Annotated in this window: 111 protein-coding genes and 1 pseudogene (2 of these 112 running past the window's edge); 56 read left to right on the top strand and 56 right to left on the bottom strand. The window is 71.6% G+C overall.

Annotated elements, in window-relative coordinates; translation table 11 throughout:
* On the bottom strand, positions 1-152 hold the 5' end (the start) of the coding sequence (locus BLT97_RS15830) for a helix-turn-helix domain-containing protein (protein WP_093610516.1). The gene continues 688 nt to the left of window position 1, outside the view; only the first 152 of its 840 coding nucleotides appear in the window; its start codon is at positions 150-152; its stop codon lies beyond the left edge, outside the window.
* A gap of 72 nt (positions 153-224) precedes the next feature.
* Here BLT97_RS15830 and BLT97_RS15825 point away from each other — a divergent pair, with 72 nt between their 5' ends.
* Entirely contained in the window at positions 225-806 is a 582-nt protein-coding gene (locus tag BLT97_RS15825) for a TIGR03086 family metal-binding protein (protein WP_093610514.1), read from the top strand.
* Between the two features lie 84 nt (positions 807-890).
* On the opposite strand, the gene BLT97_RS15820 is transcribed toward BLT97_RS15825, so the two are convergent.
* The 5 genes from BLT97_RS15820 to bioB all read right to left on the bottom strand — a co-directional run bounded on the left by BLT97_RS15820 (position 891) and on the right by bioB (position 5,286).
* Positions 891-1,553 carry a class I SAM-dependent methyltransferase gene (locus BLT97_RS15820; protein WP_093610512.1) on the bottom strand — a complete coding sequence of 221 codons (663 nt, stop codon included), beginning with the start codon at positions 1,551-1,553 and terminating at the stop codon, positions 891-893.
* 118 nt (positions 1,554-1,671) lie between these two features.
* The gene (locus BLT97_RS15815; RefSeq protein ID WP_093610510.1) at positions 1,672-2,016 is read right to left on the bottom strand and encodes a VOC family protein; all 345 of its coding nucleotides are present in this window, start codon (positions 2,014-2,016) and stop codon (positions 1,672-1,674) included.
* Positions 2,017-2,039: 23 nt separating this feature from the next.
* A complete protein-coding gene (gene bioD / locus BLT97_RS15810) occupies positions 2,040-2,741 on the bottom strand; it encodes a dethiobiotin synthase (protein WP_093610508.1) in 702 nt (233 codons plus the stop codon).
* Between the two features lie 48 nt (positions 2,742-2,789).
* Entirely contained in the window at positions 2,790-4,076 is a 1,287-nt protein-coding gene (locus BLT97_RS15805) for an adenosylmethionine--8-amino-7-oxononanoate transaminase (RefSeq protein ID WP_093610506.1), read from the bottom strand.
* Complete coding sequence (gene bioB / locus BLT97_RS15800; protein WP_093610504.1) at positions 4,069-5,286, bottom strand: biotin synthase BioB; 1,218 nt, start codon at positions 5,284-5,286, stop codon at positions 4,069-4,071. Before bioB ends, BLT97_RS15805 begins: the two co-directional genes overlap by 8 nt.
* 169 nt (positions 5,287-5,455) lie before the next feature.
* Between bioB and BLT97_RS15795 the strand changes: the two genes are divergently transcribed.
* Entirely contained in the window at positions 5,456-6,670 is a 1,215-nt protein-coding gene (locus BLT97_RS15795; RefSeq protein WP_093610502.1) for an 8-amino-7-oxononanoate synthase, read from the top strand.
* Between the two features lie 21 nt (positions 6,671-6,691).
* Here BLT97_RS15795 and BLT97_RS15790 read toward each other — a convergent pair whose 3' ends face one another.
* A complete protein-coding gene (locus BLT97_RS15790; protein ID WP_093610500.1) occupies positions 6,692-6,940 on the bottom strand; it encodes a DUF397 domain-containing protein in 249 nt (82 codons plus the stop codon).
* 9 nt (positions 6,941-6,949) lie between these two features.
* Positions 6,950-7,813, bottom strand: a complete 864-nt coding sequence (locus BLT97_RS15785) for a helix-turn-helix domain-containing protein (protein ID WP_093610498.1) — start codon at positions 7,811-7,813, stop codon at positions 6,950-6,952.
* 284 nt (positions 7,814-8,097) lie between these two features.
* On the opposite strand from BLT97_RS15785, the gene BLT97_RS15780 reads away from it, so the two are divergent.
* Positions 8,098-8,529, top strand: a complete 432-nt coding sequence (locus tag BLT97_RS15780; RefSeq protein ID WP_093610496.1) for an ATP-binding protein — start codon at positions 8,098-8,100, stop codon at positions 8,527-8,529.
* A 44-nt stretch (positions 8,530-8,573) separates the two neighbouring features.
* Here BLT97_RS15780 and BLT97_RS15775 read toward each other — a convergent pair whose 3' ends face one another.
* Positions 8,574-9,236 (bottom strand): response regulator, encoded by a 663-nt coding sequence (locus BLT97_RS15775; RefSeq protein ID WP_093610494.1) that lies wholly within the window; start codon positions 9,234-9,236, stop codon positions 8,574-8,576.
* Positions 9,233-10,378, bottom strand: coding sequence for a sensor histidine kinase (locus BLT97_RS15770; RefSeq protein ID WP_093610492.1), 1,146 nt, complete (start codon positions 10,376-10,378; stop codon positions 9,233-9,235). The genes BLT97_RS15775 and BLT97_RS15770 overlap by 4 nt, the downstream gene beginning before the upstream one ends.
* A gap of 246 nt (positions 10,379-10,624) precedes the next feature.
* Between BLT97_RS15770 and BLT97_RS15765 the strand changes: the two genes are divergently transcribed.
* A complete protein-coding gene (locus BLT97_RS15765) occupies positions 10,625-10,981 on the top strand; it encodes a DUF6223 family protein (RefSeq protein WP_093610490.1) in 357 nt (118 codons plus the stop codon).
* A gap of 25 nt (positions 10,982-11,006) precedes the next feature.
* On the opposite strand, the gene BLT97_RS15760 is transcribed toward BLT97_RS15765, so the two are convergent.
* Positions 11,007-11,933 (bottom strand): LysR family transcriptional regulator, encoded by a 927-nt coding sequence (locus BLT97_RS15760; RefSeq protein ID WP_093610488.1) that lies wholly within the window; start codon positions 11,931-11,933, stop codon positions 11,007-11,009.
* Positions 11,934-12,017: 84 nt separating this feature from the next.
* Between BLT97_RS15760 and BLT97_RS15755 the strand changes: the two genes are divergently transcribed.
* Positions 12,018-12,650 carry a LysE family translocator gene (locus BLT97_RS15755; protein ID WP_093610486.1) on the top strand — a complete coding sequence of 211 codons (633 nt, stop codon included), beginning with the start codon at positions 12,018-12,020 and terminating at the stop codon, positions 12,648-12,650.
* 122 nt (positions 12,651-12,772) lie between these two features.
* On the opposite strand, the gene BLT97_RS15750 is transcribed toward BLT97_RS15755, so the two are convergent.
* The 3 genes from BLT97_RS15750 to BLT97_RS15740 all read right to left on the bottom strand — a co-directional run bounded on the left by BLT97_RS15750 (position 12,773) and on the right by BLT97_RS15740 (position 14,748).
* Complete coding sequence (locus BLT97_RS15750) at positions 12,773-13,246, bottom strand: C40 family peptidase (RefSeq protein WP_093610484.1); 474 nt, start codon at positions 13,244-13,246, stop codon at positions 12,773-12,775.
* Between the two features lie 541 nt (positions 13,247-13,787).
* Positions 13,788-14,117, bottom strand: coding sequence for a hypothetical protein (locus BLT97_RS15745; RefSeq protein WP_093610482.1), 330 nt, complete (start codon positions 14,115-14,117; stop codon positions 13,788-13,790).
* A gap of 7 nt (positions 14,118-14,124) precedes the next feature.
* On the bottom strand, positions 14,125-14,748 hold the full coding sequence (locus BLT97_RS15740) for an ATP-dependent Clp protease proteolytic subunit (protein ID WP_093610480.1): 624 nt from the start codon (positions 14,746-14,748) through the stop codon (positions 14,125-14,127).
* A 93-nt stretch (positions 14,749-14,841) separates the two neighbouring features.
* Between BLT97_RS15740 and BLT97_RS15735 the strand changes: the two genes are divergently transcribed.
* Positions 14,842-15,120: a type II toxin-antitoxin system Phd/YefM family antitoxin gene (locus BLT97_RS15735; RefSeq protein ID WP_093610478.1), complete on the top strand. Its 279-nt coding sequence runs from the start codon at positions 14,842-14,844 to the stop codon at positions 15,118-15,120.
* Between the two features lie 130 nt (positions 15,121-15,250).
* Here the strand turns inward: BLT97_RS15735 and BLT97_RS15730 are convergent, their stop codons facing one another.
* Entirely contained in the window at positions 15,251-16,279 is a 1,029-nt protein-coding gene (locus BLT97_RS15730; RefSeq protein WP_093610476.1) for an ABC transporter permease, read from the bottom strand.
* Between the two features lie 143 nt (positions 16,280-16,422).
* Here BLT97_RS15730 and BLT97_RS15725 point away from each other — a divergent pair, with 143 nt between their 5' ends.
* The 7 genes from BLT97_RS15725 to BLT97_RS15695 all read left to right on the top strand — a co-directional run bounded on the left by BLT97_RS15725 (position 16,423) and on the right by BLT97_RS15695 (position 21,855).
* Positions 16,423-17,040: a TetR/AcrR family transcriptional regulator gene (locus BLT97_RS15725; RefSeq protein WP_093610474.1), complete on the top strand. Its 618-nt coding sequence runs from the start codon at positions 16,423-16,425 to the stop codon at positions 17,038-17,040.
* Positions 17,041-17,244: 204 nt separating this feature from the next.
* Positions 17,245-17,547: an urease subunit gamma gene (locus tag BLT97_RS15720; RefSeq protein ID WP_093610472.1), complete on the top strand. Its 303-nt coding sequence runs from the start codon at positions 17,245-17,247 to the stop codon at positions 17,545-17,547.
* 14 nt (positions 17,548-17,561) lie between these two features.
* Positions 17,562-17,873: an urease subunit beta gene (locus BLT97_RS15715; RefSeq protein ID WP_093610470.1), complete on the top strand. Its 312-nt coding sequence runs from the start codon at positions 17,562-17,564 to the stop codon at positions 17,871-17,873.
* Entirely contained in the window at positions 17,866-19,587 is a 1,722-nt protein-coding gene (locus BLT97_RS15710; RefSeq protein WP_093610468.1) for an urease subunit alpha, read from the top strand. Before BLT97_RS15715 ends, BLT97_RS15710 begins: the two co-directional genes overlap by 8 nt.
* 38 nt (positions 19,588-19,625) lie before the next feature.
* A complete protein-coding gene (locus BLT97_RS15705) occupies positions 19,626-20,300 on the top strand; it encodes an urease accessory protein UreF (protein ID WP_093610466.1) in 675 nt (224 codons plus the stop codon).
* A 35-nt stretch (positions 20,301-20,335) separates the two neighbouring features.
* Positions 20,336-21,022, top strand: coding sequence for an urease accessory protein UreG (gene ureG, locus BLT97_RS15700; protein ID WP_093610464.1), 687 nt, complete (start codon positions 20,336-20,338; stop codon positions 21,020-21,022).
* Complete coding sequence (locus tag BLT97_RS15695; protein WP_245769347.1) at positions 21,019-21,855, top strand: urease accessory protein UreD; 837 nt, start codon at positions 21,019-21,021, stop codon at positions 21,853-21,855. The genes ureG and BLT97_RS15695 overlap by 4 nt, the downstream gene beginning before the upstream one ends.
* Positions 21,856-21,907: 52 nt before the next feature.
* Here the strand turns inward: BLT97_RS15695 and BLT97_RS15690 are convergent, their stop codons facing one another.
* Both BLT97_RS15690 and BLT97_RS15685 read right to left on the bottom strand, forming a co-directional pair.
* A complete protein-coding gene (locus BLT97_RS15690; protein ID WP_093610902.1) occupies positions 21,908-22,393 on the bottom strand; it encodes a YbaK/EbsC family protein in 486 nt (161 codons plus the stop codon).
* 83 nt (positions 22,394-22,476) lie between these two features.
* Entirely contained in the window at positions 22,477-23,205 is a 729-nt protein-coding gene (locus tag BLT97_RS15685; RefSeq protein ID WP_093610462.1) for a lysophospholipid acyltransferase family protein, read from the bottom strand.
* Between the two features lie 176 nt (positions 23,206-23,381).
* Here BLT97_RS15685 and BLT97_RS15680 point away from each other — a divergent pair, with 176 nt between their 5' ends.
* The gene (locus tag BLT97_RS15680) at positions 23,382-23,708 is read left to right on the top strand and encodes a plasmid stabilization protein (RefSeq protein WP_093610460.1); all 327 of its coding nucleotides are present in this window, start codon (positions 23,382-23,384) and stop codon (positions 23,706-23,708) included.
* Between the two features lie 72 nt (positions 23,709-23,780).
* Here BLT97_RS15680 and BLT97_RS15675 read toward each other — a convergent pair whose 3' ends face one another.
* Positions 23,781-24,335, bottom strand: a complete 555-nt coding sequence (locus tag BLT97_RS15675; RefSeq protein WP_176953777.1) for a cytochrome b — start codon at positions 24,333-24,335, stop codon at positions 23,781-23,783.
* Between the two features lie 230 nt (positions 24,336-24,565).
* Here BLT97_RS15675 and BLT97_RS15670 point away from each other — a divergent pair, with 230 nt between their 5' ends.
* Positions 24,566-24,976 (top strand): SSI family serine proteinase inhibitor, encoded by a 411-nt coding sequence (locus BLT97_RS15670; RefSeq protein WP_245769346.1) that lies wholly within the window; start codon positions 24,566-24,568, stop codon positions 24,974-24,976.
* A 137-nt stretch (positions 24,977-25,113) separates the two neighbouring features.
* Here BLT97_RS15670 and BLT97_RS15665 read toward each other — a convergent pair whose 3' ends face one another.
* The 7 genes from BLT97_RS15665 to BLT97_RS15640 form a co-directional block, all read right to left on the bottom strand.
* Positions 25,114-27,501, bottom strand: coding sequence for an ATP-binding cassette domain-containing protein (locus BLT97_RS15665; protein WP_093610456.1), 2,388 nt, complete (start codon positions 27,499-27,501; stop codon positions 25,114-25,116).
* 75 nt (positions 27,502-27,576) lie between these two features.
* Complete coding sequence (locus tag BLT97_RS15660; RefSeq protein ID WP_093610454.1) at positions 27,577-27,921, bottom strand: VOC family protein; 345 nt, start codon at positions 27,919-27,921, stop codon at positions 27,577-27,579.
* Between the two features lie 66 nt (positions 27,922-27,987).
* Positions 27,988-28,146 carry a hypothetical protein gene (locus BLT97_RS37290; RefSeq protein WP_107407020.1) on the bottom strand — a complete coding sequence of 53 codons (159 nt, stop codon included), beginning with the start codon at positions 28,144-28,146 and terminating at the stop codon, positions 27,988-27,990.
* Between the two features lie 230 nt (positions 28,147-28,376).
* Positions 28,377-29,327 (bottom strand): cytochrome c oxidase assembly protein, encoded by a 951-nt coding sequence (locus BLT97_RS15655; RefSeq protein WP_093610452.1) that lies wholly within the window; start codon positions 29,325-29,327, stop codon positions 28,377-28,379.
* Positions 29,328-29,426: 99 nt separating this feature from the next.
* Complete coding sequence (locus BLT97_RS15650; RefSeq protein ID WP_093610450.1) at positions 29,427-30,452, bottom strand: 6-phosphofructokinase; 1,026 nt, start codon at positions 30,450-30,452, stop codon at positions 29,427-29,429.
* A gap of 166 nt (positions 30,453-30,618) precedes the next feature.
* Positions 30,619-31,347 carry a type 1 glutamine amidotransferase gene (locus BLT97_RS15645; protein WP_093610448.1) on the bottom strand — a complete coding sequence of 243 codons (729 nt, stop codon included), beginning with the start codon at positions 31,345-31,347 and terminating at the stop codon, positions 30,619-30,621.
* Between the two features lie 39 nt (positions 31,348-31,386).
* Complete coding sequence (locus tag BLT97_RS15640) at positions 31,387-32,643, bottom strand: Mur ligase family protein (RefSeq protein ID WP_093610446.1); 1,257 nt, start codon at positions 32,641-32,643, stop codon at positions 31,387-31,389.
* A gap of 157 nt (positions 32,644-32,800) precedes the next feature.
* On the opposite strand from BLT97_RS15640, the gene def reads away from it, so the two are divergent.
* Entirely contained in the window at positions 32,801-33,373 is a 573-nt protein-coding gene (gene def / locus BLT97_RS15635) for a peptide deformylase (RefSeq protein WP_093610444.1), read from the top strand.
* Positions 33,374-33,524: 151 nt separating this feature from the next.
* Here the strand turns inward: def and BLT97_RS15630 are convergent, their stop codons facing one another.
* Positions 33,525-34,169, bottom strand: a complete 645-nt coding sequence (locus BLT97_RS15630) for a TetR/AcrR family transcriptional regulator (RefSeq protein ID WP_093610442.1) — start codon at positions 34,167-34,169, stop codon at positions 33,525-33,527.
* 171 nt (positions 34,170-34,340) lie between these two features.
* On the opposite strand from BLT97_RS15630, the gene BLT97_RS15625 reads away from it, so the two are divergent.
* Together BLT97_RS15625 and BLT97_RS15620 are read left to right on the top strand one after the other, a co-directional pair.
* Positions 34,341-35,567, top strand: coding sequence for an acyl-CoA dehydrogenase family protein (locus BLT97_RS15625; RefSeq protein WP_093610440.1), 1,227 nt, complete (start codon positions 34,341-34,343; stop codon positions 35,565-35,567).
* 98 nt (positions 35,568-35,665) lie between these two features.
* A complete protein-coding gene (locus BLT97_RS15620; RefSeq protein ID WP_093610438.1) occupies positions 35,666-36,361 on the top strand; it encodes a class I SAM-dependent methyltransferase in 696 nt (231 codons plus the stop codon).
* On the opposite strand, the gene BLT97_RS15615 is transcribed toward BLT97_RS15620, so the two are convergent.
* A complete protein-coding gene (locus BLT97_RS15615; RefSeq protein WP_093610436.1) occupies positions 36,345-36,887 on the bottom strand; it encodes a helix-hairpin-helix domain-containing protein in 543 nt (180 codons plus the stop codon). The two genes, BLT97_RS15620 and BLT97_RS15615, sit on opposite strands and share 17 nt — an antisense overlap.
* 110 nt (positions 36,888-36,997) lie before the next feature.
* On the opposite strand from BLT97_RS15615, the gene BLT97_RS15610 reads away from it, so the two are divergent.
* Positions 36,998-37,189, top strand: a complete 192-nt coding sequence (locus BLT97_RS15610; protein WP_093610434.1) for a DUF4177 domain-containing protein — start codon at positions 36,998-37,000, stop codon at positions 37,187-37,189.
* A 141-nt stretch (positions 37,190-37,330) separates the two neighbouring features.
* Here BLT97_RS15610 and BLT97_RS39105 read toward each other — a convergent pair whose 3' ends face one another.
* The 3 genes from BLT97_RS39105 to BLT97_RS15600 form a co-directional block, all read right to left on the bottom strand.
* Positions 37,331-37,603: a sigma factor-like helix-turn-helix DNA-binding protein gene (locus BLT97_RS39105; RefSeq protein WP_425442715.1), complete on the bottom strand. Its 273-nt coding sequence runs from the start codon at positions 37,601-37,603 to the stop codon at positions 37,331-37,333.
* Between the two features lie 499 nt (positions 37,604-38,102).
* A complete protein-coding gene (locus BLT97_RS15605) occupies positions 38,103-38,636 on the bottom strand; it encodes a hypothetical protein (RefSeq protein ID WP_093610432.1) in 534 nt (177 codons plus the stop codon).
* Positions 38,637-38,737: 101 nt separating this feature from the next.
* Positions 38,738-39,031, bottom strand: a complete 294-nt coding sequence (locus tag BLT97_RS15600) for an HU family DNA-binding protein (RefSeq protein WP_093610430.1) — start codon at positions 39,029-39,031, stop codon at positions 38,738-38,740.
* 183 nt (positions 39,032-39,214) lie between these two features.
* On the opposite strand from BLT97_RS15600, the gene BLT97_RS15595 reads away from it, so the two are divergent.
* Positions 39,215-39,526, top strand: coding sequence for a hypothetical protein (locus BLT97_RS15595; protein WP_143041336.1), 312 nt, complete (start codon positions 39,215-39,217; stop codon positions 39,524-39,526).
* 134 nt (positions 39,527-39,660) lie between these two features.
* Positions 39,661-40,083: a hypothetical protein gene (locus tag BLT97_RS15590; RefSeq protein ID WP_093610426.1), complete on the top strand. Its 423-nt coding sequence runs from the start codon at positions 39,661-39,663 to the stop codon at positions 40,081-40,083.
* 187 nt (positions 40,084-40,270) lie between these two features.
* Here the strand turns inward: BLT97_RS15590 and BLT97_RS15585 are convergent, their stop codons facing one another.
* The gene (locus tag BLT97_RS15585; RefSeq protein WP_093610424.1) at positions 40,271-40,759 is read right to left on the bottom strand and encodes a glutathione peroxidase; all 489 of its coding nucleotides are present in this window, start codon (positions 40,757-40,759) and stop codon (positions 40,271-40,273) included.
* 153 nt (positions 40,760-40,912) lie between these two features.
* Between BLT97_RS15585 and BLT97_RS15580 the strand changes: the two genes are divergently transcribed.
* Positions 40,913-42,091: an acyl-CoA dehydrogenase family protein gene (locus BLT97_RS15580; RefSeq protein ID WP_093610422.1), complete on the top strand. Its 1,179-nt coding sequence runs from the start codon at positions 40,913-40,915 to the stop codon at positions 42,089-42,091.
* Positions 42,092-42,240: 149 nt separating this feature from the next.
* On the top strand, positions 42,241-43,968 hold the full coding sequence (locus tag BLT97_RS15575) for a sensor histidine kinase (RefSeq protein ID WP_093610420.1): 1,728 nt from the start codon (positions 42,241-42,243) through the stop codon (positions 43,966-43,968).
* 52 nt (positions 43,969-44,020) lie between these two features.
* Here BLT97_RS15575 and BLT97_RS15570 read toward each other — a convergent pair whose 3' ends face one another.
* The 7 genes from BLT97_RS15570 to BLT97_RS15540 form a co-directional block, all read right to left on the bottom strand.
* Entirely contained in the window at positions 44,021-44,716 is a 696-nt protein-coding gene (locus BLT97_RS15570) for a response regulator (RefSeq protein WP_093610418.1), read from the bottom strand.
* A gap of 118 nt (positions 44,717-44,834) precedes the next feature.
* Positions 44,835-45,473, bottom strand: a complete 639-nt coding sequence (locus BLT97_RS15565) for a CBS domain-containing protein (RefSeq protein WP_093610416.1) — start codon at positions 45,471-45,473, stop codon at positions 44,835-44,837.
* Positions 45,466-46,176, bottom strand: coding sequence for a ferredoxin reductase domain-containing protein (locus tag BLT97_RS15560; RefSeq protein WP_093610414.1), 711 nt, complete (start codon positions 46,174-46,176; stop codon positions 45,466-45,468). The genes BLT97_RS15565 and BLT97_RS15560 overlap by 8 nt, the downstream gene beginning before the upstream one ends.
* On the bottom strand, positions 46,173-46,640 hold the full coding sequence (locus BLT97_RS15555; protein ID WP_093610412.1) for a Crp/Fnr family transcriptional regulator: 468 nt from the start codon (positions 46,638-46,640) through the stop codon (positions 46,173-46,175). The genes BLT97_RS15560 and BLT97_RS15555 overlap by 4 nt, the downstream gene beginning before the upstream one ends.
* 161 nt (positions 46,641-46,801) lie before the next feature.
* Positions 46,802-47,305, bottom strand: coding sequence for a flavodoxin domain-containing protein (locus BLT97_RS15550; protein ID WP_093610410.1), 504 nt, complete (start codon positions 47,303-47,305; stop codon positions 46,802-46,804).
* 16 nt (positions 47,306-47,321) lie between these two features.
* The gene (locus tag BLT97_RS15545) at positions 47,322-48,053 is read right to left on the bottom strand and encodes a CBS domain-containing protein (RefSeq protein ID WP_093610408.1); all 732 of its coding nucleotides are present in this window, start codon (positions 48,051-48,053) and stop codon (positions 47,322-47,324) included.
* A 40-nt stretch (positions 48,054-48,093) separates the two neighbouring features.
* The gene (locus BLT97_RS15540) at positions 48,094-50,925 is read right to left on the bottom strand and encodes a bifunctional acetate--CoA ligase family protein/GNAT family N-acetyltransferase (RefSeq protein ID WP_093610406.1); all 2,832 of its coding nucleotides are present in this window, start codon (positions 50,923-50,925) and stop codon (positions 48,094-48,096) included.
* A gap of 1,106 nt (positions 50,926-52,031) precedes the next feature.
* On the opposite strand from BLT97_RS15540, the gene BLT97_RS15535 reads away from it, so the two are divergent.
* From BLT97_RS15535 to BLT97_RS15475, 14 genes and pseudogenes are all read left to right on the top strand, one after another.
* A complete protein-coding gene (locus BLT97_RS15535) occupies positions 52,032-52,901 on the top strand; it encodes a universal stress protein (RefSeq protein ID WP_093610404.1) in 870 nt (289 codons plus the stop codon).
* A 119-nt stretch (positions 52,902-53,020) separates the two neighbouring features.
* Positions 53,021-55,366, top strand: coding sequence for a phosphoketolase family protein (locus tag BLT97_RS15530; RefSeq protein WP_093610401.1), 2,346 nt, complete (start codon positions 53,021-53,023; stop codon positions 55,364-55,366).
* Positions 55,367-55,384: 18 nt separating this feature from the next.
* Positions 55,385-56,278 carry a universal stress protein gene (locus tag BLT97_RS15525; RefSeq protein ID WP_093610399.1) on the top strand — a complete coding sequence of 298 codons (894 nt, stop codon included), beginning with the start codon at positions 55,385-55,387 and terminating at the stop codon, positions 56,276-56,278.
* 51 nt (positions 56,279-56,329) lie between these two features.
* A complete protein-coding gene (locus BLT97_RS15520) occupies positions 56,330-56,878 on the top strand; it encodes a universal stress protein (RefSeq protein ID WP_093610397.1) in 549 nt (182 codons plus the stop codon).
* A gap of 45 nt (positions 56,879-56,923) precedes the next feature.
* Positions 56,924-57,553, top strand: coding sequence for a DoxX family protein (locus tag BLT97_RS15515; protein WP_093610395.1), 630 nt, complete (start codon positions 56,924-56,926; stop codon positions 57,551-57,553).
* Positions 57,554-57,723: 170 nt separating this feature from the next.
* Positions 57,724-58,007 (top strand): annotated as a pseudogene (locus BLT97_RS38505) (alcohol dehydrogenase); the annotation flags it as partial.
* A 169-nt stretch (positions 58,008-58,176) separates the two neighbouring features.
* On the top strand, positions 58,177-59,340 hold the full coding sequence (locus BLT97_RS15510; protein ID WP_093610393.1) for an alpha-hydroxy-acid oxidizing protein: 1,164 nt from the start codon (positions 58,177-58,179) through the stop codon (positions 59,338-59,340).
* 233 nt (positions 59,341-59,573) lie between these two features.
* Entirely contained in the window at positions 59,574-61,061 is a 1,488-nt protein-coding gene (locus BLT97_RS15505; RefSeq protein WP_093610391.1) for a M20/M25/M40 family metallo-hydrolase, read from the top strand.
* Positions 61,058-62,581 (top strand): YfcC family protein, encoded by a 1,524-nt coding sequence (locus tag BLT97_RS15500; protein WP_093610389.1) that lies wholly within the window; start codon positions 61,058-61,060, stop codon positions 62,579-62,581. The genes BLT97_RS15505 and BLT97_RS15500 overlap by 4 nt, the downstream gene beginning before the upstream one ends.
* Before the next feature lie 102 nt (positions 62,582-62,683).
* The gene (locus BLT97_RS15495; protein WP_093610387.1) at positions 62,684-63,121 is read left to right on the top strand and encodes a hypothetical protein; all 438 of its coding nucleotides are present in this window, start codon (positions 62,684-62,686) and stop codon (positions 63,119-63,121) included.
* Between the two features lie 87 nt (positions 63,122-63,208).
* Complete coding sequence (locus tag BLT97_RS15490; protein WP_093610385.1) at positions 63,209-63,685, top strand: hypothetical protein; 477 nt, start codon at positions 63,209-63,211, stop codon at positions 63,683-63,685.
* A gap of 94 nt (positions 63,686-63,779) precedes the next feature.
* Positions 63,780-64,715: an oxygenase MpaB family protein gene (locus BLT97_RS15485; protein ID WP_093610383.1), complete on the top strand. Its 936-nt coding sequence runs from the start codon at positions 63,780-63,782 to the stop codon at positions 64,713-64,715.
* Positions 64,688-66,946 carry a serine/threonine-protein kinase gene (locus BLT97_RS15480; protein WP_093610381.1) on the top strand — a complete coding sequence of 753 codons (2,259 nt, stop codon included), beginning with the start codon at positions 64,688-64,690 and terminating at the stop codon, positions 66,944-66,946. Before BLT97_RS15485 ends, BLT97_RS15480 begins: the two co-directional genes overlap by 28 nt.
* Positions 66,947-67,127: 181 nt before the next feature.
* Complete coding sequence (locus BLT97_RS15475; RefSeq protein WP_093610379.1) at positions 67,128-68,693, top strand: phytoene desaturase family protein; 1,566 nt, start codon at positions 67,128-67,130, stop codon at positions 68,691-68,693.
* A 33-nt stretch (positions 68,694-68,726) separates the two neighbouring features.
* Here BLT97_RS15475 and BLT97_RS15470 read toward each other — a convergent pair whose 3' ends face one another.
* From BLT97_RS15470 to BLT97_RS15460, 3 genes are all read right to left on the bottom strand, one after another.
* Positions 68,727-69,890 (bottom strand): winged helix DNA-binding domain-containing protein, encoded by a 1,164-nt coding sequence (locus BLT97_RS15470; protein ID WP_093610377.1) that lies wholly within the window; start codon positions 69,888-69,890, stop codon positions 68,727-68,729.
* A 196-nt stretch (positions 69,891-70,086) separates the two neighbouring features.
* Entirely contained in the window at positions 70,087-73,065 is a 2,979-nt protein-coding gene (locus tag BLT97_RS15465) for a helix-turn-helix transcriptional regulator (RefSeq protein WP_093610375.1), read from the bottom strand.
* 60 nt (positions 73,066-73,125) lie between these two features.
* Entirely contained in the window at positions 73,126-73,650 is a 525-nt protein-coding gene (locus BLT97_RS15460; RefSeq protein WP_093610373.1) for a VOC family protein, read from the bottom strand.
* A gap of 197 nt (positions 73,651-73,847) precedes the next feature.
* On the opposite strand from BLT97_RS15460, the gene BLT97_RS15455 reads away from it, so the two are divergent.
* On the top strand, positions 73,848-74,645 hold the full coding sequence (locus BLT97_RS15455) for a hypothetical protein (RefSeq protein WP_093610371.1): 798 nt from the start codon (positions 73,848-73,850) through the stop codon (positions 74,643-74,645).
* Positions 74,646-74,663: 18 nt separating this feature from the next.
* Here BLT97_RS15455 and BLT97_RS15450 read toward each other — a convergent pair whose 3' ends face one another.
* Positions 74,664-76,460: a serine hydrolase domain-containing protein gene (locus BLT97_RS15450; protein WP_093610369.1), complete on the bottom strand. Its 1,797-nt coding sequence runs from the start codon at positions 76,458-76,460 to the stop codon at positions 74,664-74,666.
* A 243-nt stretch (positions 76,461-76,703) separates the two neighbouring features.
* On the opposite strand from BLT97_RS15450, the gene BLT97_RS15445 reads away from it, so the two are divergent.
* The 3 genes from BLT97_RS15445 to BLT97_RS15435 all read left to right on the top strand — a co-directional run bounded on the left by BLT97_RS15445 (position 76,704) and on the right by BLT97_RS15435 (position 80,565).
* Positions 76,704-77,807, top strand: coding sequence for an NAD(P)H-dependent flavin oxidoreductase (locus BLT97_RS15445; protein WP_093610367.1), 1,104 nt, complete (start codon positions 76,704-76,706; stop codon positions 77,805-77,807).
* Positions 77,808-77,840: 33 nt separating this feature from the next.
* Complete coding sequence (locus tag BLT97_RS15440) at positions 77,841-79,391, top strand: acyl-CoA synthetase (RefSeq protein ID WP_093610365.1); 1,551 nt, start codon at positions 77,841-77,843, stop codon at positions 79,389-79,391.
* 70 nt (positions 79,392-79,461) lie between these two features.
* Entirely contained in the window at positions 79,462-80,565 is a 1,104-nt protein-coding gene (locus BLT97_RS15435) for a calcium:cation antiporter (RefSeq protein WP_093610363.1), read from the top strand.
* Between the two features lie 140 nt (positions 80,566-80,705).
* Here the strand turns inward: BLT97_RS15435 and BLT97_RS15430 are convergent, their stop codons facing one another.
* Complete coding sequence (locus tag BLT97_RS15430; protein WP_093610361.1) at positions 80,706-83,129, bottom strand: penicillin acylase family protein; 2,424 nt, start codon at positions 83,127-83,129, stop codon at positions 80,706-80,708.
* Between the two features lie 238 nt (positions 83,130-83,367).
* Between BLT97_RS15430 and BLT97_RS15425 the strand changes: the two genes are divergently transcribed.
* Positions 83,368-83,766: an SAV_915 family protein gene (locus tag BLT97_RS15425; RefSeq protein ID WP_245769345.1), complete on the top strand. Its 399-nt coding sequence runs from the start codon at positions 83,368-83,370 to the stop codon at positions 83,764-83,766.
* Here BLT97_RS15425 and BLT97_RS15420 read toward each other — a convergent pair.
* The gene (locus tag BLT97_RS15420; protein WP_176953776.1) at positions 83,763-85,019 is read right to left on the bottom strand and encodes an MFS transporter; all 1,257 of its coding nucleotides are present in this window, start codon (positions 85,017-85,019) and stop codon (positions 83,763-83,765) included. The two genes, BLT97_RS15425 and BLT97_RS15420, sit on opposite strands and share 4 nt — an antisense overlap.
* Before the next feature lie 179 nt (positions 85,020-85,198).
* Here BLT97_RS15420 and BLT97_RS15415 point away from each other — a divergent pair, with 179 nt between their 5' ends.
* Positions 85,199-86,185 (top strand): ArsR/SmtB family transcription factor, encoded by a 987-nt coding sequence (locus BLT97_RS15415; protein ID WP_093610359.1) that lies wholly within the window; start codon positions 85,199-85,201, stop codon positions 86,183-86,185.
* A 499-nt stretch (positions 86,186-86,684) separates the two neighbouring features.
* Here the strand turns inward: BLT97_RS15415 and BLT97_RS15410 are convergent, their stop codons facing one another.
* Together BLT97_RS15410 and BLT97_RS15405 are read right to left on the bottom strand one after the other, a co-directional pair.
* Complete coding sequence (locus BLT97_RS15410) at positions 86,685-88,322, bottom strand: amidohydrolase (RefSeq protein ID WP_093610357.1); 1,638 nt, start codon at positions 88,320-88,322, stop codon at positions 86,685-86,687.
* Positions 88,323-88,388: 66 nt separating this feature from the next.
* Positions 88,389-89,876, bottom strand: a complete 1,488-nt coding sequence (locus tag BLT97_RS15405) for an APC family permease (protein WP_093610355.1) — start codon at positions 89,874-89,876, stop codon at positions 88,389-88,391.
* A 161-nt stretch (positions 89,877-90,037) separates the two neighbouring features.
* On the opposite strand from BLT97_RS15405, the gene BLT97_RS15400 reads away from it, so the two are divergent.
* Positions 90,038-90,739: a TetR/AcrR family transcriptional regulator gene (locus BLT97_RS15400; protein ID WP_093610353.1), complete on the top strand. Its 702-nt coding sequence runs from the start codon at positions 90,038-90,040 to the stop codon at positions 90,737-90,739.
* A 20-nt stretch (positions 90,740-90,759) separates the two neighbouring features.
* Here the strand turns inward: BLT97_RS15400 and BLT97_RS15395 are convergent, their stop codons facing one another.
* The 4 genes from BLT97_RS15395 to BLT97_RS15380 form a co-directional block, all read right to left on the bottom strand.
* Positions 90,760-91,875 (bottom strand): hypothetical protein, encoded by a 1,116-nt coding sequence (locus tag BLT97_RS15395; protein ID WP_093610351.1) that lies wholly within the window; start codon positions 91,873-91,875, stop codon positions 90,760-90,762.
* A gap of 83 nt (positions 91,876-91,958) precedes the next feature.
* Positions 91,959-93,242: a phenylacetate--CoA ligase PaaK gene (gene paaK, locus BLT97_RS15390; protein WP_093610349.1), complete on the bottom strand. Its 1,284-nt coding sequence runs from the start codon at positions 93,240-93,242 to the stop codon at positions 91,959-91,961.
* Between the two features lie 185 nt (positions 93,243-93,427).
* The gene (locus BLT97_RS15385) at positions 93,428-94,144 is read right to left on the bottom strand and encodes an aspartate/glutamate racemase family protein (RefSeq protein ID WP_093610347.1); all 717 of its coding nucleotides are present in this window, start codon (positions 94,142-94,144) and stop codon (positions 93,428-93,430) included.
* Positions 94,145-94,148: 4 nt separating this feature from the next.
* The gene (locus BLT97_RS15380; RefSeq protein ID WP_093610345.1) at positions 94,149-95,630 is read right to left on the bottom strand and encodes an NCS1 family nucleobase:cation symporter-1; all 1,482 of its coding nucleotides are present in this window, start codon (positions 95,628-95,630) and stop codon (positions 94,149-94,151) included.
* Positions 95,631-95,910: 280 nt separating this feature from the next.
* Between BLT97_RS15380 and BLT97_RS15375 the strand changes: the two genes are divergently transcribed.
* On the top strand, positions 95,911-96,579 hold the full coding sequence (locus BLT97_RS15375) for a GntR family transcriptional regulator (protein ID WP_245769344.1): 669 nt from the start codon (positions 95,911-95,913) through the stop codon (positions 96,577-96,579).
* On the opposite strand, the gene BLT97_RS15370 is transcribed toward BLT97_RS15375, so the two are convergent.
* Positions 96,576-96,953: a hypothetical protein gene (locus BLT97_RS15370; RefSeq protein WP_093610341.1), complete on the bottom strand. Its 378-nt coding sequence runs from the start codon at positions 96,951-96,953 to the stop codon at positions 96,576-96,578. The two genes, BLT97_RS15375 and BLT97_RS15370, sit on opposite strands and share 4 nt — an antisense overlap.
* Positions 96,950-97,318, bottom strand: coding sequence for a GNAT family N-acetyltransferase (locus BLT97_RS15365; RefSeq protein ID WP_093610898.1), 369 nt, complete (start codon positions 97,316-97,318; stop codon positions 96,950-96,952). The genes BLT97_RS15370 and BLT97_RS15365 overlap by 4 nt, the downstream gene beginning before the upstream one ends.
* Before the next feature lie 236 nt (positions 97,319-97,554).
* Between BLT97_RS15365 and BLT97_RS15360 the strand changes: the two genes are divergently transcribed.
* Positions 97,555-99,066, top strand: a complete 1,512-nt coding sequence (locus BLT97_RS15360) for an alpha/beta fold hydrolase (RefSeq protein ID WP_093610339.1) — start codon at positions 97,555-97,557, stop codon at positions 99,064-99,066.
* Between the two features lie 83 nt (positions 99,067-99,149).
* On the opposite strand, the gene BLT97_RS15355 is transcribed toward BLT97_RS15360, so the two are convergent.
* Positions 99,150-100,772, bottom strand: coding sequence for an acyl-CoA synthetase (locus tag BLT97_RS15355; protein ID WP_093610337.1), 1,623 nt, complete (start codon positions 100,770-100,772; stop codon positions 99,150-99,152).
* A gap of 200 nt (positions 100,773-100,972) precedes the next feature.
* Between BLT97_RS15355 and BLT97_RS15350 the strand changes: the two genes are divergently transcribed.
* From BLT97_RS15350 to BLT97_RS15325, 6 genes are all read left to right on the top strand, one after another.
* Positions 100,973-101,773, top strand: a complete 801-nt coding sequence (locus BLT97_RS15350; RefSeq protein WP_093610335.1) for a crotonase/enoyl-CoA hydratase family protein — start codon at positions 100,973-100,975, stop codon at positions 101,771-101,773.
* Between the two features lie 38 nt (positions 101,774-101,811).
* Positions 101,812-102,756 (top strand): Zn-ribbon domain-containing OB-fold protein, encoded by a 945-nt coding sequence (locus BLT97_RS38900; protein WP_093610333.1) that lies wholly within the window; start codon positions 101,812-101,814, stop codon positions 102,754-102,756.
* Positions 102,757-103,803, top strand: coding sequence for a thiolase domain-containing protein (locus tag BLT97_RS15340; RefSeq protein WP_093610331.1), 1,047 nt, complete (start codon positions 102,757-102,759; stop codon positions 103,801-103,803).
* Positions 103,800-104,972, top strand: a complete 1,173-nt coding sequence (locus tag BLT97_RS15335; RefSeq protein WP_093610329.1) for a thiolase domain-containing protein — start codon at positions 103,800-103,802, stop codon at positions 104,970-104,972. The genes BLT97_RS15340 and BLT97_RS15335 overlap by 4 nt, the downstream gene beginning before the upstream one ends.
* A 102-nt stretch (positions 104,973-105,074) precedes the next feature.
* The gene (locus BLT97_RS15330; RefSeq protein ID WP_093610327.1) at positions 105,075-105,323 is read left to right on the top strand and encodes a DUF397 domain-containing protein; all 249 of its coding nucleotides are present in this window, start codon (positions 105,075-105,077) and stop codon (positions 105,321-105,323) included.
* A 202-nt stretch (positions 105,324-105,525) separates the two neighbouring features.
* Complete coding sequence (locus BLT97_RS15325; protein ID WP_093610325.1) at positions 105,526-106,278, top strand: class I SAM-dependent methyltransferase; 753 nt, start codon at positions 105,526-105,528, stop codon at positions 106,276-106,278.
* A gap of 82 nt (positions 106,279-106,360) precedes the next feature.
* Here the strand turns inward: BLT97_RS15325 and BLT97_RS15320 are convergent, their stop codons facing one another.
* Together BLT97_RS15320 and BLT97_RS15315 are read right to left on the bottom strand one after the other, a co-directional pair.
* Entirely contained in the window at positions 106,361-107,065 is a 705-nt protein-coding gene (locus tag BLT97_RS15320; RefSeq protein WP_093610896.1) for a leucine-rich repeat domain-containing protein, read from the bottom strand.
* A gap of 83 nt (positions 107,066-107,148) precedes the next feature.
* Positions 107,149-107,808 (bottom strand): pyridoxine/pyridoxamine 5'-phosphate oxidase, encoded by a 660-nt coding sequence (locus BLT97_RS15315; RefSeq protein WP_093610323.1) that lies wholly within the window; start codon positions 107,806-107,808, stop codon positions 107,149-107,151.
* A 58-nt stretch (positions 107,809-107,866) separates the two neighbouring features.
* On the opposite strand from BLT97_RS15315, the gene BLT97_RS15310 reads away from it, so the two are divergent.
* The 4 genes from BLT97_RS15310 to BLT97_RS15295 all read left to right on the top strand — a co-directional run bounded on the left by BLT97_RS15310 (position 107,867) and on the right by BLT97_RS15295 (position 110,408).
* Positions 107,867-108,448 (top strand): CGNR zinc finger domain-containing protein, encoded by a 582-nt coding sequence (locus tag BLT97_RS15310; RefSeq protein WP_093610321.1) that lies wholly within the window; start codon positions 107,867-107,869, stop codon positions 108,446-108,448.
* On the top strand, positions 108,445-108,798 hold the full coding sequence (locus BLT97_RS15305; protein WP_093610319.1) for a hypothetical protein: 354 nt from the start codon (positions 108,445-108,447) through the stop codon (positions 108,796-108,798). Before BLT97_RS15310 ends, BLT97_RS15305 begins: the two co-directional genes overlap by 4 nt.
* 56 nt (positions 108,799-108,854) lie before the next feature.
* Entirely contained in the window at positions 108,855-109,685 is an 831-nt protein-coding gene (locus BLT97_RS15300; RefSeq protein WP_093610317.1) for a metalloregulator ArsR/SmtB family transcription factor, read from the top strand.
* Between the two features lie 123 nt (positions 109,686-109,808).
* The gene (locus BLT97_RS15295) at positions 109,809-110,408 is read left to right on the top strand and encodes a dihydrofolate reductase family protein (RefSeq protein ID WP_093610315.1); all 600 of its coding nucleotides are present in this window, start codon (positions 109,809-109,811) and stop codon (positions 110,406-110,408) included.
* A 13-nt stretch (positions 110,409-110,421) separates the two neighbouring features.
* On the opposite strand, the gene BLT97_RS15290 is transcribed toward BLT97_RS15295, so the two are convergent.
* On the bottom strand, positions 110,422-110,428 hold the final stretch of the coding sequence (locus tag BLT97_RS15290) for a TetR/AcrR family transcriptional regulator (RefSeq protein ID WP_093610313.1). The gene runs 626 nt beyond the window's last position; 7 of the gene's 633 nt are visible here — the last part of the coding sequence; the start codon falls outside the window, past its right edge; the stop codon is at positions 110,422-110,424.

Below are 110,428 nucleotides of genomic sequence, written 5' to 3'. Positions count from 1 at the left end.
TACGGCTGAGGCAGATCCCAGTCGATCAGCCAGTAGTGCTCCAGATACGGGCGCAGCGCGGGCGCCGCCGGTTCGTGGCGGCGGAACCGCACCCGGGACAGCAGCTCGGCGGCATCGACGATGCCACGGGTGTCCCTGCGCGGAGCGGCCATGGTCAGGAGTCTAGGAACAGCCGTGACGCGTTTCTACAAGAACCCCGGCCGGGCGCGGCCTACGGTCGCGGTATGAGCAAGGACATCAACGCACTGTTCACAACGGCCGCCGAGCGGGCCGGGGCCGTCCTGGACGGGATCGACGACAGCAGGCTCGGCGCCCCCACGCCGTGCGCGGAGTACGACGTGCGGGGCCTGGTGAACCATCTCCTGCACGTCGTCGTCCAGTTCCAGGCGCTCGCCGCCAAGCAGCCGTCGGACTTCTCCACGACACCCGACTACGTGGCCGACGACCCGGACTGGCGGGGCCGGTTCGCCAAGGAGGCCGCACGCCTCGCGGACGCCTGGTCCGCACCCGGCGCGCTCGAGGGCACGACCGGCCTGATGGACATGCCGGCGACCACCGTCTCGCGCATGGCGCTCGGCGACCTCGTCGTGCACGCCTGGGACCTGGCGCGGGCCACCGGCCAGAGCTACGAACCCGACCCCGAGGTGCTCGCCGACATCACCCCCGTCTGGGCCGAACTGGTCCCGGGCGGACGGAAGATGGGCGCGTTCGGCGACCCGGTCGACGTGCCCGCGGACGCCTCACCGCTCGACGCACTCCTCGCGATGTGCGGCCGTGATCCGCGGTGGAGCCCGCCGCGGGACTGACCCGCCGCGATCCGAGGTGGGCCCGCCGCGGTCTTACCGCGGTGGAGCCCGCCGCGGGGCTGAGCCCCGGACAGGGTGCGGTGTTCAGTCCTGCCGGCGGGCCGTCCCGATCACGCAGTACGAGGTCGGCAGCCGCAGGCCCGACGGCGGGATGAGGAACTCGCGCGACTCCGCGACCTCGAAGCCCGCGTCGCGCAACGACACGACCGGTTCGCGCCCCACATGGCAGCCGCCGAAGAGCCGCGGCCACACGGTCGCGTCCAGACCGCGCTGGAACGCGACCATCGCCCGGCCCTTCGGCGCCCGGCCGTGTTCGAAGAACCGCAGGTCCCCGCCCGGGCGCAGCACCCTGCGGGCCTCGGACAGTGCCCGCGGCACATCGCGCACGCTGCACAGGACGAGCGAGAACACCGCCGCATCGAACGCCTCGCTCTTGACCGGCAATGCCTCCGCCGCCCCCGGCACCACGTCCACCGGCACCTCGGCGCGCAGCGCCGCCTCGACGGCCAACTGCCGCAGATGGCGCTCCGGTTCGATGGCCACGACCTCGGAGACCGTCGCGGGGTAGTGGGCGAAGTTCAGTCCGTTGCCCGCGCCGATCTCGATGACCCGACCGCTGAGACCCGCCAGGAGTTCCCTGCGGTAGGCCGCGATGAGCTTCTCGGCCGCGACGCTCTGTTTCTCGTAGAAGCGCGCGAAGATCGGGTGGTGCACGGCGTCCTTGGGCGCGGGTCCGGAGCGCGGCATGGTGCCTCCTCGGCCGACGGGTGCGTCGCCTACGATTCTCACCCCGTATCCGCGGATTCCGCCCCGGCGGGAGCGGGCCGGGGGAGATTCCCGCCGCTCCGCCGGACCGCCGCGTCCGCTACCCGCTCACGAAGCAGAACTCGTTGCCCTCGGGGTCCCGCAGCACCTGGAAGTCCCCATAGGCGTCGGTGACGACCTCGCCGACGCGCCGCGCGCCCAGCGCCTCCGCCTCGGCGGTCGCGGCGGCGACGTCACCCCCGTTGAGGTCCAGATGCAGCCGGTTCTTGGCGGCCTTGCCCTCCGGGACCCGCTGGAAGGCGATCCGGGCGAACCCCGGCGGATCGATGTACGACCAGTCGGGCGAGCGGTCCACGGGCTCGGCGTCGAGCAACGCGGCCCAGAAGCGGACCAGTCGGGCGGGGTCGGAGCAGTCGAAGACGATTTCCTCGATTCGTGCGCGCATGGGCGCAAGCGTAAGGGCGCGGCTCAGCGGAACTCGGGTGCCGCCCACGTGCCGCCGAGTCGCGGCGCCAGCCACGACGCGGCCCGCGCGCGGAAGAGGGCGGGATCGAGCGCCCCCGCCCCCTCGGGCACCGCCCCGAGCAGCGGGGCCTCGGCCGCGACCGGCAGATCCGCGATGTTGCACCGCTCGGCGAGACCGGGCCGCGCCGGCATGCTGCCGACCACCACGCCCTCCTGGGTGAGGCCGCGTGCCCGCAGCGCCTCGCCGGTCAGGGCCGTCGAGTTGAGCGTGCCGAGCCCGGCCGGAGCCACCACGAGCACCGGCGCGCCGAGCAGCCGGGCCGCGTCGGCGAGCGTCGTGCCGGAATCGTCGAACCGGACGAGCAGCCCGCCCGCGCCTTCGACCAGGACGAGGTCGTGCTCGGCGGCCAGCTTCTCCGCGGCCCGGGCGATATCCGCGGGCGCGACCGGTGCCATGCCCGCGCGCCGGGCCGCGGTCGCGGGCGCCAACGGCTCCGGATAGCGGGCGAGTTCGAGCCCGGTGACGGCGCCCGCGAGCCGGGCGACCTCGGCCACGTCACCCGCCTCACCGGGCGCGACACCCGTCTGCGCCGGCTTGAGCACGGCGACCGAGCGCCCGGCGGCGAGGGCCACCGCGGCGAGCGCAGCCGTGGTGACCGTCTTGCCGATCTCGGTCCCGGTGCCTGTGACGATCAGTACCGGCATCTCAACTCTCCTTCGTACCCGAGCAGTTCACGGTCCGCCCCGCAGGGCTCAGCCTTCGCGCGCGGCCGCGACCACCGCACGGCAGATCCGGGCGACATCCGCGTCCCCGGTGACGTACGGCGGCATCGTGTAGACGAGGTCGCGGAAGGGCCGCAGCCACACGCCCTCGCGGACCGCCGCCCGGGTCGCCGCCGCCATGTCGACCTCGTGGTCCAGCTGGACGACCCCGATGGCGCCGAGGACGCGTACGTCCACGACCCCCGGCAGCGCGGAGGCCGGCGCGAGGCCTTCGGCCAGCCCGTACTCGATACGCTTGACCTCGCTCTGCCAGTCCTGGCCGAGCAGCAGCTCGATCGAGGCGCAGGCCACCGAGGCGGCCAGCGGGTTTCCCATGAACGTGGGGCCGTGCGCGAGCACCGGCACCTCGCCGCGCGAGATGCCCTCGGCCACGCGCGCGGTGCACAGCGTCGCCGCCAGCGTGAGATAGCCGCCGGTCAGCGCCTTGCCCACACACATCACATCGGGCGTCACGCCCGCGTGCCCGGCCGCGAACAGCTCTCCCGTACGCCCGAAGCCCGTGGCGATCTCGTCGAACACAAGGAGGACGTCGTGCGCGTCGCAGGCCTCGCGCAGCACGCGCAGATACGCAGGGGAGTGGAAGCGCATCCCGCCCGCACCCTGCACCACCGGCTCCACGATCACCGCGGCCGTCTCCTCGGCGTGCTCGGCGATCGTCGCGCGCAGCAGCTCGGCGTACGCCTCGTCGAACGCGGCCGGGGGAGCGGGCGCGAACACCTGGCGCGGCAGCGCACCCGACCACAGCTCGTGCATACCGCCGTCGGGGTCGCACACCGACATCGGGTGCCACGTGTCCCCGTGGTAGCCGCCGCGCCAGGTGATGAGCCGCTGCTTGCCCGGCCGGCCGAGCGAGCGCCAGTACTGCAGGCACATCTTCTGGGCCACCTCGACCGACACCGAACCGGAGTCCGCGAGGAAGACGTGCTCCAGGCCTTCCGGCGTGATGTCGACCAGCAGTTTGCTCAGACGTACGGCGGGCTCATGGGTCAGCCCGCCGAACATGACGTGGCTCATCCGGTCCAGCTGGCCGCGCGCGGCCTCGTTGAGGACCGGGTGGTTGTAGCCGTGGATCGCCGACCACCAGGACGACATCCCGTCGACCAGCTCCTCGCCGCCCGCCAGGCGCAGTCCGACCCCGTTCGCCGACTCGACGACCAGGGGCTCCTGGCGGCCGGGCATCGGACCGTACGGGTGCCAGACGTGGCGCCGGTCGAGGTCGAGGAGCTCGGTCACGGACAGGCCGGACGGCTCAGGCATTGGGCGCCAGGTCCGTTCCGGCGCCGCGGCGGCGTACCGACACGAGATCCGTACGGGCCTCGGGGACGGTCGCGGCCTCGGGCTCGGAGACACCCGAGCCGCACGGCCCGCAGCCGGCCGACCCGTGCGACCCGCACCCGGCCTCCTCGTGCGACCCGCACCCGGAGGCCCCGGCGTGCGACCCGCACCCGCCCGCCGCCGCGTCCGCCCGGTGCTCGGGCAGCGTGGTGGTGCCCGCGCCCTCCACCTCGAACCCGGCGTCCGCGATCATCTCCAGGTCGGCCTTGCCGGCCTGGCCCTCACTGGTCAAGTAGTCGCCCAGGAAAATGGAGTTGGCCAGGTGCAGCGCGAGCGGCTGGAGCGTGCGCAGATGCACCTCGCGGCCGCCCGCGAGCCGGACCTCGACGTCGGGGCAGACGAACCGCACCATCGCGAGGATGCGCAGCGCGCGCTGCGGCGTCAGATTCCACTCCTTGGCGAGCGGGGTGCCTTCGAAGGGGATCAGGAAGTTCACCGGCACCGAGTCCGGGTCGAGCTCGCGCAGCGAGAAGACCACGTCGACGAGGTCCTCGTCGCTCTCGCCCATGCCCGCGATCAGACCCGAGCAGGCCGACAGGCCCGCGGCCTGCGCCTGCTGCACGGTGTCCACGCGGTCCTGGTACGTGTGCGTCGTGGTGATCTCGCCGTACGTGCCCTCGGAGGTGTTGAGGTTGTGGTTGTACGCGTCGGCGCCGGCCTCGCGCAGCCGGTCGGCCTGGCCCGCGGAGAGCAGCCCGAGGCAGGCGCAGACCTCGACGCCCTCGTTCTGCTCCTTGATCGCCTCGATGGTCTTGGAGACCCGGTCCACGTCCCGGTCCGTCGGACCGCGCCCGCTCGCCACCAGGCAGACCCGCTTGGCGCCGCCCGCGACACCGGCCGCGGCCGCCTTCGAGGCGTCCTCCGGCTTCAGCCACGTGTACTTGAGGATCTCGGCCTTGGAGCCGAGCCGCTGCGAGCAGTAGGAGCAGTCCTCGGGGCACAGGCCGGACTTGAGGTTCACCAGGTAGTTGAGCTTCACGCGGCGCCCGAACCACTTGCGGCGCACCTTGCCCGCGGCGGCGACCACGTCGAGCAGGTCGTCGTCGGAGGTGGCGAGCACGGCGAGCGCCTCTTCGCGGGTCGGCAGCTCGCGCCGAAGCCCCTTGTCCACGAGCGTGTTCAGCAGGTCCATGAGTGCAGATCCTCGCCTACGGCAGCACGCCCGGCCAAGTAGGAACCGCACAACAGTGGCCCGCCGAGGTGTGGGTATTGCCACACGCTGACCTCGGGCAAGTGCGGCTAGTGTCTGTTGACTGCCGACAAAGACGAGCGGCACTCCCCGAGCACCCGAGGACGCCCGGATGGCCACGCCAGCGCACCCGCACGCCGACCCCGCGCACGACCGTGCCGGCGACCCGTCCGCAGCCCACTCCGCAGCCCCGTCCGGTGATCCCTTCGGCTGGCTCGACGAGCAGGCCGAGCTGCGCCGCGGCGCCGGACTCGTACGGACCCTGCGGCCCCGGCCCGCCGACTCGCCGCTGCTCGACCTGGCGAGCAACGACTACCTGGGCCTGACCCGCCACCCCGAGGTCGTCGAGGGCGCTGCACTGGCGGCCCGTACGTGGGGATCGGGGGCGACGGGCTCGCGCCTCGTCACCGGCACCACGGAGCTGCACGCCCAACTGGAGCGCGAACTGGCCGAGTTCTGCGGCTTCGAGGCAGCCCTCGTGCTGTCCTCCGGCTACGCGGCCAACCTCGCCGCCGTCACCGCGCTCGCCCCGCACGGCACCCTCGTCGTCTCGGACGCGGGCAACCACGCCTCGCTGATCGACGGCTGCCGCCTGGCCCGCGGCACCACCGCCGTCGCCGCGCACAACGACCCCGAGGCGGTCCGCAAGGCGCTCGACACCCACCGGGGCCCGGCGCTCGCGGTCACCGACTCGGTGTTCTCGGTCGACGGCGACCGCGCGCCGCTGGCCGAACTCGCCGCCGTATGCCGCCGGTTCGGCGCCGGACTGATCCTCGACGACGCGCACGGACTCGGCGTGCTCGGCGCGGGCGGACGTGGCGCCGCGCAGGCCGCGGGCCTCGCGGGCGCACCCGACGTGGTCGCCACGCTCACCCTCTCGAAGTCGCTCGGCAGCCAGGGCGGCGCGGTGCTCGGACCCGCCAAGGTGATCCAGCACCTGGTGAACACGGCCCGCACCTTCATCTTCGACACCGGCCTCGCGCCCGCCGCCGCCGGGGGAGCGCTCGCGGCCCTGCGGCTGCTGCGCCGCGAGCCCGCACGGGCCGCGCGCGCCCGTGCGGTGGCCACGGCCCTGCACGCCGGGCTGACGGGCGCCGGTCTTCAGGCGGTACGGCCCGACGCGGCCGTGGTCTCCGTCCGCGCCCCTTCGCCGGACGAGGCGGTCGCCTGGGCCGCGGCCTGCCGAGCGGCGGGGCTGCTGGTCGGCTGCTTCCGTCCGCCGTCCGTTCCGGACGGCATCTCGCGGCTGCGGCTCACGGCCCGGGCCGACCTCACCGACGCCGAAATCGAAGACGCGGTACGGACCATCGTCCGCACCGCGCCGTAGCACTGTTCCTATGAACCCGCTCTAGAGTTCCTCGCCTCGGACGGCGTCGAGGAAGGCGCTCCATGCGGCGGGTGCGAAGACCAGAGCCGGGCCTGCCGTGTCCTTGGAATCGCGGACGGCGAGCAGACCCGACAGCGACCCCTGGCTGAGTGCCGCTGTCTCCACGCAGTTGTTCATCCCGGTGCTTCGGCTGCTGCGCCGCCACCGGAGGGGATGTTCGACTCTGTTCAGAGAGGTACTGGAGAGAACGTACCGAGGCAGTGCAGTCATCGTGCCTCCTTACGCGCCATCACCGATCCCGGCGATGTATTCCAGGCTGTCCTCGGCCGAAAGGGCCTGTTCCTGAAGGGAGTTGAAGGCCTCGGTGTAGGCCTTGAGGTCTTCTTTCCGCTCCAGGTAGAGGCTACTCGTCAAATGGTCGAGAACAACCACATCCAGATCAGCAATGTTCGGGAACGAAAAAATAAGAAAGGGTCCCGTGAGGCCCACGTGGCCTCCCGCGGCAAAGGGAAGCACTTGGAGTGACACATGGGGCAGTTGTGCCACTTCCACCAGGCGTCGCAACTGCCGCCCCATGACGCCGTATCCGCCCACCGGCCTGCGCAGCACCGCCTCGTCGAGCACCGCGCTCAGCTCCAGCGGAGGGTCGCCGCGCAGCACGTCCTGACGGGCCAGGCGCACCTGCACCAGCTCGTCCACCTGCCCCTCCGGCAGCCCGTCGAGCGCCGCCCGCGTGACGGCCCGGGCGTACTCCGGTGTCTGCAGGAGTCCGGGTACCACGGCGGTCTCCAACGTACGCACCCGGCAGGCCTGCGACTCCAGGGAGATGAAGTCGCGGTACTCGGGCGGAAGCAGTCCCTTGTACGCGTGCCACCACTGATGGCGGGCCGCTCCGTCCCCGTCCGCGCCCGCCAACGCCTCGAACAGCGCCCGCCGTTGGGGATCGCGGACCTCGTAGGCATCGAGGAGCACGCCCACGTCCGCGGGCTTGGCGCTGCTCGCCCCGGTCTCTATGCGGCTCACCTTCGACTGATGCCAGCCGACGAGCTGCGCCACCTCTCCACTGGTGAGTCCCGCACGGTCGCGCAGCGCACGCAGCTCGGCACCGAGTTTGCGGCGCCGTACCGCGGGCCCGTATTTCATGCCCTGCTCCTTCCGGTCGGCGTGGGCGGAGGCCTTCCATCGGCGGGGGCGGCGGCCCGTGCAGCCGATGGGTCAGTGTCGCTCCCAAATACGGTCTTCCGTAGCAGAGTTCACCGCTTCGAGCGACAGATATATGCATATCTTGGGGGATCGGCACGTGTTGGCGCTTGGGTAGTGGCAGTCTGGCGCGAAGCACCAGTCCGGGGCACTCCGTGATTCAGGTGATTCGCATTCCGGCCAGCCCTGCGCCGGATCGGCCCCGGTGGGAAAGGGACAGCGTCGCCATGGCAGACCACCAGGAAGCATCCGTCACGCTGCCGAGCGATCCCGCCTCGGTGTCCGCGGCACGGAACTACGTGATCAACGTGCTTTCGGAGTGGGGGCTGCCCGGCGACGCCGAAGTGGCCGACACCGTCCGGCTGATCGTCTCCGAACTGGCCACCAACGCCGTACAGCACACCTTCGGCCAGTCGCCCACCTTCACGGTGGACGTGGAGCTGGAGCGCGACGAGCAGCTGCGCATCGGGGTGACCGACAGCCACCCCCGCTTCCCCAAGCGGCTGCCCGCCGCGGTCCAGCAGGACAACGGGCGCGGCATGGTGATCATCCGCTGGCTCACCGCCGAGTGCGGCGGCCGCCTGTCGGTGAACGCCACGGCGGAGGGCGGCAAGACGGTGTGGATCGCGTTGCCTTGGACGGCGCCGGTCCAGAGCTGAGGCCGGTCGGCGGCGGCACCGATCCAGCGCCGAGCCCGCGCCGTTCAGGGGGTACGCGGCGTCACGAGCCCCGACTCGTAGGCCAGGACGACCAGTTGGGCGCGATCGCGCACGTGCAGCTTCGTCATCGCCCGGTTGATGTGCGTCTTCGCCGTCAGCGGGCTGATCACCATGTGGTCGGCGATCTCGTCGTTGGAGAGCCCCTGCGCGGCCAGCGCCACGGCCTCCCGCTCCCGTCCGGTGAGCTCGTCAAGACCCGTGCCCGTGACGGCGGCCTGCGGCTGGGCGACGAAGCGGTGGATGAGCCTGCGCGTGATCGACGGGGCGAGCAGGGCGTCGCCGCGGGCCGCCACCCGGACCGAGTGCAGCAGGTCCTCCGGCAGGATGTCCTTGACGAGGAAGCCGGCCGCACCGGCCCGCAGCGCGTCGAGCACGTACTCGTCCATGCCGTAGTTCGTCAGGATCACCACGTGCACGGCGGACAGGGACGGGTCCGCGGCGATCCGCCGGGTGGTCTCGATGCCGTCGAGCACGGGCATCTGGATGTCGGCCAGGACGACGTCGGGTACGTGCTGCCGTACGAGCGCCAGACCCGCCTCGCCGTCGGCGGCCTCGGCCACGACGTCGATGTCCTCCTCGAGGTCGAGCAGCGCACGGAACCCGCTGCGGATCAGCGGCTGGTCGTCGATCAGCAGGACTCGGATCATCGGGCACGCTCCACAGGCAGTTCCGCGCGGACGGTGAACCCTCCGACGGCCCGCGGCGCGGCCCGCAGCCGGCCGCCGAGCACGGTGACGCGTTCGCGCATCCCGAGCAGACCGAGGCCCGGCTCCGGCGGGGCGTCCGCGGTGGCCCGGCCGTCGTCCTCGACCTGGACGGTCAGGGTGCCGGGCCGGTGGTCGATCAGGACGCGGGCGTGCGCGGCGTGCGCGTGCCGGGCGACGTTGGTGAGTGCTTCCTGCACGATCCGGTACGCGGTGCGCCCCACCGCCGCCGGGACGTCCGCTTCCTGACCCTCGACGGTGAGCTGCACCGTGAGCCCGCCGCGGCAGGCTCGCCGGACCAGCTCCTCGATGTCCTCGATCCCGCGGGGCGGCGCGGTGTCGTCGTCGCGCAGCGCCTCCAGTGTCGCCCGCAGCTCCCGGGTGGCCTCGCGGCCCGCCTCCTGGATCGCGAGCAGCGCTTCGGGAACCTGTTCGCCGCGCCGCCGCGCCACATGCACCGCGACCTCGGACTGCACCTTGATGATCGAGATCTGGTGGGTGAGGGAGTCGTGCAACTCCCGTGCGATGTGCAGCCGTTCCTCGTCCGCGCGCCGCCGGGCCGTCTCCTCGCGGCTGCGCTCCGCCTCCCGCGCGCGCCGCTCCGCCTGGCGCAGCGCCTCGCCCGCCGCGAACGCCGCGATCAGCCAGGCGACTTCGAGCGTGCCGCGGGCCTGGGCGAGTGCCTCGCGCGCCGGACCGTCGTAGAAGAGGAGTGCGGAGACATGGAGGAGGACGAAGAGCGCCACGGAGGTCAGCACCGTGACGAGATGGCGGCCGGCCCGGACCGCGCCGTACACCGCGACCAGATAGGCCACGGACAGCACCTCGAACCCGGCCGTCTGGTAGCCGAGCGCACACAGCCCGGTGAAGGCGAGCACGGCGACCGGCGCCCTGCCCCGCGCCGCCAGCGCGAGCCCGCCCGCCGCGAGCAGCACGCACCCGGCAAGTTCCGCACCCCCGCCGGGTCCCGGTCCGGCGAGCCCGCTGCCGAGCAGGAGCGCCGCCACGGCCACGGCGACCAGCCAGTCCGTGGCCCGGGCCGGTACGCGCGCACGCCCGGCGGCGAGGGCCGCACCTATGTCCATGACCGCACCCTAGCCGCGGCCCCGGCGCGGCGAGTCGTGCCGGTGGACGATCAGCCGGCTACTACGGGCGCGGTAGGCGGGGGAGTGCTGCCACATCCGCGGTAGCCGCGTGCGGCGCCCGCAGCAGCGCGAAGTGTCTGCGTCCGGCGGACGACCCGGACCTGCGCCGACGGCAGTCTCGAAGCAGTACGACAGACCCCTCGATCCACCGGGAGAGCCCGCTGGATCCCCGACCGAGGAGCACGCATGAACGCGACACAGATCCTGCTGTCCGCCGCCGAGGGCGGAGTCATCGGCGACGGCCGCACCGGCGCCAACCTGGCTCTGGGAACCGGCCTGTTGGGCCTGGCGCTCGGCTGGCTGGCGCTCGCCGCGACGAAGGGCCGCGTCCGCGTCGTCGGCGCACGGACCGGCGCCCTGTCCGCCCTCGCGGTCGGCCTGGCCGGCACCTTCCTCGCGATCCTGCACCTGGCCACCTCCGACGGCGGCCCGGGCACCGGCAACGGGCAGGTCGGCGCGGTGATCGCCATCCCGCTCGGCCTCGCGGCCATGGCACTCGGCGCCCGGGTGCTGAGCCGCTCGGGCAGCAGGCGCAGTGCCTGACCTGAGGCTTTTGGGAGCCTCCACGTCACACCGCCCCGACCCCGCCTCCCGTCCGCCCGAACGCTCCGCGCAGCAAGGCGCGGAGCGTTCCCGCGGCGGCATCGGTCTCCTCCGCCCGGTGCACCACTGAGATCGTCCGGCGCAGCGTCGAGGGCTCAAGTCGCCGTACCCCCACGGGAGTCGAGGCCATCCGCGCCACCATCTCCGGCACCACCGCGACCCCGAGCCCGGCGCTCGCCAGCGCGCACACGACCGCGTACCCCGGCGTCTCCATCACGACCGCGGGCGCCGCCCCGGCCGCCGCGAGCGCCGCCTCGACCCCGCGGCGCCGCGGGTGGTGCGGCGCCATCGAGATCAGCGGCTGCCCCGCGAGGCCGGTCAGCGGCAGCCGGTCCGTGCCCGCCGAGAGTGCGTGCCCGGGCGCCGTCACCAGGACCAACTCCTCGACCAGGAGCACCTCCGCGCGTACGGAGCGCGGCAGCGGCTCCGGATCGGCCGGCTCGTAGGTGTGCGTGAGGGCCAGGTCGACCGCACCGTCGGCCACCGCCGACACCCCGGCCGGCGGCTCGAACTCCGCCACCGACAGCTCCACATCGGGATGCGCCCGCCGGAACGCGCTGAGCGCAGGCGGCAGCAGATGGATGCCCGCCGAGGGGAACGTCCCGATCCGCAGCCGTCCACCGGACAGGCCCGACAACTGCGCGAGTTCGTGCCGCGCCCGGTCCAGCTCGTCGAGCACCCGCCGCGCCCGCGCGACCAGGAGCTCACCGGCCGCCGTGAGGCGCGCGCCACGATGATGCCGTACGAGCAGCACCGTGCCCGCCTCCCGCTCCAGCTTGGCCAGCTGCTGCGACAGCGCCGGAGCTGTGTATCCCAGCCGCTCGGCGGCCCGGGTGATCGAACCTGCTTCGGACACGGCGACGAGCGCGGCGAGACGGGTCGGGTCGTACATGGGAGCCAGCCTAAAGCAGCGCTTAAGGCAGACCTTCAAGATTGCAAGTACCTGCTGAAGGCTGTACGGCGGCAGGCTGGGGCCATGGACGCCACGCTGCTCGCCTTCACGCTGCTCGCCGCAGGTCTTGTCGCCCTGCCCGGTGCCGACTTCGCCGTGGTGGTGCGCGGCGCCCTCGTCTCGCGCAGAGCAGGTCTCGCCAGCGCCTTCGGGATCGCCGCCGGCCTGCTGCTGCACACCGTGCTTGCCGTGGCGGGCGTCGCGGCGGTCCTGGCCGCCCTGCCCACGCTCTTCCGCGCCCTGCAGCTGATCGGCGCCGCGTACGTGCTCCACCTCGGCGTCCAGGCGCTGCTGGCGCTGCGCCGCCCCCGTACGGAGACGGCCGAGGCGCCGGAGGCCGTACCCCGGCTCACCGCCGCGGCCGCGCTGCGCCAGGGCTTCCTCACCAACGCCCTCAACCCCAAGGCGTCGATCACGTTCCTGAGCATCCTGCCGCAGTTCGTCCCCGACCAGGGGTCCGCGCTGCCCCGCACGCTGCTGCTCGCGACGATCGTCGTCGTGCTCGCCCTGCTGTGGTTCCCGGCGGTCGCGCTCCTGGTGGACCGCCTCGGCCGGCTCCTGCGCCGGCCGCGCGCCGCCCGCACCGTGGAGGCCGCCACCGGGATCGCCCTCACGGCGCTGGGACTCGGTCTGCTGATCGCCCCGTTGACGGGCTGACAGCCCGGACGGCACCGGCTGCCGGCCGCCCGGTCCACCGCGCCCCTGGCACGCCGTCCCGCCTCCGCGTCGTCAGGAGGCGGGACGGCGTGCCGCTCAACTCACTTGGGCAGGGCGCCCGTTCAGCGGACGCGCCCGTACCACACGCTCTTCGTCCAGATCTTCTCCAGACGCACCTTCGAACCGGGCTTCGGGGAGTGCCAGATGCGGCCCTTCCCGGCGTATATGCCCACGTGGTACACGTTCCGGCCGGAGTGGAAGAACACCAGGTCCCCGTGCTTGCGCTGGCTCGCCCGGATGTGCCGGGTCTTGTTGTACTGGGCCGCCGCCGTACGCGGCAGCTTCTTGCCGGCGCGCTTGTACGAGTAGAGCGTCAGCCCCGAGCAGTCGAACCTGCGTGGTCCGGTGGCCCCGTACTTGTACGGCGACCCCTTCTTCGACGCGGCGATCTGAACGGCCTTGGTGGCCGCGGTCGCGGCCTCGGCGTCGTGTGCTGCTCCTGGTACGAGAACGGTGCCGCCGACTACCGCGAGCGTGAGCGCCGAAGCGCTCCCGGCCCGCGTGATCAGAGACGGAACACGATGACGCGCAGTCATGCGCAACCCTTCGTCAGCCGCCTGTGAAGGATGACCTGTCGGATTCGGGCAACGAAGAATGCCCGGCCGCCATCCCGCCACGGCTCGACTGCCGCGCCGGTCCGGCGACTTCACCCCAAGGGGCCGGAACCTGCCGTTTCGACAGACTCCTGAGCCCCGTACTGCTCGGGTCCTCCACTCCTGCCGGTCCACCGATGTCGACCTGGCATCCGAGCGGCGGCAGGACTCGGCGTCCACCCGGACCGCCCCGCCGCTGCGGCGGGGGCTTGTCGTCGGAAGGGATCTTCACGCACCGCCGGGCCGATTTCCGAGCAGAAACGACCGTTTGTGAGGCTCCTCACGGCTGACCCGTTCGGGTGGACAAGGGTTGGTTACGCGCAGAGATCGGCGCCGCGACGACCCGCGTACCAGCGGCGGAATGAATCATTCCGGCTGGCGCGTGCAGGCCTTGCGCAACATTTCTCGTACGTTCGTCTGCCCCATGATTACGCCATCAGGGGGAGCGCGTTCGGGCTACCAGAAGGCGCATGCAGACGCCTCTTCAGCCGTCCACCTCGTCGACTGGGGTGCCCGCGACGGGCGGCAGGGCGACCCGCCCGCTGCGCCGCTCCCCGTCGAGCACCCGCAGCGCACGGGCGAGGGTCGCCGCGTGCACCTCGCTCTCACCGCGGTGATGCATGGCGTCCAGCGCGTCCCGCAGCTCCACGGCCTTCGCGACCAGGGCCTGGGCGGCGCGCAGACCGCTGTAGGTGTCGCGGCCGCGTGCGGGATTGATCCGGCCGAGGAGGTCGACCACTTCGAGATACCGGTCGATCAACTCGCCCTCGGCGCGCGTGAGTGCGGGCAGCGGTGGCGGCTGCGGTGGCCACATTCCCCGATCACCGGCCTTCCGCGGCGAGCGCCCTGCGGCTGGGCACGATCCGGTCGACGAGTCCGTACGCCACGGCCGCGGACGCGTCGAAGATCTTGTCCCGCTCGATGTCCGCGGACACGGTCTCCTGTGCCTGCCCGGTGTGCCGCGCGAGCATCTCCTCGAACAGGGCGCGCGTGCGCAGCAGTTCGTCCGCCTGGATGGCCAGATCGCTGGTCTGCCCCTCGACCGGCTCGGCGATCCGGGGCTGATGCAGCACCACCCGGGCTCCCGGCAGCGCCGACCGCTTGCCCGGCGTCCCGGCCGCGAGCAGCATCGCGGCCGAGGTCACGGCCTGCCCCAGACAGACCGTCTCCACGTCGCAGGAGACGAAGCGCATCGTGTCGTAGATCGCGGTCATCGCGCTGAACGAGCCGCCCGGGGAGTTGATGTACAGCGAGATGTCCCGCTCGGGCGCTGCGTGCTCCAGGTACATGAACTGCGCCATCACGTCGTTGGCCGCCGTGTCGTCCACGGCCGTTCCGAGGAACACGATCCGCTCCTCCAGGAGCTTCGCGTACGGGTCCTGGGTGCGCACCCCCTGACTGGTGCGCTCGGTGAACTCCGGCAGCACGTAACGGTTCCAGGCCATGGCAAACCTCCGCTCAGGGGTTGGCGCGGGTCGGCCACCCGCACGCCGTTCTGTAAAAAATGTACAGGACGTACGTGACGTTAGAATGGGGTCATGGCCTACGAGATTCCGGTGACGCAAGCCCGGGCAGAGCTCGCCGACCTCATCAACCGCGTGGTGTACGGCGGCGAGCGCGTCGTCGTGACCCGGCACGGCAAGCCGCTCGTCGCCCTGGTCTCGGCCGAGGACCTGGCGAAGCTGGAAGCGGGTGCCGCGCCCGATGCGGAGCCGGTGATCAGCGCGGTGTCCCAGGTGGCACCGGCCGCGCCGGCGACCGGCGAGCAGCAGCGCTTCGGGATCGCCGCCGAGCACCGGGGGACCGGGGCCTCCTAGTTCCGGAACGCGCAAAAGACCGTGCACCCTCGTCCGCTACGTCGAGGGTGCACGGCCGTTCTCGGGGGAGTGGAAGCGTTCGTCGGGCGCCGGGCTGCCGGCCGACGGGCGCTGGTCGGGCGCCGGACGGTCAGCCGACGGGCGCCGGCTGCGGCGAGTTCGCCGGTGCCGCGTCCGCCTCGGCCGGAGCCGGCCGCCTGCGCGTGCCGATGAGCACGAGGGCCAGGCCCGCCAGGGCCCAGATGCCCAGCGTGATCGCCGGTCCCGCCGCGCCCGCGCCGTCGAAGAACGACACCGAGCGGAGCAGCGAACCGCCGGCGCCGGGCGGGAGTAACTGGCCGAGCAGACCGGCCGGTTGGGGCAGCAGTTCGGGTGCGGAGGCCACGCCGGAGAAGGGGTTGCCGATCAGGACCACGAGCAGGGCGCCGAGTCCGATGCCCGATGTGCCGATCAGGGCCCCGAGGCCCGCGACGGCAGCGCTCACGGCGAGGGCCGACAGGGCGAGCACGCCCGCCTCGGTCCACCAGCTGCCGGTCAGTGCGCCGAGCCAGCTGTGTGCGAGAGCGGCCGCGACGATGCCGACCAGGGTGGCCGCGCCGACCAGCGCGACCACGGCCCGCCCGCCGCGCAGCCCCATCACCGTGACCAGAGCGCCGGCCGCGACGCCGGCGATCGCGAGCGGCAGCACGCTGGCGTTCAGGACGCCCCCGCGGGGGTCGTCGGCGGGTGCGGCCACGACGTCGTCCACCGGAAGTTCCGTGCCTTCCGGCGCTCCGGCAGTCGCCGCCTGCTGGAGGAGCTGAGCCACCAGCGGGCTCGCCGCGGTCGCGGTCAGCAGCTTCGGCCCCTGCTGCGTCACGACGATCGCGCCGTATACGGCCCGGTCCTCGATCGCCTCGCGTGCGGCCGCCTCGTCCTCGTAGCGGTGGATCTCGAAGGCGCCGTCGCGCTGGGCGAGTTGCTGCTCGACCTGGGTGACCGCGGACGCGGGTCCCGCGACGCCGAGGGGCAGGTCGCGCGGCGCCGTGCGGGAGGCGGGCCAGGCGAACGCCCACAGGGCGAGCGCCATGATGACCGGGACGAGCACGATGACGGCGATGAGCTTGCGCGGGTGCGTGCCGACCGGCGGCGCGGAGGCTGCGGAGGTAGCGGATGACATGGCGTGCTCCTCGTCTGGAGTCGGGAGGGGCGCCTCGGCAGGCGCCGATTTAAAAAGAAGGATCGTTCGTTTTTCGTTGTGGCATCACTGTCCCGCTGCCCCCGCCGCTTGTCAAGAAGGAATGTTCGTTCTACGTTGAGGCCATGGCCCGCGTATCCCAGGAACACCTCGACGCCCGCCGCCGCCAGATCATGGTCGGTGCGCGCCGCTGCTTCGCCCGTAACGGCTTCCACGCCACGTCGATGCAAGACGTCCTGAAGGAGGTCGGCCTGTCCGCCGGTGCCGTGTACCGGTACTTCAGCGGCAAGGAAGCGCTGATCGATGCGATCGTCGAGGAGGCCTTCGGAGTCATCAGGGGAGCCTTCGACGAGGCGGCCGGCCAGAATCCGCCGCCGCTGCCCGATGAGCTCCTCGCCTTCGTGCTGCGCAGGTGCTTCGCCGGTACGGGGTTCGAGACGGAGCAGGAGTTCGGCCGGCTCGTGCTCCAGGTCTGGGGCGAGGCCACGCGCAACGAGGAGTTGCGCCCCAAGATCTGGGAAGCGGTCTCGGCGATGCGTGCGGGCTGGACCAGAGTGGTCAAGGAGTACCAGCGGCAGGGCATCCTGCCCGACGACGCCGAGCCCGAGTTCGTGGCGCGCACGCTGATGGGCTGCGCCATGGGCTTCATCGCCCAGCAGGCCCTCTTCGGCGACTTGCGGATCGAGCAGCTTCAGGAAGGGCTCGCGGCCGTGATGCGTATGGAGGTTCCCAACGCCAGTTAACGCGGAGGAAAAACTTCGGCATTAGCGTGCAATCTCTTCCCGCGGAGCGGAAAAGCCCAGGTCAACAAAGTGTTGAAGGCGGCTAGGGTCCGGAGCGTCCGGCTTCGGTGATCTTGGCGCGCGTCAACTCGCCGTACCGGCCCGGCGTTTCCGGCTGCCGCCCACCCCCGCCAGGGCGGACGACGAGGACAGTGAGGTGCACGCGTGCAACTGACCCCGCACGAACAGGAACGGCTGCTCATCCATGTGGCCGCCGACGTGGCGGCCAGGCGCCGCGAGCGCGGTGTGAAGCTGAACCACCCCGAGAGCGTCGCCCTCATCACCTCGCATGTCCTGGAGGGCGCCCGTGACGGCAAGTCGGTGGCGGAGCTGATGCGTTCGGGCCGCAAGGTCCTCACGCGGGACGACGTCATGGAAGGCGTCCCGGAGATGATCCACGACGTCCAGGTCGAGGCCACGTTCCCGGACGGGACGAAGCTGGTCACCGTGCACGAGCCGATCGTCTGACGGGGAGTCCTGCCATGATCCCCGGAGAGATCCTGTACGCCGACGACACCGTGGCCCTCAACGAAGGTCTCGACGTCACCCGGCTCACCGTGCTCAACGCCGCCGACCGCCCGGTCCAGGTCGGCTCCCACTACCACTTCGCCGAGGCCAACCCCGGCCTGGAGTTCGACCGTACGGCCGCGCACGGCAGGCGCCTGCACATCGCCGCGGGCACGGCGGTGCGCTTCGAGCCGGGCATCCCGGCCGAGGTGGAACTCGTACCCCTGAAGGGCCTGCGGCAGGTGCCCGGCCTGCGCGGCGAGACGGCGGGAGCGCTCGATGCCTGAACTGACACGTGCCGCCTACGCCGATCTCTTCGGCCCCACGGCCGGCGACCGCATCCGCCTCGCCGACACCGACCTCCTGATCGAGATCGAGGAGGACCGCGCGGGCGGACCCGGACGCGCCGGTGACGAGGCGGTGTTCGGCGGCGGCAAGGTCATCCGCGAGTCCATGGGCCAGTCGCGCGTGACGCGCGCCGAAGGCGCTCCCGACACCGTGATCACCGGTGCGGTGATCCTCGACCACTGGGGCATCGTCAAGGCCGACATCGGCATACGGGACGGCCGGATCACCGGCATCGGCAAGGCCGGCAACCCGGACACGATGGACGGGGTGCACCCGGACCTCGTGATCGGACCCGAGACCGAGATCATCGCGGGCAACGGGAAGATCGTCACCGCGGGCGCCATCGACGCCCACGTGCACTTCATCTCGCCGACCCTGTTCGACTCCGCGCTCGCGAGCGGTATCACCACCCTGGTCGGCGGCGGCACCGGACCGGCCGAGGGCTCCAAGGCCACCACCATCACGCCCGGTTCCTGGCACCTGGAGCGGATGTTCCAGGCCCTCGACTCCACCCCGCTCAACATCGGCCTGCTCGGCAAGGGCAACACGATGTCCCGCGAGGCCATGCACGCCCAACTGCGCGGCGGAGCACTGGGATTCAAGATCCACGAGGACTGGGGGGCGACCCCGGCCGTCATCGACGCCTGCCTGTCGGTCTGCGAGGAGACGGGCGCGCAACTCGCCATCCACACCGACACGTTGAACGAAGCGGGCTTCGTGGCCGACACGCTCGCCGCGATCGCGGGCCGGTCCATCCACGCCTACCACACGGAGGGTGCGGGCGGCGGGCACGCACCCGACATCATCACCGTGGTCTCCGAGCCCAACGTGCTGCCCAGCTCCACGAATCCGACCCGGCCGCACACCGTCAACACCGTCGAGGAACACCTCGACATGCTGATGGTCTGCCACCACCTCAACCCGGCCGTCCCCGAGGACCTCGCCTTCGCCGAGTCCCGCATCAGACCGTCCACCATCGCGGCCGAGGACATCCTGCACGACCTCGGCGCGATCTCGATCATCTCCTCGGACTCGCAGGCCATGGGCCGCATCGGGGAGGTCGTGCTGCGCACCTGGCAGACGGCCCACGTCATGAAGAAGCGGCGCGGCTTCCTGCCCGGGGACACCCGCGCCGACAACCTCCGGGCACGTCGCTATGTCGCCAAATACACGATCAACCCCGCCGTGGCCCAGGGTCTCGACCACGAGATCGGGTCCGTGGAGGACGGCAAGCTGGCGGACCTGGTCCTGTGGGACCCGGCGTTCTTCGGTGTGAAGCCCCAACTCGTCATCAAGGGCGGGCAGATCGCGTACGCGCAGATGGGGGACTCCAACGCCTCCATCCCCACCCCGCAGCCGGTGCTTCCCCGGCCGATGTTCGGGGCACTCGGCAAGGCGCCCGGTGCGGGCTCGTTCAACTTCGTGGCGCAGGCCGCGCTCGACGAGGGACTGCCCGAACGGCTCGGCCTGGACAAGCGGTTCACGGCCATCGGCTCCACGCGCCGGGTCACCAAGGCGGACATGCGGCAGAACGACGCACGTCCCGACGTCCGCGTCGACCCGGACAGCTTCGCCGTCACGATCGACGGTGAGCTCGTGGAGTCGGATCCGGCCACCGAACTGCCCATGGCACAGCGGTACTTCCTGTTCTGACCGCTCTGACCGCAGTGCAATCACGAGGAGTCACGTCCATGAGCAGAGCCGCCTTGCTCGTCCTCGCCGACGGGCGCTTCCCCGCGGGCGGCCACGCCCACTCCGGAGGGGCAGAGGAGGCGGTGAAGGCGGGCCGGATCACGGACGCGGAGTCGCTCGAGCGGTTCTGCCGCGGGCGGCTGCACACCACGGGCCTGGTCGCGGCGGGACTCGCCGCCGCGGCCGCGCTCGGCACCGACCCGCTCGCGCTGGACGAGGCGGCGGACGCCCGCACGCCTTCGGCTGCTTTGCGCGCGGCGGGCCGCAAGCTCGGCCGGCAGCTCCTGCGGGCCGCCCGCGCCACCTGGCCCTCGCCCGAACTCGCCGCGCTCGCCGCCGCCCGCCCGCGCGGCGCCCACCAGCCCGTGGTCCTCGGCCTCACCGCACGCGCGGCGGGGCTCGGACCCGAGGACGCGGCGTACTGCGCCGTGTACGAGAGCGTGAGCGGTCCCGCGACCGCGACCGTACGGCTGCTCGGGCTTGATCCGTTCCAGGCCACCGCGGTCCTGGCCCGGCTCGCGCCCGCGATGGACGAGACCGTCCGGTCCGCGGTGGCGGCGGCCCGCCGCGTGCCGGACGAGGGCGTCGACGCCCTGCCCCGCGCCGCCGCGCCGCTCCTCGAAATCGGCGCCGAGGCTCACGCCGCCTGGCCGGTACGCCTCTTCGCCTCGTAACGCCCGACGACCCCGCACCGCAAGGGAGCCGACCGATGCACCTCGACCACGCGACCACCTTCCCCGAACGTCATACGCACAGCGCCGAGCCCGTGCGCGCGGACGGCACCCGCCGCGCCCTGCGGATCGGGCTCGGCGGGCCGGTCGGCTCCGGCAAGACCGCGACCGTCGCCGCCCTGTGCCGCGCCCTGCGCGACACCGTCTCGCTGGCCGTCGTCACCAACGACATCTACACGCGCGAGGACGCCGACTTCCTGCTGCGCGAGGCCGTCCTGCCGCCGGAGCGGATCGCGGCGGTCGAGACCGGCGCCTGCCCGCACACCGCGATCCGCGACGACATCTCCGCCAACCTCGAAGCCGTGGAAGACCTGGAGGACGCGATCGGCCCGCTGCAGCTCGTCCTCGTGGAGTCCGGCGGCGACAACCTCACCGCGACCTTCTCGAAGGGCCTGGTCGACGCCCAGATCTTCGTGATCGACGTGGCGGGCGGCGACGACATCCCGCGCAAGGGCGGCCCCGGCGTCACCACCGCCGACCTGCTCGTGGTCAACAAGACGGACCTGGCGCCGCACGTAGGCTCCGACCTGGACCGCATGGCGCGGGACGCCAAGGAGCAGCGGCACGAACTGCCCGTCGTCTTCCAGTCGTTGCGCTCCGACGCGGGCGTGGCGGAGGTCGCGGACTGGGTGCGCGGCCGCCTCGCGGCGTGGACCGCGGCATGATGACGGAGGTGTTGCGGGAGGAGGCAGTTCCGCTGCTGTCCCGGCCCGCGCCCGCCCCTGCCGCTGCGGACCTCGTACCCACCGGCATCGAGGCCACGGCCCGAATCACCGCCCGGCGGGACGCGGCAGGCGCCACGGTGCTGCCCGTTCTGGAGGGTGAAGGTCCGCTGGCGGTACGGCGGTTGCGCGCCGTGGGCGCCGAGGCACGTGCCGCCCTCGTCGGTGCGATGAGCGCGCCGCTGGGCGGCGACCGGCTCGCCGTGCACGCCGAGGCGGAGGCGGGCGCCCGTCTCCGCCTGACCTCGACCGCCGCCACGATCGCGCTCCCCGGCCAGCACGGGCAACCCGCCTTCTACGACGTCCGGTTGACGGTCGGCCGCGGTGCCGCCGTGCACTGGCTGCCGGAACAGCTGATCAGCGCGGCGGGCAGCGACCTGCACGTGACCACGGATGCCGAGGTGGCCGAGGGCGGAGTCCTGGTGCTGCGCGAGGAGCAGGTGCTCGGCCGCACCGGGGAACCCCCGGGCCGCCTCACCAGCCGCCTGCGGGTGCGCTGCGCGGGCCGGCTGCTCCTGGACCAGGAGCTGTGCTGCGGCCCGGGCGCTCCGGCGGGCTGGGACGGACCGGCCGTCCTCGCCGGACTGCGCGCCCTCGGTCAACTCCTCGTCGTACGGCCGGAGTTCGCGGACGCCCCCGTACAGCCGCGGATGCTCGCCGACCACGCCTCCGTGACGCCGCTGGCCGGACCGGCCGCGCTGGTCACCGCCGTGGCGCCGGACGCCCTGTCCGTACGGAAGCTCCTGGACGAAGCCATGACCGAGCTCTTGGCGTGAGCCCCGGCCGCACTCCGTGCCCCGTGCCCCCGTGCCCCCGGGCTCCGCAGGCTCAGCCGGCGATGGGCGCCGTCCGCGGCTCCGCGATCGCCACATAGTCGGCGGTGCGCAGCGCGAGCGACCGGTCGAGCCGCGCCGCGTTGAAGAACAGTTCGTCCTGCTCCAACAGTGCGGGGTCGACGACGAGTTGGAGCTCCGGATCGAACGAGAACGGCAGGATGGTCCCGCTGACACTGCCGGCCAGCCGCTCGGCCGCCTCGGTGTCCGCGAACCCGGCGTACACCCCGCCGAGCAGCGCCTTCACGGCGCCGAGGTCCACCCGCCGGTCACCGGGCACCACGGCGAGCACATAGGCCTTGGTCTTCTTCGTCACCTTGACCATGACGACGATGCACTTGGCGGCCTGCGCGAGCGTGTTGCCACGCAGCGCGCTCACGGCCTCCGTGGCGCCCTCCGGCTCATGCTCGATCACCCGGTACCGCGCGCCCCGCTCGTCGAGCAGTCCGATCAGCTTGGTGTACTGCTCATGCTCCGCCACGTACGCCCCCACTCGCCTGGTCCGTCGTCAGGGGATCACCCTAATACGCACGCCGGGGCGCGGCGGAAACGTAGCCGCGGCGGCTAATTCAGGCCCTTCTTCTCCTTCTGGCCCTTCTTCTCGGCCTTGGCCGCCTCCTGCTCCTCCGCCTTCACGACCGACGCGTACCGGTCGACGTATTCCTGACCGGACAACTCGAGGATGGAGTACATGATTTCGTCGGTCACCGCGCGCAGTGCCGCCTTCTCGTTCTCCATCCCCTCGTAACGGGAGAAGTCCAGCGCCTCGCCGAAGCGAATCGTGATGGGCCGCAGACTGGGGATCTTCTGGCCGGGCGGCTGCGCCTCGAACGTCCCGATCATCGCGCACGGCACCACCGGCACGCCGGCCTTGAGCGCCATCGCGGCGACGCCGACCTTGCCCTTGTAGAGCCGTCCGTCGTGCGAGCGCGTGCCCTCCGGGTAGATGCCGAGGAGCTCGCCCTTGTTCAGGACGCCGAGCCCTTCGCGGATCGCCGCCTGCCCGGCCTCCTTGCCCGACCGGTCCACCGGAATCTGTCCCGCGCTGCGGAAGAAGAAGGCGGTCAGTCGGCCCTTGAGCCCCGGCCCCGTGAAGTATTCCGCCTTCGCGAGGAAGGTGATCCGGCGCTTCAGGATCGCGGGCATGAGGAAATGGTCGGAGAATGAGAGGTGATTGCCCGCCACGATGGCTGCGCCGGTGTCCGGGACGTGCTCGAGACCCTCGATACGGGGCCGGAACAACAACCGCAGCAGCGGGCCGAGGAGCACGTACTTGAGGACGTAATAGAACATGGCGGTTGCTCCCCGTTTCGATGGTCGGCGGCGCTGTACGTGCTGGTGCGGTGGCCCCGAGCCGACACAGTGTAGATCCCGCCGCAGTGGTGCGTAAGCGTCCTCGGCAGGGGTACGCGGGATCCGTCCGCCGAGGTCGGCCGGCCCGAGCGCCGGCGTGAGGAAAGGAGCCGACGATGCCCGCCGGATCGAGCAAGAAGCGCGAGCGCCAGTACGAGCACATCAAGGAGAGCGCCGAGGACCGCGGCGCATCCAAGTCCCGGGCGAAGGAGATCGCCGCGCGGACGGTCAACAAGGAGCGGGCCCGCTCCGGCGAGTCGAAGCAGGCGAGTTCCACGTCGACGAAGGACCCCAAGTCGGCCTCGCAGCGCGGCGGCCAGCGCTCCCACCAGGGCTCGAAGGGCCCGACGCGTGACCAGCTCTACGAAGAGGCCAAGAAGAAGAACATCGAGGGCCGCTCGTCGATGAACAAGGAGCAACTGCGCAAGGCGGTGGGCAAGTAGCGGGCCCGCCCTTCACGCAGGCCCCCCGCACGAAGCCTCTTCGCGTGGCCCCGCACGCCACGAAGGCCGCCGTCACAGCATGCGCTTCACCAGCCGGTCGCGGTCGACCAGTTGATGCTTGAGCACCAGCCCCAGATGGACCGCGAGCGCGAGGAAGAACGCGGCGTGCGCGGCCACGTGCGGGCCCACCGCGTCGTCGTCCCCGGCGAGCACCAGCCACAGCCCGGTCGCCGGGATGGCGAAGCTGAGCAGATGCAGCGCCCGCTCCGTCCATGTGGCCAGGACACGCTCGTACGAACGCAGCGTCGGCGCCCAGGGCGGCAGCGGGGTGGAGACCCGCCACAGGAGACGCAGCGCGGCCAGCACGAGAATGGCCACCCCCAGCACCACGTGCAGGGTCAGCAGCCGGTCGTCGCCGAAGACCTCATAGCCGTCCTCGCCGCCGCGCCCGCGCCCGCGGCCGTGTCCTGAGCCCGCGCCGCGACCCCGGCCGCGGCCACGGCCCTGCCCGGAGTCGTCCGGGTCCATCACGTAACCGAGGGCGAACTGCACCGCGAGCGCGGCGAACACCAGCCAGTGCAGGGTCTTGGTGACCGTGCCGTAGCCGTGCGGACCGTTGCGGAGCACCCGTACCCCTCCCGATCGAGATCGAGCATCCGTCTCGTTCCGCCCTCGCCGGAGGGCACCGGCTGCGTGCCGCCACATCGGGGGGACACCGTCCTCGTTCCGCCCCATCCGGAGGACCCCACGGCGCGGACGCTTGGCCCGGCCGCGCACTTCGGGTGCGCTGGCGGGGAGTCCGGAGATCCCCGAGGAGCCGGACGATCCCCCAAGCCTTCCCCCGCCCCGGAGGTTCGATGCGTCCCCACGCCGCACTGGTCACCCTGGCCGCCGCACTGGCCACCACCACCGGCACCGCCCCCGCGTACGCGTACGCGTCCGCGGACGACCCGGACCCCGCGCCGCGCCCCGGCGTCTTCCTCACGGTGTCCGGCTCCGACCACACCTGGATCCGCGGCCTCAAGCTGATGTGCACGCCCGAGCCGGCCGGTCACCACCCGCACGCGGCCGAGGCCTGCGCCGCGCTCGACGCGGTGGACGGGGACCTCGACCAGCTGCCCGGCACGGACCCGTTGTGCACCAAGGAGTACGACCCGGTGACCGTGACGGCCGCCGGCACGCACCACGGCCAGGACATCGCGTGGCACGAGACCTACGCGAACGACTGCCTGCGCCACGCCGCGACCGACCCGGTCTTCGACTTCTGACCCAGGTCGCGCGGCACCGCCTCGTGACCAGGTCGCGCGGCACCACCTCCAGATCCAGGTCGCGCGGCACCGCACCCGGGGGACACGACGACGGGGAGGAGCCCACCGGCCCCACCCCGTCCTCATGTCACCGCAGGTCAGACCCCGACGTACGCCGCCAGGTGCTCACCCGTCAGCGTCGACTTCTTCTTGACCAGGTCGGCGGGCGTGCCCTCGAAGACGATCTTGCCGCCGTCGTGGCCCGCGCCCGGGCCGAGGTCGATGATCCAGTCGGCGTGGGCCATCACGGCCTGGTGGTGCTCGATGACGATGACCGTCTTGCCGGCGTCCACCAGGCGGTCGAGCAGCCCGAGCAGCTGTTCCACGTCCGCGAGGTGCAGACCGGTCGTCGGCTCGTCGAGCACGTAGACACCGCCCTTGTCGCCCATGTGCGTGGCGAGCTTCAGGCGCTGGCGCTCACCGCCGGACAGCGTGGTGAGCGGCTGCCCCAGCGTGATGTAGCCGAGGCCGACGTCCTCCAGGCGCTGCACGATCTTCAGCGCGGCCGGGATCTTCGCCTCGCCCTCGGCGAAGTACTTCTCGGCCTCGGACACGGGCATCGCGAGCACCTCGCTGATGTCCTTGCCGCCCAGCTTGTACTCCAGGACGGAGGCCTGGAACCGCTTGCCCTCGCAGTCCTCGCAGGTGGTCGAGACACCGGCCATCATCGCGAGGTCCGTGTAGATCACCCCGGCGCCGTTGCACGTCGGGCAGGCGCCCTCGGAGTTGGCGCTGAACAGGGCCGGCTTGACCCCGTTGGCCTTGGCGAACGCCTTGCGGACCGGCTCGAGCAGCCCCGTGTACGTGGCCGGGTTGCTGCGCCGCGAGCCGCGGATCGCGCTCTGGTCGACGGAGACCACGCCTTCGTCGGCCGGGATCGAGCTGTGGATCAGCGAGCTCTTGCCGGAGCCCGCCACACCCGTGACCACGGTGAGCACACCGAGCGGGATGTCCACGTCGACGTTCTGCAGGTTGTTCGCGTCCGCGCCGCGGATCTCCAGCGTGCCGGTCGGCTGGCGGACCGTGTCCTTCACGGTCGTACGGTCGTCCAGGTGCCGGCCCGTGACGGTGTCGCTGGCGCGCAGCCCCTCGATGTCGCCCTCGAAGCAGACCGTGCCGCCGCCCGTGCCGGCGCCGGGACCGAGGTCCACCACGTGGTCGGCGATCGCGATGGCCTCGGGCTTGTGCTCCACGACCAGGACCGTGTTGCCCTTGTCGCGCAGACGCAGGAGCAGGTTGTTCATCCGCTGGATGTCGTGCGGGTGCAGACCGATGGTCGGCTCGTCGAAGACGTACGTGACGTCGGTGAGCGAGGACCCGAGATGGCGGATCATCTTCACGCGCTGCGCCTCACCGCCCGACAGCGTGCCCGCCGGACGGTTCAGCGAGAGATAGCCGAGGCCGATCTCCACGAAGGAGTCGAGCGCCTGCTGGAGGGCGTCGATCAGCGGCGCGATCGACGGCTCCTTCAGCCCCCGCACCCACTCCGCGAGGTCGCGGATCTCCATGTCGCAGGCGTCCGCGATCGAGATGCCCTTGATCTTCGAGGAGCGCGCGCCCTCGGTGAGCCGGGTGCCGTCGCAGTCCGGGCAGACCTGGAAGGTGACCGCACGGTCCACGAAGGCCCGGATGTGCGGCTGCATGGACTCGCGGTCCTTCGACAGGAAGGACTTCTGGATCTTCGGGATCAGACCCTCGTACGTGAGGTTGACGCCGTTGATCTTGACCTTGACGGGCTCGCGGTACAGGAAGTCGTGCCGCTCCTTCTTCGTGTACCGGCGGATCGGCTTGTCAGGGTCGAAGAACCCGGACTCGCGGATGATCCGTACGACCCAGCCGTCCCCGGTGTAGGTGGGGATGGTGAAGGGGTCCTCGTTGAGCGACTTGCTGTCGTCGAAGAGCTGCGCGAGGTCGATGTCGGAGACGGTGCCGCGGCCCTCGCAGCGCACGCACATCCCGCCGGTGCGGTTGAACGACACCTTCTCCGTCTTCGTCTTCTCCGCACCGCGCTCGACGGTGAAACCGCCGGTCGCCGAGACCGATGCGACGTTGAACGAGAACGCTCCGGGCGGCCCGAAGTAGGGCTTGCCGAGCCGGCTGAACAGGATCCGCAGCATCGCGTTGGCATCGGTGGCCGTGCCCACGGTGGAGCGCGGGTCGGAGCCCATGCGCTGCTGGTCGACGCTGATGACGGTGGTCAGACCGTCGAGCACGTCCACCTCGGGGCGCGCCATCGCGGGCATGAAGCCCTGCACGAAGGCGCTGTACGTCTCGTTGATCAGCCGCTGGGACTCGGCGGCGATGGTGTCGAAGACGAGAGAGGACTTCCCGGAACCGGAGACGCCGGTGAACACCGTGAGCCGGCGCTTGGGAATCTCGATGCTGACGTCCTTGAGGTTGTTCTCACGCGCACCGTGCACCCGGATCATGTCGTGGGTGTCGGCGGCGTGCACCGCGGGCGACTGCGCCTTCTTCCGCGTGGCCATGTCTGCTCGTTCTCCATCTTCCGGGCGGACCGCTGGCACGGTCCGTCGTGGTCGCCTGGGCGTGTGTGGTGTCCGTCAGTCCTGAAGGAGACCGAGCACATTCCCGTCGACGTCGGTCACGGCGGCAACAATACGTCCGCCTCCGACCTCGTGCGGCTCTTCCGAGACGCTCGCTCCGGCGGCGGTCAGCTCGGCGAGCTTGGCCGAGAGGTCGGCCACCTTCCAGTACGCGACAGGCGAGGTCATGCCCTGCGGGCCGCCGCCCGGAACCAGGCCGATGTGCTGGCCGCCGGCCTCGTATCCGACGTAGTAGGGCTCGTCGACGACCGGTGCCACACCGAGCAGCGCGGTGTAGACCTCCTTGGCCTTGGCGAGGTCGGCGACGGGGTGCAGGACGGTGGTGATTCCTTGAGTGGTCATGATGTCGACGCTAGCCGCGGCCCCGGGCCTGCGGCTTCTCGAATCCTGACCGACTGCTGCGCGGGCTCAGGCGTTGCGCGACATCACCATGGCCAAGGTGATGAGGCCCAGCACGACCCAGCCGAACCACAGCCAGCCGTTGCTGCCGAGCGCCACCGTGTACGCCGTCACGCTGACGAGCGCGCCGACGGTGATTACTCCCATCGCCTTCGTGGTTCCGGGCATCGCGACACCCTCCTCACGCCAGGCCGGACACCCGTCCGGACTGCCTGTCCGCTGCCATCGTCCCTCGTCGGGGGCGGTTCCCGCCAGCATTCGGCGAAGATCGGCCCACCCGTACGACCAAGGTCCCGGCAACTGGTGAAGCCCCGCAGACGGGGGACGCTGCGGGGCTTCACAGGGTTCAACGGGTGGCGCGGGGGAGGAGTTCCCGCGCTGCGGAAAACTTTCCGGGACTACTGGCTGCGCGCGTTGAGCGAGGCCAGATACGCGTTGTACGCCTCCAGCTCCTTGTCCCCGTCGCGGTCCGCGGCCCGGTCCTTGCGCTTGGCCTCGCGCTCCTCGGACTTGCGCCACTGGAACATCAGGGCCACCAGGACCACGACCGAGGGGATCTCGCTGAACGCCCAGGCGATGCCGCCGCCCGCCTGCTGGTCGGCGAGCGCGTCGATGCCGAGCGAGGCCGGCGGGTTCATGTACGTGCCGATCATCGGCTCCGAGGCCATCATCAGCGCGATGCCGAAGAAGGCGTGGAAAGGCATGCCCGCGAACAGCTCCAGCATCCGCATCACATAGCCCGGCCGGTGCGGGCCCGGGTCCACACCCATGATCGGCCAGAAGAACACCAGGCCCACGGCGAGGAAGTGCACCATCATCGCGATGTGCCCCGGCTTGGACTCCATCAGGAAGTCGAACAGCGGCGTGAAGTACAGCGCGTAGAGGCTCGCGATGAACATCGGGATGGTGAACGCCGGGTGCGTGATCACCTTCATGTAGCGGCTGTGCAGGAGCATCAGGAGCAGCTCGCGCGGACCCTTGCGGCCCCGCCCGGCGGTCGGCAGCGCGCGCAGCGCCAGCGTGATCGGCGCACCGAGCAGGAGCAGGATCGGCGACAGCATGCTGATCACCATGTGCTGCACCATGTGCACGCTGAACATGACCATGCCGTAGTCGTTGAGCTTGGTGCACATGACCAGGGCGATCGACAGGACGCCGAGCACGAAGGACACGGTCCGGCCGACCGGCCACGCGTCCCCGCGCCGCATCAGACGCACCACGCCGTACCCGTACAGGAGCAGCGCGAGCAGACAGCCGACGAGGAAGAACGCGTCGAACGACGGCTCGAGGCCTCTGCCCAGCGTGAACGGCGGCAGATCCACCATCGTGCCGTGTCCGCTGTGGTCCATCCGCTCACTCCTGATTCGTGCCCGTTGTCCGCACCAGAGTAGAACCGCCCCCGGCCACGTCTGCGGCCGGGGGCGGTCACTTCTGCGAAGGGACGGACGTCAGAGCACGGTCTCCGCCTCGGCGTACCGCTCCTCGGGCACCGTCTTCAGCGTCTCGACGGCCTGGGCGAGCGGCGCCATCACGATGTCGGTGCCCTGCAGCGCCGTCATCATCCCGAACTCGCCGCGGTGCACGGCCTCCACGGCGTGCCAGCCGAAGCGGGTGGCGAGCACTCGGTCGTACGCGGTGGGCGTACCGCCGCGCTGCACATGGCCGAGGATCACGGGCCGCGCCTCCTTGCCGAGCCGCTGCTCCAGCTCGATGGAGAGCTGGCGCGCGATGCCGGCGAAGCGCTCGTGGCCGTAGATGTCCTTGCCGCCCTCGTCGAACTCCATCGTGCCCGGGCGGGGCTTGGCGCCTTCGGCGGCGACCACGATCGCGAACTTCTTGCCGGCCTCGAAGCGCGCGCCGACGCGGGCCGCCAACTCCTCGATGTCGAAGGGCCGCTCGGGCACGACGATGGCGTGCGCGCCGGCCGCCATGCCGGAGTTCAGCGCGATCCAGCCGGTGTGCCGGCCCATGACCTCGACGATCAGCACGCGCTGGTGCGACTCGGCGGTGGTCTTGAGACGGTCGAGCGCCTCGGTCGCGACGCCGACGGCCGTGTCGAAACCGAAGGTGACATCCGTGACGGCGATGTCGTTGTCGATCGTCTTCGGCACTCCCACTATGGGCAGGCCGTTGTCGGAGAGCAGCCGGGCCGCCTTGAGCGTGCCCTCGCCGCCGATGGGGATGACGGCGTCGAGACCGAGGTCGGCCAGGTGGCCCTTGGCCCGCTCGACACCGTCCCGCAGATGCTCGGGACGCACGCGCGAGGAGCCCAGGATGGTGCCGCCGCGGGCGAGGATGCCGCTGACGGCGTCCAGGTCGAGCTTGCGGTAATCGCACTCGAGGAGGCCCTTCCACCCGTCGTGGAAGCCGATGACCTCGTCGCCATGGTCGACGACGGCGCGGTGCACGACCGAGCGGATCACCGCGTTCAGGCCGGGACAGTCGCCGCCGGAGGTGAGGACACCAATACGCATGGCCCAAGAACCTTTGCAACGTGGGCGGATGACCGGACCACGCTGTCCGGACGACAAGACCCCGTCACCCTACTAGTGCGAAGTGACGGGGCCGAATCGAGTCCGCAAAGCGGACGTTGGAGTTCCCTACGAACGAACTCCTGGTGACGCAGGGTGCATCGCCCTGTTACGCGGGCTGGGTCGCCGCCGCGATCCGCTCGGCACGCAGCGCCTCGTACCAGCGGTCGTCGGTGGGCGGCAGCGCGTTCACGTCGAGGGCCAGCTTGAGCAGCAGGTCCGCGATCTGCGGGTTGCGCGCGAGCACGGGTCCGTGCATGTACGTACCGAAAACGGTGTCGTTGTACGCGCCCTCGGTGCCGTCACCCGTGCCGTTGCCCTTGCCGAGGCGCACGTGCGCGAAAGGCTTCGCGGACGGGCCGAGGTGGGTGATGCCCTGGTGGTTCTCGAAGCCTGTCAGCTGCGGCAGGCCGAGCGGGGCGTCGATGTCGGCGAGCACGTCGCCGACGCAGCGCTCGCCCTCGCCGCGCGTGGAGATCACGTCGAGCAGGCCGAGGCCCGGCTCGCGCTGGCCGAGGTCGTTGATGAACTCGTGGCCGAGGATCTGGTAGCCGGCGCAGACCGAGAAGATGATCGCGCCGTTGGAGGCGGCGCGCTGCAGGTTGCCGTCGCGGCGCAGCCGCTCGGCCGCGAGCCGCTGCGGCCGGTCCTCGCCGCCGCCGATCAGGTAGATGTCGCCGGAGGTGGGCACAGCCTGGTCGCTGCGCACGTCGTAGCGCTCGACGTTGAGGCCGCGCTGCCGGGCACGGCGCTCGACGACGAGGGCATTGCCCTGGTCGCCGTAAGTGGAGAGCAGGTCGGGGTAGACCCACACCAGGCGAAGGCTGTTGTCGCTCATGTCGATTAAGTCCTCTGAGTCCTCTATGTCCTGAGCGGGTCAGTTGCCGACGCGGCGGCGTACGTCCTGGAAGGCGGTGTAGTTGGCGATCAGCTCGATCCGGCCGGGCGGCGCCATCTGCACGGCCTCGTCCACCGTCTCGCAGACGCGGAAGTCGAGGCCCGCGACCTCGAGGCGGACCGCGAGGTCGAGACGGCGGTCGCCGATCACGAAGATCGGGTGGCCGGCCAGACGCGTGTAGTCCACGTCCCACAGCCAGGAGGTGTCGGTGCCGTCGGCGCCCCGCGCGTTCACCGAGAGGATCACCGGGGTCGGCGGCGGGTCGATCAGCGAGAAGGTCTCGAGCCAGCCGGCGGGGTTCTTCGCAAGGAGCAGCCGGACGTCGCGGCCGAGGAAGTTGACCACGTCGTAGCGGCCGGCGACAGCCTGGACCTGGTACATCCGCTCGAGCGCCACCTGCGGCGGGACGCCGAACACGGCGGCGACGGCGGCCGAGGTGGCGGCGTTCGCCTTGTTGGCGCGGCCGGGCAGCTGGAGGTGGATCGGCCAGGCGGAGCCGTGCGGGTCGAGCACGTAGTCACCGGACAGGGCCCAGGTGGGCTGCGGCCGGCGGAAACCGCACTCGGCGCAGAACCAGTCGTCGCCCGGACGCTGCATCACACCGCCGCAGGAGGGGCACGACCAGGCGTCGTCCTTCCACTCCTGGCCGGCCGCGACCCAGACCACGTTCGGCGAGGAGGAGGCGGCCCACACGATCAGCGGGTCGTCGGCGTTGGCGATCACGACGGCCTTCGAGCCGGAGAGGCCCTCGCGCCACTTCTCGGCCAGCATGCGGGTCTCGGCCGCGCGGTCGAGCTGGTCGCGCGACAGGTTCAGCAGGGCGATGGCCTTGGGCGAGACATCGCGGGCGACGCCCGCGAGGTACTTCTCGTCCACCTCGATCACACCGAACTTGGCGTCCGAGCCGCCGGCGAGCGCCGAGGTGATACCCGCGGGCATGTTCGCACCGAGCGCGTTGGACACGACGGGGCCGGCCGCGCGCAGCGCCTCGGCGATCAGCCGGGTGGTGGTGGTCTTGCCGTTGGTCGCCGAGACCAGCACCACGTCGAGGTGGGTGGCCAGGCGGCTCAGCAGATCGGGGTCGAGCTTGAGCGCCACCCGGCCGCCGATCACCGAACCGCTGCCACGGCCCGCAGCCCGCGACACCGCCGCGGCCGCCTTGCCGGCCGTCACGGCGAGCTTCGACCGGGGCGACAGCGGCTCCGCGCTGCCCGGGTGTCCTGGCTGGGATGACATGGTCTCGCTCCTCCTACGCTTCCGGCGCCGCGCCTGCCCTCGGCACTGGTCCGGGCCAGCCTACCGAGATCCCTCGGCGGGCCCGCACGGCGCCACCACCAGCAACGAAAGGTGGTGGCTGACATTCCGGTGTTTCCCCGAAACGTACGCTTACGGGATGCGACATGGATCCCTCCCGGGCAGCTCGGGACGCGTACGGCCGATGACTCTGCTCGGTGAGGAGGCCCTGCACACCCCGTGCGCCGAGGTCACCGAGTTCGGCCCCGGCCTCGACCGGCTGATCGAGGACATGTTCGCCACGATGTACGCGGCGCCCGGCGTGGGGCTCGCGGCCAACCAGATCGGCGTCGGGCTGCGCGTGTTCGTCTTCGACTGCCCCGACGACGAGGACAACCGCCACCTCGGCCATGTGATCAACCCGCGCCTCGTCGAGACGGGCGGCGTCACGGTCCGCGGCCCCGAGGGCTGCCTCTCCCTGCCCGGCCTCGAAGCGGGCACGCCGCGCCACGACTACGCGGTGGTGGAGGGCGTCGACCGCCACGGCGAGGAGGTCCGCATCCAGGGCACGGGCTTCTTCGCGCGCTGTCTGCAGCACGAGTGCGACCACCTGGACGGGATGGTGTACCCGCAGCGCCTCGACCGGTGGCGGCGGGGGAGTGTGCTGCGGGCGGCGCGCAGGACGCCGTGGGGGAAGAAGGCGTGGAGTCCTGCGGCGGAGGAGCGCGCGTAACCGTACGGGCTGCTCCCGCGCTTGCACCGGGCCCCGTCACCGTACGGCCTGCTCCTACGCCTACGGCGCGCCCGTCACCGTACGGGCTGCTCCTCGCCTACGGTGCGACCGTCACCGTACGGGCGCTCAGAGACCGTGAACCGTCACGCGCTCAGAAGCCCGGGCCGCCCACGCGGTCACCCGCGGCCGCCAGCCGTCCCCACAGCAGATCCGCGAGGCTGCGCACCAACTGAGCCCGGGAGCAAGGCCGTTCACCCAGCCACCAGTCACCGGCCGCATGCATCATGCCGACGATTCCGTGCCCCCAGACCCGGGCGAGCTCAGCGCTCTCCGGGCCGAGGTCGACCCGCTCCTCGATGACCTTGGCCAGCTCCTCGCCGAGCCGGCGCAGCAGGGGAGCGGAGTGCAGGCCCACATCGAACCCGGCCTCACCCTGCGAGGCGCCCTCGGCGGGGTGCATGAGGAAGCGGTAGACCTGCGGGTTCGCCTCGATCGCCGCGAGGTAGGTGTCCAGCGTCGCCTCGACCCGCTCGCGGCGCTCCGCGGGGGCGTCCAGCGCGGCCCGCAGGGCGTCGAGCAGGGCGTCCGTGTGCCGGACGGCGAGCGCCCGGTACAGCCCGCCCTTGTCGCCGAAGTGCCGGTACAGAATGGGCTTGGTGATGCCCGCCTCGGCGGCGATCGCGTTCATGGAGGCGCCGGGGCCGTCGCGCAGCACCACCCGGTCCGCGGCCTCGAGCAGCTCCCGACGGCGCCGGTCGGCCGACCGCTCTTGCTCGGTCCGCCCAGTGGTCTCCATAGTTACTCCCCGCCCGTGCAGATTCGGTGACGCACGCGCAACGTAACACCCCCGGGCCTGTCGGCAGCCAGCCGCCCGCCAGGAGTTGACAGCACTTACTCGTGAGTAACAGACTCTCGTTACCGCAAGTAACAAGCTAAGCAGCTTTGGCAGCGCAGTGCTGGAGGGGTCATGGCCGAGTTCACCATGGAGCTGAACGACGAGCAGAAGGAGGTCAGGGACTGGCTCCACGGGTTCGCCGCCGACGTGATCCGGCCCGCGGCCGCCGAGTGGGACGAGCGCGAGGAGACGCCCTGGCCCGTCATCCAGGAGGCCGCGAAGCTCGGCATCTACTCGCTCGACTTCTACGCGCAGCAGTTCTTCGACCCGACCGGGCTCGGCATCCCGATGACGATGGAGGAGCTCTTCTGGGGCGACGCGGGCATAGCCCTGTCCATCGTCGGTACGGGCCTCGCGGCGGTCGGCGTCCTCGCCAACGGCACCGAGGAGCAGATCGGCACCTGGGTCCCGCAGATGTACGGCGACGCAAACGACGTGAAGGTCGCCGCCTTCTGCTCCTCCGAGCCCGACGCAGGCTCCGACGTGGGCGCGATGCGCACCCGTGCCGTCTACGACGAGGCCAAGGACGAGTGGGTCCTCAACGGCACCAAGACCTGGGCGACCAACGGCGGCATCGCCAACGTCCACGTCGTGGTCGCGGTGGTCGACCCCGAGCTCGGCACCAAGGGCCACGCCTCGTTCATCGTGCCGCCGAACACCCCCGGTCTGTCCCAGGGGCAGAAGTTCAAGAAGCACGGCATCCGCGCCTCGCACACGGCCGAGGTCGTCCTGGAGAACGTCCGCGTTCCCGGCCACTGCCTCCTCGGCGGCAAGGACAAGCTCGACGAGCGCCTCGCCCGCGCCCGCGAGCGCGCCAAGACGGGCGGCGAGCGCGTGAAGAACGCGGCGATGGCCACCTTCGAGGCCTCCCGCCCGGCCGTCGGCGCGATGGCGGTCGGCACGGCCCGCGCCGCGTACGAGGAGGCCCTCGAATACGCCAAGACCCGCTCGCAGTTCGGCCGCCCGATCATCGACAACCAGGGCGTCGCCTTCCAGCTCGCCGACATGCGCACCCAGATCGACGCGGCGCGCCTGCTCGTCTGGCGTGCCTCCTGGATGGCCACGACGGGCAAGAAGTTCGAGAACGCCGAGGGCTCCATGTCCAAGCTCTACGCGAGCGAGACCGCGAAGAAGGTCACGGCCCAGGCCATCCAGATCCTCGGCGGCAACGGCTTCACGCGCGAGTACCCGGTGGAGCGCATGCACAGGGACGCGGCGATCTACACGATCTTCGAAGGCACGAGCGAGATCCAGCGCCTGGTCATCGCGCGGACTCTGTCGGGCATGCCGATCCGCTGACGTCCGAACGCCTGCGGCACGGGCGTGTGTCGTGAGGCGGGGCGGGCGCCCTCGACCGGATCCGGTCGAGGGCACCCGGGTCGATAGGCTCGTCATCCATGACCGACGTCACCGCCTCATACGACTCCGCCTCCTACCTCGCCGCCACCAGGACCTCGTACGACACCATCGCCGCCGAATGCCACCGGCGCTGGGCGGGTGAGCTGGCGAAGAATCCCTTCGAACGCGCCATGCTCGACGCCTTCGCCGAACTCGCGCGCGGACGCGGGCCGGTGGCCGACGTGGGCTGCGGCACGGGCCGCGTCACCGAGTACCTCGCGGCCCGGGGCCTGGACGCCTTCGGCATCGACCTCTCACCAGGCATGCTGGCGATCGCCCGCGCGAACAACCCTGACCTGCGCTTCATCGAGGGCTCGATGACAGCCCTCGACCTCGAGGACGCGTCCGTCGGAGCGCTGCTCGCCTGGTACTCCACGATCCACGTCCCCTGGGACGATCTGCCGGGCGTCTTCGCGGAGTTCCACCGCGTCCTCACGCCGGGCGCACCGCTCCTCGTGAGCTTCCAGATCGGCGACGCACCGCTCCATATGACCGAGGCCTGGGGGCACACCTTCGACCTGGTCTTCCACCGCCGCACCCCGCAGGCCATGGCGGACCTGCTGTCCGGCGCCGGCTTCGAGGAGCGGGCGCGCCTGGTCAGGCGGGCGGAGACGGAAGGTGCCTCCCCCGAGCGGACGGACCAGGCCTTCCTGACCTTCCGCAAGCCGAACGCCGCTGCTACGACCGGAACGTGAGACCGCGTTCCGTCATCGCTTCCTGCAGAATCCGTACGGCCTTCGGTCCCATGCCGTGCAGCTCCAGCAACTCGGCCTCGGAGTGCCCGGCGACCTGCTCAAGCGACTCGATCCCTGCGCCGAGCAGGGCCCGGGTCGCGGGCTTGCCGATGGCGGAGGGAAGGTCGCCGACGGGCCCCGCCGCAGCAGCTTTCTGTGCACCGGCGAGCGCGGCGGCCAGACGTTTGGGCGCGCGGTGCGACCACGACACATAGACGAGCTCGTTGAGATCCTTGCCGTTGATCGCCTTCAACGGCACCCGGAATCCGATGACCTTCCCCGCCCGCTCGAGCCGCTCGCCCTGTGGATGCGCACCCAGGGCCTTGTCGACCCCTTCGCCGCCCATCTGCAGCTGAACCCACCCGTCCTTGGTGACGGAGGCGAACCCCTTCCCCCGTACGGAAAAGGCCACCATCCCGAAATGGGTGCCTTCCTCGACCTCGGGAAGCCCGAGCGCGGCCTTGCGGAGCTGGGAGAGCGTGGTCATGGACCGAGTCTGGCACGCCGGGACACGCGGAGTGCGGCAAGACCGGGGCTGACGGCCCTCACGGATAGCGTGCGGGAACAACCGACCGGCACCGAGGAGAATCCGCGCGCATGGCAACGCAGTGGGAGCACAAGGTCCTGAAGTACAAGCTCGGCATGAAGGGATTCGACTACGAGCAGATCGAGCGGGACCTGAACGAACTGGGCCGCGAGGGCTGGGAAGCCGTGAGCACGATGGCACCGAGCTGGGGTGCGGGTCAGGCCATCGAGATCGTGGTCTTCGTCAAGCGCCCCGCGGCCTGAGATGACCGGCGGTCGGCGGAGCCGCTGCGGCGCCCCGCCGCCGATACGGCTCGTGACGTTGCCGCCGCACAACAACGGCGAAGTGCTTCAGACAGGGCATCGGACCATTGCAGATGGGGCAATTGGTCGGCGTGGGCGTCGTCATCCCCACCTCTCTCGATCGCCTTGGCGAGGTCTTCGAGTATTGCTGCGTCCAGGTAGACGTGGATGAGGCGTTGTCGGTTGCCTGGGGGCGGGGAGTTGGGGCTGACCGGTCTGAGTGCGTGGTGGCCGGGGGCCTGTGTTGGGGACGCCGTACTTCTCCCTCGCCCTCTTGGTCCGCAGCCACACCGTGGAGACGTGGATGCCGCGCCGTTCGGCGATCTCCCGCAATGACCAGCCCTCGGCGACGTCCTGCAAGGTGCCCCGCTCCATGGGCGTCAGCACCGAGTGCTGCACCGGGCCCCGGCATGCGGGCACGCAGGCGTGGGAGAAGAGGTCACCGTGCACGCCGCACAGGCGCCCAGCGTGCGGGTCACTGAGGTCATGCAGTCTCCTCTTGCAGAGGGCGCCCATCGCTCACCCCCGCATCCGCAGCGGCCACGCCCAGCCGCCGGGGCGGTAGTGGTCTCGGCGCACGGCGTGTCCGCGAGCGGCAGCGCCTCGCCGTCCTCGGGCACCACGACGGCGTAGCGGGTGCCTTCGGGCGGCGGCATGGTCGGCGCGCCGTCGGCGAGTCCTCGCAGCGCAAGCTGCGCAGCCACATGTCGTGCTCGATGAGCAGCCCGCCGCGGGTCACCACGTCGCGGTGGGACGGGCGGCAATACCCGAACACCGCGTCGGACAGGGACATAGGCGTTTCGCCTTGATCGGGAAATGGAAGAACCCCCGGCCGGTGACCGAGGGTTGAGATGGGACGGGCTCCTGCGTTGAACTACGCGTTGGCGTGGACCAGGGCTGCTAGTTCGTCAGCGGATTCCGGAGTCAGGCGATAGAAGCCCTGGAGGCTGATCGATCGCTCCAGCAGCCCATCCTGGACGTACTTCAGTACGCGGGTCTGCCCACGGCGATTGCGCCACGTGAGCCGCTCCAACAACTCCCCAGGTATCGGCTGGTCGAAGCGCACAGGGGTCCCCTCCACATGCACGGGACTGGCACCGCAGCCATCGGCTCCGAGCATCTCCCACGCGTCATGGCCCGGGTGTTTGGGGTCTTGCCATGTCGCAGGCGGCGTGCCACAGCACGGCTGTCGCTCCATGCTGAGAATGCGCATGTGGCTGACGACGTACGCGACGCGGCGGTTGACGTGTAGCGCGTACACCTCGTCGCCGGGCCGGGCACTGGACCAGGCGGGCAGGGAGGTGTGGACACCGCTGAAGGCGACAGGAGGCTGTTCGCCTACGCGGCCCTCCCTGCGCAGGGCGCGGCAGGTCTCATGGGTCCACAGCACGGTGAAGGCATCAGACATGCGGCGATGTTATGGATCGGCACTGACATTGATGCCGCTACCCGCGTTGAGCGCAGCTGCCCGCATCGATCGCCCATCATGCCCCGGACGCCGACGGCCATTCACCCGCGGCTGCGCTTCGTGATGACCGCAGCCTCCGGGTCCCCGGCGTGCACAGCGTCCAGGAACTGCGGGGACGGCTTGAAGCGCAGCCCCTGCCGCTCGGGGACGTTGATCCGCTCCTTGGTGTGGAGGTTCCAGCCGTGGCGAGCGTCACTGACAACGGGCTTGAACGTCCCGAAGTGCGTGATCCTCACCGGCCGGCCCGCGGCCACAGTGCGCGTGATGGCGTTCAGCACGGAGGAGACGACGCGGCCCAGGGCCGTCGTGTTGATCGCCTTGTTGGCGGTACTCATGGGTGAACTCCTTGATCGGGAAGCGTTCCAACTCCCGTTTCGTGCGTGGGAGTTGGGGTCTGCGCAGGGCGTTCAGCGATCTGCAAGGATTCGTCAAGATCCGAACCGTAGGTTGGCGTCGTAATCCGTCCTGCGGCACCTGGAGACCCCATGACTCGAACCCGTTTGAAGTACGTGACCGGCTTGACTACCGCTGTGCTGGCCGCCACGGTCTTCGCCGCCGCACCCGCGTCGGCCGGGGAGCTGACCATCAAGCGCACCTGCAACGGCGTCGTGACCCAGTACTGGGCCTACAGCAGCCACACGCTGGCCTACACCCAGAAGACGGGCACTTCCTGTGCGGGGTACGCGTGGGTCCGAGTCAAGACGAATGGCACGTGGAAGAGCTGGATCAGTAGTCCCACGAAGGCCACCATCAAGAATTCCACCGGGAACTACCAAGCTTCCCAGCACAAGGGCTGTGCGGACTGCACGGTCTACACCCTCTACCCGTGACTTCGTGAGCACTTCGGGACCGCCCGCGGTCCAATGACGACCTAGGGCGGTCCCGCGAGTTGGGCGATGGTCTGTGTGCGCAGGGGCGTCATGGGAGCACCCCATGGCCCGCCTTTTCGTCAAGGGCAGCGGGCATGCAAGCGGGCGCCCTCTACGTCGGTGATCTGCTGCGCTGTATCGACCAGGCACTTGCGCGGCACGATGATGGCCGTTCCTTGCAGCCGATCGAGAGGCCGTGGTCCTCCTGGATCTCCCGCAGGCTGTCGGGGCTGAAGTTCCCCTTCTTTCCGATAACGAGGAACCGGACGACGCCTGAAGGCGAGACCGGCGGCAAGCGTCTGATCATTGATCACTTTGCGGACTCGGAAGAGTCGTATGTACGTGGCTTGATCTGCGACCGCTGTAACGCCGTGATGGCCTGTGTCGACGGCCGGAAGCGGTGGGGTGTCAACCGGGCTTGGGAAGCTGCGGCGCGGAGCTACGCGGCGAACGCGTGGCAATCGCGCAACGGTGCGTTCCAGACCGAGGCGTCGGGGCGGCCGATCGTTCGGGACTGATCGGATCGGAGAGCGGCCCCGGTCCCGAGGAGGGGTGGGAACCGGGGCCGCTCTGTGCTCCCCGCGCGATCGTCGCGGGGTCCCCGCCGCCATTCCGCAGTGCGGCGGAACGGCTCCCAGGGCGGGGGAGTCTGGGCATGAAGAAGGCGCCCGACCCGGGTGGGTGGACGCCTTCGGCTGGCTGTGATCAGGCAGGCAGTGCCGCCTCGATCGCCGTCACCAGGTCCTCGGCCTCCGGCTCCGTGCGCGGGCGGAAGCGGCCCAGGATTTCGCCGGACGGGCTGATCAGGAACTTCTCGAAGTTCCACTGGACGTCGCCGGACTCGCCCTCCGCGTCCGCCGTCTTGGTGAGTTCCGTGTACAGGGCGTGGCGCGACGGGCCGTTCACGTCCAGCTTTTCCAGGAGCGGGAACGTGACGCCGTAGGTCGTCGAGCAGAACGTCTCGATTTCCTCCGCCGTGCCCGGCTCCTGGGCGCCGAACTGGTTGCAGGGGGCGCCGATGACCGTGAAGCCGCGGTCCGCGTAGCGCTTCTGGAGGCGTTCCAGGCCCTCGTACTGCGGGGTCAGGCCGCACCGTGAGGCGACGTTGACCAGCAGGATCGCCTTGCCCTTGTGGTCGGCGAGTGAGGTGTCCGTGCCGGTGAGGGTGCGCAGCGGGATGTCGTACAGGGTCATCGCTACTCCAGGTCCGTGCGGGTGCGTCGGTCGCATCCTATGCACGCGGTGCGGTGAGCCCGTGTGTCGCGTGTCTTCCGCATTACTGGAACAAGTTCTACTGTGTGCGCCGCCAAAGGTCGTCAGCAAGCTCAGCCAGATCCAGGAGGGGCCGTGCACCTCGAATACACGCCCGAGCAGCAGCAGTTGCGCGCCGAGCTGCGTGCGTACTTCGCCGAACTGGTGCCGGACAACGCGTACGCCCGTTACGAGGATCCGGCAGCCCAGAAGCGGTTCTACCGGGAGACCGTGCGGCGGCTCGGCAGTGACGGGTGGCTCGGGGTGGGGTGGCCCGAGGAGTACGGCGGGCGCGGGCTGACGCCCATGGAGCAGTTCATCTTCTTCGACGAGGCCGCGCAGGCCGGTGTGCCGCTGCCGCTCATGGCGCTCAACACCGTCGGGCCGACGATCATGCAGTTCGGGACGGAGGAGCAGAAGGCCTTCTTCCTGCCGAAGATCCTGTCCGGCGAGATCGATTTCGCGATCGGTTACAGCGAACCCGATGCGGGGACCGACCTGGCCGCCTTGAAGACGAGGGCGGTCAGGGAAGGGGACGAGTACGTCGTCAACGGGCAGAAGATCTGGACCACCAACGGCGACACCGCGGACTGGGTGTGGCTCGCGGTGCGGACCGACCCGGAGGCTCCGCCGCACAAGGGCATCACCATGCTGCTCGTGCCGACGAGTGACCCCGGCTACAGCTGCACCATCATCAACACCCTTGCCTCGCACGACACCACGGCCAGTTACTACGAGAACATCCGGGTGCCCGTGAGCCGGCGGGTCGGTGAGGAGAACAAGGGCTGGCGGCTCATCACCAACCAGCTCAACCACGAGCGCGTGACGCTGGCCGCGCACGGCACCATGGCGATCCGCGCGCTGCACAACGTGCAGAAGTGGGCCGAGGAGACCAAGCTCGCCGACGGCCGGCGCGTGCTCGACCTCGGCTGGGTGCGCAAGCGGCTCGCACAGACGCACACCAAGCTCGACGCGATGAAGCTGCTCAACTGGCAGATGGTGAACGCCGTGCAGAACGGCACGCTCACCCCGCAGGACGCCTCCGCCGTGAAGGTGTACGGGTCCGAGGCGCGCAGGGACGCGTACGCCTGGCTGATGGAAGTCGTGGGAGCGGCAGGGGCGTTGAAGGAAGGGTCGGCGGGGGCCGTGCTGCACGGGGAGCTGGAGCGCGGCTACCGCAGCGCGGTGATCTTCACGTTCGGCGGCGGGAACAACGAGATCCAGCGGGAGATCATTTCCTGGATCGGGTTGGGGATGCCGCGCGTGCGGCGGTAAGCCCGTCGTGTGGTGAGGCGGCGGTGCGGTGAGCAGCCGAGGTCTCATCCCGCACAGTTGTGCGCAGGTCCGCAGGACGCCTGTCCTCGCCTTCGTATCCGGCTACGTTGGCCTTGGACGTTCGCCGTGGTCGCGTTGGGGAGGCGTCGATGGGCGAGGAACAGGCGTCGGCGTCCGGGCAGTTGGCCCGGTTGCGGCTGGACGAGCTGCTCGAAGAGTTGCAAGTGCGGATCGGCGCCGTGCGTGGTACCCGGGACAGGCTTCACACGCTGCTCGAAGCGGTGCTCTCGGTGGGCCGGGAGCTGAATCTGGCCCAGGTCCTGCGGCGGATCGTGGAGACGGCGGTGGCGCTGGTCGATGCCGGGTACGGCGCGTTGGGAGTCATCGGGCAGGGGCAGATGCTGGACGAGTTCCTGCCGGTGGGCATCAGTGACGAACTGCGGGCGGAGATCGGCGATCTGCCGTCCGGCCACGGCTTGCTCGGGGAGCTGATCCGTAATCCGGAGCCGCTGCGGCTCGCCGAGCTGTCGGAGCATCCGGCCTCGTCCGGTTTTCCCGCCCATCACCCGCCGATGCACTCGTTCCTGGGTGTGCCGATCCGGGTGCGGGACAAGGTGTTCGGGAATCTGTATCTGACGGAGAAGCGGTCCGGCGGGCAGTTCGACGCCGAGGACGAGGCGGTGCTCTCGACCCTGGCGGTCGCGGCGGGGATCGCCATCGAGAACGCGCGGCTGTACGAGGAGGCGCAGCTGCAGCAGCGGTGGCTGGAGGCGAGCGCGGAGGTCACCAGCGAGCTCCTGTCCGGGGCTCAGGAGGCGCACGTCCTCGAGCTGATGGTGGAGCGGGCCCGGCAGCTGACCTCCGCCGAGTTGGGCGTCGTGGAACTCCTCGACCCGTCCGGCGACTTGAAACCGGTGCTCGCGCTGGGACCGGGTGCAGAGGTGCACGCCGTGGTCGTGCTGCCGCGTGAGGGGTCCTTCGCCGGAGCCGCCCTCGCCGCCGGAGCTCTGGTGGAGACGGCCGAGGTGCGGAAGGACCCCCGTGTGACGTTCCGGCCGGAGCGGTGGGACGGTATGGGGCCGGCGGTGGCCGTGCCGATGAGCACGGGCGACGGGGTGCGGGGGGTGCTGCTGCTCGGCCGGACTGCCGGGCGGCCGGTGTTCGGGCCGTCCGAGACAGCACCGCTGGCCGGTTTCGCGGGGCAGGCAGCGCTGGCTCTGGAACTGGCCGACCGGCGCCGGGACGCCGAGCAGGTCAGTCTGCTCGCCGACCGGGACCGTATCGCGCGTGATCTGCATGATCTGGCGATCCAGCGGCTGTTCGCGACCGGGATGACACTGCAGAGTGCACAGCGTTTCGTGGAGCATCCTCAGGCGGCGGAGCGGCTGCAGCGGGCTGTGGACGACCTGGACACCACCATCAAGATCATCCGCTCGTCCATTTTCGGGTTGCGCGAGCACGAGGCGCCGGGCACTGCGCCTGGGCTGCGGATGCGGCTGGTGCGGGCGGCCGAAGAGGCGACGGCGGGGCTGGGGTTCGCTCCCGCCCTGCGGATGGAAGGGCTCCTCGAGACGAACGTGCCCCGTGCCGTGGCCGATGATGTCGTGGCCGTGGTGGTGGAAGGGTTGTCGAATGTGGCTCGGCACGCGCGGGCTGCGCGGGCTGAGGTCTCCTTGGTCGTTCGCAAGGGTCTGTTGGTGCTGGCGGTCGAGGACGACGGTGTGGGGATACGGGGCGGGGCCGGTACGCGGAGCGGGTTGCGGAATCTCGCCGAGCGGGCCGGGCAGTTGAGTGGTGAGCTGGTCGTCGGCTCCGGGAGTTCGGGTGGCACGCGGCTCGAGTGGCGGGTGCCGCTCACGAGCGCGGACCTGGCCTAGCCTCCCGTACTCCCGGGTCTTCGTCTGCGCAGCTCCTCGTATACACCTGGCGCTAGCCGGAGGCGTCCGGCCGTGGCGGGACCTGGGCCGCGATCACGGCGGCCTGGATGCGGCGCTCCACGCCCAACTTGGCCAGGAGACGGGAGATCTGGTTCTTCACCGTCTTCTCGGAGAGGTAGAGCTGCTTGCCGATCTGGCGGTTGGTGAGGCCGTCGCCGATCAGGGCGAGGATGGCGCGCTCGCGGTCGCTGAGTCCCGTCAGGCGGGGGTCGGCGGCGGGCGGTTCGGGCTCGTCGGGGCCGCGCAGGCTTCGCATGAGGCGGGCCGTCGTGGCCGGGTCGAGCAGGGACTGGCCCGCGGCGACCGTGCGGACCGCTGTCACCAGGTCGGAGCCCTTGATCTGCTTGAGGACGTAGCCGGCCGCGCCGGCCATGATGGCGTCGAGGAGAGCGTCCTCGTCGTCGAACGAGGTGAGCATCAGGCAGGCCAGGTCCGGCATGTGCGAGCGCAGTTCGCGGCAGACCGTGATGCCGTCGCTGTCCGGCAGGCGCACATCGAGGACCGCCACGTCGGGGCGCAATGCCGGGCCGCGGACGAGGGCCTGTTCGCCGGTGGCGGCCTCGCCGACGACCTCGATGTCGTCCTCGGCGCCGAGCAGGTCGCTCAGGCCTCTGCGCACCACCTCGTGGTCGTCGAGGAGGAAGACCCGTATGGGGGTCTTCGGTGGGTCGGAGGGCGGCTGGGTCATCGGGGCTCCCTGGCGGGCGACGTGGTCGGCCGCACGTAGGCTCGTCGGCTCCTGACGAGACTGGCGCGCGGACCCGCCCTGTGGCCAGGGGCCGAACGGCCCTGTGCGTGCGATGAGTTCAAGGGTGTGCCAGGTCCACCTCGATGTCGACGACTCCTTCGACGGCACGGATGGCGCGGGCGAGCACCGGCACGAGGGTGCGGTCGCGCAGCGGGCCGGCGATGGTGGCGACCCCGCCGGTGACGGACACGGTCACCTCGGATGCGGCCGGAAGCCTGGCCAGGACGGAGCTTCGGATCTCGTCGGCGATCTGGTCGTCCTCGCGAAGGAAGACCCTCAGGAGGTCGGCCCGGCTGACAATGCCCTGCAGCAGCCCCGTCTCGTCCACCACCGGCAGGCGCTTGACCCGGTTGCGGGCCATGATCCGGGCAGCCTGCGCGAGGGTGGCGTGCGTGCGGACGGTGACCGCTGGGCTGCTCATCAACTCCTCGGCCGACACCGCACCGGCTTTCGCCAGGTCGGAGAGGCGGCGCAGGACGTCCTGCCGGGGCGGGTCCTCGTCGCGGAACTCCTCCTTGGGCAGCAGGTCCGCCTCGGACACGACGCCGATGACGCGCCCTTCGCCCTCCACCACCGGCAGGGCGCTGATCTTCCACTCGTCGAACAGCTCGACGATCTCCTTGAACGGTGCGTTGCGGCCGACGGCGATCACGGTGTGGGTCATCACATCGCCGACCCGGTACGGGGATTCAGGCATCTCGCGCTCCCCAACGGCGGATGCGGAGTGGTGCGGCGGGCGCTTCCGCGGTGAGAGCCCCCGTCATGATGCGGTCGGCGGATATCCCGCGGCGCAGGAGTTCAATCGCGGATGCGCGGAGCAGATCATCGGGTGCGCAGACGAAAGCGCTGGTGCGACCGGCATCGAAGAGGGCACGGTCGAGCATCGCGTGCACGGGGCCGGTGGCGCCGTACCAGCCGGGTCCGATGCGGTCCACGGTGCACGCGGTGCAGGACGTGGTCCAGCGGCGGGTCTCGTGGCGGGCCATGAGACCTTCCGGATCGGGGCCGCCGATGAGGACGTTGAGATGTCCGTACGCCCGCGGGTCCGCGACGGCGTCGCGGATCAGCGGGCGCAGGGATGCGAGCCCGATGCCGTACTCCATGACCAGCAGGTCGTGACCGAGGGCCTTCTCCAGGTGCCAGCCGGTGCCGTACGGGCCGCGTAATTCCAGGACGGCACCGGCGCGAGCCGCGAACAGCAGCCCGTCGGCGCGGCACACGGTCAGCCCGAGGCCGCCGGTGGTGGGCAGGGCACTGACCGGCAGGGCGCGGTGGCCGACGCGGACGTACTGTCCGGCGACGAAGCCGGGCAGCGGCTCGTCCAGGGACTCGAGGCGCAGGGTCGCCGCATCCGGCGTCTCCTCCCAGCGGGTCAGCACACGGTACGGAACGGTGTTCACACCGTGCTCCCGCTGCCGTAGGGCGCGTACAGGTCGAGCAGCCGGACGCGGGTGGAGTGCAGGCGGTGGGCGAGTACCTTGCCGACCCACTGACCCACCTCGCGGCCGAACTCGGGGTCGTCCACGCACATCGCGCGCACGGCGGTGGCGTCGAACTCATGGGCGCGCACGGGTGACTCGGCGGTGGCACCGAGCTGCCAGATGTACGGGCGGAACAACCAGGACCAGCCGACCAGTTCTCCGAATCCCAGCCGCTCCACCACGGCCGCGCGCCGTCCCGGAACGGACAGGTCGAGGGCCACGGTGCCGGAACGGATGATCCAGAAGCGGTCGGCCCGTCGGCCCTCGTTGAACAGGCGGGTCTCCTGCGGGAAGTCGACCTCGCGGGCGATGGCCATCAGGCGGCCGCGGTGCTCGGCGGACAAGGCCTGCACCAGGCGGGGGGTGGCGGTGGTGAGTGTCATCGTCGTCTCCTCTCTGCGCTGTCCTCAGCGTCCGCCCGCCTCCGGGGCGGTGGCAGGGGCCGATCGGTCCGCTGGGGTGGGCCGGTCAGCTCCACAAGCCGGACCCGGCCGGCCTCTCCAACCCCCGCGCGCCCGGCCGGGCGGCGCGATGAGGCAGGTCGTCACGCACGCACGTTCTCGGAGAGTTCTCGGGCGACGGACTCCGCCCAGACCGTGACGGCCTCGAAGTCGCGGAAGTCGCCGCCCTTGCCCGAACCGACGAGCATGCGCGCCATCCGTCCTCCCGCGGTCGTGTCCAGGCGGCCGCCGAAGGTGATGTGGTCGCGGGCGTCGAGCCGGTGCAGGAGCCGCCGCACGCCTGGAGCGGGTGCCATCGTGGGCGCCGAGTCGTCGAGTGGGCCGCTGCTGAACAGCCAGAGCGGCATTCGCCCCAGGGCCTTGCGGTGGCGGCCGGCGAAGCGCCGTGCGTCGCGGTGCCAGCGGCCGGCGTACAGGGCGCCGCCCAGGATCACGCCGTCGTACGCCGTCACCGCCCGCACCCTGCCGGCCGGGCACACCTCGGTGGTGAGCCCGTGCTCGGCGAGGACGACGCCGATGCGGGAGGCGATCTCGGCCGTGGCTCCGTACGTCGACCCGTACGCCACGAGAACCGTGCTGCCGGACATGGGATCGGCCCTTCCCTCAGAGTTTGCGCAGCCAGTCGTCGGCGATGCCGTGCAACGCCTGCTCGCCGGGCTGCAGATGGGAGTCGTCGAAGCGGTACGTCAGCTTGTCGACAACGGCGACCACTCCGTCGACCTGACGGGCCATGTGGATCGCGACCGGCAGTTCGCTGCTGCGGTCCAGTCGGCCGGCGAGCGTGACCACGCCCTCGTGGACCTGGACGTCGAGGGCACGCGGAGCCAGCCACAGCGTGCGGACGAGGACCTCGTCGATGATCTCGCGGCGGATGTCGGCATCGGTACGCAGGAAGATCTGCAGCAGATCACGGCGGGTGACGATGCCGACGAGTCGGTTCTCGCCGTCGACGACGGGCAGGCGCTCGACGCGGCGGGCCGCCATGGTGCGGGCCGCTTCGGCGATGGTGGAGTCGGCGTGCACGGTGATCGCCGGCTCCGACATCAACTGCCCTGCCGTACGGGCGCGGGCCTTGGCCCTGCGCGCGCGGGCACCCTTTCCGATCCGCGGCAGACGGACGCGACGCGGTGGGGTGTACGGATCGGCGGCCTCGGCCTGACGGGCCATGAGATCGGTCTCCGAGATGACGCCGATGACCGTCTCGTCGGCGCCGACGACCGGCAGACCGCTGATGCGGTGGGTGTGGAGCAGCCGGGCGACTTCCTTGAAGGGGGTGCCGTATCCGACGTGTACGACGTCGCCGGTCATGACCGAGGCGATGGTGGTGTGCTTCATGTGTACCTCCTCCTCCGGTGTGCGGACGGGGCGCGGGATCTCAGCGGAGCCTGCGCAGGTAGGGATCGCCGGCCTGGCGGGGCAGCACCCGCACGCGGACGTCGAGTGCGGTGATGCGGTCGGGCCGCGCGAGCACCGGGTTGAGGTCGGCCTCTGCCAGTTGGGGCAGATCGCTCGCCATGCGGGAGAGGCGCAGCAGGAGCTGTTCGAGGCCTTCGAGGTCCACCGGGCCGTGGCCGTCCACGCCGAACAGCAGCGGTGCGCAGCGCGGGGCGGTGATCAGGTCGTGGACATCGTGGTCGGTGAGGGGTGCGAGCCGGGCCGCGTGGTCGGCGAGGACTTCGGTGGCGGTGCCGCCGAGTCCGAACAGGACCAGAGGGCCGAAGACCTCGTCCTGGACGATGCCAGCGAACAGTTCCGTCCCGCGCGCCGCGAGCGGCTGGACGACGGCGCCGGTCATCAGGTGGCCGAACCGGATCTCGAAGTCCCGCCAAGCGGCGCGTACTTGGGAGTCTCCGCGCAGGTCGAGGTGGACGGCGCCTTGGCGGCTCTTGTGGGTGAGACCGGGCCAGTGGGCCTTGAGGACGACGCGTCCGTCCGGGCCCTTCAGGCGGTCGGCGGCGAGCACGGCCTCGTCCTCGGTGACAGCCCAGGCCCAGGGCTGCTGGGAGATGCCGTAGCAGTCCAGGAGCGCCGCGCACGCGCGAGGGTCCAGCAGACCCCCCTCGGAGTGCTGTTCCAGGTAGCTGTCCACGATGCCGTGGGCGCGGGCGGAGTCGATTCCGGCCAGACCGGGAACGGTGCCGGTTGGCCTGGCCAGCCACGTGCCGCGCACCACAGCGTGCGCCAGGGCCTGGGCCGCGGACTGTGCATCGGCGTACGCAGGGATACGGGAGTCATCACTGCAGGGCAGCAGACGCACCGACCGGTCCTGGTCGAGGAGGACCGCGACGACCGGTTTCGAGGAGCGCCGGTCCGGAGCGTGCGTCAGAGCCCGCACCAAGTCGTCACCGGTTGCCGCCGCGACCGCGGTGGGCACGAGGGCGACGAGGACGGCATCCACGCTCGCGCTTGCCGCCAACCGGTCGACACAGGCGCGCAGATGTTCCTCGGTGACGGCCGCACCGGCGTCGACCGGGTTGCCGGCCGCGGCACCGGAGGGCAGGACCTCCAGCAGTTCATCCATGAGCTGCGGTCCGAGCGGCGGGAGCGTCAGCCCCGCCTCCGCGCAGGCGTCGGCGGCGAGGACCCCGGCGCCACCCGCATTGGTCACGATCGCGATCCGGGGCCCCTGGGGCGGCGGCCCGCAGTGGAACAGGGCCGCGGTGGCCAGGAGTTCGGGCACCGAGCGGGTGGCGGTGATCCCCGCCTGAGTGAACAGCGCCTGCCGCGTCAGCCTGGAAGTGGCCGCGGCGGCGGTGTGCGTGGCAGCGGCACGGCGGCCTTCATCCGTGCGGCCGGCGTCCACGGTGAGCACGGGGATCCGACGCGTGACGCGGCGGGCCGTGCGGGAGAAGACGCGCGGATTGCCGAACGACTCCAGGTGCAGCAGCGCCAGTTCCGTACGGCCGTCGTGTTCCCACCACTGCAGCAGATCGTTGCCGCTCACGTCGTATTTGTCGCCGAGCGAGACGAAGTCGGAGACGCCGATACCCAGGCGCGCGAGGCCGCCGAGCAGTGCGATGCCGACACCGCCGGACTGCACGGCCACTCCTGCGGTGCCCGGCGTGGGGTGGTGCGCTGCGAACGTGGCGTCCATGCGGATGTTCACTCCGGCGGCAGCCAGGCCGAGGCAGTCGGGCCCGACCAGGCGCATGTCGTGGCTACGGCAGGAGGCGAGCAGGGCCTGCGCCCGGTCCGCGTCGAGACCTGCGGAGACGACCACCACGGCCCGTACGCCCAAAGCACCGCACTGCTCGGCGACGCCCGGCACCTCTGCGGCCGGAACCGCTATCACCGCCAGGTCGGGAGCCGTGGGCAGCGCGTCCACGGTCGGCCACGCGCGGACGCCGAGGATGCTCGCGGCTTTCGGGTGGACGGCGAAGAGCCGGCCCGTGTAACCGCCCGTGCAGAGATTGCGCAGCACCGCACGTCCGACCGAACCGGGCCTGCGTCCCGGGCCGATGACGACGATCGACTGCGGCCGCAGCAGCGGTCGCAGACTCGCGATGCCCGCCGCAGCGGCCCGGCCCTCCACGGAGGCCAGGTAGTCCTCGGTGTCCGCCAGGGGGATGGTGCAGCGCACCTCGGGGCCGTCGAAGTGGCGCGCGGTGCGCAGCCCGAGGTCCGCGAAGACCCGCAGGACCTCGTGGTTCTCGGCCAGTGCGTCCGCGGTGAACTCGGTGATACCGGCGGCCCTTGCGGCCGATACCAGGTGTTCGAGCAGCAGTGTGCCGACACCGCGGTGGTGCCAGTGGTCGGCGACCGCCAGGGCGATCTCGGCGGTCGTGCGGTCGGGAGTGTCCTCCTGCGGTGATGCGGGGTCCTTCAACTCGGTGCGGTTTGCGCTGCGTTCGTATTCGGCGATGCCGATCACTTCGCCGGCGTGCTCGGCGATCAGTGCTCGGTAGCCGTTTCGGGAACCGTGCAGCCTGCCGTTCGCGCACTCACCGCCGTTCCTGGCGATCCCGTCGCACATGCGGTCGGCGGCCAGCTGGGCGGATCCGCTGCTCAGTCCGAAGACCCGCAGCCTCAAGTTCTCGGGTGCCATCTCCTCGTAGAACCTGAGGGCTTCCAAGTGGTCGCCGGACACCGCCGGGCGGATGTGCACCGTCGTGCCATCGCTGAGCAGGGCGTGCACCCCGGGTGAGGCTGCGGCGGGTGCGTGCGTCCCGAGCTGTGAGGCGTCGAGTCCTGAGGGGCGTTGAAGCATGACAGGCCTGCTCTCGTCGTTCGATGACGCACGGTGGAGTGCGGACGCAGTCAGCCTCGGACGCGCGTCGCTCGGGGAGCAGTGGCCGCATGGGGTGCCATCGGGGGCCGAAGGGCCCTGAACCCGAGCCGGATGTGGCCGCACCGCCTCACGAGGGGCCGTTCGGCCCCGGCCATGGGCCCGCTCGGCCCTCCCCGAGCCTTCCCCCGTCCGGGATTGTTGGAGTCGCGGCAGTGCACCGACCGAACGTGGGGATTTGTTGCTGTCGCTGCAAGCACGGATGGCTGATCGTTGAAGTCCCGGTGCCGGCGGCCAAGTCCGGCACCTGGACGATTCCGTGCGGTTCGGCTGAGCGCGACCCGAGGCGCTCGCCCCGCACGGCCTTCCGCTCGGCCGGGTTGGGGGCCGGCCGAGCGGAAGGCCGCTCTCCGCTCGGGGGCACACCAGGGAGAGCAGGCGAAGAAACGCCTGCTCAAGGTCGGTTCCGATCAGGGTGTGCAGCGTCCTACCATCGTGGTCGAGGCAGTACGGATGCGGACTCGGCGGCAGGTCGACGCACGAAGGAGCTCCTGCCTCATCTGTGGCCCCGGCCCCCGGCCCTGGCTGTTCAGGCCCCGCTACGCGGCTGGAGCCGCATCGCCGACAACACGGCTCCAGCCACGGTCCTCCCGGCGTGCCCGGTCACTCCCGCGCCGCGTCGCCGAGGAGGACGGAATGACGCAAGGAGCTGACGAGGGGGGAGCCTCGCTCCTGGCGTCACGACGGCCGCCGCCACCCTTCGGGGCGGCGGCCGTTGTCGGGTGCGCTGACGTGACTGGGTCGCACGCACCGACGCAGCCGAGCACCATCGAAGCTACTCCCGCCCGGCCTGCATGCCCTTTGCACCTGCCGGGATGGTTACAGGCTTGCTGCGGTCGGCAGTCGGGACCGCCACCGGGCCGGCTTGTGGCGGCAGCCCGCCCCGCCCCCACCTCCCTCTCTTGGCCTCAGGGCCGAACGGCCCACGTTCAAGGGCCGCTGAGCCACTGCCTTGCGTCGCCCCGCGCTGACAGCGTCAAAGCGAGCGCGCGGCCACCACCGGACCGCGCCCGAGGGGAGATGACGTCATGGAGCAGGCACTGGTCGTGGGCGTGGACGGATCGGACGCGAGCCTGCGGGCGCTGGACTGGGCCGTCGACGAAGCGGTACGCCGCGGCGTGGACCTGAGGGTCGTGTGCGGGTCGAGCTGGGAGTGGTACGAGGGGCATGAGCCGTCGTTCGACATCAACCGGCGTGTGGTGCAGAAGTTCGCCGACCGCATGGTGGACCGGGCCGTCGAGCGGGCGATGCGCAGGACCGTCGCGGTGAAGGTCACCGGGCAGGTCGCCCCCGCGGACCCCGCGGCCGCGCTCATCACGGAGAGCCGCCGAGCCGGCGCGGTGATCGTCGGCAACCGCGGACGCGGAGAACTCGCGGGTCTGCTGGTCGGCTCGGTGAGCCTCGCCGTGGCCGCGCACGCCGAATGCCCGGTGATCGTGGTGCGGGGCACGGAGCAGAGCCGGAACGGTGCCTTCGGGCGGGTGGTCGTCGGTGTGGACGAGGCGAAGGATGCGGCGCCGGCCCTGGAGTTCGCCTTCCGGGCCGCCAAGCGGCGCGATGCGCACCTGCTGGCCGTCCACGCGTGGCGCTGCCCGGCCCACGAGCTGCCGGACCACCCGATCGCGGAGGACGCCGTGGAGTCCCATCGGCTGCGCGCACAGGGCGAGTTGACCCAGGCGCTGCGGAACATGGGCGACGCCCACCACGACCCTGCCGTGCGCGGCGAGGTGGTCGAGGGCCGGGCCCGGACAGCACTGCTCGACGCCGCGAAGACCGCCGATCTGCTGGTCGTGGGCGCGCGGCGCCGAAAGGGCCACGTCGGCATGCAGCTCGGCCCCGTCAACCACGCCGTGCTGCACCACGCGACCTGCCCCGTCGCGATCGTGCCGCACGCCTGACCGGACACCGGCCCCACGCGCGGCTCCGGGAAGCGGGGGCCACTGCGACCCGTCTGGTCCGGGTCACGTGTGGAACCCGCCCGCACATTCCCAGCACATCCGACGGAAGGCGATCTCCCATGCCCAGGATCCAGCTGTCAGCCCTGGACGCCCACTGGCGCGCCGCCAACTACCTTGCGGCCGGCCAGATCTACCTCTTGGACAATCCGCTGCTCACCGAGCCGCTCAGGCCCGAGCACATCAAGCCCCGGCTCCTCGGCCACTGGGGAACCTCGCCCGGCCTCACCCTCGTGTACACCCACCTCAACCGCATCATCAAGGACCGTGGCCAGGACACCCTGTGCATCTGGGGGCCGGGGCACGGCGGCCCGGCCGTCCTCGCGGGATCGTGGCTGGACGGCAGCTACACGCAGACCTACCCCGACGTCACCCGGGACGCAGCCGGAATGGCCCGTCTCTTCCGGCAGTTCTCGTTTCCCGGCGGGGTGCCGAGCCACGTCGCCCCGGAGGTGCCGGGCTCCATCCATGAAGGAGGCGAGCTCGGCTATTCCCTCGCGCATGCCTACGGAGCCGCCTTCGACCACCCGGGCCTCCTCGTCGCCTGCGTGATCGGCGACGGCGAGGCGGAGACCGGGCCGCTGGCCGCGTCCTGGCACTCCACCAAGTTCCTCGACCCGGTGCACGACGGCGCCGTCCTGCCGATCCTGCATCTCAACGGCTACAAGATCGCCAACCCCACCGTCCTGTCCCGTCTCCCGGAGGCCGAACTGGACGCCCTGCTCAAGGGGTACGGTCACGAGCCGCTGTACGTCACCGGCAGCGACCCGCGCCGCGTGCACCGCGCCTTCGCCCAGGCCCTCGACCGAGCCCTGGACCGCATCGACCGGATCAAAGCCGAGGCACCGACCGCGCAGGGCCGCCCCCGGTGGCCGGTCATCGTGCTGCGCACACCCAAGGGCTGGACCGGCCCCGAGACGGTGGACGGCGAACCGGTCGAGGACACCTGGCGCTCGCACCAGGTCCCGCTCGCGGGCGTACGCGACAATCCCGAGCACTTGCGGCAACTGGAGCAGTGGCTGCTCTCCTACCGGCCGCGCGAACTCTTCGACGCCGACGGCCGCCCCACCGATCAGGTACGGGCCGGCATCCCCGAGGGCACCAAGCGCCTCGGCAGCACCCCGTACGCGAACGGCGGCCTGCGCACCCGGAGCCTGCCGATCCGACCGCTCGAAGCGTTCGCCGTGCCCGTCGACAAGCCCGGCACCACTCTGCACGAACCGACCCGGGTGCTCGGCGGTCTGTTGGCCGGCGTCATGGCCGACACCGCCGATCGGCGCGACTTCCGCGTCGTGGGGCCGGACGAGACCGAATCCAACCGGCTCGGAGCCCTGTTCGCCCACACCGGCAAGGCCTGGCAGGCGAAGACCCGGCCCACCGACCACCACCTCGCCCGCGACGGCCGCGTCATGGAGATCCTCTCCGAGCACGTGTGCCAGGGCTGGCTCGAGGGCTATCTCCTGACCGGCCGGCACGGACTGTTCTCCTCCTACGAGGCCTTCGTGCACATCGTGGACTCGATGGTGAACCAGCACATCAAGTGGTTGAAGACCTCCCGCGCCCTGCCCTGGCGCGCCCCGATCCCCTCCCTCAACTACCTGCTGACCTCGCACGTCTGGCGCCAGGACCACAACGGCTTCAGCCACCAGGACCCCGGCTTCGTCGACCACGTCCTCAACAAGAGCCCCGAGGTCCTACGGGTGTATCTGCCGCCGGACGCCAACACACTGCTCTCCGTCGCCGAACACGCTCTGGAATCAAGGGACTACGTCAACGTCATCGTCGCGGGCAAGCAGCCCTGCTTCGACTGGCTGTCGCTCGACGAAGCCCGTGCCCACTGCGCGCGCGGTGCCGGGATCTGGGACTGGGCCGGCACCGACGACGGCGAACGCACCCCGGACGTCGTCCTCGCCTGCGCGGGAGACGTCCCCACCCAGGAAGTCCTGGCCGCCTCCGCCCTGTTGCGCGCGCACCTGCCCGACCTTGCGGTCCGCGTGGTCAACGTCGTCGACATCGCACGCCTCATGCCGCGCGAGGAACACCCGCACGGCATGCCCGACCACGCGTACGACGCGCTGTTCACCCGCGACAAGCCCGTCATCTTCGCCTACCACGGCTACCCGTGGCTCATCCACCGCCTCGCCTACCGCCGGGCGGGCCACGCCCACCTGCACGTGCGCGGCTACAAGGAGTCCGGCACCACCACGACTCCGTTCGACATGGTCGTCCGCAACGACCTCGACCGCTACCGCCTGGTCATGGACGTGATCGACCGCGTCCCCGGACTGGCCGTCCGCGCGAGCGCCGTCCGTCAGCGCATGGCCGACGCCCGTACCCGTCACCACGCCTGGATCCGCGACCACGGCACCGACCTGCCCGAAGTCGCCTCCTGGGCCTGGCCGCACTGAACCCACCCGAGGTCCGCCATGAACCGTTTCGTCATCGCCGGCCTGGACGGCTCCCGCGAAAGCCTCGACGCCGCCGACTGGGCCGCCCGCGAAGCCGTACGCCGCGGGCTGCCGCTCCGCCTGCTGCATGTCGCCGACGCACCTCACCCGCGCACAGGGCTGCCGGAACTCGACGTGGTCGGCGCACGGTTGGACGGGATCCTGAACCTCGCCGCCATCAGCCTCTCCTACGCCCACCCCACCTTGGAGATCCACGCCCGGCAGCACACGGGAGCGCCGATCCCCGCCTTGGTGGACGCGGCACGCGAGGCGGAACTCCTCGTCCTCGGGTCCCGGGGCTACAGCGGGTTCGCGGCCTTCATGGTGGGCTCGGTCGCGCTCGGCGTGGCCGCCCGCACGCACGGTCCCGTCGCTCTGGTCCGCGCCGGCGAACTACCCGAGGACGCCCACGAACCCGACGCCGACGGAGCACCGACCTGTACGACGCCCTACCGGCCGGTCGCCCTCGGCCTCGATCTGACCCGCCCGAGCGACGAGTTGCTCGCCTACGCCTTCGACGCCGCCGCCTCACGCGGGGCGCCCCTGGAGGTGGTGCACGCATGGACCCTGCCGCCGCTGTCGGCCTACATCCCCGCGGTCACCGTCTCCGTCCCCGGCGATTCGCGCGAACTGGAGCGGAACACCCTGTGCTCTCTGTCGGCGGTACTGCGGCCGTGGCAGCGCAAGTTCCCCGACACCCCGGTCAGGGAGCGGCTCGTCTACGGGCACGCCGGCCACGTGCTGCTCAAGGCATCCCTGGGTGCCTCGCTGCTGGTCATCGGCCGCCCGCGGAACGTCGTACGCCTGGGCCGGGCCGCGCACTCCGTCATCCATCACGTGACCTGCCCGGTCGTGGTGGTCCCGCACGACTGAACCGGCGCCCGGAACCGGTCCGGGCGGCCCACATCCTTGGGAGGAACAGCCATGACCCGCCGCGGTATCACCGTCGGCGTGGACGGTTCGCCGGGCTCGATACGAGCCCTGGACCGTGCCGCCGAGGAGGCGTCCCTGCGCGCCACCACCCTGGACATCGTGTACGCGGTGGCCGACCTCGACGAAGCCGGCCCGATCCTGTCGTCCGCCGTCGCCCGTGTCCGAGCCCGCCACCCCGGACTTCCTGTCACCGCGCTGGCGATCGAGGGCCGGGCGGCCCCCGTCCTCGCGGTGCGCGCACGGCACGCCGCGCTCACGGTGGTCGGCTGCCGGGGTCTGGGCACCCTCGCCGGCCCGCTCCTGGGCTCGGTCAGCCGCAGACTGGCCTCACTCACCACCGGGCCGCTGCTGATCGTGCGCGGCAGCCTCGCGGTGGGTCCGTACAGCGAGGAACTTCTCGAACCCTCCGCAACCGACCTCGGGCCGGCGTCCGCCCACCGGAACGCCGCGGGCCCAACCGGCTCCGGAAACAGAGCCGTTCAGACCCACGGGCGCGGCCCATCGGCATCGGGCGCCACGCCTGCCGGCCGAGCACAGTGAGGAATGCCAGACAACGACAACGACCGCCCTGAAGGGACCACCACCATGGCCGTGCACGAGCACCCTCACCGGCGTCCGGGCTTCCACCTGCCCTCGCTGCGCAGGACCCGGACCACCGCCGCATCCGAGCCCGCCGTGTCGGCCCGCACCGATGCACACACCGCCCGCGCGTACGCCTTCGCGTCCCTGCGGCTGCTGACCGGCTTCACCTTCCTGTGGGCCTTCCTCGACAAGACCTTCGGGTTCGGCTACGCAACTCCCTCCGGCAAGGGCTGGATCGACGGCGGCTCGCCCACCCTGGGCTTCCTCAGCGGCGTCTCGGCCGGTCCGATGGAGTCCACCTTCCACGACTGGGCCGGGGCAGGCTGGGCGAACTGGCTGTTCATGCTCGGCCTGCTCGGCATCGGCATCGCACTGATCGCCGGCGTCGCCCTGCGGATCGCCGCCCTCGCCGGCACCGTGATGATGGCGCTCATGTGGATGGCCGAATGGCCGCCCGCCCAGCACCTGTCGGACGGCTCACCGAGCATGTCGACCAACCCGCTCGTGGAGTACCACGTCATCTACGCCGTCGTCCTGATCGCCCTGGCCGTCGCATCCGCCGGCAACACTCTCGGTCTGGGCAGGGCGTGGGCCAAGCTCCCGCTCATACGCAGCAGCAGCTGGCTGCGCTGACCGCGGGAGGAGTGGCGGGGCCCGTGAGGGTTCCGCCACTTCGTGCCGCGACGGCTGCCGTGCTTCGGGGGGTCGGCCGAGTCCGCGGCCTTCGCACGTGGTCGGCCGCGAAGGGGAGCCGGCCACCGAATCCGTCGGCCGATTGCGGGCCCGGGGCGGCCTCGTCCCGCACCCGGATCATCCGTCCCGGCAGCCGCGTCGCCAATGTCGGCGTCCACGGCCGCCCAGCCACGCTCCCTCTCGAAGACCTCTGGAGCAGGAACGTCACGATCACCACCGGTCTGGTCGACACGCACTCCACGCGCACCTGCTGCGGATGCTCTCCGCCGGTCACCTCGATGTGAGCAACTTCGCGACGCATCGCTTCGACTTGCAGGAGACGCAAGAGGCGTACGAGGTCTTCGAACGGCCCGCGGACACAGGTGCGCTGCATGTCACCCCGACCGCGAGGTGACGGTCGCCTCCACCGCGAGGCCGCGGTCACCTGACCGCGAGGCGAAGCCGCTTGATCGAATCGGATCGGCCCCGCCCCTGCCGTACCCGCCGCCCGCATGCCACTGTGGCTGCCGGCCCCGAAACCGCGGGGCAGGCAGCGGCGCGTCGGTGTGGCAGGGGAGCGGGCGATGAGCGGGTTCGGCGACTACCAGCTGGAGATCTACCTCGACGGGCTGCGCGGTGTCGTGCCGCGCTATCCGATGACGTTCGAGGGGTGGGAGGAGAAGGCGCGCGCCGCCCTGGAGCCTTCGGTCTGGTCGTATGTGGCCGGCGGGGCCGGGGACGAGCAGACGCAGCGGGCGAATGTGGCGGCCTTCGCGCGGCACGGGCTGGTGCCGCGCATGTTCGTGGGGGCCAAGGAGCGTGATCTGACGGTCTCGATGTTCGGGATGACGCTGCCCTCGCCGCTGATGATGGCGCCCATCGGGGTGCTCGGTCTGTGCGCGCAGGACGGTCACGGCGACCTGGCCGCGGCGCGGGCCGCCGCGCGGAGCGGGGTGCCGATGATCGCGTCGACGCTGTCCGTGGACCCGTTGGAGGAGGTCGCCGCCGAGTTCGGCTCGACTCCCGGGTTCTTCCAGCTGTACACACCCACCAACCGGGACCTGGCGGCGAGTCTGGTGCAGCGCGCCGAGAAGGCCGGGTACCGGGGCATCGTGGTCACGCTCGACACCTGGATCACCGGGTGGCGGCCGCGCGACCTGTCGACCAGCAACTTCCCCCAGCTGCGCGGCCACTGCCTTGCCAACTACACCAGCGACCCCGTCTTCCGCGGTCTGCTCCCGCAGCCGCCCGAGGAGGACATGAACAGTGCGGTCCTGCACTGGGCGGGCATCTTCGGCAATCCGCTCACCTGGGAGGACCTGCCCTGGCTGCGTTCACTGACTTCGCTGCCGCTGATCGTGAAGGGCCTGTGTCACCCCGAGGACGTACGCCGCGCCAAGGACGGCGGCGTGGACGGCATCTACTGCTCCAACCACGGCGGGCGGCAGGCCAACGGCGGTCTCGCGGCGTTGGACGCCCTGCCGGGGGTGGTGGAGGCGGCGGACGGGCTGCCGGTGATCTTCGACTCTGGGGTGCGGAGCGGCGCCGATGTCGTCAAGGCGCTGGCGCTCGGCGCGACCGCGGTGGCCGTCGGGCGGCCGTACGCGTACGGACTGGCGCTGGGCGGGGTGGACGGTGTGATCCATGTGCTGCGCTCGCTGCTCGCCGAGGCCGATCTCCTGATGGCGGTCGACGGCTATCCCACGCTGGCGGATCTGACGCCGGAGGCGCTGCGTTCGGTGGGGTGACGGGCCGACGGTGGTGACGGGTGGTGCTGCCGGGGCGTCTGCCCCGCCCCCGGCGGCCGTCGGGGCGTGCCCCTGTCCCTGGCCCGGCTGCCACCTCTGCGCCACACGCTTGCCCCGCCCGGAGTGCGGCCCCGCGCCGTACGCGGAAGCCTGGCCTGTGATCGTGACTCTTTGTCGACATGTAGGCCACGTGGCGGTCCTGCGGATCGGCGACCGGCAGTCAGGGGCACCCCATGGCGAGCGACCGCATCGAGAACACCGGGACCAGGCCCGGGACCGACAAGGGTATCGAGAGCACCGGGACCAGCAAGGACGCCGGAAGTTCCGGGAGTTCCGGGAGTTCCGGGACCAGCAAAGACATCGAGCACACCGTCGACCAGCTCATGGACGGCCTCAAGGCCGACCTGGAGCAGCTGGCCGCGATTCCGTCGATCGCATTCCCCGGCTTCCCGCCCGAGCCGCTCGAGGAGGCCCACGCCCTGCTCGTACGGCTGCTGCGCAAGGCCGGCGTGGAGAAGGTGGAGCGGCTCGAGTTCCCCGACACCGCGCCCGCCGTCTACGCCGAGATCCCGCCCCCGACCCCCGATGCGCCGACCGTCCTCCTCTACGGGCACTACGACGTGCAGCCCCCGGGCGACGCGTCGCTGTGGCAGTCGCCGCCCTTCGAGCCCACGCCGATCGAGGGCGGGCTGCGGGCCCGCGGTATCGCCGACGACAAGTCGAACGTGATCGCCCACCTCGGCATGCTCCGGGTCTTCGGGGGCCGCCCGCCCGTCGGGATCAAGATGATCATCGAGGGGCAGGAGGAGTACGGGAGTCCCTTCGACGACTACCCGCCCACCGACCCCGAGCGCTTCGCCTGCGACGCCATGGTCATCGCCGACCTCGGCAACCTGCGCCCGGGCACGCCCACCCTGACCACGGGCCTGCGCGGCGCCGCCGAGGTCGTGGTCGAGGTGCGCACCCTCGCCGAGCCGCGGCACAGCGGCGAGTTCGGGGGCGCGGCGCCGGACGCGCTGCTCGCGCTGGTGCGGGCCCTCGCCACCCTGCACGACGCCAACGGCGACGTGGCCGTGGTGGGACTGCGGCGCGAGGAGTGGAACGGGACCGGCTACACCGAGGAGGAGTTCCGGTCCCTCGCGAGCGTCGAAGACGGGCTGCCGCTCATCGGCACCGGGGGACTCGGCGAGCGCCTGTGGTCCGGGCCCGCGATCACCGTCATCGGCCTGGACGCGCCCAGCGTCGAAGGCGCCGCCTCCGCCGTCGTCCCGTACGCCCGCGCCAAGCTGAATCTGCGCTTCCACCCGCAGCAGGACCCCAAGGAAGCCCGCGACCTGCTGGTCAAGCACCTGCGCGCCCAGCGGCCCTTCGGCATCGAGCTCACCGTCACGCCCGGCGACACCGGGCCCGGCTACGAGGCCGCCACCGGAGGACCCGCGTACGAGGCGGCCCGCGCCGCGATGAAGCGGGCCTGGGGCAAGGACGCCGACTACGTGGCGACCGGCGGCTCCATCCCGCTGGTCAACGGACTCGCGAAGGCCGCACCGGACGCCGAGGTGCTGCTCTTCGGCGCCCAGGACGGCATGTGCAACCTGCACGCGCCAAACGAACGGGTCCTGTTCTCCGAACTGCGCAACACCGTGGTCGCGATGGCCGCGTTCGTGACGGAGTACGCCGAGGACTTCCGGCGCCGCACCGGCGGTCCGGAGGCCGGCGCATGAGCACCACCGGCACCGAGGCGCCCGAACAGGAGCCGCAGCAGAAGAAGTTCACGTTCCCGAGCGCCCTGACGGTGCTCGCGATCGTCACCGTCGCCGTCTGGCTGCTCGCCTTCCTCATCCCGTCCGGTCAGTACGACCGCAACGAGGACGGCGCCCCGATCGAGGGCACCTACAAGCGCGTCCCGTCCGGACAGAGCTTCGTCGACCGGCTCAACGACCTCTTCCTGTCCCCGGTCAACGGCCTGTACGGCGTCCAGGACACCAAGACCGGGCAGGTCGGCCCGGACATGGAGGGCGCCCTCTACGGCAGCGCGGGTGTCTTTCTCTTCGTGCTCGCGATCGGCGCCTTCATCACCGTCGTGTTCGCGACCGGTGCGCTCGACCGCGGCATCTCCCGTCTCGCACACCGCCTGCGCGACCGCGGCTGGCTCCTCATCGCCGGAGTCATGGCGGTGTTCTCGGTGCTCGGCACGGTGGAGGGCTTCGCCGAGGAGACCCTCGGCTTCTACGGGCTGCTCGTGCCGATGATGCTGGCACTCGGCTACGACCGCATGGTGGCCGTGGGCACCGCCATCCTCGGCGCGGGCGTCGGCGTGCTCTGCTCGACCGTCAACCCGTTCGCGACCGGCGTCGCCTCCTCGGCGGCCGGGATCTCGCTCGGTGACGGGATCGTGCTGCGGTTCGCGATGTGGCTGGTGCTGACCGCGGTGACCATCGCGTACGTGGTCCGCTACGCCACGCGCGTACGCAAGAACCCCGAGCGGTCCATTGGAGGCTTCCAGCCGGGCGACCGGGAGAAGGCGGCGACGCGGACCGAGGAGGTGCCCGAGCTCACCCGACTGCACAAATCGGTCCTGGTGCTGCTCGTCCTCGTCTTCGCGTTCATGATCTTCTCGGTGGTGCCCTGGTCGAGCGCGCTCACCGGCAAGGCCGACGCGACGCCCTACGGATGGGAACTCGACTGGTCCTTCCCGCAGTTGGCGGCCATGTTCCTGGTCGCCGCCGTGCTCGTGGGCGTGGTCGCGCGGATGAGCGAGCCGAAGCTGAGCTCGACGATCATCCAGGGCGCGGCCGACTTCATCTCGCCCGCACTGGTCATCATGCTGGCCCGCGGCGTCACGGTGATCATGAACAACACGAAGATCACGGACACCGTCCTGCACTCCATCGAGGGCGTGGTGAAGGGGACTTCGTCCGCGATGTTCGCGGTCATCGTGTTCCTGGTGAACCTGCCGCTGGCCTTCCTCATCCCGTCCACCTCGGGCCATGCCACGCTCGCGATGCCGATCCTCGCCCCGCTCGCCGACTTCGCGGGCGTCTCGCGCGCGGTGGTCGTCACGGCGTGGGCGGCGGCGAGCGGCTGGATGAACCTGTGGGTGCCGACGACCGCCGTGACGATCGGCGGCGTGGCGCTCGCCAAGGTCGGCTACGACAAGTACCTGAGGTTCGTCTGGCCGCTGCTGGCCATTCTGTTCGTGCTGATCTGCGGGTTCGTGGCGTTGGGTGCGGCGGTGACCTGACTTCCGTGTGGGGTGACCTGATCTTCCGTACGGCGATGACGTGAGCCGCTGAATCTGCTCCGCCGCGGCGAACGAAAGGCGTGCGGCCCGCGTCCAAGAGGCATGACGTACACGAGACACATCGCCGCCTTCCTCCTGCCCGCCGCGCTGCTGCTCACAGCCTGCGGCGAGTCCGGGCCGGAACAGGTCACCGGCCCCTTGTCCGGATCGGAGGCCACGCTGCCCGCGCGTGACGCCGGGGACCTGGAGGGCGGCGACGGGGTGCGCGGGCCCGAGAAGGCCGAGCAGGGCACGTGGTACCCGCACGACTTCTTCTCGCACTGCGGCCTGCACGGCACCGAATTCGCCGGTCGCAGCTGGGTGTTGCGCACCCTGCGGACCGACCTCGAATCGCCGGTCGAGGGGGGAGGCGAGGCCGAGGGGCAGAACGTGCTCGCCGGATACATCCAGTTGGAGAGCCCGGACGTGGCCGTCTTCGTCTCCTCCGAGCTGCCGCCCGTCGAACTCCGCCCGGGCAAGCCGACCTTCGCCTGCAAGTAAGGCGACAGAGGGCTGAGGCGGCAGGCGTCCAAGGCGAGAGGCGACACGGGAGGCGAACGAAACAGGGTGCTGCGGCGTCCAGGAGACATGAAGCGCCGCAGCATGATCACCGTCCTCGCCCTGCCCGCAGCCCTGTTCCTCGCGGGCTGCGCCGACAGCGCCACCCCCTCGCCCGGCACGGCCCTGAGCGCGGAACGGACCACGTCCTCCGCCCCGAGCTCGTATCCCGGTACACAGGAGACCCTGCCGCCCCGCAAGGGCGACGACCTCGACCCCGCCGAAGGGCCGGCGACACCGAAGACCGGGACCTGGTACCCGCACGACATCCACTCGCACTGCGGCATCGAGGCGACGCGGTTCGCCGGGAAGACCTGGGTGCTGCGCACCGTTCGCACGGACCTCACCTCGCCCGTGCCGCTCGACCGGAACGCCGGGCGGGAAGCGGCCTTCAACTACATGGCCGGATACATCCAGTTGCAGGAGCCCGAGCTCGCCGTCTTCGTCTCCTCGCAGCTGCCACCGCTGGAGCTCGTGCCCGGCACCTCGAACCGCGCGTGCGACTGAGCCGGACCGTGCACGCGAGGCGCCCGGTACCCGTCGCACGCGTTCCCGGGCCCCCACGCCGGGCAGGACCTAACCTGAGGACGGAGGTGGGAGCATGCAGGAGGCGGACCCCGGGCTGTTCGGGCCCGATTCGGTGACCTGGCAGATGCACGGCGACCCCATGATGTGGGTGGCCGGTGTGCGCGCCCTGTATCTCCAGGCGCTGCACCCGCGGGCCGTGCGCGGTGTCATGCAGAACTCCGACTTCCGCAAGGACGCCTGGGGGAGGCTGCTGCGGACCGCGAACTTCGTGGGCACGATCAGTTACGGGACCACGGAGGCCGCCGAGAAGGCCGGCGCGCGGGTCCGCAAGATCCACAGCATGCTCAAGGTGACCGACCCCGACACCGGTGAGGTGTACGGGGTGGACGAGCCGGAGCTGCTCCTGTGGGTGCACTGCGCGGAGATCGACTCGTACGTCCAGGTCGCGCGCCGGTCCGGGTTCCCGCTGGACGACGCCCTCGTCGACCGCTACATCGACGAACACCGTGTCGACGCCCGCCTCCTCGGCCTCGATCCGGAGCAAGTCCCGTCGAATCAAGCCGAGTTGACCGCTTACTTCGAACGGGTGCGCCCCGAGCTGAAGGCCGGCCCCGAGGCCCGGGACGTGGACGACTTCCTGCAACGGCCGCCCACGCACCCGCTGCTCGTACCGCTGCGCGCCCTGATCTGGCGGCGCGTGGCGAACCTGGCGTATGCCGCATTGCCTCCGTATGCACAGGAGTTGTACGGCCGCCGGGGGCCTTCGGTGAAGAGTGCGGACCGGCGGCTGCGGATCGCGGGCCTCCTGCTGCGGCGCATCCCGGCCCGCGTACGCTGGCAACTACCGCCCAAGCACATCCTGCGCGCCATGGCACGGCTCGGCCCGGGCAGCCGCCCGGCACCGTACAAACTCAGGAGCAGCGCCGCCATACTGGACGGGCCGGGGAGGGCGCAGCGAAGCGACGGGGGCGACAGCACGACATGCCAGAGCAGGGGGACACCAGGCTGATCCAGGGCCGCTACCGGCTGCTCGATCTCATCGGGCGCGGCGGCATGGGCGAGGTGTGGCGGGCCCGCGACGAGTCGCTGGGGCGGCGCGTGGCCGTCAAGTGCCTCAAGCCCATGGGCCCGCAGCACGACGCGTCGTTCACGCGGGTGCTGCGCGAGCGGTTCCGGCGCGAGGCGAGAGTCGCCGCCGCGCTCCAGCACCGGGGCGTGACCGTCGTGCACGACTTCGGCGAGTCCGACGGCGTCCTGTACCTGGTCATGGAGCTCCTCGAAGGCCGCAACCTCAGCCAGCTCCTGGAGGACAACAAGGCCCACCCGCTGCCCGTGCCCGACATCGTCGACATCACCGAACAGGTCGCGCACGCCCTCGCGTACACCCATGACCAGGGCATCGTGCACCGGGATCTGAAGCCGGCGAACATCATGCGCCTGAAGGACGGGACGGTGAAGATCTGCGACTTCGGGATCGCCCGGCTCGGCGCCGACATCGGCTTCACCTCGCGCCTGACCGGCACCGGCATCGCGATGGGCACCCCGCACTACATGTCGCCCGAGCAAATTGGCGGCCAGCAGGTCGACCACCGCAGCGACCTCTACTCGCTCGGCTGTGTCCTGTACGAGATCGCCACCGGCGCCCCGCCCTTCGACCTCGACGACGCCTGGGCCGTGCTCGTCGGCCACCGCGACACCGCCCCCGAACCGCCGCGTACCCACCGGGCCGAACTGCCCGAGTTCTTCGAGCGGCTCGTGCTCGACCTGCTCGCCAAGAGCCCCGACGAGCGGCCCGGTGACGCCCGCGACCTGGTCCGCCGCGTCACCGAGGGCCGCGGCGTCAGCCTGCCGGCTCCCGGCATCCCGGCACAGCCGCACCCCGCCACACTCCGTACCGCGCAGCCGGGTGCGAAGGAGCCGCGGCTGCCCTCCTGGACCCGCGGCATGACCACCGGTCACAAGGCGAGCGGCGCCTCGGCCGCCCTGCGCACCACACCGCCCGACGCCTCCGCGGGCCTGACCGGAGAGTGGATCCCGCGCGGCGACACCCGCGGTGAGCCGGTGGTCCGTGAGCCCGAACGGCCCACGCCGTCACCCGAGTTGCTCGCCGTGCTCGCGGGGCGGCACAACGCCGGGCTCAGCCTCGGCCGCCTCGGCCGCTGGGAGGAGGCCGGCGAGGTGCACCGCGCCGTCGCCGCCGAGCGCGAACACGCCCTGGGCCCCGACCACCCCGACACCCTCGCCAGCCGCTACGAGGTCGGCTTCACGCTCAGCCGCACCGGACGGGCCGCCGACGCCCTGCGCGAGTACACCCGGGTCGCCGAGGGGCGCGAGCGCGCGCTCGGCGCCGACCACCCCGAGACGCTCGCTGCGCGCCAGGAAGTCGCTTACGTGCTGGGCCAGTTGGGCCGGCACTTCGAAGCGCACCAGGTGTACCTCGCCGTGCTGGCATCGCGGGAACGCAACCCGCGCCTGGGCCCCGACCATCCCGACACGCTGCGCTGCCGGCACAACCTCGCCTTCAACCTCTCGCGCCTCGGCCGGCTCGAGGACTCCTTCCGGATGGCCCGCGAGGTCGCCGCCGCCCGTGCCCGGGTGCTCGGGCCCGAACATCCCGACACCCTCGTCACGCGCTACGAAGTCGCGTACGCGCTCGGGCAGTTGGGGCGCTGGAACGAGGCGCTGCAAACGTACCGCGAGGTCGCCGAGGCCCGCAGGACCGCACTCGGCGCGGACCACCCCGACACCCTCGCCGCCCGCTACGAGGTGGGCATCAGCCTCGGCCGGCTCGGCCGCAGCGCCGAGGCGCTCACCCTCTACCGCGACCTCGTCGAGGACCGCACGCGCGTGCACGGATCCGACCACCCCGAGACCCTGCGCGCCCGCCACGGCCTCGGTGTGAACCTCGGCCGCATGGGCCGCTGGGAGGAGGCGCTGGACGAGGCCCGCGACGTCTGCGCGATCCGCGAGCGGGTCCTCGGCCCCGAGCACCCCGACACCCTCGTCAGCCGCCGCGAGGTCGCCGTCGGCCTCGGCTGGCTCGGCCGCTGGAGCGACGCACTGATCGAGTACCGCCGCGTGGCCGCCGCCCGCGAACGGGTGCTCGGCGCCGACCACCCCGACGCCCTCGCCAGCCGCAACGACGAGGCGCACTGCCTCGAACAGCTGGGACGCGGCGCAGAGGCGGTCGAGCTCTACCGGCGGGTGGCGGCGCTCCGACAGCAGCGCGGGACGCGCTGAGGGGGGGGCGGGGCGGGCAGCGGCGCCGCAGGCGCCTGCGCGAGGTGCCGTGCTCCCCGGACAGCGCTCGCGTGCGGGCCGTGTCCACGAGAGCCGGGTCCGCGAGGGCCGTGTCCACGAGCCGTATCCGTGAGGACGTCCACGTCTGGCGGTCCGCGATCATCCCGTGTTACGAAGAGCCATGACCGTACAGGGAGCCCCGCCCGCCCGCCGTGCCTACGACGCCGTGATCGTCGGCGGCGGGCACAACGGACTCGTCGCCGCCGCCTACCTCGCCCGCGCCGGGCACTCCGTGCTCGTGGTGGAACGGCTCGGGCACACGGGCGGCGCCGCGGTCTCCACGTATGCCTTCGAAGGAGTCGACGCCCGGCTCTCGCGCTACTCGTACCTCGTCAGCCTGCTGCCGCGGAAGATCGTGCGCGACCTCGGCCTGTCCTTCGCGGTGCGCGGCCGCGACGTGTCCTCGTACACGCCCGCGCGGCGCGCCGGCCAGGACACCGGGCTCCTGGTCGGCGGCGGACGGGCGCGCACGCGCGAGGCGTTCGCGCGGTTCACCGGCGGCGAGCGGGAGTTCGACGCCTGGGAGCGGTTCTACGGCAGGACGGGCCGGGTCGCCGAGCGAGTGTTCCCGACGCTGGTGGAACCGCTGCCGACGCGCGCCGAGCTCCGGGCCCGCGTGGACGACGAGGAAGCGTGGCGGATGCTGTTCGAGGAGCCCGTGGGCGCGGCCGTCGAGGAGTACTTCCAGGACGACGTCGTCCGCGGAGTCGTCCTCACCGACGCGCTCATCGGGACCTTCGCCGACGCCCACGACCCCTCGCTGCGGCAGAACCGCTGCTTCCTCTACCACGTGATCGGCGGCGGCACCGGCGCCTGGGACGTGCCGGTCGGCGGCATGGGCGCGCTCACGGACGCGCTCGCGCAGGCCGCACTCGACGCGGGCGCCGTCTTCGCCACCGGCTGCGAGGCGACCCGGATCGAGACCGACGGGACGCGGGCGGAGGTCGCCTGCCGCGGAACGGAGGAGTTCACCGTCGGCGCCCGGCACGTGCTCGTCGGCGCCTCGCCGCAGGCGCTCGCGGCCCTGCTCGGCGAGCAGCCGCCCCCGCCCGCCGAAGGGGCACAGCTCAAGGTGAACATGCTGCTCAAGCGGCTGCCCCTGCTGCGGGACAAGCACGTCGACCCGCGTGAGGCCTTCGCCGGGACCTTCCATGTGGCCGAGGGATACGAGCAGTTGGCGACCGCCTACGCCGAGGCGGCCTCGGGCACCCTGCCGTCCGCGCCGCCCTCGGAGATCTACTGCCACTCCCTGACCGACCCCAGCATCCTCGGTGAGCACCTCGTCGGCCTCGGCTACCAGACCCTCACGCTCTTCGGCCTGCACACCCCCGCCCGGCTGTTCGCCGAAGACAGCGAGGCGGCGCGCGAAGAGCTCCTCGCGGCCACCCTCGCCCAGCTGGACGCGTACCTGGACGAGCCGATCGCCGACGTCCTCGCCCTGGACGCGCAGGGCCGCCCCTGCATCGAGGCCAAGTCGCCGCTCGACCTGGAACGCGACCTGCGCCTGCCCGGCGGCAACATCTTCCACCGCGACCTCGCGTTCCCGTACGCCCAGGAGGGCACGGGCCGTTGGGGCGTCGAGACCGCGCACGCCAATGTGTTCCTGTGCGGTGCGGGCGCCGTGCGCGGGGGTGGCGTGAGCGGGATTCCCGGGCACAACGCGGCGATGGCGGTGCTCGGGGAGTGAGCCGCAGCCGGCGGGACGCCGCGCCGTGGTTCCTCAGGCGAGCAGCTCGCGGGTCAGCGGGGCCGGGAAGCTGACGACCAACTCGTCCGCGTCGAGCAGCGATTGGAGGCGTGCGGCCTCCTTCTCGATCAGCGCGGTCGCCTCGGCTCCCACGTCCGCAAGCAGCCGCCAGACGAGTTCACCGGTGCGGCGCTGGGCCCAGACGCCGACAATGCGGCCGTCGCTCCAGACGGTGGGGCCGCCGTTGCCCACGCTGTCGTACACGAGAGAGCGGTGGGCGGGGTCCAGGTAGAAGTCGCGGTGGTGCCAGCCCATGGTCGCCGGGTCGAGGCCGGGCAGGAAGGCGGCCCAGGGTCCGGGTGCCTCTTCCTCGGCGCCCTGGCCCGGCAGATCCCACCCCCGGCCCGCGTCCGTCAACTCCACCTCCAACACCGGCAGTTGTGCGAGCGCCCGGCGCACCTCCCGTACGCCCCAGCCCGTCCACCACTTCAGGTCGGCCTCCGTGCCCGGGCCGTACGTCCGCAGCCAGCGGCGGACCACCTCGGCCTGGGCGGCGGCCGGGTCCACGGGCTCCATCGCGGGCGCGACGTGGTAGCGGAAGCGCGCCGAGGTCCAGCCGCCGACCGGGCGGCCCCGGCGCACCCGCCCCTCCATCGCGAGCACCCGCAGCAGCTCGCCGCCGATCCGGAGGGTGGCCGCGTACCGCTTGCCGGGGCTGAGTGTGATCGTGGTCTGCAACTCGGCGACGGCGTCCGTGAGTTCCACGGCCGAGGCCTCGCCCCTGCGGGCCAGTTCGGCCAGCGCGAGAGCGGCTGCTTCGTCCAGCCAGCGCGCGTCGCGCGGCGGGTCGGCGGCGGCCAGGTGCTTGAGCAGGGTGGCCCGTTCACGGGAGGCCATCGCCGGCGGCGTGGCGTGGAAGAACGTCGAGGCGAGCGGCTCCGGCACGACGAAGAGCGTGCGCCGCATGCAGTGCATCCGCAGCAGGGTCCGGTCCTCGTACAGGGCCCGGTCCACCTCGGCGAGCGACGGGGCGCGCAGCCGCGCGAAGGAGGAGAGCGTCACGCAGGAGGCGTCGGTGGCGTGCAGTCCGACGAGCGCCTCGGCCACCTTCTCGGTACGGGTCGCGCGGTGCTCCGGGTGGAGCAGATGGCGACGGGCGAGCCGGGCACGGCGCTGTGCGGGGGTGATGCGGCGCATGGGCGGAAGGGTAGACGGGACGTGCTTCGGGGCGGCGTCTCGCGCGCCCTGCGCCGGGAGCCCTCGCCGCTGCGGGGCACCGCGTCCCGAAGCCTCGCCCATGTCACGTGTCCCCGGCGCCGCGAAGCGGTCGGGGCACCGCGTCCCGAAGCCACCCGTGCCCGGCGCTCAGTTGCGTGCGGCAGGCCTCCCGCCGCTACGAAGCCGTCGACTCCTCGATGAGCCCTTCGCGATAGGCGATCCCCACCGCTTCGGTGCGGCTGGCCGCGCCCAGCTTCGCCAGGATGTTGGACACATGGACGCTGGCCGTCTTGCCGCTGATGAACAGCTCCTCGCCGATCCGCCGGTTGGTCATCCCCTGGGCGAGCAGCAGCAGAACGTCGCGCTCGCGTGAGGTCAGCACCGACTCGGCGGGCGCCGCCTGTGCCTGGAGGCGTCCGCGGCGGATCAGCGCGTCGATGTCCTCCAGAAGCGGCCGGGCGCCGAGCGCGGTGGCCGTTTCGCGGGCGGTGCGGGCGTGTTCGGCCGCCTCCGTGCGGCGGTCGGCCGCGAGCAGCGCCTCGGCGAGCCGCCGCTCGCAGCGGGCCCGCTCGTACACGTCGCCGTACTCGGCGAACGCGGCGACCGCCTTCGCCCAGGCATCGACGTCCGCGCGCCCGGCCGCCCGGCTCTCCTCCGCCTCGGCGCGGGCCAGCCAGGCCCGGCCCTCGGGGCCGAACCAGCTGTCCTCGTCGACGTTCGCGGTGTCGCGCGCCAGGCCCGCGAGCTCGGCCGCGGTCTCGGTCCACTTGCGCGCGCCCGACTCGTCGCCGGTCAGGCGCAGTTCGGCGGCGGCGTCCGCGACCGCCGACAGGGCGAGCGCGGCCAGCCGGATGCCGATGTGGTGGCGGTCGCCGTCCGAGTCCTCGGTCAGCCGGGCGAGGGTGGCGCGCACCTGCCCGACGGCCGCCTCCGGGTCCTGGCGCATGGCCGCACCGTCGGTCAGGACGACGCCCGCGATGATCCAGGCCATCGAGTCGTAGGGCTGCTCGACCAGGAGCTGTGCGCCCTCCTCCGCCCCCGGCTCGCCGCGGCCCAACGCCACGTACAGGGCGGGACCCGTGACGAACGCGCCCGCCGCCGGCATCCGGTCGGCGTCGGCCCGCGCGGCTTCGACGCACTCGTCCCAGCGGCCCAGCGTGAAGAGCACGAGCGACCGCAGATAACGCAGCATCAGCGGGTAGTGCGCGGTCAGCAGGCCTGCGCTGCGCGCACGGTCGAGGCCTTCCGTCAGCCAGGTCAGGCATTCGTCCAGCGCGCCCGACTCGAAGCTGCCGATGGCCAGGTTGAACAGGGCGCGCAGCTCGATGGAGTCGTTGGCGGCCCGGCGGGCCAGGTCGCGCGCGTGCCGCAGCTGCTCACGCCCTTCCGGCGTACGGCGCTTGAAGTCCCCGAAGCCCACCAGCGAGATGGTCAGGTCGGCCTGCGCGTCGGTCATGCCGAGCGCCTTCGCCTTGCCGAGCGCCTCCTCGCCGACACGGCGGGCGGTGTCCTCGTCGCCCGTGTACCCGGCGGCCATGACATGGGTGGCCGCCGCCCAGACCCACGTGGGCGTGGGCGGCTCCGGGGGGATCATCGCCAGGGCTTCGCTGCTGTGGGTGAACGCGGCGGCCACGCTGTCGATGCCCATCAGCCGTCCGGCCAGCGTGTAGTGGACCCGGGCCGCCAGCTCGGAGTCGGCGTCCGAACCCACGCGGGCCAGGGCGGCGCGGGTGAGCGTCACCGCGCGGTGGTTCTCGCCCGCGTGCGCCGCGGCGGCCGAGGCGCGGAGCGTGAGCGTGATCTCGGTGAGGCCGGCGGACTCCGGGCGCTCGGCCGGGTCCACCGCCTGCCACAGGTCGAGGGCCGCTTCGAGATGGCGCAGCTCCTCGGCGGGCGCGCCCACACGGTGGGCGTGGTCGGCCGCCTCGAGCGAGGCCTCCAGCGCGCCGGGCAGGTCGTGGCTCTCGCGGGCGTGATGGGCGCGCGCGGCGGGGCGGCTGCGGGTGGCGGGCAACTGGGCGAACACCCGGTGCAGCCGGACCCGTTCGCCGGGCAGCAGATCGGTGTAGACCGTCTCCTGGATCAGGGCGTGCCGGAAGGTGTACGTGTCACGCTCGCCGGAACCCTCGCCCGCGAGCCCGCCGGCCACCAGCAACTGGCGGCTGGTCGCCTCGCGCAGCGCCGACTCCAGCTCCTCGGCGGGGAGTTCGACCACGGAACGCAGCACCTCGTGCTCGACGCTGCGGCCCGCCACGGCGGCCGCGCGCAGCACCTCCTGTGCCGTGCCGGAGAGCTGCTCGAAGCGGACCAGGAGCACATCGGCGAGACCGCTGGGCACCTCGGCGGACCCCGCGGCGGTTCCCTCGTCCGCGGTCGCGGCGAGCAACTCCTCGGCGTAGAAGGCGTTTCCCTCCGCGCGCTCGACGATGCGGCGGACCGTGGCCTCCGGCAGCGGGTCCGGGCGCAGGGTGCGGATGAGGCGCTCCACGTCGGTGTCGGCGAGCGGCCGGAGCTCGAGACGCTCGACCGCGGGCAGCCGGACCAGCTCGGCGAGCACCGGCCGCAGGGGGTGGCGGCGGTGCAGGTCGTCCGTGCGGTACGAGGCGATGAGGGCCATCCGCTGGGAGCCGCCGCCGGTGCGCTGGAGCACGGCCCGGCTGAGCAGGAAGCGGAGGAGGTCGCGCGTGGACTGGTCCGCCCAGTGCAGGTCTTCGAGGACGAGCAGCAGCGGCGCGGCCGCGGCGAGGTCGGCGAACAGGCCCGTGAAGTCCTCGAACAGCCGCAGCCGCGCGTCGGCTTCGCGTCCGCTCCCCTCGTCGGCGGGCCCTCCGGTGACGAGCCGCTCGGCGAGGGGGTGGGCGGCGACCACGGAGGCGAAGCGCTCGTCGGCGGCGAGCCGGCCCAGGATCTCGGTGAACGGCAGGTAGGGCAGGCCGACGTCGCCCAGGTCCACGCAGCGCCCGGTCACCACGGTCATGCCGTCCGCGGCGGCCCGGGCGGCGGTTTCGTCGAGCAGCCGGGTCTTGCCCACCCCGGCGTCGCCCGCGACCAGGACGGCGCGGGCCTCACCGGCGCGGGCGCGGTCGAGCAGGCCGGTGAGCCGGGCGAGTTCGTCCTGACGGCCGACAAGGGGAGACGTGGTGGGCTGTGGCACGGGGCCATCGTGCCACGGCCCGCCGACAGGCCCCCAGGGGGAGCCCGCCCCGGACCCTGCCTAGTCCGCAGGCCGCACCGGTGCGCTGGAGATGCCGGTGGACCGGCCGCTGAGTGCGGCGTCGAGGGTCGCCTGAGCCACCCGCATCGACTCCGCGTAGGGCTCCTCGGACATCCGCCGCCAGGACGTCTCCGGGTCGACCTCCTCCACCCGGGACATCACCCACCAGATGTTCCCGAACGGATCGCGCACGCGGCCGCCGCGGTCGCCCCACGCGCTGTCGGACACCTCGGTGATCACCTCGCCGCCGTGGGCGACGGCCGCGGCCATGGCGGCGTCCGCGTCGGATACGTAGATCCTCAGCAGCGCGGGCATCGCCGGCCAGTCCGGCCGCCGGTCGAAGGCGAGTACGACGGTGTCGCCGCACCGGATCTCGCCGTGACCGATGCTGCCGTCCTCGACCGGCACCCGGCTGATCTCCTCACCCTCGAAGGCCGCGGTGATGAAGTCGAGCAGTGCTCCCGTGTCGTCGGTGACGACCCACGGCGAGACGGAGGTGTAGCCCTCGGGTGCGGTGTGCTTCATGACGCGGTCCCTTCGTGGAACGGAATGCCTGCCGGATGCGGCGACGTCTCCGACGGTAGGGGTCGAGTAGGCCAGATTCCGTCCTAGATGTGACGGGTGGTGCGGACGCGGCTGTCGAGGGGCGTGGGAGGTGTGCGAAGGTGGCGGGGCTTTCGCCGGAGGCGGCGGAGGCTTCGTACGCGGGAGGGGAGACCGGAATGAGCAGCAGCGGGCAGATCCGCACCATGCTGGCCTCGATGTCCTACGGTCAGCCGGTCGAGGTGACCAACTACTGGGGCTCCGTCAAGAAGCTCTCCCGGCTCGCGGCGCTCGGCGAGCGGTTCGGCTACCAGTACATGGACGTCGTCTTCACGATGCAGGGCCTGAAGATGCTCCTCGTGCCCGACCCGGACCCGCAGGCGCGGGCGCGCGCACAGCAGGCCTGGGCCCAGCACCCGCAGGGCGGCCCGCTGCCGGCGCTGCCCGTCGAGGTCCCCGAACTCCTGCGCACCCGCATCCGCTTCGACATGTACGCCGGGCACAACGAGAAGCGCCGGCTCGCCGCCGTCCCCGTCGCCTTCGTGATCGTCGGACTCCAGATGGTGCGGCTGCCGGACATGGCCGTGTTCTGGGGCGCGCTGCTCGGCTGCGCGTTGGCGGTGGCGGGCGCGAGCTACCTGCTGCGGCGCAAGTGGCGACGGGAGTGCGGTGAGCGGCTGCGGGCCCTCGGCTACGTGCCGCTCACGGAGCCGAACGGCCGCGTACGGCTCGTGCCGCCGGGCAGTCCGTACGCGCAGCCGCAGCCGCAGCCGCACATGTACGGACAGCCCCAGCCGCAGATGTACGGGCAGCCGCAACCTCAGGCGTACGGCCAGGCTCAGCCGTACGGCCAGTCCTACGCACCGCCTCAGCAGCAGGCCCCATACGCCCCGCCTCAGGGGCAGCCGCACGGACAACCTCAGCAGCCGTACGGACTGCCCCAACAGCCCCAACAGCCCTACCAGCCGCCCCAGTAGGCCTCGGCTTGCGCGTGCTCAGTCGCGCGACACCGACCACCCCGTGGCCTCGATACGCCGTGCGTCCGCCGGCCGGTTCGAGTCGAACAGCCGGCGCCCGCCCGCCCGGACCTCCACCTCGTCCACATACGCACCGCGCCCCACGTACAACTGGTCAGTGGCGTATCGCCAGCGCAGCCGGGCCGCCGAGCCGGCGACTGCCGAGAGGTCGGCCGAGACCGTGTGCCAGACGCGGCCCGACCAGCCCGTCACCGATCCGTCGGGGTGCGGGCCCGCGACCGGGCCGCCGCCGGTGGTGAAGGCGAGCGGCGACCATGTGGTGCCCCCGTCCGTGGACGCCTCCAGGTACAGGCGGTCCGAACCGGGCTCGGTGTCCCACCACAGGGAGCAGTGCAGCCGGGCGCCGGCCGGCAGGTCGAGGTCCGGCAGCGTGAGCGTCGCCGAGGTCGAGCCCGCCATCCCGGAGAACCAGGCCTCGCGCCCGCTCGCCGGACGCACCGGCACCGCACGTGCCAGACGGTTCGCGGTGGCCACGCGGGGCGCCGAACCGGAGCGCCAACTGCGCACGGGATGCACGGAGTTGCCGAGCACCACGAGGAAGGAGTCGGTGGTCGGGTCGAGGACCAGCGAGGTGCCGGTGAAGCCGGTGTGGCCCGCGGTGCGCGGGGTGGCCATCGCGCCCATGTACCAGTGCTGGTAGAGCTCGAAGCCGAGGCCGTGCTCGTCGCCGGGGAAGTCCGTGTTGAAGTCGGTGAACATCAGCTCCACCGAGTCCCGGCTGAGGATCCGTGCGCGTCCGTACGAGCCGCCGTTGAGCAGACACCGGCCCAGGACCGCCAGGTCCCAGGCGCAGGAGAACACGCCCGCGTGGCCCGCGACCCCGCCGAACCCGAAGGCGTTCTCGTCGTGCACCTCGCCCCACACGAGCCCGCGGTCCAGGCCGGACCACGGCAGCCGGGCGTCCTCGGTGGCCGCGATCTTCGGCTTCCAGCTCGCGGGCGGGTTGAAGCGGGTGCGGCGCATGCCCAGCGGCGCGGTGATCTCCTCGCGCAGGAGCACGTCGAGGGCGCGTCCGGTGATCTTCTCCAGGACCAGCTGGAGCGAGATGAGGTTGAGGTCCGAGTAGAGGTACTTGGTGCCCGGCGGGTTGAGGAGCTTCTCGTTCCAGAGGAGTCGGAGCTTTCCCTCGTACGTGGGCTCCTTGAAGAGCGGGATCCAGGAGCGGAAGCCCGAGGTGTGCGTGAGGAGCTGGCGGACGGTGACGTCCTGCTTGCCGCCGCCCGCGAAGTCGGGGAGGTACGAGGCGACCGGGGCTTCCAGTTCCAGCGTGCCGCGCTCGATCTGCTGCACGGCGAGGATGGAGGTGAAGAGCTTCGAGACGGACGCGAGGTCGTAGACGGTGTCCTCGGCGGCCGGGATCTGCTGGTCCGCGGGGAACTCCACGCCGGTGTCGGTCTTCTCGTCGTACGCGGAGTAGCGCACCGCCATGCCGATCGGCTCGTGCAGGGCGACGGTGGAGCCGCGTCCCGCGAGCAGCACGGCGCCCGCGTACCACGGGTGCTTGGGGGAGGGGGCGAGGAACTTCTCCGCGTCGGCGACGAGTTGGCGCAGCTCGCCCGCGAGCAGCCCGGCCTGTTCGGGGGAGCCGCGCCGCAGCGTGCGTCCGTGGCCGGTCTCCACGGCCGCCGCCGGGCCCGCCGGGAACGGCACGAGGGCGACGGCGCCGCCGAGCGCCATCATGCCCGCCCCGAACTGCCGCCGGGACAGGGCCGCCCGTCTGGGAGCCTGGCCGTGGTCCGCGTGCGCCTCCGTCATGCCGTGACTCCTCCGCGTATCGATGTGACCGATGTAGCGATGTGCCGAAGTACCGAAGTACCGAAGCTTCCGGGCTGAAAGATACTTTCGCGATCCTCGCGTCGAGTGAAACCTTCTTTCGCGGGCGTGCCCCTGTCAAGACCACGGGAATCCATGCGCACCGAGTGCCGTGCCGGGCAAAGAATCTGACACCCAGTCAGAAAATCTCTTCCCTCGCCCGCGCGGCTGCGGCATCCTGCCCGCATGCAGACGGAGCTGAGCAAGAAACTCGGAGTCGAGCACGCCGTCTTCGGCTTCACGCCGTTCCCCGCCGTGGCCGCAGCGATCACCCGGGCCGGCGGTTTCGGCGTGCTCGGCGCGGTCCGCTACACGGCACCCGACGACCTGAAGCGTGACCTCGACTGGATGGAGGCCCACACCGACGGCAAGCCCTACGGCCTGGACGTGGTGATGCCCGCGAAGAAGGTCGAGGGGGTGACGGAGGCCGACGTCGAGGCCATGATCCCCGAAGGGCACCGGCAGTTCGTGCGCGAGACCCTCGCCAAGTACGGTGTGCCCGAACTGGCCGAGGGCGAGGCCTCCGGCTGGCGCATCACCGGCTGGATGGAGCAGGTCGCCCGCACCCAGCTCGACGTGGCCTTCGACTACCCGATCAAACTCCTTGCCAATGCGCTGGGTTCACCGCCGGCCGACGTGATCGAGCGCGCGCACGAGAAGGGCGTCCTCGTGGCCGCCCTCGCGGGCAGCGCCCGGCACGCGCTCAAGCACAAGGAAGCCGGCATCGACATCGTGGTCGCGCAGGGCTACGAGGCCGGCGGGCACACCGGCGAGATCGCCTCCATGGTGCTCACGCCGGAGGCGGTCGAGGCGGTCGCCCCGCTGCCCGTGCTCTCGGCCGGCGGCATCGGCAGCGGTGAACAGGTCGCCGCCGCCCTCGCGTTGGGCGCCCAGGGCGTGTGGACCGGATCCATCTGGCTGACCGCAGCCGAGGCCGACATGCACTCGCGGGCCGTCACGGAGAAGCTCCTGGCCGCCGGTTCCGGGGACACGGTGCGCTCGCGCGCCCTGACCGGCAAGCCCGCGCGCCAGCTGCGCACCGAGTGGACCGACGCCTGGGACGACCCGCACGGCCCCGGCACCCTGCCGATGCCGCTGCAGGGTCTGCTCGTCGCCGAGGCGCTGACGCGGATCCAGAAGTACGAGGTGGAGCCGCTGCTCGGCACACCCGTCGGGCAGATCGTCGGCCGGATGAACGCCGAACGCCCCGTCCAGGAGATCTTCGACGACCTCACCCGCGGCTTCGAGCGCGCCCTCGACCGCCTCAACCGCATCGCGGGCCGGGCCTGAGCCCCTGACCAGCACCCGAAGGAGCCCCTACCCATGTCCCAAGCACCCAACGGTTTCTGGGCGCAGGCGACGGCCGACCCGGACCGCAGGATCCTGATCGCACCCGACGGCGAGGAGTGGAGCGCGGGCCGGCTGCACGCCGCGGTCAACCAGCTCGTGCACGGACTGCGCGCCGCCGGCCTGGAACGCGGCGACGCTTTCGCCGTCGTCCTGCCCAACGGCGTGGAATTCTTCACCGCGTATCTCGCCGCCTCGCAGGCCGGCTTCTACCTCGTCCCGGTCAACCACCACCTGGTCGGCCCGGAGATCGCCTGGATCGTCTCCGACTCCGGCGCCAAGGTCCTCATCGCGCACGAGCGCTTCGCCGAGGCCGCGGTGCACGCCGCCGACGAGGCCAAGCTGCCGCCCGAGAAGCGGTACGCGGTTGGCTCCGTGGAGGGCTTCCGGCCGTACGCCGAACTCCTCGAAGGACAGCCCGAGTCGGCGCCCGCGGACCGCACCCAGGGCTGGGTCATGAACTACACCTCCGGCACCACGGGACGCCCGCGCGGCATCCGGCGCCCGCTGTCCGGCAAGGTGCCCGAGGAGGCGTATCTCGGCGGCTTCCTCGCCTTCTTCGGGATCAAGGCCTTCGAGGACAACGTCCACCTCGTCTGCTCGCCGCTGTACCACACGGCGGTGCTGCAGTTCGCGGGAGCATCGCTGCACATCGGCCACCCCATCGTCCTGATGGACAAGTGGACCCCCGAGGAGATGCTGCGACTGATCGACACCTACAAGTGCACGCACACCCACATGGTGCCGACCCAGTTCCACCGTCTCCTGGCACTGCCCGAGGCGGTCAAGTCCCGCTACGACGTCTCCTCCATGCGGCACGCGATCCACGGCGCCGCGCCCTGCCCGGACCACGTGAAGCGCGCGATGATCGAATGGTGGGGGACCTGCGTCGAGGAGTACTACGCGGCCAGTGAGGGCGGCGGCGCCTTCGCGACCGCGGAGGACTGGCTGAAGAAGCCCGGCACCGTCGGCAAGGCCTGGCCGATCAGCGAGCTGGCCATCTTCGACGACGACGGCAACCGGCTGCCGCCCGGGGAACTCGGCACGGTCTACATGCAGATGAAGACCGGCGGCTTCTCGTACCACAAGGACGAGGAGAAGACGAAGAAGAACCGCATCGGCGACTTCTTCACCGTCGGCGACCTCGGGATGCTCGACGAGGACGGCTATCTCTTCCTGCGCGACCGCAAGATCGACATGATCATCTCCGGCGGCGTGAACATCTACCCGGCCGAGATCGAGTCCGCACTGCTCACCCACCCGGCCGTCGCCGACGCCGCGGCCTTCGGCATCCCGCACGCCGACTGGGGCGAGGAGGTCAAGGCGGTCATCGAGCCGGCCGAGGGCTACACCGCCGGCGACGCTCTCGCCGCCGAGATCCTCGCGCACTGCGAGCGGCAGCTGGCCGGGTACAAGCGGCCCAAGAGCGTGGACTTCATCGAGACGATGCCGCGCGACCCGAACGGCAAGCTGTACAAGCGGCGCCTGCGCGAGCCGTACTGGGAGGGGCACGAGCGGCCCATGTGACCCCGCCCGCCGCGGACAGCCGCCGTCCGGTCGCCGTGCGCGAGCGGGCGGCGGCTGTCAGCGTTGACGTATGGCTGCCGCGAAACCGAGTGCCTTCACGTCCGTGGGGACCGTTGTCGTGCCCCTGGTGGCGCTGGTGGTCCTCGGCTTCACCTGGGGCCGGAGCCTGCCGGGCCCGATGGTGGCCCTGGTCGCCCTGTGCCTGGCCGGCGCCGTTCTCGCCGCCGTGCACCATGCCGAGGTGGTGGCCCACAAAGTCGGCGAGCCCTTCGGATCCCTGGTCCTCGCCGTCGCCGTCACCCTCATCGAGGTGGCGCTGATCGTCACTCTGATGGCCGACGGCGGCCCGAAGGCCAGCTCGCTCGCCCGCGACACCGTCTTTGCCGCCGTGATGATCACCTGCAACGGCATCGTGGGCCTGGTGCTCCTGGTCGGCGCCTGGCGCAACGGGGTGGCCGCCTTCAACACGGACGGCACGGTCGCCGCGCTGTCCACGGTGGCGACGCTCGCCACGCTCAGCCTCGTGCTGCCGACGTTCACGCACGGGGTGAGCGGCCCCGAGTTCACCACCGCGCAGCTCGCCTTCGCGGCCGTCGTCTCGATCGGCCTGTATCTGCTGTTCGTGGCGATGCAGACGATCCGGCACCGCGAGTACTTCCTGCCGGTGACCCGGGATGGCGAGGTGCTCGACGAGGACGACCACGCGCACCCGCCGACCACCCGCGAGACCCTCATCAGCCTCGCGCTGCTGCTGGCCTCGCTGATCGCCGTGGTCGGCAACTCCAAGGGGGTGTCGCCCACCATCGAATCCGGTGTGGAGGCGGCGGGCCTGCCCCACTCGGTGGTCGGTGTGGTCATCGCGCTGCTGGTGCTGCTGCCCGAGACCCTCGCGGCCTTCCGCTCGGCCCGCAACGACCGCGTGCAGATCAGCCTCAACCTGGCGCACGGCTCGGCGATCGCGAGCATCGGTCTGACGATTCCCGCGATCGCCGTGGCCTCGATCTGGATGGACGGCCCGCTGCACCTGGGCCTGGGCGCCACCCACATGGTGCTGCTCGCCCTGACGATGGTGGTGAGCGCCCTGACCGTGGTGCCGGGCAGGGCGACTCTCCTCCAGGGCGGGGTGCATCTGGTGGTGTTCGCCTCGTTCGTGTTCCTGGCGATCAGTCCGTGACGCGATCAGTCCGTGACGCGATCAGTCCGTGACGCGATCCGCCCGTGACGCGATCCGCCCGTGACGCGGTCAGCCCGTGAGGCGGTCAGCCCGTGACGCGAGGCGGCACCGCGGCCGTCAGTAGGCCACCTCTTCGGCCTTCAGGACCGGCCCCGCTCCTTCACCTTCACCACCCTCAGCTCCGGCGACCGGCGGATGTCCTTCTCGCAGAAGCGCGCCGTCACCCACTTCTCCTGCGCGTACAGCCGCGTCTGGTCACTGGAGTGCGGCGAGTTGGGGTTCTGCGACTGCGCGTACGTGAGCAGCGTGCGCGCGACCGGGCAGCCGGAGCCGTCCCAGCCGACCGCCTGGATGTGGCTGGAACCCGTGCTCACCTCGGTGTAGCCGGCCTTCGGGTCCCACACCGGCTCGATCTTGTTCCAGACGCCGAGCGACTCGGTGCCGCCGTGGATCGGGATGCGCTTGCCGTCCCGTACGACGTACTGGTGGTCTCCGAGCCGCCCGTCCAGCGGGATGCCGGCCGCCGTGAGCTGCGTGACGGCGTCCGCGAGGGCGCGGGCGAAGGCGGGTGAGGCGGTGTTGAGGGTGTGCGGGGTGCGGACCGGATCGGCCGGGTCGAACGGCACCGTCCACACGCCCTGCGGGCCGAGCTGGGCGCGCATGCCGCGCCAGAACCGGTCGTAGAGCAGCGCGCCCCGGCTGCCGGAGTCCATCGTGCGGTCCCAGCGCTCGATCACCTTGCAGGCGCCACTGATGTCAACCGCCCTGCCGTCGCTGCCCGTTGCCTTGCCGCCGGGCAGTTGCGCACAGGCCTTCGCCGCCTCGGCGGCGCCCAGGGTGCCTGCGGGCGCCCGGTTGGCGAACTGCTGGCGCTGGAGGTCCGCGACCGTCAGCTTGCCGCGCGCGGCCATCGCCGCCACGTCCTCGATCGCGCCGCGGGTGCGCATCGAGCGGGGCGTGTCGATGTTGCCGAAGACGCGCTCGTAACCACGCAGCGGCCGGTCCGCGTTGGCGAGCCACGCGCTGTCGTTGGAGTTCTCCGCGTACGGGGCGTCCACGAGCGTGGGCATCCGCGAGGGGCCCAGGATGCCGGGCTGCAACGCGTCCTGGTCACGGCCCAGACCGCAGTCCGAGCGCGATCCGTCGAGCACCGCGAGACCCGCCGTCGGATACGTCACCTTGCCGAGGAGCGTCGAGCAGCGCGCCGCGATCTCGTCGGTGATACGGGGCAGGACCTGCGACTGCGTGTAGAGCGAGTGGCCCTTGGCGTCCGCGGCGATCGTGTTCACCCACGGCAGGCCCTGCGTGGTGCGCAGCACCTCCTGGATGCCCTTGACGCTGCGGGCCTTCGCGAAGCCGAGTGCGGTGTCGGAAGCGCGCAGATTCGAGGCGTTGGGGTCGTTGAGGGCGTACGCCGTCGTGGCCGTCCACGGCAGCGGCAGTTCCGCGCCGAGCGAGGTCACGACCGGCCCGTACTCGGTCCACCACTGGTCGCGCGTGACGGGAGCGCCGCCCTTCACCTCGACGGTGACGGTGCGCTTGGTCATCCTGCGCGGCTTGCCGTCGACGAGATACGTGGTCGGGTCGGCCGGGTCCAGGGTCAGCTGGTGCAGGTTCATCGGCACGCCGGTCGCCACCGTGTGGCTCCAGGCCGCATACGGCGTGAACCCGATGGACGGCGTGACCGCGCCGATCAGCGAGCCGCCGGAGACGTTGAGCTCACCGGGGATGGTCTGCTGCACCTGCCAGAAGCGGCGGCCGCCCTGCCAGGGGTAGTGCGGGTTGCCGAGCAGCAGTCCGCGCCCGTTCGCCGTCGTACTGCCGTGGAACGCCACGGCGTTGGAGCCCATCGCGCCGTCGTCGGTGGCGAACAGCTCGCGCGCCGCCTTCGCCTTGTCCTGCGCCGAGGTGTCCTGCGGCCCCTTCGCGCCCGTCGCCGGCGGCTGCGCGCTCACGATCGCGTCCGCCGCGCGTCCCTGACCGCCGAGCACCGACAGCGCGAACGCCAGCCGGGACATGTCCAGTTCGGTCACCGGCTTGACCCAGTCGGCGCCCTTGCAGGCCGGGTCCGTGATGCGGTTCTGCTTCAGCCACGCGTTGTAGCCCGCGGCGAATCCGCGCACCAGCTTCTTCTGCTCGGGCCTGTTGCCGCGCGGCGGCGGCAGCTCGGCGAGCTTCTCGACCGTGCCCGCCTGCTTGATCCCGCGGAAGAACAGGTCGCTGGAGGTGTTGGAGGTGGCCGAGGAGAGCGAGCCGTCGGGGGCCTTGCCGCCCGCGCCGAAGTACTTCGCGCGCTCACCGTTCAGCGTGACGAAGCCCTCGGCCAGGATGCAGACGTTGTCCTCGGCCTGCGCCCACCCGGTGCCGAAGCCCAGATCGGCGTAGCTCTTGGCGAGGATGTGCGGGATGCCGTACTCGGTGTACCGGATGGTGGCCGACAGGCCGCCGTGCGAGGGGTGCCGCTCGCTGCGGTCCTGGTCGGCGGCGGGTGCGGGCGACGCGGTGGCGGCGGCGGTGAGCAGCGCGGTCCCGAGGAGCACGAACCGTCTCACGCGGTGGCGCATGGATCCTCCCAACTGGTTTGCGGGCAGGGGCGGTTGAGCGTACCAACCGGTCGGTCACATGTCGCCGTCCGTGCAGGTCCCGGCGTGCGTGCGTCCACGGCGGCGGCTTGCGTCAAACAGTTGTCAGCATGCTGAGACGCCGGCGCACGTCCCCGCTCCGCGGGCCTATCGTCGGGGTCGGGAAGTGCGGCGGCCCGGCCGTACGTCAGTGACCCGCTCACGCCCTGAGGAGTACGTGATGCCGTCAGTCGCCCTGTCCGAGGACGCCGAACCCGGTGAACGGGTCCCGGCCGGACCCCTCTTCGTCCCGGTCCGGCCGGGTCCCGCGGGCTGCAGCCCCCGCTTCTTCCGTACTGCGCTCGGCTTCCGCACCGCCGTGGCGTTCACCTCGGAGGACCGGCTCAGCTCGCTCCTGGGCGCGCACCACCCGCGGATCCGCCTGTCCGAACCGGCCCTGCGCGCCCTGGCCGCGCCGCTGGGCGTCACGCGGCTGACGGTCGACCCGCTGTTCTCGGCTCCGCGTGCCGGGCGGAGCGCTTCGGAGTCGGCGACGGAACCGGTCCGCGTGACGCGTACGACCATCCCCGGGCGTGCAGCCGCCCGCTGGCCCGAGTCGAAGCGGCAGGCGTACCACTAGACCGCGCGAGGCGCTGCCCCTTCGGTCTCCTCAGTCGTGCGAGGTTCTTCGGTCGTACGGGGTTCTTCGGTGGCAGGGGACGCCCCGGGGCCCGCCGACCCCGCACGCAGCCCCGGCGCAAGCGTGAGCGTGACCGTGAGGGACAGTGCTGCCATCACCGTGATCGCCGTTGCGGGGGAGGTGAGTTGGGCCAGTGTTCCCGCGAGTGAGGCCGCCACGCCCTGCATCGTGAGCATCCCCGAGGTGTGCAGGCCGAGCGCATGGCCGCTCAGCGACGGCGGGGTCAGCGCCATGAGGCGTTCCTGCTGCACCAGGCTTGCGGCGAAGCCCACCGAAGCTAGGGCGGCGAGGGTGAGTGTCAGCGGCGTCGCCGGGCGCAGGGCGAAGAGCAGGTACGGCGAGGCGAGCAGCAGGAGCAGGGGGACGCCCAGGCGCGGACGCCACGACGCGGGGACGAAGCGGCCCACGAGGACGTCGCCGAGGAACATCCCGCCCGCGGCGCAGGCGAACAGCAGACCGGCCTGGCGGGGCGCGTACGAGACGAAGAGGGACTCCGCGCCGACGACGAGACCGTTGGGCACCCACAGCGCGAGCAGGACCCGGCGGCGCGAACGGTCCGACCACAGCAGCCCGTTGGTGCGCCAGGTCTGTGCCACCGACGGACGGCCCTGTGCCCGGGCGGCACGGCGCGAGAGACCGAAGCGGGTCGCGCACGCCGACACGAGGTAGAGGCCCGCGCCCGTGAGCAGGGCGCCGCGCGCGGAGAGCGCCACGACGAGGAGCCCGCCGAGGGCGAAGCCGGCGACCTGCATCGCACCCGCGCACATATTGAGCAGCGAGCGGCCGAGCACATAACCGTCCTTCGGCAGCACCTCGTTGACCAGGCCGTACCGCACCCCGCCGCCCAGCGCTCCGGCCATGCCGAGACAGAGCAGCACTGCGAACGTGCCCCACAACGGCATGCCCGGCAGGGCCTGCACGGCGGTCCCGGTGGCGAACAGGAGGGCGATGCCCGTCAGCGCGGCCCGCGGCGGCAGCCGGTCGGCGGCGGAGAGCAGCAGGGTCGCGCCGAGCACCTGGGCCAGCGACGGGCCGAACATCGCGAGCGCGGTCAGCAGCGGCGAGCCCGTGGCCGCGTGCACGAGCGTGCCGAGGGCCAGGCCGCTCATGGTCTGCCCGGCGACGTGCCCCGCCGAGGCCAGGAAGAGTGGGGTGAATTCAGGAGTGGAGAAGAGATCGCGGTAGGAGCGCATGGGGGAGTGTGTGCGGGCGGTGGCCTGCGGGCGTTAATGTTTCGCGCTGGTGCGAAACCTCGGTGGTCGGGTCGGGTCGGGTCGGGTCGGGTCGGGCCGCGGGCCGAGGTGTACGGGCGGGCCGCGGAGGAGCCGCGCATCGGCGGGCAGGAGCGGGCGGCCGGAGGGAGGCGGAGGGCATGGGGCTCTGGCTCATCAGCACCGACACCCTCGCCGGCAGCCGCTTCGTGGTCTCCCCGCTCGCCGAGACCATCGCGAGCTTCATGGCCCTCGAACGCGGCACGCCGCATCACCCCGGCGAGCGCTCCTGGCTGGACGCCCACCTGCCCGCCTACCGGGCGCGGCTCGCCGCCGACCCGCTCACCGCGCAGACCGCCAAGGCGGCCATCGGGCCCGCGTGGAACGCCGACTACCTCACGCCCATCCCGGACCCCGAGGCGCTGCCGACGTTCGAGCAGGAGCTGGCGGTGATCCGGGCCACGGAACCCGCCACCGCGCGCTCGGATCTGACGGTCTCGTACGGCGGTCCGCTGCCGCCCGCCCTGGAGCGCGACGACCTGGCCGAGCGCACCGCCGACCTCCTGGAGTGGGTCTGGCGGCACGCCGTGCGGCCGTACTGGGAGCGGCGGCGCAGGATCCTGGAGGCCGACATCGCCGCCCGCACCGCACAACTCGGCCGCGGCGGCTGGTCCGCCGCGCTCGACGGGCTGCGCCCCGGGATGCGCTGGCTCGGCGACGGCCGGCTGCGCATCAACGCCCACCCATACCCGCCGCGCCAACTCGACGCCACCCAGCTCCTGTTCGTGCCGGTGACGGTGAAGGCGGGCTGGTCCGCCTGGGGCGACGGCGGCCGCCGGCACGCGCTCGTGTACACCTGCTCCGGTGCGCTCGCCGAGGCGGGCCGCACCCAGGTCCCCGAAGCGCTCGGCGCGCTGCTCGGGCCTGCCCGCGCCCGCGTGCTCGTGCTGCTCGACACACCGAAGAGCACCTCCCAGCTGGTGGCGCTCACCGGGCAGGGGCTCGGGTCGGTCGGGCGCCATCTCAAGGTGCTGCTCGACGCGGGACTCGCGGTGCGCCGCAGGGCGGGCCGCTCGGTCCTGTACTTCCGGTCGGCGGCGGGAGAAGTGCTGGTCAACGCCGCGGCGGGGGAGCAGTCCGGGGCATGAACGCCCGTGACCGCAGCGGTTTCTGACGGTCGGCCCGCCGACCCTGACGCCACGTCAACAGGCCTCACCCGGAGCACCCCACCCGGCTTCGCTGACGGATCGTCAAGGCGGCGCCCCGCACGCTGACGGCATGTCAGCACATTGGCCGAATCCGCTGAGGCCCCGTCATCCGATCGGACCCCGCCGGGCGGCGCACCGCGCGCGACGGGGTTCTCCTCGTGGGCGGGACATGGTGCTGCCTATACAGCGGAGAAGGCTCCGCCCCGTGGCCCGTGGAGGAGCGGATGTACCAGCAGGAGATAGGCGTGGGCTCCGGCCATGCCGCTGCCCTCACCTGGTGAGTGCGGCCGGAGTCGAGGAGCGGCCGATGCGCGAGGCGTCCTGCTCGGGGACGTGTCACGAAGCCTGCGGCCCGTCCGTCCGGTACCTCCGGAGGGACGGGCCGCCGCGCGTGCTCGCGCCACCGGCGGTGCCGCTCGGGCCTGCCGCTCGCGCCGCCCTAGCGGGCGAAGACCCGCGCGCCCCCCACGAACGTCTGCTCCACCCCCGTCGAGCAGATCTCCTCCGCGGGGCCGTCGAAGGGATCGCGGTCCAGGACCACCAGATCCGCCAGATACCCGGGCGCGATCGTCCCCGTCTCGTGGTCGAGATGGTTCGCATACGCGGTGCCCGCCGTGTACGCCGCCAGCGCCGCGCCCAGGTCTATGCGCTGCTCCGGCAGGAACACCGGGGTCCCCTCGGGTGCTTCGGGCAGCCGCCGGTTGACCGCGACGTGCAGGGCCTGGACCGGGTCGGGGCTGCTGACCGGCCAGTCGCTGCCGGCCGCGAGCACGGCACCGGAGCGCAGCAGGTCGCCGAACGGATACTGGTGTGCCGAGCGCTCCGCGCCGAGGAACGGGATCGTCAGCTCGTCCATCTGCGGCTCGTGCGCGGCCCACAGTGCCTGCACGTTGGCGCTCGCGCCCAGGGCGCGGAAGCGCGGCACGTCCTGGGGGTGCACCACCTGGAGGTGGGCGAGATGCGGCCGCGTATCCGAGAAGCCGTTGGCCTCGCGCGCCGCCGCCACCGCGTCGAGCGCCTCACGGACCGCGCGGTCGCCGAGCGCGTGGAAGTGCACCTGGAACCCCTGCGCGTCCAGGGCCGTCACGTACTTCCGCAGCTCCTCGGGCGGTACGAAGCTGATCCCGCTGTTGTCCGAGGTGCAGCCGCAGCCGTCCAGGTAAGGCGTGAGCAGGGCGGCCGTGTGGTTCTCGGCGATGCCGTCCTGCATGATCTTCACGCTCGTGCAGCGCAGCCGGCCCACCGTCCCCGCCGCGCGCCGCGCGAGCAGTTCGTCGATCTGCTCGATGCCGCGCGCCCGGTCCCACCACAGCGCGCCGACCACCCGCGCGGTCAGGCGGCCGTCGGCGGCCGTGGTGAGATACGCGGGCGTCGGGTCCTTGAGGTTGCCGAGCTCGCCGAGGAGCGCGTCCTGCCAGGCGGTGACGCCGAGCGAGTGCAGCAGCTCCTGCGCGCGCAGCAGACCCGCGATCGTCTCCTCCGCGGTGAGTTCCGGCAGCAGCCGGCCCACGAGGTTGGCCGCGCCTTCCTGGAGCATGCCCATGGGCGCACCGTCGGCGTCGCGCTCGATCCGGCCGTCGGCGGGGTCGGGCGTACGGGCGTCGAGGCCCGCGCGGCGCAGGGCGACGGAGTTGACCCAGGCGCCGTGGTGGTCGCGGTTGGTCAGATACACCGGGCGGTCCGGCACGAGCGCGTCCAGTTCGGCGGCCGTGGGCAGACCGCCGGGGAAGGCCTCCATCGCCCAGCCCCCGCCCGTGATCCACTCGGCCTCCGGGTGCGCTTCGGCGTAGGCGCGGATCCGGCGGCGGTACTCCTCCGGCGTGGTGGCGCCGCTCAGATCGCACTGCCCGAGCTCGATCCCGCCGCCGACCGGGTGCACATGCGCGTCCTGGAAGCCCGGGATCAGCAACTTGCCCCGGAGATCCACGACTTCGGTGCCCGGGCCGATCAGCTCGCGCACCTCGTCGTGCCCGACGGCGACGATCCGCTCGCCCCGTACCGCCACGGACGTGGCCCGCGTACGGGCGGGGGAGAGGGTGTGGGCGGGGCCGCCGGTGAAGACCAGATCGGCGTGCATGCGGAACTCCTTGCGTAGTCGAACGGTGCGGTGGTGGAGGCGCGGCGCGGTGTGCCGGCCGTGCGATCAGAGGGCTGACGGGGGTTCGGGGGCGGCGAGCGAGAAGCCGCCGCGGTCGAAGTACGCAGAGCGCCGGCGGTACTTCGCCCACGCGGCCATCACCAGGCCGGAGAGCACGACACCGGCCGGCACGGCGAGCATGAACCAGCCGTTGTCCGGGCTCAGTTCGAAGTGGTCGCTCATCGTGGCGTAGGAGTGGGCGAGGTAGCCGCCGATGCCGAGCAGCGCGAGCCCGGACAGGCCGGGGGCGAGCACGGAGCGGACGGCGCGGGCCGGCGCTGCGCGCAGGTCGGCGCGGAAGCGGACGGCGCAGGCGAGCGCGGTGAGGCCGTAGTAGAGGGCCACGATCAGACCGATGGAGTTGACCGCGGCGAGGATCATCTCGTTGAGCTTCGGGATGGCCAGGGCGAGCAGGGCCATGAGCGCGGCGACCGCCATGACGGCGACGGTACCGGCGGCCGGCGACCCGTAGCGCGGACTGATCCGCGTCCACAGCGGGCCCATCGTGCGGTCGCGGCCCATCGCGTGCAGACCGCGCGCGGTCGGGATGACACTGGACTGGAGGGAGGCCACGGCCGAGCACATCAGCGCGAGGAGCGGCAGGGTCGCCCACGGCTCGGCGGCCAGCTTCTCGCCCAGATACGTCAGCCCCTGCGGCCCCTGCTCGATCAGTTCGGGCAGCGACATCTCGCGCTGGAAGGCCACCGACCCGTACAGGAAGAGAGCCAGCATCGTGAACAGGGCGATGAAACCGCCCCGTCCCACATCCCGGGTGTCCTTGGTCTCCTCCGTGACGCTGAACGCCGCGTCCCAGCCCCAGAAGAAGAACACCGCGAGCACCAGCCCCTGCGCGAAGGCCGTGCCGTCGCCGATCGCGAACGGATCGAACCACGACCAGGCGAAGCCGTGGTCACCGGTGACGATCGCCCAGCCGCAGAACACCAGGAGCACGGCGTACTCGAAGACGAGCAGCCAGGTCTGGAAGCGGGTGGCGTGCCGGACGCCGGTGACGGCCGTGACGGTCACGGCCACCAGGACGAACAGACCGAGCACCGTGCTCAGCGCCGTGGAGTTGGGATCGAGCCGCAGACCGAACAGGTCGTGCAGACCGGCCTTGTTCGCGAACTGAAGCACCACCGAGCCGGTCACCGCACTCGTGTACGCCATGAAGATCACCGTGCCGACGAGCGTGAACCAGCCCGTCAGGAAGCCGAGCCAGGGGCCGAGCGACTTGCCCACCCACACATAGCCGCTGCCCATGTTGGGCTCGGAGCGGTTGAGCCGGGCGTACGCGGTGGCGATGCCGAGGATCGGCAGGAAGGCGACCAGGAGGATCGCTGGCGCGTGCAGTCCGACGGTCGCGGCGAGCGCGCCCATCCCGATGCCCACGCTGGTGGTGGCGGCGGTGCTGGACGCCGCGAGGGCGACGCCGTCGATGACGCCGAGTGAGCGGCGCAGCCGCGGGGGTGCGGCAAGGGGCGGAGAGCTGTTCATCGTTGAGCTCCTCAGGCCGAGGCAGGGGTGCGGGACAGGGAGTGATGCACGAGCCGAGCGGAGGCGATGAGCCAACAGCCTTGCCAACATTGCGTCAATGGTGTTGACATAAGGGCGTCAGGGAGGACGCGGGCGCTCATCGGCGCCGGGGAGGGGCCGGGATGACTGCGGGACGGGTGCCGGTGGAGCGGCGCAGGCGGCGGCCGACCAAGGCGGGCACGGTGCTCACCGAAGAGCTGATCGTCGACTGTGCGCTGCGGCTCGCCGGGGAGCACGGGGCCGAGGCGCTCAGCGTGCGCCGGCTCGGTGCCGCGCTCGGCTGCGATCCGAGCGCGCTCTACCGCTACTTCCACGACACGGACGACCTGCTGCTCGCCGTCGCGGACCGGATCATCGGCGAGTCCATGGAGGGCTTCGTACCGGAAGGGGACTGGCTGGACGGGCTGCGTGCGATGGCCCGCCGGGTGTACGCGGGCTACAGCAGGCATCCGAGGATCGCCGCCCTGGCCGCGTACCGCGTGACCCGTCGGCCGCACGAGTTCCGGGCCGTGGACACCGGGATCGGCCTGATGCTGGAGGGCGGTTTCGACGAGGCGGACGCCGTACGGAACTACGCGGCCTTCATCGACACGGTGCTCGGCCACGCGGCCCTGGACGCCGCCCATCTCGCGCTCGCGCCCGAGCGCAGGGGCGCCGACACGCGGGCGTGGGCGGATGCGTACCAGGCGCTGCCGTCCGCCACGCATCCCCGACTGGCGCAGGTGCGCGGCCAGTTGCCGCTGATGGGGGAGAGCTCTTTCGAGACGGCGCTGGGGTTGTTCCTGGCGGCGCTCGAGGTGCGGGCGGCCGGTGCGGCCGGCTGACGCTGGGTAATCCGCCCGCGTCAGCGCAGCCGACGGACCGCACTCGCCTCGGCGCGCTCCACGGCCCCTCGGCCGTGGGTGTGGACCAGGGCGAGGTGGAACAGGGCGGGGGCGACCGGCGCCCAGTGGCGCACCCGGTCGGGCCGCAGCAGCTCGCGGATGACCGCGGACGGGCGGAACGGCACGTACTCGATGCTCTGGTGCTCCCACCGGTCGGCCACACCGCGCGAGATGCGGGCACGCAGGCCCTCGCCGTTCAGACCGGTGAGGTGTGCGGTGAAGTGCGCGCTCCACTGGCGCCGTTCCACGTCGAGCACGAAGGCGAGCAGCGTGAGCGTGTACTCGTGCGGCTGCACCGACAGCTCCTCGCGCATGCCCCGTCGCGCCACCTCGTACAGGTCGGGCGCCGTGCGGCCCGCGGAGTCTATGTGGCGCGAGAGGCCCTCGTTCACCGAGGCGCCCCACAGACCGGGTGCCATGCGCACGGTGTCGGCTCGCCGGCTGACGACGAGCAGGTGGTCGGAGGTGACCACGGCCACGTTGATGCCGAAGCTGCACTGGAGGAAGGCCGGGGCCGTCAGCGGGCGGTCGGGGTCGAGGTAGCGGTCGCGCGGGGTGGTGCCGTCGGGCAGCCTGCGGTCGAGCTGCTGGGCCGCGAGGAAGGTGAAGTAGTCGGTGGGACGCAGCCGGAGGCTGATGTCCGGGTGCTCCTCCAGGCTCGTACGGGAGATCTCCAGGCCTTCCACGGCGTACCGGGGACCGTTCCAGATGCGGACGCGCGTGCCGGAGACCTCCGCCTGCTGCTCCGTGCGCTCGATCTCCTCGCGCCACGGCACCATGTCCGGCGGCAGGTCCACCTCTCCTTCGAGGACCTGGACGCGGACCGCGTCCGGGGTGATGGCCTGTTCGCCGTCGCCCTCGACGATGAGGGCGGAGGTGTGCAGCGGGCCGATGGCGAACGTCGACCACGTGGACAGCGGCACGCCGTCCTCGCCGACCGGCAGCCGCCGCAGCCTGGCCGCGGCACGGCGGCGGAGCTTGAACCAGGCGTCCTGGAGCGGCTGTTGGAACAGAGTCGCGAAGAGGATGCCGAGGACTGCTCCGACTATCCCGTTCGCAAGATCGATACCGGTCACGGGTCCGCAGCGTATAGCGTCGGGCGGACGCGGCGGGTGCCCCGCGCGGGACACCGGCCGCATCGGTGGCAGGCCAGGGCCGCTCAGTCCCGTTCGTCCACGATCCGCCGGATCTTGCCCACCGAGCGCTCCAGGGTCTCCGGGTCCACGATCTCCACGCGCACGGAGACCCCCACACCGTCCTTCACGGCCTGCGCGATCGCGTGCGCCGCCGCGGTGCGCTCGTCTCCGGTGGCGTCGGCGCGGGCCTCGGCCCGTACGGTCAGGGCGTCGAGGCGGCCCTCGCGGGTGAGGCGCAGCTGGAAGTGCGGGGCCACGCCCGGCGTGCGCAGGACGATTTCCTCGATCTGCGTCGGGAAGAGGTTCACGCCGCGCAGAATCACCATGTCGTCGCTGCGGCCGGTGATCTTCTCCATCCGCCGGAACACCCGCGCCGTACCAGGCAGCAGACGGGTCAAGTCCCTTGTCCGGTAACGGATCACGGGCATCGCCTCCTTGGTGAGCGAGGTGAACACCAGCTCACCCTGCTCCCCGTCCGGCAGTACCTCGCCGGTGAGCGGGTCCACCACCTCCGGATAGAAGTGGTCCTCCCAGATGTGCAGCCCGTCCTTGGTCTCCACGCACTCCTGCGCCACGCCGGGACCCATCACCTCGGACAGCCCGTAGATGTCGACCGCGTCGATCGCGAAGCGCTCCTCGATCTCCGCGCGCATCTGCTCGGTCCACGGCTCGGCGCCGAAGATGCCGGTCTTCAGGGAGGTGGAGCGCGGGTCGATGCCCTGGCGCTCGAACTCGTCGAGCAGCGTCAGCATGTACGAGGGCGTCACCATGATGACCTCGGGGCGGAAGTCCTGGATCAGCTGGACCTGGCGCGCGGTCATCCCGCCCGAGGCCGGCACGACGGTGCAGCCGAGCCGCTCGGCACCGTAATGCGCGCCGAGTCCGCCGGTGAACAGGCCGTATCCGTACGCCACATGGACGATCTGGCCGGGCCGCCCGCCCGCGGCCCGGATCGAGCGGGCGACCACATCCGCCCAGACGTCGAGGTCGCGCTCGGTGTAACCGACGACCGTCGGACGGCCCGTCGTGCCGCTGGAGGCGTGGATCCGGCGGATCTCCGCACGCTCCACGGCGAACATCCCGAAGGGGTAGTTGTCGCGCAGGTCCGCCTTGGCCGTGAAGGGGAAGCGGGCCAGGTCGGCGAGCGTACGGCAGTCCTCGGGACGGACCCCGGCCTTGTCGAAGGCGGCGCGGTAGTGCGGCACCCGCGTGTACGCATGCTCCAACGTGGCGCGCAGCCGCTCCAGTTGGAGCGCCGCCAGCTGCTCCGCGTCGAGCCGTTCGCCTGCGTCGAACATGTCCGTCATTCCGCGCACTCCCGTCCGACCGATCATTCGGTTGAGCTTCCGGGGTCAGTAATTCAGGAGGCGGGGTGACGGGACAAGGGGTGTGCGGCGACCAGTTGCCGGTGTGGTGCTCCCCCGGGGAACGGGGAGCACCACACCGGACGGGGAGATGACAGGGACGGGTGGTCATCTCCGGGGAGGCGGGGCTACGCGCCGGGCGGCCCCCACAGGCGCCGCTTCGGCAGCGGAGCGGCGTAGCCGCCCGCCTTGCTGGTGGTGAGCCCGAGTGAGACCAGCGACTCGGCGAGCTTCACCGCGGCCGCCACACCGTCGACCACGGGCAGGCCGAGCTTGTCGCCCACGGCCCGCTGGAGTCCGGTCATCCCGGCGCAGCCGAGCACGAGGACCTCGGCGCCCGACTCCTTCGCCCGCTCGGCCGCGGCGACGAAGGCGTCCAAGGTGCGTTCGTCGTCGCCGAGTTCGAGGACACCGAGCCCGGTGCCGAGCACCGCCGAGCAGTTGGTGAACACCCCGGCCGTGTGGAGGCTGTCCTCGATCTGGCCACGGGCCCGGTCAAGGGTGGTGATCACCGCGTATCGCCGGCCGAGCAGGCAGGCCAGATGGGCGGCCGCCTCGGTGATGTCCACGACGGGCACCCCGAGGAGTTCGCGCGCGCCTTCCCGCCCGTGCTCGCCGAACCCCGCCATGACCACGGCGTCGCACTGGCCCTCGTACCGCCGCAGCGTGTCGAGCACCGCCGCCGCCGAGAGGTAGCTGTCCAGCCAGCCCTCCGCCGACTCCGGACCCCACGCCGGGGTGAGGCCGGTGACGGTGGTCCCGGGACTCGCGGCGGCCCGTGCGCCCGCCACGATCTCCTCGGTCATCGACGCGGTCGTGTTGCAGTTGGTCACCAGCAGGTGCATCCGCTCAGGCCTCCGACTCGGCCGCCCGCGGGGCGGGGACGGCCGGGGCCGCGGCGCGCTCGGAGCGGCACAGCGCGGCGTACAGCACCGCGGAGATCGCCACGCCGATGAACCAGGAGTACGGGGCCACCGGGTCGAAGACCGGCGCGAGGGCGAGCACCCCGGTGACGGCCGCGGTCGGGACGAAGGCCCACAGCGCCTTGGGGTTGACGCCCTTGCGGTAGTGGTACGGCGAATCCGGACCGGCGTTGAACAGCTGGTCCACGTCGACCCTGGAGCGCTTGACCCAGAAGTAGTCGACCATGATCACGCCGAACAGCGGGCCGAGGAAGGCGCCCAGGCCGCCGAGGAAGTAGTTCACGACGGTCGGGTTCGAGTACAGGTTCCACGGCGTGACGAGCAGGGCCGCGACCGTGGAGATGAAGCCGCCGACCTTGAACGTGATCTTCTGCGGCCAGACGTTCGCCAGGTCGTACGCGGGGGAGACGAAGTTCGCGACGATGTTCACGCCCATGGTGGCGATGGCGAAGGTCAGGGCGCCGAGGAAGAGCACGAAGGTGTTGTCCACCTTCGCGACGAGCAGCGCCGGGTCGGTGATGGCCTCGCCGTACACCTCCATGCTGCCGGCCGTGACGACCACCGAAAGCACCACGAACGCCGTGGAGTTGATGGGCAGACCCCAGAAGTTGCCGCGCTTGACCGTGCGGTAGTCGGGGGCGAAGCGGGAGAAGTCGCAGAAGTTGAGCATCAGCGTGCCGTACGTGGCGAGGATCAGGCCGATCGCGCCGAACCACAGCCGGACCTGCTCTCCCGTGGAGACCGGGGCGAAGCTGTCGGTGAGCGAGATCGTCCAGTCGGCCTCCGCCAGGATCCACACGGCGAGCGCGATCATCACGACCCAGATCGCGGGTCCGCAGAAGTCCTGGAACTTGCGGACCGACTCCATGCCCTGCGTCATGATCAGCGCTTGCAGCACCCACAGGGACAGGAACGAGACCCACCCGAGGGCGTCGAGTCCCAGGAAGGAGTGCCGAGTCCAGGACTCCAGGCCCGGCCAGGCCGCGAGCAGCATGACGTTCACGGCCACGGAGGCCAGGTAGGTCTGGATGCCGTACCAGGCGATGGCGATCACCGCGCGGATCAGGGCCGGGATGTTGGCGCCCCAGACACCGAAGCTGATCCGGCTGATGACGGGGAACGGGACGCCGTGCCGCTGGCCCATCTTCCCCATGGCGTTCATGCCGATGTAGATCAGGATGAAGCCGACGAGCAGGGAGGTGAAGACCTGCCAGACGCTCATGCCGATGACCAACAGGCCCGCGGCGAAGGTGTAGTTGCCGAGGTTGTGCACATCGGACATCCAGAGCGCGAACAGGTCGAAGACCTTCCAGCGGCGCTCCTTCGCGGGCGCGAGGTCCTCGTTGGTGAGTCGGGGGTCCGGGGTGGTGGGGGCACCCGGAGGGCGCGTGCCGTCGATGACGGACATGGAGCCTCCATCGAAAGGGGGACGGGAGGGTGCACCGCGTTGGCAGGCGCGCAGGATCGGCGCGTTTGGTATACCAACGACGACGCGGGTATCGTCCCGCTGCCACCGGCACTCGGCAATGTCCCGGCGGTTACGACTGGGTAAAAGGAACCGGGGCGGCGGGGTGAAGGGGAGGCTGTCCGCCAGGGACCGTCCGGGTCCGGCCGAACTCCGCTCCCCGGCCCGGAAAATCTCGCCCCCGGCCCCCGCATCGCAGGTCGCGGGCGGTTAAATGTGCGGCATGACCACTGCTGAACGCTCGCTGGGAGCCGTCCGCGAGAAGGTGCTCGCCGAGCTGCGGCAGGACATAGTGGCCGGCCGGCTGCGCCCCGGCGACCGGCTGGTCGAGCGTGAACTCGCCGAGCGCTTCGGGGTGTCGAGGGTGCCGGTGCGCGAGGCGGTGCGGGCCCTGGTCGCCGAGGGGTTCGTGTACTTCGTCACCCCGCGCCGCGCGCTGGTGCGCCGCCTGGACGCCACCGACGTGCAGGAACTCTTCGAGCTGCGCGAGGCGTTGGAGGTGTACGCCGCGGGGCTCGCCGCCGAGCGGGCCACCCCGGAAGGCCTCGCGGAACTGGCGGAGCTCCTGGAACGGGCGGCGATCGCGACGGAGACTCAGGACGGCGAGACGATCACGGACATCAACACCCTGTTCCACGACCGGATCCTGAGCATGGCGGGCAATGGCCTGCTCATGTCGGTGATGGAGCCGGTGGACGGCCGGCTGCGCTGGATGACCCGGCGCAACGAGGAGTGGTCCACCCTCCTCGCGGAGCACCGCGGCATGTACGAGGCACTGGCCTCGGGCGACCCGGAGCGGGCACGGGCGAGCGCCCTGGCGCATGTGCGGACGAACTACCGCCATACGGTGCGGCAGTTGTTCGGGGACGATGCGGAGAGCGGCGAGGCCTAGCGGGCCGGGCGGCGGGGCAGAGGCTGGTGCCAGTCGCCCAGGGTCGTGACGAGCGCTTTGCGGGCGAGCTGACGGACCTCGTCCCACGCGGGGGTGGCCAGGGCTGCGGCCCAGGGGCCGGTGCGTGCGGGGTCGTCGAGCTGCGCCAGCCGTGCGGCGAGCGCCTGAAGGCCGCGCAGGTCCTCCGGCCGGAAGCAGCCGCGCCGGGTGAGCTCCTCGGAGATTCGGCAGTACAGCCCGCCTTCCTCCACGACGTCCGCCGTGTCCACATCGCGCCCGTCGAGCCAGGCGAGTTGAGCGTCGGTGTCGGCCGCGAGCAGGGACAGCCACAGCAGCGTCTGCCGGCGCAGCTGCGCATCCCCCAGGTCGTTCACCCCGGTCGCCGCACCATGAACACATCCACCGGATCCGCCGACTCCAGGACGAACCCGTGCCGCTCGTAGAGCCGCCGCGCCGGGCTGCCCTGGAGCACGTTCAGGCGCACCGTGTCGCCGGCCGCGTCCGTGCGCGCGAGCAGGGTGCGCAGGACGGCGCTCCCGACGCCGCGTCCCTGCACCTCGGGCCGGAGATAGAAGTGCTCCAGCCACCAGCCGTCGTCACCGGGGCGGAGCGCCACACAGCCCGCGAAGTCGCCCTCGTACAGGATCACGGAGGTGTGCTCGGGACAGTACGCCGCGCGCAGGCGCTCGCGGACGCGGTGGGGGTCGTACCGGCCGAGGCGTTCGAGGTCGGGGCGCATGACGACCGCCCTCAGGTCGAGGATGCGCTCCAGGTCGGCCTGTCCGGCGTCCCGCAGCGTGATGGCGGGCGAGGGGGAGCCGGTGGGGTCGGCCGTGTTCGCGTTGTCGCGGCCCGCCTGCGCAGATGTCGTCACCCGAGCAGTGTGCCAACGGCGGCGACGAGGGCGGCAGCCGGGGCGTCCGCCGGTGGAGAACTGCCTTGCGGACGGAGGGTGCTCGCGGTGAGGATCCCGCCATGACCGCCTTCAGCGCCCCCGACGGAACCCGCCTCGCCTACCGCACGACGGGCTCGGGTGAGCCGCTGATCTGCGTGCCCGGCGGGGCGATGCGCGCCAGTGCCTACCTCGGCGACCTCGGAGGTCTCGCCGCGCACCGACAGCTGGTACTACCCGATCTGCGCGGGACCGGCGCCTCGGAGATTCCGGCCGACCCCGCCACGTACCGCTGCGACCGTCAGGTGGCGGACATCGAGGCGCTGCGCGTGCATCTCGGCCTCGACCGCATCGACCTCCTCGGCCACTCGGCGGGCTCGAACCTCGCGCTCCTGTACGCGGCCGCCCACCCGGAGCGCGTCCGCCGGCTCGTGCTCGTCACGCCCACCCTGTGGGCTGTCGGCATCGAGGTCACGCCGGAGCACCGCCGCGAGGCCGCGCTGCTGCGGTCCGGGGAGCCGTGGTTCGAGGCCGCATGGCCCGTGTTCGACGCGCGGCTGCGCGGCGAGGAGACGGAGGGCTGCTTCGAGGCCTTCTTCTACGGGCGCTGGGACGCGCAGGCGCAGGCGCATGCGGCGAGCGGGGCGGCCCAGGTCAACGAGGAGGCCGCGGTGGCGTACGGCTCCGAAGGCGCCTACGACCCGCCGGCCACGCGCGCCGCGCTCGCCCGCCTGGACGCGGAGGTGCTCGTGCTCTGCGGCGAGCTGGACGGAGGCCCGCGCCCGCAGGTGGCCCGTGCACTCGCGGAGGTGCTGCCGCAGGCGCAGTTCGACGTGCAGGCCGGGGGCGGGCACTTCCCGTGGCTCGACGACGCGGGCGCGTTCCGCCGTACGCTCGCGGCCTTCCTCGATCCGTCCGTACGCAGCGTCCGGACGCCGCGCGGACGGCTGGCGTACACCGTGACGGGCGCCGAGGACGCACCGCCCGTCGTGCTGGTCCACGGGCGGGGCGCGGACCGCCGCGACTGGGCGCACATCGCCGCCGGACTCGCGGCGGACCACCGGGTGTTCGCACCGGACCTCACCGGCCACGGGCTGAGCGACTGGCCGGGCAGCTACTCCTTCGCGGGGTTCCGCGAGGACCTGCGGACGTTCATCGAGGCGCTCGGGCTGCGGGGCGCGACCGTGATCGGCCACTCCATGGGCGGAGCCGCGGCCTGGCTGCTCGCGCAGGACGCGCCCGGACTGATCGGCCGCCTGGTCCTGGAGGAGGCGCCCGCGATGGTGCCCCTCGACCCGCGCCGCGGTCCGGCCGAACACCCCGGCGGCGACCTGGACTTCGACTGGCCGGTCGTCCCCGCCACGGACCGCGATCTCAACGATCCCGATCCGGCCTGGCGCGCGGGCCACGAGCGGATCACCCCGCCCACGCTGGTGATCGCGGGCGGCGCCAAGAGCCACGTCCCGCAGGACCAGATCGCCGCGATGGCGGCGCGCATGCCCGACGCCCGCCTCGTGACGATCGAAGCGGGACACCTCGTCCACGAGGAGCGGCCGGACGCATTCCTGCGGGCACTCGCGGAGTTCGGCGTCTAGGACACGGCTGCTGCCCGACCCCGCCTGTCGTACGCGAAGAGGGGGCCCGCCCCGCGGACCCCCTCTCTCACGACGGCATCAGCTCACAGCCCCGCGTCCTTCTCCGCCAGCGCCTTCGCCCACCGGTAGTCCGCCTTCCCGCTGGGGGAGCGCTGGATGGTGTCCGTGACCACCAGCTGGCGCGGGATCTTGTAGCCCGCGACGTGCGTACGGCAGTGGGTCTGGATGTCCTCAAGCGTCAACGCCGGGGCACCTTCGCGGAGTTGGACCACCGCGGCCACGTGGTTGCCCCACTTCGGGTCAGGGACGCCCGCGACCAGCGCGTCGTAGACGTCGGGGTGCGACTTGAGCGCCTGCTCGACCTCTTCGGGGTAGACCTTCTCGCCGCCGGTGTTGATGCACTGCGAACCGCGGCCGAGCACCGTGACGATGCCGTTCTCGTCCACCGTCGCCATGTCGCCGAGCAGCACCCAGCGCTGGTCGTCCTTCTGGAAGAAGGTCTCCGCCGTCTTCTTCGGGTCGTTGTAGTAGCCGAGCGGTACATGGCCGCGCTGGGCCAGGCGGCCCACCTCGCCCACCGCCACCGGCTCGTAGGTGGCCGGGTCGACCACCTGGGTGCGCTCGTTGACCTCGATGCGGAAGCCCTTCTCGGGGCCCGAGTCGGCGGTCGCCCGGCCGTTGGAGCCGGACTCCGACGAGCCGAAGTTGTTGAGCAGCATGACGTTCGGCACCAGCTCCTGGAACTCGGCGCGGACCGTGTCCGACATGATCGCGCCGGAGGAGGAGAGGCTGAACAGGGAGGACATGTCCGTGCCCTTGCACGGGCCGCGCAGCGCGTCCACCAGCGGGCGGAGCATCGCGTCGCCCACGAGGGAGACGCTGAAGACCTTCTCCTTCTCGATGGTGCGCAGCACCTCCTCGGGCACGTACTTGCGGTGCAGCACGACCCGCTGGCCGTAGTCGAAGGCCACGAAGGTCGTGAGGGTGGAGGTGCCGTGCATGAGGGGAGGGGTGGGGAAGAAGGTGAGGCCCGCGCTGCCGGCCGCCACCCGCTCGGCCAGCTCCTCGGGCCGCTGCACCGGCTCGCCCGAGGGCGCCCCGCCGAACAGGCCCGCGAAGAACAGGTCCTCCTGGCGCCACATCACGCCCTTCGGCATGCCGGTGGTGCCACCGGTGTAGATGATGAAGAGGTCGTCGGCCGAGCGCGGTCCGAAGCCCCGTCCGCTCGATCCGGAGGCCTCCGCGTCGGTGAACTCCACGAGGTCGAGGGCCGGTGCGCCCGCGGGCGCCTGGCCCACCCGTACGAGATGCCGCAGCTTCTCCGTCTTCGGCAGCGCGGCCGCCACCCGCTCCGTGAACTCGGCGTCGAAGACCAGCGCCGCGAGGTCGGCGTCCCGGTAGAGGTAGACCAACTCCTCTTCAACGTAACGGTAGTTGACGTTCACCGGGACGAGCCGCGCCTTGAGGGCCGCGAGCATCGTCTGCACGTACTCGATGCCGTTGTAGAGGTGCAGGCCCAGGTGTTCGCCGGGCTTCAGGCCCGAGGCGATCAGATGGTGGGCGAGGCGGTTGGCGGCCTCGTCCAGTTCGCGGTACGTGAGCCGGCGCTCGGCCCCCGTACCGGGGTGGTCGACGTAGACGAGCGCCTCGCGGTCCGGGACCACGTCGACGATCGACTCGAACAGGTCGGCAAGGTTGTACTCCACCGTTCCTCCTGACCCCGGACAGCACCCCGGACACACCCCGGCACTTCTCGATCCGGCGGTCATTAGACCCCCGCTCCGGGCAACTGGGAAGGGTGCCGGACAAGAAATCTGACTGGCTGTCAGAAAACTATTGAACTGGAACACCACCTACTGCAACCTGTTCTAGGTCTTGAGGTCGACACAGCCGTGGGAGGCAGCACATGGGCGGGACCGAACACCTCACCGTGGAGCGCAGGGGCGCGACGCTGGTGCTCACCATGAACCGGCCCGAGGCCAAGAACGCACTGTCGCTGCCGCTGCTCGTCGGCCTCTACGACGGCTGGCTGGAGGCCGACGCGGACGACTCGATCCGCTCCGTCGTGCTGACGGGCGCGGGCGGCGACTTCTGTGCGGGCATGGACCTGAAGGCGCTGGCGGGCAAGGGCATGGACGGACAGCAGTACCGGGAGCGCATGAAGGAGGACCCGGATCTGCACTGGAAGGCGATGCTGCGCCACCACCGGCCGCGCAAGCCCGTGATCGCCGCGGTCGAGGGCTACTGCGTCGCCGGCGGTACGGAGATCCTCCAGGGCACCGACATCCGGGTCGCGGGCGAGACCGCCACCTTCGGGCTCTCCGAGGTCAAGCGCGCGCTGTTCCCCATCGGCGGCTCGACCGTACGGCTCCAGCGGCAGATCCCGCGCACCCACGCCCTGGAGATGCTGCTCACCGGCCGCCACTACAGCGCCCGGGAAGCCCTCTCGATCGGCCTGATCGGCAATGTCGTTCCCGAGGGCGGCGCGCTCGACAAGGCGCTCGAGATCGCCGAGATGGTCAACGCCTGCGGTCCGCTGGCCGTCGAGGCGGTCAAGGCCTCCGTGTACGAGACCGCGGAGATGACCGAGACCGAAGGGCTCAAGTCCGAACTGGAGCGCGGCTGGCCGATCTTCGCCACCGAGGACGCCAAGGAGGGACCGAAGGCCTTCGCCGAGAAGCGCCCGCCCGTCTACAAGCGCGCCTGAGCCCGGCCGCCCGCCCCCTCACGCAAGGAGACCCGCACGTGCCCGAACTCCTGAAAGCCCCCCTCGTCGTCGAGTTCCCCTTCACCCGCTCGCTCGGCCCGGTGCAGAGCGCGTTCCTGACCGGGCTGCGCGAGCGCACGGTGCTCGGCGTGCGGACGAGCGACGGCAAGGTCCTCGTGCCGCCGGTCGAGTACGACCCGGTCACCGCCGACGAACTGCGCGACATGGTGGAGGTCTCGGCCACCGGCACCGTCACCACCTGGGCCTGGAACCCCGAGCCCCGCCGCGGCCAGCCCCTCGACAAGCCCTTCGCCTGGGTCCTGGTGAAGCTCGACGGCGCCGACACCGCGCTCCTGCACGCGCTCGACGCCGAAGGCCCCGACGCTGTGCACACCGGCATGCGGGTACGGGTCCGCTGGGCCGAGGAGCGCTCCGGTGCCATCACCGACATCGCCTGCTTCGAACCGTACGACGGCGAGGCCGGCACCGAAGCGGCCCCGCACGACGGGCAGTTCGAGGACCGGGTGAGCGGCATCGTCGCCCAGGCCCGCCTCGACTACACCTACTCGCCCGGCCGCGCCCAGTCCGCGTACATCACCGCCGTCGCCGAACGGAAGATGGTCGGCGAGCGCTGCCCGTCCTGCGCCAAGGTGTACATCCCGCCCCGCGGCGCCTGCCCCACCTGCGGGGTCGCCACCCGCGAAGCGGTCGAGGTCGGCCCGCGCGGCACGGTGACCACCTTCTGCATCGTCAACGTCAAGGCCAAGAACCTCGACATCGAACTGCCCTACGTCTACGCCCACATCGCGCTGGACGGCGCCGACCTCGCCCTGCACGGACGCATCGCCGGCATCCCGTACGACCAGGTGCGCATGGGCCTGAGGGTCGAACCCGTCTGGACCGAGGGCGGGCGCTACCCCGACCACTACCGGCCCACCGGCGAGCCGGACGCCGACTACGACACGTACAAGGAGCTGGTGTAGATGCGAGAGGTCGCGATCGTCGCCTTCGCGCAGAGCGACCAGGTGCGCCGCTCGGACGAGCAGTCCGAGGTCGAGATGCTCATGCCCGTCCTGCACTCCGTGATGGAGCAGACGGGCCTGAAGACCAGCGACATCGGCTTCACCTGCTCCGGCTCCTCGGACTACCTCGCGGGCCGCGCCTTCTCCTTCACCATGACCCTGGACGGCGTCGGCGCCTGGCCGCCGATCTCCGAGTCGCACGTCGAGATGGACGGCGCCTGGGCCATGTACGAGGCCTGGGTGAAGATCCTCACCGGCGAGGTGGACACCGCGCTCGTCTACTCGTACGGCAAGACTTCGCCCGGCTCCGTCCGCGATGTCCTCACCCGCCAGCTCGACCCGTACTACGTCGCCCCGCTCTGGCCGGACGCGGTGGCGCTCGCGGCGCTCCAGGCCCAGGCGCTGATCGACTCGGGCGAGACGGACGAGCCCGCGCTCGCCTCCATCGCGGCCCGCAGCCGGGAAGCGGCCGCGGACAACCCGCACGCGCAGCTCAAGGGCGCGGTGGAGCAGGGCGACTACGTGGTCCGGCCGCTGCGCAAGGGCGACTGCCCGCCCATCAGCGACGGGGCAGTGGCCGTGATCCTCGCCGCCGGGGACAAGGCGCGTGAACTGTGTGCGCGGCCCGCGTGGATCCGCGGCATGGACCACCGCATCGAGGCGCACAGCCTCGGCGTCCGCGACCTCACCGACTCGCCCTCGACCCGGCTCGCGGCCGAGCGCGCCGGCGCCTTCGAACGGCCCGTGGACACCGCGGAGTTGCACGCACCCTTCACCTCGCAGGAGGTCGTGCTGCGCAAGGCGCTCAAGCTCGGCGACGAGGTGAAGGTCAACCCGTCCGGCGGCCCGCTCGCCGCCAACACCATGATGGCCGCGGGCCTGCTGCGCATCGGCGAGGCCGCCGCCCGGATCCACCGCGGCGAGTCCGACCGCGCGCTCGCCCACGCGACCTCGGGGCCCTGCCTCCAGCAGAACCTGGTCGCCGTACTGGAAGGGGACGCCCAGTGAGTGCCGGAAAAGAACCGGTGGCCGTCGTCGGCATCGGCCAGACCAAGCACGTCGCCGCCCGCAAGGACGTTTCCATCGCCGGACTCGTCCGCGAAGCAGCCCAACGGGCTCTCGCCGACGCCCAGTTGACCTGGGCCGACATCGACGCCGTCGTCATCGGCAAGGCGCCCGACTTCTTCGAGGGCGTCATGATGCCGGAGCTCTACCTCGCCGACGCGCTCGGCGCGGTCGGCAAGCCGATGCTGCGGGTGCACACCGCCGGCTCGGTCGGCGGCTCGACCGCGCTCGTCGCCTCGAACCTCGTCGCCTCGCGGGTGCACCAAACCGTGCTCACGCTCGCGTTCGAGAAGCAGTCCGAGTCCAATGCGATGTGGGGCCTGTCGCTGCCCGTCCCGTTCCAGCAGCCGCTGCTCGCGGGCGCCGGCGGTTTCTTCGCCCCGCACGTGCGCGCGTACATGCGGCGTACCGGAGCACCGGACCACATCGGCTCGCTGGTCGCGTACAAGGACCGGCGCAACGCCCTGAAGAACCCCTACGCGCATCTGCACGAGAAGGACATCACCCTGGAGAAGGTGCAGTCCTCGCCGATGCTGTGGGACCCGGTGCGCTACTCCGAGACCTGCCCCTCCTCCGACGGCGCCTGCGCCATGATCCTCACCGACCGTGCGGGCGCGGCCCGTTCACCGCAGCCGCCCGCCTGGATGCACGGCGGCGCGATGCGCTCGGAGCCGACGATGTTCGCCGGCAAGGACTTCGTCTCGCCGCAGGCCGGCAAGGACTGCGCGGCGGACGTCTACCGGCAGGCCGGCATCAAGGACCCGCGCCGCGAGATCGACCTCGCCGAGATCTACGTGCCCTTCTCCTGGTACGAGCCCATGTGGCTGGAGAACCTCGGCTTCGCCGAGGAGGGCGAGGGCTGGAAGCTCACCGAGTCCGGCGTCACCGAGATCGAGGGAGATCTGCCGATCAATCCGTCGGGCGGGGTGCTCTCCACCAACCCCATCGGCGCCTCCGGAATGATCCGCTTCGCCGAGGCCGCGCTCCAGGTGCGCGGGCAGGCCGGCGAGCACCAGGTGGACGGCGCCCGCAAGGCCATGGGCCATGCGTACGGCGGCGGTTCGCAGTTCTTCGCCATGTGGCTGGTCGGTTCGGAGCCGCCGCAGAGCTGACGTCAGGGGTGCCGGGCGGGCCGTCCTCCTTCCGTGGCCTGTCCGGCACCCGCGGTGCTCGCTAGTCTGGCGGGCGGACGACAAACCGGGAGGAGCAGGGACGTGGCCGAGAGCACCACCACCACCCGACAGCACCCGCTCGAGGGCTGGGAGAAGCCGGACCTCGACTTGAGCCGGGCCGACTGGCAGTCGGGCACCCGCAACCAGGGGGATGTGCAGATCGCTTTCGTCGAGGGCTTCATCGCGATGCGCAACGGCGGCCGGCCCGAGAGCCCGTCCCTGATTTTCACGCCCGCCGAATGGCGGGCGTTCGTACTGGGGGCGCGGGACGGCGAGTTCGACCTCACGTAGCGGCGGCGGGCGGACCCCGGGACCGTGCGTACCGCCGGTCCGCCACGGCCCTGTCTCTCGTAGATCCCTACGAAGTCGCGGCTCCGAGCCGCGCGGCTCTTCATGCCTTCACGTCCTGGCTGACCAGGCCCGCCGGGCGATGTACTCCTCACACGACGGCGGCACACCGCCGTGAACCGACGATGTGCGGGGACACGACGCGATGACTACGCAGAGCACGCAGCTGTACGACGGGATCGGCGAGGCGTTCGAGGGCTTCAAGGCGTTGCCGCTGGCGCAGTACGGGGAGGTGCCCAGCGTCCTGGCCCTGGTCGGGGACGTGACGGGCAGGTCGGTCCTGGACCTGGCGTCCGGGACCGGCTTCTACAGCCGCGAGTTCAAGCGGCGCGGCGCCGCGGACGTCCTCGGCATCGACATCTCCACCGAGATGGTCGCCGTGGCCCGGCGCCTGGAGGAGGCGGCGCCGCTCGGGGTGCGCTACGAAGCGGGCGACGTGGCCGAACTGCGCGAGCTCGACGAGCAGTTCGACCTCGCCGTCGGCGTGCAGCTCCTCAGCTACGCCGCGGACATCGCCGCCATGGAGCGGATGTGCCGCAACATCCACCGCAGCCTCAAGCCGGGCGGACAGTTCGTCATCCTCAACCAGTCGCCCGACTTCCGCTTCGACGGACCCTCCATCGACAAGTACGGCTTCCGCAGCGAACTGACCGGCGAGGAGGCCGAGACCGGTCCGCTGGCCCGCCTGACCGCGCACCTGCCGGGCCACCCGGTCAGCTTCGTCACGCCGCGCCCGCGCCGCGAGGTGTACGAGAACTCCCTGACCGCGGCCGGGTTCCGCGACCTCGAATGGGTGCCGCTGCACATCTCGGAGGCGGGGATCAAGGAGTACGGCGAGGAGTTCTGGGCGGACCTGTTCGTGAACCCGCCGCTGGAGCTGCTGCGCTGCCGGGCCTGAACCGGCTCGGGACCGCGCGGGCCGTACGGCGTACCGGTGGCGACCGCGGGGCGGACCGGTACCCGTCCGCCCCGGCACCTCCTCACCGCAGGACCACACACCCCCGCCGCTCCAGCACATCGAGCACCGAGCAGTCCCCGTCCAGCGGATTCCAGCGCAGGTCCAGCTTCTCCAGCGCGGGCAGACTGAGGAGCCAGCCGGGCAGGTCCCGTACCTGATTGGACCGCAGATCCACCTTGCGCAGGAGAGGCAGCTCCCGCAGCCCGGCCGGGACCTCGGAGAACAGGTTCTCCCGGAGCTCGACCTCGCGCAGCTCCGTCAAGTGGCTGGTGCCCGGCGGGAGTTCGGTGAGCCGGTTGCCGCGCAGCCACAGCTCGCGCAGGGCACCGAGTGCGCCCAGACTGTCCGGCAGGCGGGTCAGGCGGTTGTGCTGGGCGCGCAGCTCCACCAGCGACTTCAGACCGCCCAGTTCGTCCGGCAGTGCGGTGAGGAGGTTCTCGCCGACGTTCAGATAGCGCAGCCGCGTCAGCCGCCCGAGCGCCTCGGGAAGAGCGCTCAGGTAGTTGTCGTGCAGATAGAGGAAGCGCGAGAGCCCGCTGAGGTCGCCGAGTTCCGGCGGCACCTCGGTGAGGCGGTTGTGGCCGAGATCCAGAGTGTGGAGTTGCTGGAGCGTCCCGATGCGGGAGGGCAGGACGGTCAGCGCGTTGTCCGGCAGGAGCAGCACTTCCACGTCCGGCTGCCACACGTCGTCGGGAATCTCGGTGAGACCGGCCCGCCAGTAGTCGATCCGCGTCACCTTCGGTGCTCCTCGTCTCTCGCCGTGGCGGCGCCCGTCGGGCGATGTGCCGGCACTTTTGTCCGCCGTACGGGTCACGGCCACAGCAGCTGCCTGCGCCAACTGCCGTCCCCCGTGCGGAGATACGCGAGGCGCGTGTGCCGGCGCTCCTTGTCGCCCTGCCAGAACTCCACGGACTCCGCCCGCACTGTGAGCAGCCGCCAGCCCTCCGGTGCGAGGCCGGGGTCCTCCTCCACGCGGGCAAGCGACACGGCGACGGCCGCGTCCCGCGACGCGAGGTCGTCCAGGGGCTGCGACTGCCGGGCGAGCAGCGACTCGGCCCGCGCCCCGACCCCGCGGGCGAGGAAGTCGGCGCGCGAGGCCTCGGCGCTCTCGGGTGTGACCGGCCCGCGGACCCGCACCTGCCGGGCGAGCTCCGGCCAGTAGAAGGTCAGTGCCGCGTACGGCCGCTCGGCGAGGTTGCGACCCTTGACCCCGCCGCTGTCCGAGGCGAACTGCCAGCCGCCGGCCTCCACGTTCTTGAGGATCAGGACGCGCGCCGTCGGGTTGCCATCCGCGCCGGCCGTCGAGAGCGTCATCGCATGCGGCTCGCGCACACCGGCCTCCAAGGCGTGCAGCAGCCACTCGGTGAACAGCTCGTCGGGTGTCGCGGGCGCGGCGTTCGGGTCGAATAGGGGCAGTTCGCCCGCGAACACCTCGATGCCCCGCAGCACTTGCCGCAGATCCCCGGCCATGCGCGCACCTCCGCCACCCACCAGACCTAATGCTTGGTGGCGAAGTTATCATTAGCGCATGCCGGACTCGCCACTGGTCCTCGACCTCGCGCTCACCATCCGCCACGACGGCCACGGCGGTGTCGCAGACGATCTCACCGATCCGGACGGGCTGACCGTCTGGGTGCGTCAACGACTGCCGGAACTGGGGGAGTTCACCGCGGACGCCGGGACGCTCGCGGCGGTACGGGACCTCCGTGCCGCAGTCCGTGCCCTGTTCGCAAAGGCCGTACGCCCCGCGGAGCCGAGCCCGGCGGACGCGCGCCGGCTGCTTCCAGAGTCCGAGGCGGTGGCCCGGCTGAACGCGGCCGCCGCGCGCGTCCCTGTCGTACCGGTCTTCGACTGGACCGGTGAGCCCGCCTCCCTATTGCGGCCCGTCGCCGCCGCGACGCCGGCCGACGTACTGGTGGCCGAGCTGGCGCGGGCAGCCATCGCCTTCCTCGCCGGACCGGATCGGGGCAGACTGCGGGCCTGCCATGCCCCGCGCTGCGTGCGCTACTTCCTCAAGGAGCATCCGCGCCAGGAGTGGTGCAAACCCTCCTGCGGCAACCGCGCCCGCGTAGCCAGACACCATGAACGCCACCGCAAGGAGTCGCTGTGATCCGGGACCTGTACAACGTGCGCGCCGTCGGGGACGACGGCGAGCGCACTCCGCTCACGCCGGAGGGGGAGAGGGGGCGTACTCCGCTCACGCCCGAGGAGGAGCAGCGGGCCCGCCGCGTCCTGTTCGCGGAACTCGGTAACGCCCTCGCCGACCACGGCGAGGTCTCCTTCCCCGCCCACACCCCGCCCGAGCGGCTCCGGCTGATCGAGGTCGGCCGCGCGCTGAGCGCCCACTGGGGCATTCCGGTCGTGGTCGAGCCGGAGGACGAGGTGCGGATGCGGCTGTATCTGCCCGGGGAGGTCGGCGGAGACGGCCGGGGCGGAGAGCGGGCGAGGCTCGGCTCCTGAACGAGATCCTTCGTATTCCTTGACGAGAATATCCCCATGGGGGAATACTTCCTGTCATGGAGCGCATCGCAGCCGCGCTCGGCGACGCCGCACGCTGGCGCCTCGTCGAGCTGCTCGCCGGACGGCCCCGGTCCGTCGGTGAGCTGGCCGAGTTGACCGGGCTGCGGCAGCCGCAGACGACCAAGCACCTCCAGACCCTCGTGCGGGCCGGGCTCGCCACGGTGCATCCGCTCGGGCAGCGGCGTGTCTACGCCGTCGAGCCCGCCACGCTCGCGGAGTTCGGGCGGCGCGTGGGCGCTCTGGCGGACATGGCGGTCGCGCAGCAGGGGGAGTTGGACGTCCTCGCGCGCTACCGGGCCGCCGTGGAGGCGGAGGCGGCCGCGGCGGACCGTGGCGGCGACCGGTGGGCGGACGGACGGACCTTCGTGTTCGAGCGCCGGTTCGCCGCGGACCGCGCCACGGTGTGGCGGCACTGGGTCGAGCCGGACCTGCTCGCCTCCTGGTGGGTCCCGCCGTCCATGACGGTCACGGACTGCGTGCTCGAACCGGAGGAGGGCGGCCGCGCCGTCCTCGACTACCGCGACGCGGACGGCAGTTACCGCTCGTCCGGCCGCGTACAGGAGGCGGTCGAAGGCGAGCGGCTCGTGTTCGACCTGTCGGTGCACGACGCCGACGGCGGGATCAGCTTCTCCGGTCACTACGACCTGACCCTCGCGGAGGCGGACGGGGGCACGGCGCTCCGCCTCGCACTCGGCCTCTCCGGCGCCGCCGTCGAGGCGGCTCCCTTCATCGCCGGCATCGAGACAGGCTGGGGCCAAGTGCTCGACCAGCTCGCCGCCGCCCTTGCCTCAACTCGCCCTGCTCGTAAGGGAAGCGCCGCCCAGTAAGGCACCCGGCGAACAAGTAATCCGCCAAGTAAGGCATCCCGCACCCGCCGAGCGAGGCGCCACAAGGAATCGCGCCACCGACAGCACCGCCAACGACGCCTGACCGACCCGAGAGGACCCACCATGAACGCCGCCACCCCGCGCAAGGTGACCGCCAACATCAGCCTCACCCTCGACGGGCGCTACCACGGCGCAGGAGGGCCTGGTGACATGGGCGCGATCATCCCGTACGCCGTCACCGACACCGCCCGCGACCACCTCGCCCGCATCTGGCAGGACAAGACCACGGCCGTCTTCGGGCGGGGCAACGCGCTCGGCTTCGTGGGCTACTGGTCGGCGGTCGCCGAGGACGAGAACGCCGATCCGCGCGACCGTGGCTACGCCCGGTGGCTTGCGGGTGCGGAGAAGGTCGTCTTCTCGACCACCCTGACCGAGGCGCCCTGGGAGCGGACCAGGGTCGTCGACGGGCCGGTCGAGGAGGTCATCCGTGACCTCAAGGCGAGCGGCGAGGGGGACATCCTCGTCAACACGGCGCCCAGCATCCTCAAGCCGCTGCTCGCCGCCGACCTCGTGGACCGCCTGTACCTGATGATCTGCCCCGAGATCGCAGGCGGCGGCGAACGGCTCTTCGAGGACGGGCTGCCCGCCGGGCAGTGGAACCTCACTCACCAGGAGTCGGGCAAGCTGGGCGAACTGGCCCTGGTCTACGACCGCGTCCGCTGACCCGCGAGCCTCCTCATGCG

The sequence above is a fragment of the Streptomyces indicus genome (assembly GCF_900100315.1).
GTDB lineage: Bacteria > Actinomycetota > Actinomycetes > Streptomycetales > Streptomycetaceae > Streptomyces > Streptomyces indicus.
Note: the sequence above shows the minus strand (reverse complement) of the source record. Positions and strands in the feature narration are given on the sequence as shown.

Bases quoted from the DNA above. Each gene is read 5' to 3' on its own strand.
- BLT97_RS15825 (WP_093610514.1), top strand. From the start codon at position 225: ATGAGCAAGGACATCAACGCACTGTTCACAACGGCCGCCGAGCGGGCC.
- BLT97_RS15820 (WP_093610512.1), bottom strand. From the start codon at position 1,553: ATGCCGCGCTCCGGACCCGCGCCCAAGGACGCCGTGCACCACCCGATC.
- BLT97_RS15815 (WP_093610510.1), bottom strand. From the start codon at position 2,016: ATGCGCGCACGAATCGAGGAAATCGTCTTCGACTGCTCCGACCCCGCC.
- bioD (WP_093610508.1), bottom strand. From the start codon at position 2,741: ATGCCGGTACTGATCGTCACAGGCACCGGGACCGAGATCGGCAAGACG.
- BLT97_RS15805 (WP_093610506.1), bottom strand. From the start codon at position 4,076: ATGCCTGAGCCGTCCGGCCTGTCCGTGACCGAGCTCCTCGACCTCGAC.
- bioB (WP_093610504.1), bottom strand. From the start codon at position 5,286: ATGGACCTGCTGAACACGCTCGTGGACAAGGGGCTTCGGCGCGAGCTG.
- BLT97_RS15795 (WP_093610502.1), top strand. From the start codon at position 5,456: ATGGCCACGCCAGCGCACCCGCACGCCGACCCCGCGCACGACCGTGCC.
- BLT97_RS15790 (WP_093610500.1), bottom strand. From the start codon at position 6,940: ATGACTGCACTGCCTCGGTACGTTCTCTCCAGTACCTCTCTGAACAGA.
- BLT97_RS15785 (WP_093610498.1), bottom strand. From the start codon at position 7,813: ATGAAATACGGGCCCGCGGTACGGCGCCGCAAACTCGGTGCCGAGCTG.
- BLT97_RS15780 (WP_093610496.1), top strand. From the start codon at position 8,098: ATGGCAGACCACCAGGAAGCATCCGTCACGCTGCCGAGCGATCCCGCC.
- BLT97_RS15775 (WP_093610494.1), bottom strand. From the start codon at position 9,236: ATGATCCGAGTCCTGCTGATCGACGACCAGCCGCTGATCCGCAGCGGG.
- BLT97_RS15770 (WP_093610492.1), bottom strand. From the start codon at position 10,378: ATGGACATAGGTGCGGCCCTCGCCGCCGGGCGTGCGCGCGTACCGGCC.
- BLT97_RS15765 (WP_093610490.1), top strand. From the start codon at position 10,625: ATGAACGCGACACAGATCCTGCTGTCCGCCGCCGAGGGCGGAGTCATC.
- BLT97_RS15760 (WP_093610488.1), bottom strand. From the start codon at position 11,933: ATGTACGACCCGACCCGTCTCGCCGCGCTCGTCGCCGTGTCCGAAGCA.
- BLT97_RS15755 (WP_093610486.1), top strand. From the start codon at position 12,018: ATGGACGCCACGCTGCTCGCCTTCACGCTGCTCGCCGCAGGTCTTGTC.
- BLT97_RS15750 (WP_093610484.1), bottom strand. From the start codon at position 13,246: ATGACTGCGCGTCATCGTGTTCCGTCTCTGATCACGCGGGCCGGGAGC.
- BLT97_RS15745 (WP_093610482.1), bottom strand. From the start codon at position 14,117: ATGTGGCCACCGCAGCCGCCACCGCTGCCCGCACTCACGCGCGCCGAG.
- BLT97_RS15740 (WP_093610480.1), bottom strand. From the start codon at position 14,748: ATGGCCTGGAACCGTTACGTGCTGCCGGAGTTCACCGAGCGCACCAGT.
- BLT97_RS15735 (WP_093610478.1), top strand. From the start codon at position 14,842: ATGGCCTACGAGATTCCGGTGACGCAAGCCCGGGCAGAGCTCGCCGAC.
- BLT97_RS15730 (WP_093610476.1), bottom strand. From the start codon at position 16,279: ATGTCATCCGCTACCTCCGCAGCCTCCGCGCCGCCGGTCGGCACGCAC.
- BLT97_RS15725 (WP_093610474.1), top strand. From the start codon at position 16,423: ATGGCCCGCGTATCCCAGGAACACCTCGACGCCCGCCGCCGCCAGATC.
- BLT97_RS15715 (WP_093610470.1), top strand. From the start codon at position 17,562: ATGATCCCCGGAGAGATCCTGTACGCCGACGACACCGTGGCCCTCAAC.
- BLT97_RS15710 (WP_093610468.1), top strand. From the start codon at position 17,866: ATGCCTGAACTGACACGTGCCGCCTACGCCGATCTCTTCGGCCCCACG.
- BLT97_RS15705 (WP_093610466.1), top strand. From the start codon at position 19,626: ATGAGCAGAGCCGCCTTGCTCGTCCTCGCCGACGGGCGCTTCCCCGCG.
- ureG (WP_093610464.1), top strand. From the start codon at position 20,336: ATGCACCTCGACCACGCGACCACCTTCCCCGAACGTCATACGCACAGC.
- BLT97_RS15695 (WP_245769347.1), top strand. From the start codon at position 21,019: ATGATGACGGAGGTGTTGCGGGAGGAGGCAGTTCCGCTGCTGTCCCGG.
- BLT97_RS15685 (WP_093610462.1), bottom strand. From the start codon at position 23,205: ATGTTCTATTACGTCCTCAAGTACGTGCTCCTCGGCCCGCTGCTGCGG.
- BLT97_RS15680 (WP_093610460.1), top strand. From the start codon at position 23,382: ATGCCCGCCGGATCGAGCAAGAAGCGCGAGCGCCAGTACGAGCACATC.
- BLT97_RS15670 (WP_245769346.1), top strand. From the start codon at position 24,566: ATGCGTCCCCACGCCGCACTGGTCACCCTGGCCGCCGCACTGGCCACC.
- BLT97_RS15665 (WP_093610456.1), bottom strand. From the start codon at position 27,501: ATGGCCACGCGGAAGAAGGCGCAGTCGCCCGCGGTGCACGCCGCCGAC.
- BLT97_RS15660 (WP_093610454.1), bottom strand. From the start codon at position 27,921: ATGACCACTCAAGGAATCACCACCGTCCTGCACCCCGTCGCCGACCTC.
- BLT97_RS37290 (WP_107407020.1), bottom strand. From the start codon at position 28,146: ATGCCCGGAACCACGAAGGCGATGGGAGTAATCACCGTCGGCGCGCTC.
- BLT97_RS15655 (WP_093610452.1), bottom strand. From the start codon at position 29,327: ATGGACCACAGCGGACACGGCACGATGGTGGATCTGCCGCCGTTCACG.
- BLT97_RS15650 (WP_093610450.1), bottom strand. From the start codon at position 30,452: ATGCGTATTGGTGTCCTCACCTCCGGCGGCGACTGTCCCGGCCTGAAC.
- BLT97_RS15645 (WP_093610448.1), bottom strand. From the start codon at position 31,347: ATGAGCGACAACAGCCTTCGCCTGGTGTGGGTCTACCCCGACCTGCTC.
- BLT97_RS15640 (WP_093610446.1), bottom strand. From the start codon at position 32,643: ATGTCATCCCAGCCAGGACACCCGGGCAGCGCGGAGCCGCTGTCGCCC.
- def (WP_093610444.1), top strand. From the start codon at position 32,801: ATGCGACATGGATCCCTCCCGGGCAGCTCGGGACGCGTACGGCCGATG.
- BLT97_RS15630 (WP_093610442.1), bottom strand. From the start codon at position 34,169: ATGGAGACCACTGGGCGGACCGAGCAAGAGCGGTCGGCCGACCGGCGC.
- BLT97_RS15625 (WP_093610440.1), top strand. From the start codon at position 34,341: ATGGCCGAGTTCACCATGGAGCTGAACGACGAGCAGAAGGAGGTCAGG.
- BLT97_RS15620 (WP_093610438.1), top strand. From the start codon at position 35,666: ATGACCGACGTCACCGCCTCATACGACTCCGCCTCCTACCTCGCCGCC.
- BLT97_RS15615 (WP_093610436.1), bottom strand. From the start codon at position 36,887: ATGACCACGCTCTCCCAGCTCCGCAAGGCCGCGCTCGGGCTTCCCGAG.
- BLT97_RS15610 (WP_093610434.1), top strand. From the start codon at position 36,998: ATGGCAACGCAGTGGGAGCACAAGGTCCTGAAGTACAAGCTCGGCATG.
- BLT97_RS39105 (WP_425442715.1), bottom strand. From the start codon at position 37,603: ATGGAGCGGGGCACCTTGCAGGACGTCGCCGAGGGCTGGTCATTGCGG.
- BLT97_RS15605 (WP_093610432.1), bottom strand. From the start codon at position 38,636: ATGTCTGATGCCTTCACCGTGCTGTGGACCCATGAGACCTGCCGCGCC.
- BLT97_RS15600 (WP_093610430.1), bottom strand. From the start codon at position 39,031: ATGAGTACCGCCAACAAGGCGATCAACACGACGGCCCTGGGCCGCGTC.
- BLT97_RS15590 (WP_093610426.1), top strand. From the start codon at position 39,661: ATGCAAGCGGGCGCCCTCTACGTCGGTGATCTGCTGCGCTGTATCGAC.
- BLT97_RS15585 (WP_093610424.1), bottom strand. From the start codon at position 40,759: ATGACCCTGTACGACATCCCGCTGCGCACCCTCACCGGCACGGACACC.
- BLT97_RS15575 (WP_093610420.1), top strand. From the start codon at position 42,241: ATGGGCGAGGAACAGGCGTCGGCGTCCGGGCAGTTGGCCCGGTTGCGG.
- BLT97_RS15570 (WP_093610418.1), bottom strand. From the start codon at position 44,716: ATGACCCAGCCGCCCTCCGACCCACCGAAGACCCCCATACGGGTCTTC.
- BLT97_RS15565 (WP_093610416.1), bottom strand. From the start codon at position 45,473: ATGCCTGAATCCCCGTACCGGGTCGGCGATGTGATGACCCACACCGTG.
- BLT97_RS15555 (WP_093610412.1), bottom strand. From the start codon at position 46,640: ATGACACTCACCACCGCCACCCCCCGCCTGGTGCAGGCCTTGTCCGCC.
- BLT97_RS15550 (WP_093610410.1), bottom strand. From the start codon at position 47,305: ATGTCCGGCAGCACGGTTCTCGTGGCGTACGGGTCGACGTACGGAGCC.
- BLT97_RS15545 (WP_093610408.1), bottom strand. From the start codon at position 48,053: ATGAAGCACACCACCATCGCCTCGGTCATGACCGGCGACGTCGTACAC.
- BLT97_RS15540 (WP_093610406.1), bottom strand. From the start codon at position 50,925: ATGCTTCAACGCCCCTCAGGACTCGACGCCTCACAGCTCGGGACGCAC.
- BLT97_RS15535 (WP_093610404.1), top strand. From the start codon at position 52,032: ATGGAGCAGGCACTGGTCGTGGGCGTGGACGGATCGGACGCGAGCCTG.
- BLT97_RS15530 (WP_093610401.1), top strand. From the start codon at position 53,021: ATGCCCAGGATCCAGCTGTCAGCCCTGGACGCCCACTGGCGCGCCGCC.
- BLT97_RS15525 (WP_093610399.1), top strand. From the start codon at position 55,385: ATGAACCGTTTCGTCATCGCCGGCCTGGACGGCTCCCGCGAAAGCCTC.
- BLT97_RS15520 (WP_093610397.1), top strand. From the start codon at position 56,330: ATGACCCGCCGCGGTATCACCGTCGGCGTGGACGGTTCGCCGGGCTCG.
- BLT97_RS15515 (WP_093610395.1), top strand. From the start codon at position 56,924: ATGGCCGTGCACGAGCACCCTCACCGGCGTCCGGGCTTCCACCTGCCC.
- BLT97_RS15510 (WP_093610393.1), top strand. From the start codon at position 58,177: ATGAGCGGGTTCGGCGACTACCAGCTGGAGATCTACCTCGACGGGCTG.
- BLT97_RS15505 (WP_093610391.1), top strand. From the start codon at position 59,574: ATGGCGAGCGACCGCATCGAGAACACCGGGACCAGGCCCGGGACCGAC.
- BLT97_RS15500 (WP_093610389.1), top strand. From the start codon at position 61,058: ATGAGCACCACCGGCACCGAGGCGCCCGAACAGGAGCCGCAGCAGAAG.
- BLT97_RS15495 (WP_093610387.1), top strand. From the start codon at position 62,684: ATGACGTACACGAGACACATCGCCGCCTTCCTCCTGCCCGCCGCGCTG.
- BLT97_RS15490 (WP_093610385.1), top strand. From the start codon at position 63,209: ATGAAGCGCCGCAGCATGATCACCGTCCTCGCCCTGCCCGCAGCCCTG.
- BLT97_RS15485 (WP_093610383.1), top strand. From the start codon at position 63,780: ATGCAGGAGGCGGACCCCGGGCTGTTCGGGCCCGATTCGGTGACCTGG.
- BLT97_RS15480 (WP_093610381.1), top strand. From the start codon at position 64,688: ATGCCAGAGCAGGGGGACACCAGGCTGATCCAGGGCCGCTACCGGCTG.
- BLT97_RS15475 (WP_093610379.1), top strand. From the start codon at position 67,128: ATGACCGTACAGGGAGCCCCGCCCGCCCGCCGTGCCTACGACGCCGTG.
- BLT97_RS15470 (WP_093610377.1), bottom strand. From the start codon at position 69,890: ATGCGCCGCATCACCCCCGCACAGCGCCGTGCCCGGCTCGCCCGTCGC.
- BLT97_RS15460 (WP_093610373.1), bottom strand. From the start codon at position 73,650: ATGAAGCACACCGCACCCGAGGGCTACACCTCCGTCTCGCCGTGGGTC.
- BLT97_RS15455 (WP_093610371.1), top strand. From the start codon at position 73,848: ATGAGCAGCAGCGGGCAGATCCGCACCATGCTGGCCTCGATGTCCTAC.
- BLT97_RS15450 (WP_093610369.1), bottom strand. From the start codon at position 76,460: ATGACGGAGGCGCACGCGGACCACGGCCAGGCTCCCAGACGGGCGGCC.
- BLT97_RS15445 (WP_093610367.1), top strand. From the start codon at position 76,704: ATGCAGACGGAGCTGAGCAAGAAACTCGGAGTCGAGCACGCCGTCTTC.
- BLT97_RS15440 (WP_093610365.1), top strand. From the start codon at position 77,841: ATGTCCCAAGCACCCAACGGTTTCTGGGCGCAGGCGACGGCCGACCCG.
- BLT97_RS15435 (WP_093610363.1), top strand. From the start codon at position 79,462: ATGGCTGCCGCGAAACCGAGTGCCTTCACGTCCGTGGGGACCGTTGTC.
- BLT97_RS15430 (WP_093610361.1), bottom strand. From the start codon at position 83,129: ATGCGCCACCGCGTGAGACGGTTCGTGCTCCTCGGGACCGCGCTGCTC.
- BLT97_RS15425 (WP_245769345.1), top strand. From the start codon at position 83,368: ATGCCGTCAGTCGCCCTGTCCGAGGACGCCGAACCCGGTGAACGGGTC.
- BLT97_RS15420 (WP_176953776.1), bottom strand. From the start codon at position 85,019: ATGCGCTCCTACCGCGATCTCTTCTCCACTCCTGAATTCACCCCACTC.
- BLT97_RS15415 (WP_093610359.1), top strand. From the start codon at position 85,199: ATGGGGCTCTGGCTCATCAGCACCGACACCCTCGCCGGCAGCCGCTTC.
- BLT97_RS15410 (WP_093610357.1), bottom strand. From the start codon at position 88,322: ATGCACGCCGATCTGGTCTTCACCGGCGGCCCCGCCCACACCCTCTCC.
- BLT97_RS15405 (WP_093610355.1), bottom strand. From the start codon at position 89,876: ATGAACAGCTCTCCGCCCCTTGCCGCACCCCCGCGGCTGCGCCGCTCA.
- BLT97_RS15400 (WP_093610353.1), top strand. From the start codon at position 90,038: ATGACTGCGGGACGGGTGCCGGTGGAGCGGCGCAGGCGGCGGCCGACC.
- paaK (WP_093610349.1), bottom strand. From the start codon at position 93,242: ATGACGGACATGTTCGACGCAGGCGAACGGCTCGACGCGGAGCAGCTG.
- BLT97_RS15385 (WP_093610347.1), bottom strand. From the start codon at position 94,144: ATGCACCTGCTGGTGACCAACTGCAACACGACCGCGTCGATGACCGAG.
- BLT97_RS15380 (WP_093610345.1), bottom strand. From the start codon at position 95,630: ATGTCCGTCATCGACGGCACGCGCCCTCCGGGTGCCCCCACCACCCCG.
- BLT97_RS15375 (WP_245769344.1), top strand. From the start codon at position 95,911: ATGACCACTGCTGAACGCTCGCTGGGAGCCGTCCGCGAGAAGGTGCTC.
- BLT97_RS15365 (WP_093610898.1), bottom strand. From the start codon at position 97,318: ATGCGCCCCGACCTCGAACGCCTCGGCCGGTACGACCCCCACCGCGTC.
- BLT97_RS15360 (WP_093610339.1), top strand. From the start codon at position 97,555: ATGACCGCCTTCAGCGCCCCCGACGGAACCCGCCTCGCCTACCGCACG.
- BLT97_RS15350 (WP_093610335.1), top strand. From the start codon at position 100,973: ATGGGCGGGACCGAACACCTCACCGTGGAGCGCAGGGGCGCGACGCTG.
- BLT97_RS15340 (WP_093610331.1), top strand. From the start codon at position 102,757: ATGCGAGAGGTCGCGATCGTCGCCTTCGCGCAGAGCGACCAGGTGCGC.
- BLT97_RS15325 (WP_093610325.1), top strand. From the start codon at position 105,526: ATGACTACGCAGAGCACGCAGCTGTACGACGGGATCGGCGAGGCGTTC.
- BLT97_RS15315 (WP_093610323.1), bottom strand. From the start codon at position 107,808: ATGGCCGGGGATCTGCGGCAAGTGCTGCGGGGCATCGAGGTGTTCGCG.
- BLT97_RS15310 (WP_093610321.1), top strand. From the start codon at position 107,867: ATGCCGGACTCGCCACTGGTCCTCGACCTCGCGCTCACCATCCGCCAC.
- BLT97_RS15300 (WP_093610317.1), top strand. From the start codon at position 108,855: ATGGAGCGCATCGCAGCCGCGCTCGGCGACGCCGCACGCTGGCGCCTC.
- BLT97_RS15295 (WP_093610315.1), top strand. From the start codon at position 109,809: ATGAACGCCGCCACCCCGCGCAAGGTGACCGCCAACATCAGCCTCACC.